Annotated in this window: 99 protein-coding genes and 1 tRNA gene (1 of these 100 only partly in view); 55 read left to right on the forward strand and 45 right to left on the reverse strand. The window is 43.4% G+C overall.

The window, feature by feature from the left end; genetic code table 11:
- The 6 genes from ALKIM_RS0109755 to ALKIM_RS0109780 form a co-directional block, all read left to right on the forward strand.
- Positions 1–1,023, forward strand: the 3' portion of a protein-coding gene (locus ALKIM_RS0109755; protein ID WP_044117869.1) for an alpha-isopropylmalate synthase regulatory domain-containing protein. It extends 513 nt beyond the left edge of the window; the window shows 1,023 of its 1,536 coding nt (coding positions 514–1,536); its start codon lies off the left edge, out of view; the stop codon is at positions 1,021–1,023.
- A 114-nt stretch (positions 1,024–1,137) separates the two neighbouring features.
- A complete protein-coding gene (gene leuB / locus ALKIM_RS0109760; RefSeq protein ID WP_026474477.1) occupies positions 1,138–2,208 on the forward strand; it encodes a 3-isopropylmalate dehydrogenase in 1,071 nt (356 codons plus the stop codon).
- Between the two features lie 239 nt (positions 2,209–2,447).
- Complete coding sequence (locus ALKIM_RS0109765; protein WP_026474478.1) at positions 2,448–3,557, forward strand: peroxiredoxin family protein; 1,110 nt, start codon at positions 2,448–2,450, stop codon at positions 3,555–3,557.
- A gap of 37 nt (positions 3,558–3,594) precedes the next feature.
- Positions 3,595–4,761, forward strand: a complete 1,167-nt coding sequence (locus tag ALKIM_RS0109770; RefSeq protein WP_026474479.1) for a TlpA disulfide reductase family protein — start codon at positions 3,595–3,597, stop codon at positions 4,759–4,761.
- 302 nt (positions 4,762–5,063) lie between these two features.
- The gene (locus ALKIM_RS0109775; RefSeq protein WP_026474480.1) at positions 5,064–5,819 is read left to right on the forward strand and encodes a UDP-2,3-diacylglucosamine diphosphatase; all 756 of its coding nucleotides are present in this window, start codon (positions 5,064–5,066) and stop codon (positions 5,817–5,819) included.
- A gap of 21 nt (positions 5,820–5,840) precedes the next feature.
- Positions 5,841–6,929 (forward strand): 3-oxoacyl-ACP synthase III family protein, encoded by a 1,089-nt coding sequence (locus tag ALKIM_RS0109780; RefSeq protein WP_026474481.1) that lies wholly within the window; start codon positions 5,841–5,843, stop codon positions 6,927–6,929.
- Positions 6,930–6,999: 70 nt separating this feature from the next.
- Here ALKIM_RS0109780 and ALKIM_RS0109785 read toward each other — a convergent pair whose 3' ends face one another.
- From ALKIM_RS0109785 to ALKIM_RS0109800, 4 genes are all read right to left on the reverse strand, one after another.
- Complete coding sequence (locus tag ALKIM_RS0109785) at positions 7,000–7,293, reverse strand: 4a-hydroxytetrahydrobiopterin dehydratase (RefSeq protein ID WP_026474482.1); 294 nt, start codon at positions 7,291–7,293, stop codon at positions 7,000–7,002.
- Between the two features lie 49 nt (positions 7,294–7,342).
- Complete coding sequence (locus ALKIM_RS0109790) at positions 7,343–8,353, reverse strand: glycosyltransferase (protein WP_026474483.1); 1,011 nt, start codon at positions 8,351–8,353, stop codon at positions 7,343–7,345.
- Between the two features lie 108 nt (positions 8,354–8,461).
- A complete protein-coding gene (locus ALKIM_RS0109795; protein ID WP_157363874.1) occupies positions 8,462–9,535 on the reverse strand; it encodes a hypothetical protein in 1,074 nt (357 codons plus the stop codon).
- Positions 9,536–9,813: 278 nt separating this feature from the next.
- A complete protein-coding gene (locus ALKIM_RS0109800) occupies positions 9,814–11,841 on the reverse strand; it encodes a transketolase family protein (RefSeq protein ID WP_026474485.1) in 2,028 nt (675 codons plus the stop codon).
- Between the two features lie 726 nt (positions 11,842–12,567).
- Between ALKIM_RS0109800 and ALKIM_RS0109805 the strand changes: the two genes are divergently transcribed.
- Complete coding sequence (locus tag ALKIM_RS0109805) at positions 12,568–13,692, forward strand: 4-phosphoerythronate dehydrogenase (RefSeq protein WP_026474486.1); 1,125 nt, start codon at positions 12,568–12,570, stop codon at positions 13,690–13,692.
- 9 nt (positions 13,693–13,701) lie between these two features.
- Here the strand turns inward: ALKIM_RS0109805 and ALKIM_RS0109810 are convergent, their stop codons facing one another.
- The 3 genes from ALKIM_RS0109810 to priA all read right to left on the reverse strand — a co-directional run bounded on the left by ALKIM_RS0109810 (position 13,702) and on the right by priA (position 18,652).
- Complete coding sequence (locus tag ALKIM_RS0109810; protein ID WP_026474487.1) at positions 13,702–14,304, reverse strand: hypothetical protein; 603 nt, start codon at positions 14,302–14,304, stop codon at positions 13,702–13,704.
- Between the two features lie 42 nt (positions 14,305–14,346).
- The gene (rpoN, locus tag ALKIM_RS0109815) at positions 14,347–15,807 is read right to left on the reverse strand and encodes an RNA polymerase factor sigma-54 (protein ID WP_026474488.1); all 1,461 of its coding nucleotides are present in this window, start codon (positions 15,805–15,807) and stop codon (positions 14,347–14,349) included.
- Positions 15,808–16,189: 382 nt separating this feature from the next.
- A complete protein-coding gene (gene priA / locus ALKIM_RS0109820) occupies positions 16,190–18,652 on the reverse strand; it encodes a replication restart helicase PriA (protein WP_026474489.1) in 2,463 nt (820 codons plus the stop codon).
- A 450-nt stretch (positions 18,653–19,102) separates the two neighbouring features.
- On the opposite strand from priA, the gene ALKIM_RS0109825 reads away from it, so the two are divergent.
- Positions 19,103–19,774, forward strand: coding sequence for a hypothetical protein (locus tag ALKIM_RS0109825; RefSeq protein ID WP_026474490.1), 672 nt, complete (start codon positions 19,103–19,105; stop codon positions 19,772–19,774).
- A gap of 27 nt (positions 19,775–19,801) precedes the next feature.
- Here the strand turns inward: ALKIM_RS0109825 and rodA are convergent, their stop codons facing one another.
- The 6 genes from rodA to purH all read right to left on the reverse strand — a co-directional run bounded on the left by rodA (position 19,802) and on the right by purH (position 27,137).
- Positions 19,802–21,223 carry a rod shape-determining protein RodA gene (gene rodA, locus ALKIM_RS0109830; protein WP_026474491.1) on the reverse strand — a complete coding sequence of 474 codons (1,422 nt, stop codon included), beginning with the start codon at positions 21,221–21,223 and terminating at the stop codon, positions 19,802–19,804.
- The gene (gene mrdA / locus ALKIM_RS0109835; RefSeq protein ID WP_026474492.1) at positions 21,207–23,051 is read right to left on the reverse strand and encodes a penicillin-binding protein 2; all 1,845 of its coding nucleotides are present in this window, start codon (positions 23,049–23,051) and stop codon (positions 21,207–21,209) included. Before mrdA ends, rodA begins: the two co-directional genes overlap by 17 nt.
- Positions 23,052–23,063: 12 nt before the next feature.
- Positions 23,064–23,582 (reverse strand): rod shape-determining protein MreD, encoded by a 519-nt coding sequence (gene mreD, locus ALKIM_RS0109840; protein WP_026474493.1) that lies wholly within the window; start codon positions 23,580–23,582, stop codon positions 23,064–23,066.
- Positions 23,575–24,405, reverse strand: a complete 831-nt coding sequence (mreC, locus tag ALKIM_RS0109845; protein WP_026474494.1) for a rod shape-determining protein MreC — start codon at positions 24,403–24,405, stop codon at positions 23,575–23,577. The genes mreD and mreC overlap by 8 nt, the downstream gene beginning before the upstream one ends.
- Positions 24,406–24,575: 170 nt before the next feature.
- Positions 24,576–25,601 carry a rod shape-determining protein gene (locus ALKIM_RS0109850; protein ID WP_026474495.1) on the reverse strand — a complete coding sequence of 342 codons (1,026 nt, stop codon included), beginning with the start codon at positions 25,599–25,601 and terminating at the stop codon, positions 24,576–24,578.
- A 12-nt stretch (positions 25,602–25,613) separates the two neighbouring features.
- Positions 25,614–27,137, reverse strand: coding sequence for a bifunctional phosphoribosylaminoimidazolecarboxamide formyltransferase/IMP cyclohydrolase (gene purH, locus ALKIM_RS0109855; RefSeq protein ID WP_026474496.1), 1,524 nt, complete (start codon positions 27,135–27,137; stop codon positions 25,614–25,616).
- A gap of 216 nt (positions 27,138–27,353) precedes the next feature.
- Here purH and ALKIM_RS0109860 point away from each other — a divergent pair, with 216 nt between their 5' ends.
- Positions 27,354–28,043 (forward strand): SIR2 family NAD-dependent protein deacylase, encoded by a 690-nt coding sequence (locus ALKIM_RS0109860; RefSeq protein WP_026474497.1) that lies wholly within the window; start codon positions 27,354–27,356, stop codon positions 28,041–28,043.
- Here ALKIM_RS0109860 and ALKIM_RS0109865 read toward each other — a convergent pair.
- On the reverse strand, positions 28,035–28,739 hold the full coding sequence (locus tag ALKIM_RS0109865; protein ID WP_026474498.1) for a ComF family protein: 705 nt from the start codon (positions 28,737–28,739) through the stop codon (positions 28,035–28,037). The genes ALKIM_RS0109860 and ALKIM_RS0109865 overlap by 9 nt on opposite strands.
- Positions 28,740–29,126: 387 nt before the next feature.
- Here ALKIM_RS0109865 and ALKIM_RS0109870 point away from each other — a divergent pair, with 387 nt between their 5' ends.
- Positions 29,127–30,482, forward strand: a complete 1,356-nt coding sequence (locus ALKIM_RS0109870; RefSeq protein WP_026474499.1) for a UDP-N-acetylmuramate--L-alanine ligase — start codon at positions 29,127–29,129, stop codon at positions 30,480–30,482.
- Positions 30,483–30,638: 156 nt separating this feature from the next.
- Positions 30,639–31,658, forward strand: a complete 1,020-nt coding sequence (locus tag ALKIM_RS0109875; RefSeq protein WP_026474500.1) for a DUF4097 family beta strand repeat-containing protein — start codon at positions 30,639–30,641, stop codon at positions 31,656–31,658.
- Positions 31,659–31,723: 65 nt separating this feature from the next.
- Here the strand turns inward: ALKIM_RS0109875 and ALKIM_RS0109880 are convergent, their stop codons facing one another.
- Entirely contained in the window at positions 31,724–33,028 is a 1,305-nt protein-coding gene (locus tag ALKIM_RS0109880) for an acetyl-CoA hydrolase/transferase family protein (RefSeq protein ID WP_026474501.1), read from the reverse strand.
- A 567-nt stretch (positions 33,029–33,595) separates the two neighbouring features.
- Between ALKIM_RS0109880 and pdxH the strand changes: the two genes are divergently transcribed.
- Positions 33,596–34,243: a pyridoxamine 5'-phosphate oxidase gene (pdxH, locus tag ALKIM_RS0109885; protein WP_026474502.1), complete on the forward strand. Its 648-nt coding sequence runs from the start codon at positions 33,596–33,598 to the stop codon at positions 34,241–34,243.
- Between the two features lies 1 nt (position 34,244).
- Here the strand turns inward: pdxH and gldA are convergent, their stop codons facing one another.
- Positions 34,245–35,153: a gliding motility-associated ABC transporter ATP-binding subunit GldA gene (gene gldA / locus ALKIM_RS0109890; RefSeq protein WP_026474503.1), complete on the reverse strand. Its 909-nt coding sequence runs from the start codon at positions 35,151–35,153 to the stop codon at positions 34,245–34,247.
- Positions 35,154–35,314: 161 nt separating this feature from the next.
- On the opposite strand from gldA, the gene ispG reads away from it, so the two are divergent.
- From ispG to ALKIM_RS0109930, 7 genes are all read left to right on the forward strand, one after another.
- Positions 35,315–37,192 carry a (E)-4-hydroxy-3-methylbut-2-enyl-diphosphate synthase gene (ispG, locus tag ALKIM_RS0109900; RefSeq protein WP_044117870.1) on the forward strand — a complete coding sequence of 626 codons (1,878 nt, stop codon included), beginning with the start codon at positions 35,315–35,317 and terminating at the stop codon, positions 37,190–37,192.
- A 144-nt stretch (positions 37,193–37,336) separates the two neighbouring features.
- The gene (locus ALKIM_RS0109905) at positions 37,337–38,116 is read left to right on the forward strand and encodes a hypothetical protein (protein WP_026474505.1); all 780 of its coding nucleotides are present in this window, start codon (positions 37,337–37,339) and stop codon (positions 38,114–38,116) included.
- Positions 38,117–38,384: 268 nt separating this feature from the next.
- Positions 38,385–39,188, forward strand: coding sequence for a ParA family protein (locus tag ALKIM_RS0109910; protein ID WP_026474506.1), 804 nt, complete (start codon positions 38,385–38,387; stop codon positions 39,186–39,188).
- Between the two features lie 24 nt (positions 39,189–39,212).
- Positions 39,213–40,103, forward strand: a complete 891-nt coding sequence (locus ALKIM_RS0109915) for a ParB/RepB/Spo0J family partition protein (RefSeq protein ID WP_026474507.1) — start codon at positions 39,213–39,215, stop codon at positions 40,101–40,103.
- A 59-nt stretch (positions 40,104–40,162) separates the two neighbouring features.
- Positions 40,163–40,771, forward strand: coding sequence for a DUF5683 domain-containing protein (locus tag ALKIM_RS18205; protein WP_044118256.1), 609 nt, complete (start codon positions 40,163–40,165; stop codon positions 40,769–40,771).
- 96 nt (positions 40,772–40,867) lie between these two features.
- Positions 40,868–42,406 (forward strand): lytic transglycosylase domain-containing protein, encoded by a 1,539-nt coding sequence (locus ALKIM_RS18210; protein ID WP_052345514.1) that lies wholly within the window; start codon positions 40,868–40,870, stop codon positions 42,404–42,406.
- A 94-nt stretch (positions 42,407–42,500) separates the two neighbouring features.
- Positions 42,501–43,193, forward strand: coding sequence for a zinc metallopeptidase (locus ALKIM_RS0109930; protein WP_026474508.1), 693 nt, complete (start codon positions 42,501–42,503; stop codon positions 43,191–43,193).
- Between the two features lie 71 nt (positions 43,194–43,264).
- Here ALKIM_RS0109930 and ALKIM_RS0109935 read toward each other — a convergent pair whose 3' ends face one another.
- On the reverse strand, positions 43,265–43,990 hold the full coding sequence (locus ALKIM_RS0109935; protein ID WP_026474509.1) for an RDD family protein: 726 nt from the start codon (positions 43,988–43,990) through the stop codon (positions 43,265–43,267).
- Positions 43,991–44,246: 256 nt separating this feature from the next.
- Between ALKIM_RS0109935 and ALKIM_RS0109940 the strand changes: the two genes are divergently transcribed.
- The 10 genes from ALKIM_RS0109940 (at position 44,247) to ALKIM_RS0109985 (ending at position 56,113) form a co-directional block, all read left to right on the forward strand.
- Positions 44,247–45,230 carry a stage II sporulation protein M gene (locus ALKIM_RS0109940; RefSeq protein ID WP_026474510.1) on the forward strand — a complete coding sequence of 328 codons (984 nt, stop codon included), beginning with the start codon at positions 44,247–44,249 and terminating at the stop codon, positions 45,228–45,230.
- Positions 45,214–46,176, forward strand: a complete 963-nt coding sequence (locus ALKIM_RS0109945) for a hypothetical protein (RefSeq protein WP_026474511.1) — start codon at positions 45,214–45,216, stop codon at positions 46,174–46,176. The genes ALKIM_RS0109940 and ALKIM_RS0109945 overlap by 17 nt, the downstream gene beginning before the upstream one ends.
- A gap of 29 nt (positions 46,177–46,205) precedes the next feature.
- Positions 46,206–46,943 carry a DUF4129 domain-containing protein gene (locus ALKIM_RS19300; protein ID WP_026474512.1) on the forward strand — a complete coding sequence of 246 codons (738 nt, stop codon included), beginning with the start codon at positions 46,206–46,208 and terminating at the stop codon, positions 46,941–46,943.
- The gene (locus ALKIM_RS0109955; protein ID WP_026474513.1) at positions 46,936–48,135 is read left to right on the forward strand and encodes a DUF4350 domain-containing protein; all 1,200 of its coding nucleotides are present in this window, start codon (positions 46,936–46,938) and stop codon (positions 48,133–48,135) included. Before ALKIM_RS19300 ends, ALKIM_RS0109955 begins: the two co-directional genes overlap by 8 nt.
- A 1-nt stretch (position 48,136) precedes the next feature.
- A complete protein-coding gene (locus ALKIM_RS0109960) occupies positions 48,137–49,144 on the forward strand; it encodes an AAA family ATPase (protein ID WP_026474514.1) in 1,008 nt (335 codons plus the stop codon).
- Between the two features lie 27 nt (positions 49,145–49,171).
- On the forward strand, positions 49,172–50,512 hold the full coding sequence (locus tag ALKIM_RS0109965; RefSeq protein WP_026474515.1) for a DUF58 domain-containing protein: 1,341 nt from the start codon (positions 49,172–49,174) through the stop codon (positions 50,510–50,512).
- 138 nt (positions 50,513–50,650) lie between these two features.
- Positions 50,651–52,921, forward strand: a complete 2,271-nt coding sequence (locus ALKIM_RS0109970) for a patatin-like phospholipase family protein (RefSeq protein ID WP_026474516.1) — start codon at positions 50,651–50,653, stop codon at positions 52,919–52,921.
- 122 nt (positions 52,922–53,043) lie between these two features.
- Positions 53,044–54,063, forward strand: a complete 1,020-nt coding sequence (gene pheS / locus ALKIM_RS0109975; protein WP_026474517.1) for a phenylalanine--tRNA ligase subunit alpha — start codon at positions 53,044–53,046, stop codon at positions 54,061–54,063.
- A gap of 236 nt (positions 54,064–54,299) precedes the next feature.
- The gene (locus ALKIM_RS0109980) at positions 54,300–54,614 is read left to right on the forward strand and encodes a hypothetical protein (protein WP_026474518.1); all 315 of its coding nucleotides are present in this window, start codon (positions 54,300–54,302) and stop codon (positions 54,612–54,614) included.
- A 161-nt stretch (positions 54,615–54,775) separates the two neighbouring features.
- A complete protein-coding gene (locus ALKIM_RS0109985) occupies positions 54,776–56,113 on the forward strand; it encodes a sigma-54-dependent transcriptional regulator (protein ID WP_026474519.1) in 1,338 nt (445 codons plus the stop codon).
- Between the two features lie 2 nt (positions 56,114–56,115).
- Here the strand turns inward: ALKIM_RS0109985 and ALKIM_RS0109990 are convergent, their stop codons facing one another.
- Both ALKIM_RS0109990 and ALKIM_RS0110000 read right to left on the reverse strand, forming a co-directional pair.
- The gene (locus tag ALKIM_RS0109990) at positions 56,116–58,626 is read right to left on the reverse strand and encodes a hybrid sensor histidine kinase/response regulator (protein ID WP_026474520.1); all 2,511 of its coding nucleotides are present in this window, start codon (positions 58,624–58,626) and stop codon (positions 56,116–56,118) included.
- 316 nt (positions 58,627–58,942) lie between these two features.
- Positions 58,943–59,359 carry an OsmC family protein gene (locus ALKIM_RS0110000; protein ID WP_026474522.1) on the reverse strand — a complete coding sequence of 139 codons (417 nt, stop codon included), beginning with the start codon at positions 59,357–59,359 and terminating at the stop codon, positions 58,943–58,945.
- A 108-nt stretch (positions 59,360–59,467) separates the two neighbouring features.
- Here ALKIM_RS0110000 and ALKIM_RS0110005 point away from each other — a divergent pair, with 108 nt between their 5' ends.
- Entirely contained in the window at positions 59,468–60,175 is a 708-nt protein-coding gene (locus ALKIM_RS0110005; protein WP_026474523.1) for a Crp/Fnr family transcriptional regulator, read from the forward strand.
- Between the two features lie 4 nt (positions 60,176–60,179).
- Here the strand turns inward: ALKIM_RS0110005 and larC are convergent, their stop codons facing one another.
- Genes larC through ALKIM_RS20080 form a run of 3 tightly spaced genes read right to left on the reverse strand, consistent with a single transcriptional unit; the run spans position 60,180 to position 62,613 of the window.
- Positions 60,180–61,043, reverse strand: coding sequence for a nickel insertion protein (gene larC / locus ALKIM_RS0110010; protein ID WP_026474524.1), 864 nt, complete (start codon positions 61,041–61,043; stop codon positions 60,180–60,182).
- Between the two features lie 50 nt (positions 61,044–61,093).
- Positions 61,094–61,834 (reverse strand): nickel pincer cofactor biosynthesis protein LarB, encoded by a 741-nt coding sequence (gene larB, locus ALKIM_RS0110015; RefSeq protein WP_026474525.1) that lies wholly within the window; start codon positions 61,832–61,834, stop codon positions 61,094–61,096.
- Positions 61,831–62,613, reverse strand: a complete 783-nt coding sequence (locus tag ALKIM_RS20080) for an adenine nucleotide alpha-hydrolase family protein (RefSeq protein ID WP_026474526.1) — start codon at positions 62,611–62,613, stop codon at positions 61,831–61,833. Before ALKIM_RS20080 ends, larB begins: the two co-directional genes overlap by 4 nt.
- A 300-nt stretch (positions 62,614–62,913) precedes the next feature.
- Between ALKIM_RS20080 and ALKIM_RS0110025 the strand changes: the two genes are divergently transcribed.
- Positions 62,914–64,554 carry an AMP-binding protein gene (locus ALKIM_RS0110025; RefSeq protein ID WP_026474527.1) on the forward strand — a complete coding sequence of 547 codons (1,641 nt, stop codon included), beginning with the start codon at positions 62,914–62,916 and terminating at the stop codon, positions 64,552–64,554.
- Between the two features lie 61 nt (positions 64,555–64,615).
- On the opposite strand, the gene ALKIM_RS19305 is transcribed toward ALKIM_RS0110025, so the two are convergent.
- On the reverse strand, positions 64,616–66,445 hold the full coding sequence (locus ALKIM_RS19305; RefSeq protein ID WP_052345515.1) for a methyl-accepting chemotaxis protein: 1,830 nt from the start codon (positions 66,443–66,445) through the stop codon (positions 64,616–64,618).
- Between the two features lie 231 nt (positions 66,446–66,676).
- On the opposite strand from ALKIM_RS19305, the gene ALKIM_RS0110040 reads away from it, so the two are divergent.
- On the forward strand, positions 66,677–67,357 hold the full coding sequence (locus ALKIM_RS0110040; protein ID WP_026474528.1) for a 2-C-methyl-D-erythritol 4-phosphate cytidylyltransferase: 681 nt from the start codon (positions 66,677–66,679) through the stop codon (positions 67,355–67,357).
- 56 nt (positions 67,358–67,413) lie between these two features.
- Here the strand turns inward: ALKIM_RS0110040 and ALKIM_RS0110045 are convergent, their stop codons facing one another.
- The 4 genes from ALKIM_RS0110045 to ALKIM_RS0110060 are packed head-to-tail and all read right to left on the reverse strand — an operon-like array spanning position 67,414 to position 70,363.
- On the reverse strand, positions 67,414–68,253 hold the full coding sequence (locus tag ALKIM_RS0110045) for a metal ABC transporter permease (protein WP_026474529.1): 840 nt from the start codon (positions 68,251–68,253) through the stop codon (positions 67,414–67,416).
- A complete protein-coding gene (locus ALKIM_RS0110050) occupies positions 68,253–68,993 on the reverse strand; it encodes a metal ABC transporter ATP-binding protein (RefSeq protein ID WP_026474530.1) in 741 nt (246 codons plus the stop codon). Before ALKIM_RS0110050 ends, ALKIM_RS0110045 begins: the two co-directional genes overlap by 1 nt.
- Complete coding sequence (locus ALKIM_RS0110055; protein ID WP_026474531.1) at positions 68,986–69,873, reverse strand: metal ABC transporter solute-binding protein, Zn/Mn family; 888 nt, start codon at positions 69,871–69,873, stop codon at positions 68,986–68,988. The genes ALKIM_RS0110050 and ALKIM_RS0110055 overlap by 8 nt, the downstream gene beginning before the upstream one ends.
- Positions 69,874–69,922: 49 nt before the next feature.
- Positions 69,923–70,363, reverse strand: a complete 441-nt coding sequence (locus ALKIM_RS0110060; protein ID WP_026474532.1) for a Fur family transcriptional regulator — start codon at positions 70,361–70,363, stop codon at positions 69,923–69,925.
- Positions 70,364–70,581: 218 nt separating this feature from the next.
- Here ALKIM_RS0110060 and ALKIM_RS0110065 point away from each other — a divergent pair, with 218 nt between their 5' ends.
- The 9 genes from ALKIM_RS0110065 to ruvC all read left to right on the forward strand — a co-directional run bounded on the left by ALKIM_RS0110065 (position 70,582) and on the right by ruvC (position 76,705).
- The gene (locus tag ALKIM_RS0110065; RefSeq protein ID WP_026474533.1) at positions 70,582–71,346 is read left to right on the forward strand and encodes a DUF6567 family protein; all 765 of its coding nucleotides are present in this window, start codon (positions 70,582–70,584) and stop codon (positions 71,344–71,346) included.
- A 409-nt stretch (positions 71,347–71,755) separates the two neighbouring features.
- On the forward strand, positions 71,756–72,229 hold the full coding sequence (locus ALKIM_RS0110070) for a hypothetical protein (RefSeq protein WP_026474534.1): 474 nt from the start codon (positions 71,756–71,758) through the stop codon (positions 72,227–72,229).
- Positions 72,230–72,352: 123 nt separating this feature from the next.
- On the forward strand, positions 72,353–72,811 hold the full coding sequence (locus ALKIM_RS0110075; protein WP_026474535.1) for a hypothetical protein: 459 nt from the start codon (positions 72,353–72,355) through the stop codon (positions 72,809–72,811).
- Between the two features lie 309 nt (positions 72,812–73,120).
- Complete coding sequence (locus ALKIM_RS0110080) at positions 73,121–73,513, forward strand: hypothetical protein (RefSeq protein WP_026474536.1); 393 nt, start codon at positions 73,121–73,123, stop codon at positions 73,511–73,513.
- Positions 73,514–73,693: 180 nt separating this feature from the next.
- Positions 73,694–74,008, forward strand: coding sequence for a 50S ribosomal protein L21 (gene rplU, locus ALKIM_RS0110085; RefSeq protein ID WP_026474537.1), 315 nt, complete (start codon positions 73,694–73,696; stop codon positions 74,006–74,008).
- Between the two features lie 19 nt (positions 74,009–74,027).
- Positions 74,028–74,291, forward strand: a complete 264-nt coding sequence (rpmA, locus tag ALKIM_RS0110090; RefSeq protein ID WP_026474538.1) for a 50S ribosomal protein L27 — start codon at positions 74,028–74,030, stop codon at positions 74,289–74,291.
- Between the two features lie 236 nt (positions 74,292–74,527).
- Entirely contained in the window at positions 74,528–75,799 is a 1,272-nt protein-coding gene (gene serS / locus ALKIM_RS0110095; RefSeq protein WP_026474539.1) for a serine--tRNA ligase, read from the forward strand.
- Between the two features lie 25 nt (positions 75,800–75,824).
- Positions 75,825–76,139 (forward strand): DUF4286 family protein, encoded by a 315-nt coding sequence (locus tag ALKIM_RS0110100; protein ID WP_026474540.1) that lies wholly within the window; start codon positions 75,825–75,827, stop codon positions 76,137–76,139.
- Complete coding sequence (gene ruvC, locus ALKIM_RS0110105) at positions 76,139–76,705, forward strand: crossover junction endodeoxyribonuclease RuvC (protein WP_026474541.1); 567 nt, start codon at positions 76,139–76,141, stop codon at positions 76,703–76,705. Before ALKIM_RS0110100 ends, ruvC begins: the two co-directional genes overlap by 1 nt.
- A 40-nt stretch (positions 76,706–76,745) precedes the next feature.
- Here the strand turns inward: ruvC and ALKIM_RS0110110 are convergent, their stop codons facing one another.
- The 3 genes from ALKIM_RS0110110 to ALKIM_RS19310 all read right to left on the reverse strand — a co-directional run bounded on the left by ALKIM_RS0110110 (position 76,746) and on the right by ALKIM_RS19310 (position 78,346).
- On the reverse strand, positions 76,746–77,141 hold the full coding sequence (locus ALKIM_RS0110110; protein WP_026474542.1) for an HIT family protein: 396 nt from the start codon (positions 77,139–77,141) through the stop codon (positions 76,746–76,748).
- A gap of 130 nt (positions 77,142–77,271) precedes the next feature.
- Positions 77,272–77,745, reverse strand: a complete 474-nt coding sequence (gene greA / locus ALKIM_RS0110115) for a transcription elongation factor GreA (RefSeq protein ID WP_026474543.1) — start codon at positions 77,743–77,745, stop codon at positions 77,272–77,274.
- A 139-nt stretch (positions 77,746–77,884) separates the two neighbouring features.
- Positions 77,885–78,346: a hypothetical protein gene (locus ALKIM_RS19310; protein WP_026474544.1), complete on the reverse strand. Its 462-nt coding sequence runs from the start codon at positions 78,344–78,346 to the stop codon at positions 77,885–77,887.
- A gap of 251 nt (positions 78,347–78,597) precedes the next feature.
- Between ALKIM_RS19310 and ALKIM_RS0110125 the strand changes: the two genes are divergently transcribed.
- Complete coding sequence (locus ALKIM_RS0110125) at positions 78,598–79,038, forward strand: Rieske (2Fe-2S) protein (protein ID WP_157363878.1); 441 nt, start codon at positions 78,598–78,600, stop codon at positions 79,036–79,038.
- 80 nt (positions 79,039–79,118) lie between these two features.
- Here the strand turns inward: ALKIM_RS0110125 and ahcY are convergent, their stop codons facing one another.
- From ahcY to ALKIM_RS0110155, 6 genes are all read right to left on the reverse strand, one after another.
- Positions 79,119–80,534, reverse strand: a complete 1,416-nt coding sequence (ahcY, locus tag ALKIM_RS0110130) for an adenosylhomocysteinase (RefSeq protein WP_044117871.1) — start codon at positions 80,532–80,534, stop codon at positions 79,119–79,121.
- 27 nt (positions 80,535–80,561) lie between these two features.
- Positions 80,562–81,506 carry a bifunctional riboflavin kinase/FAD synthetase gene (locus ALKIM_RS0110135; RefSeq protein WP_026474547.1) on the reverse strand — a complete coding sequence of 315 codons (945 nt, stop codon included), beginning with the start codon at positions 81,504–81,506 and terminating at the stop codon, positions 80,562–80,564.
- Between the two features lie 13 nt (positions 81,507–81,519).
- Positions 81,520–81,861: an arsenate reductase (glutaredoxin) gene (gene arsC / locus ALKIM_RS0110140; RefSeq protein WP_026474548.1), complete on the reverse strand. Its 342-nt coding sequence runs from the start codon at positions 81,859–81,861 to the stop codon at positions 81,520–81,522.
- Positions 81,862–81,863: 2 nt separating this feature from the next.
- Positions 81,864–82,971, reverse strand: a protein-coding gene (gene prfB / locus ALKIM_RS0110145; RefSeq protein ID WP_157363880.1) for a peptide chain release factor 2 whose coding sequence is annotated in 2 segments (ribosomal slippage) — positions 81,864–82,907 and positions 82,909–82,971 — 1,107 coding nt in all. Because the reading frame shifts where the segments join, the coding sequence is not laid out codon by codon here.
- Positions 82,972–83,099: 128 nt separating this feature from the next.
- A complete protein-coding gene (locus tag ALKIM_RS0110150; protein ID WP_218916697.1) occupies positions 83,100–84,584 on the reverse strand; it encodes a S1 family peptidase in 1,485 nt (494 codons plus the stop codon).
- Between the two features lie 177 nt (positions 84,585–84,761).
- A tRNA-His gene (locus ALKIM_RS0110155) sits at positions 84,762–84,837 on the reverse strand.
- A 237-nt stretch (positions 84,838–85,074) separates the two neighbouring features.
- On the opposite strand from ALKIM_RS0110155, the gene ALKIM_RS0110160 reads away from it, so the two are divergent.
- The 4 genes from ALKIM_RS0110160 to lon all read left to right on the forward strand — a co-directional run bounded on the left by ALKIM_RS0110160 (position 85,075) and on the right by lon (position 90,184).
- Positions 85,075–85,758 carry a DNA alkylation repair protein gene (locus tag ALKIM_RS0110160; protein ID WP_044117872.1) on the forward strand — a complete coding sequence of 228 codons (684 nt, stop codon included), beginning with the start codon at positions 85,075–85,077 and terminating at the stop codon, positions 85,756–85,758.
- Positions 85,759–85,818: 60 nt separating this feature from the next.
- Positions 85,819–87,027, forward strand: a complete 1,209-nt coding sequence (locus tag ALKIM_RS0110165) for a GNAT family N-acetyltransferase (RefSeq protein ID WP_026474552.1) — start codon at positions 85,819–85,821, stop codon at positions 87,025–87,027.
- Positions 87,028–87,213: 186 nt separating this feature from the next.
- Entirely contained in the window at positions 87,214–87,474 is a 261-nt protein-coding gene (locus ALKIM_RS0110170) for a type B 50S ribosomal protein L31 (RefSeq protein ID WP_026474553.1), read from the forward strand.
- 280 nt (positions 87,475–87,754) lie between these two features.
- A complete protein-coding gene (gene lon, locus ALKIM_RS0110180; protein ID WP_026474554.1) occupies positions 87,755–90,184 on the forward strand; it encodes an endopeptidase La in 2,430 nt (809 codons plus the stop codon).
- A 92-nt stretch (positions 90,185–90,276) separates the two neighbouring features.
- On the opposite strand, the gene ALKIM_RS0110185 is transcribed toward lon, so the two are convergent.
- On the reverse strand, positions 90,277–91,065 hold the full coding sequence (locus tag ALKIM_RS0110185) for an ADP-ribosylglycohydrolase family protein (RefSeq protein WP_026474555.1): 789 nt from the start codon (positions 91,063–91,065) through the stop codon (positions 90,277–90,279).
- 901 nt (positions 91,066–91,966) lie between these two features.
- Here ALKIM_RS0110185 and ALKIM_RS18230 point away from each other — a divergent pair.
- Positions 91,967–93,091, forward strand: coding sequence for an AI-2E family transporter (locus tag ALKIM_RS18230; RefSeq protein WP_044117873.1), 1,125 nt, complete (start codon positions 91,967–91,969; stop codon positions 93,089–93,091).
- On the opposite strand, the gene ALKIM_RS19315 is transcribed toward ALKIM_RS18230, so the two are convergent.
- On the reverse strand, positions 93,064–93,735 hold the full coding sequence (locus ALKIM_RS19315; protein WP_052345517.1) for a hypothetical protein: 672 nt from the start codon (positions 93,733–93,735) through the stop codon (positions 93,064–93,066). The genes ALKIM_RS18230 and ALKIM_RS19315 overlap by 28 nt on opposite strands.
- Positions 93,736–94,016: 281 nt before the next feature.
- Here ALKIM_RS19315 and ALKIM_RS0110200 point away from each other — a divergent pair, with 281 nt between their 5' ends.
- Positions 94,017–94,733 (forward strand): DUF6515 family protein, encoded by a 717-nt coding sequence (locus tag ALKIM_RS0110200; RefSeq protein WP_157363882.1) that lies wholly within the window; start codon positions 94,017–94,019, stop codon positions 94,731–94,733.
- A gap of 100 nt (positions 94,734–94,833) precedes the next feature.
- Here the strand turns inward: ALKIM_RS0110200 and ALKIM_RS0110205 are convergent, their stop codons facing one another.
- The 3 genes from ALKIM_RS0110205 to ALKIM_RS0110215 form a co-directional block, all read right to left on the reverse strand.
- Positions 94,834–95,364 (reverse strand): shikimate kinase, encoded by a 531-nt coding sequence (locus ALKIM_RS0110205; protein WP_044117874.1) that lies wholly within the window; start codon positions 95,362–95,364, stop codon positions 94,834–94,836.
- 6 nt (positions 95,365–95,370) lie between these two features.
- The gene (locus ALKIM_RS0110210; protein ID WP_044117875.1) at positions 95,371–97,992 is read right to left on the reverse strand and encodes a DNA gyrase/topoisomerase IV subunit A; all 2,622 of its coding nucleotides are present in this window, start codon (positions 97,990–97,992) and stop codon (positions 95,371–95,373) included.
- Between the two features lie 66 nt (positions 97,993–98,058).
- On the reverse strand, positions 98,059–99,891 hold the full coding sequence (locus ALKIM_RS0110215) for a DNA topoisomerase IV subunit B (protein WP_026474559.1): 1,833 nt from the start codon (positions 99,889–99,891) through the stop codon (positions 98,059–98,061).
- Between the two features lie 543 nt (positions 99,892–100,434).
- On the opposite strand from ALKIM_RS0110215, the gene araA reads away from it, so the two are divergent.
- From araA to ALKIM_RS0110245, 5 genes are all read left to right on the forward strand, one after another.
- On the forward strand, positions 100,435–101,934 hold the full coding sequence (gene araA, locus ALKIM_RS0110225; RefSeq protein WP_026474560.1) for an L-arabinose isomerase: 1,500 nt from the start codon (positions 100,435–100,437) through the stop codon (positions 101,932–101,934).
- Between the two features lie 69 nt (positions 101,935–102,003).
- A complete protein-coding gene (locus ALKIM_RS0110230; RefSeq protein WP_026474561.1) occupies positions 102,004–103,869 on the forward strand; it encodes a sodium:solute symporter family transporter in 1,866 nt (621 codons plus the stop codon).
- Between the two features lie 96 nt (positions 103,870–103,965).
- Positions 103,966–104,652 carry an L-ribulose-5-phosphate 4-epimerase gene (locus tag ALKIM_RS0110235; RefSeq protein WP_026474562.1) on the forward strand — a complete coding sequence of 229 codons (687 nt, stop codon included), beginning with the start codon at positions 103,966–103,968 and terminating at the stop codon, positions 104,650–104,652.
- Between the two features lie 96 nt (positions 104,653–104,748).
- Complete coding sequence (locus tag ALKIM_RS0110240; RefSeq protein ID WP_026474563.1) at positions 104,749–106,422, forward strand: ribulokinase; 1,674 nt, start codon at positions 104,749–104,751, stop codon at positions 106,420–106,422.
- Between the two features lie 94 nt (positions 106,423–106,516).
- Positions 106,517–107,629: an aldose epimerase family protein gene (locus ALKIM_RS0110245; protein WP_157363884.1), complete on the forward strand. Its 1,113-nt coding sequence runs from the start codon at positions 106,517–106,519 to the stop codon at positions 107,627–107,629.
- Between the two features lie 74 nt (positions 107,630–107,703).
- Here the strand turns inward: ALKIM_RS0110245 and obgE are convergent, their stop codons facing one another.
- The 3 genes from obgE to hpt are packed head-to-tail and all read right to left on the reverse strand — an operon-like array spanning position 107,704 to position 109,890.
- Positions 107,704–108,708, reverse strand: coding sequence for a GTPase ObgE (gene obgE / locus ALKIM_RS0110250; RefSeq protein ID WP_026474565.1), 1,005 nt, complete (start codon positions 108,706–108,708; stop codon positions 107,704–107,706).
- A 12-nt stretch (positions 108,709–108,720) separates the two neighbouring features.
- Positions 108,721–109,308, reverse strand: coding sequence for an adenylate kinase (locus tag ALKIM_RS0110255; RefSeq protein WP_026474566.1), 588 nt, complete (start codon positions 109,306–109,308; stop codon positions 108,721–108,723).
- A gap of 45 nt (positions 109,309–109,353) precedes the next feature.
- Entirely contained in the window at positions 109,354–109,890 is a 537-nt protein-coding gene (gene hpt / locus ALKIM_RS0110260) for a hypoxanthine phosphoribosyltransferase (RefSeq protein WP_026474567.1), read from the reverse strand.
- Between the two features lie 269 nt (positions 109,891–110,159).
- Here hpt and ALKIM_RS0110265 point away from each other — a divergent pair, with 269 nt between their 5' ends.
- Entirely contained in the window at positions 110,160–111,050 is an 891-nt protein-coding gene (locus ALKIM_RS0110265; protein ID WP_026474568.1) for a hypothetical protein, read from the forward strand.
- Positions 111,047–113,083: a helix-hairpin-helix domain-containing protein gene (locus tag ALKIM_RS18240; RefSeq protein WP_044117877.1), complete on the forward strand. Its 2,037-nt coding sequence runs from the start codon at positions 111,047–111,049 to the stop codon at positions 113,081–113,083. Before ALKIM_RS0110265 ends, ALKIM_RS18240 begins: the two co-directional genes overlap by 4 nt.
- A gap of 20 nt (positions 113,084–113,103) precedes the next feature.
- On the opposite strand, the gene recQ is transcribed toward ALKIM_RS18240, so the two are convergent.
- Complete coding sequence (recQ, locus tag ALKIM_RS0110275) at positions 113,104–115,284, reverse strand: DNA helicase RecQ (RefSeq protein ID WP_026474569.1); 2,181 nt, start codon at positions 115,282–115,284, stop codon at positions 113,104–113,106.
- Positions 115,285–115,343 lie beyond the last annotated feature (59 nt).

The following is a 115,343-nucleotide window of genomic DNA, read 5'->3' on the forward strand; positions in this document are numbered from 1 at the left end:
TTGCCCGACACTTTAGGGATTCTAAACCCCGATCAGGCCTACGCTTTCTGTAAGGAGATGGTCGACAGATATCCCGGTGTCCATTTCGATTTTCATGCCCACAACGACTATGATTTTTCGGTGGCTAATGTTTATATGGCACTAAAAGTGGGCGTTAAGGGTATTCATACCACCATTAATGGCTTGGGCGAGCGGGCTGGTAACGCTCCACTGGCGAGTGTTCTCGGAATGATGAACGATCATCTCAAGCTACCTAATTCCCTGGAAGAGTCTAATCTGACCAAAGTTTCCAGAATGGTGGAATCCTTCAGCGGTGTTCGGATACCTGCCAATAAGCCTTTAACCGGAGAGTATGTGTTTACGCAGTGTAGTGGAGTACATGCCGATGGCGACAATAAAGACAATCTCTATTTTAATCAACTGATGCCTGAGCGATTTGGGCGGGTGCGTCGTTATGCGCTTGGTAAAACATCGGGCAAGGCCAATATTCTTAAAAACCTTGAGGAGTTAGGTATTGAACTCACTGCCGATGACATGAAGAAGGTTACCCAGCGTGTTATTGAACTTGGCGATAAAAAAGAGACTGTCACCACAGAAGATCTTCCATACATTATTTCGGATGTGCTCAAAAGTGAAAGCACTCGAGAAAATATTAAGTTGTTGAATTACAGCCTCAGTTTGGTTCGTAAGATGAAACCGGTGGCAAGCATCAGGTTGCAGATAAATGAAGATACTTTTTTTGAGACTGCTGTAGGCGATGGCCAATACGATGCGTTTATGAAGGCACTCTGGAAGATCTATGACCGCCTTGGTCGTGAACATCCGGTATTAACCGATTACTGGGTGTCAATTCCTCCCGGAGGAAAAACAGATGCATTGGTTGAAACGGTTATTACCTGGGATTTCAAGGGACAGGAGTTTAAAACTCGTGGACTGGATCCCGATCAAACTGAAGCTGCCATCAAGGCTACGCTTAAAATGCTGAACATCATTGAAAATGATGAGGTTAAATTTAAAGGGTAACATCGCTTTGCATAAGTGTAGCATTCAGGTTTGATTTCAGATGTCAGGTAACAGCGAGGAGAATATATAAACATCGAGATATACATCAAACAGAAAATAAAAAAATCGAATATAATGAAACTCAACATTGCAGTTTTGGCCGGTGATGGTATCGGCCCGGAGATTATTGATCAGGCCATCAAGGTGGTGGACGCAATATGTGAAAAAAAAGGCCATACAGCTACGTACACAAAAGGTCTTGTGGGCGCCACCGCTATTGATCAGACCGGCAATCCATATCCCGATGAGACGCACGAGCTGTGTATGAATTCTGATGCCGTACTTTTTGGTGCCATTGGTGATCCAAAATTCGACAACGATCCCAAAGCTAAGGTACGACCTGAGCAGGGACTTTTGGCCATGCGCCAAAAACTGGGACTTTATGCCAACATACGTCCAGTGAGTACTTTCCCTTCATTATTGCACAAATCGCCACTGCGTGCCGACCTGGTTGAAGGTGCCGATTTTGTCGCTATTCGCGAATTAACCGGAGGTATTTATTTCGGACGCCCGCAAGGGCGGTCTGAGAATGGTGAAACAGCCTATGATACCTGCGTATATACAAAATCTGAAATTGAGCGTATTTGCAAGCTGGCATTTGAGTTTGCAGGGAAGCGCCGTAAAAAGCTTACCGTGGTAGATAAAGCCAACGTATTGGCCACCTCACGCCTTTGGCGCGAAACGGTTCAGGCTATGGCACCTGCCTACCCCGACATCGAAGTAGAGTATATGTTTGTAGACAATGCTGCCATGCAAATTATTCAGTGGCCAAAGCGCTTTGATGTAATGGTAACAGAAAATATGTTTGGCGATATTCTTACCGATGAGGCCAGTGTAATAACTGGGTCACTTGGGTTGCTGCCATCGGCAAGCGTGGGAATACATACTTCTGTTTTTGAACCTATCCATGGTTCTTATCCGCAAGCAGCAGGGAAAAATATTGCCAATCCCGTGGCCACCGTTTTGTCGGCTGCGCTTATGTTTGAGTATGCTTTTAATTTGAAAGAGGAGGCTGAACTGATCCGCAAGGCTGTAGATGCGTCACTTGAGCAAGGTGTTGTTACCGAAGATATTGATAAAACCAAGCCATATAAAACATCTGAAGTTGGTGATTGGTTGGCAGCTTACATACGTAAAAATGCCTGAATCTAAATTGTCAAATACACAGAGAAGCCGGTTTTTTCAGACCGGCTTCTTCGTTATCCGGGAAACGCCGTTGCGTTTCAACTTTCCGGATTCCCTGTGTTTATCTGTTGATGTCCAAAGGTCATAAGGGTTGCGTCCTATAGCTCAATAAAATCAAGTCAAAATGTAAAAATGGCGGCCAGGTTGTTGTCACGCTTTGGTTTAGCCTGTATATTTGTGGCATTCAAAATTATGACACCATGTTTCGACTCATTTTAACGTTGTTGGTTGCCGCTTTTATCTGGTCCTGTGGCACCAAAAAGGAACCTCCTCTTTTGTCCGGCTTGATGTGGGGAGGAGAAGGCAACAGGTTGATAGTGAAATGTGCCAGAAATCCGATGGAGCTCTCTGATACCATTATAATAGATCATTTGGGAGAGTTTTACTGGAATCCTGACAGCATCTGCACCGGATTTTATCGTTTGGAGAAGCTTACCGGTGAGGGCATCTTGTTGGTGTTTAAGGATAATGAGAAGATTTATGTGGACGCCCAATACATCAATTTTCCGGAAAATGTTAAAGTTACAGGCTCTCCTTATAGTAATGGTTTCTATTTAATTGAGCAAAACAGCCGCAATTGGCTTGAGGCGATGAATAAAATTACTGCGGTAACCAACGATTCCGGATGGATTGCCAGGAGGGAGGCTGTGAACTTTCTGAAATCTGACATCGATTCGGTGAATGCTTCGTTTCGGAAGCGTGCGCTCGAGATTTCATCCTCACCCCTCGAGAGGATGTATGCCCTTCTACAGGAGGCCGGTAATTACCGTTTGTTTGACCCGTGGGATGACCGACAGCTCTTTTTTCAGGTGGACTCAGCCGTTAACTGGTACTCAGGCTTACCCGAAGTGGATCAGTTTCGCCGAAGCGTGAGTGTCATCCGGCACATGGATGAGATGGATCGGCTGCTTGCTCCAGGCAGCATTTTTCCACGTATTGAGAATGTAACCTTACGTGACACCATAGATGTGCTGAGGCAACTCGGTAGTCCGCTCTATCTTGAATTGGTGTGTGCCGATGATAGGATGCCTGTTTCAATCTGGCAAAGACATTCAGGAATCCTCGACAGGTACAAACGGGCAGGATTAACTGTCTGTTCAATGATGCTGGATTCCGTTCAAATGAGTCAACTCAATGTGGCCGATGGCTTCAACTCCGGGTTTGAGGCCAGTGATGAATTTGTGCTTCAGGCTCTTGGCATAAGAAGCATTCCTGCTAATTTTGTGCTTGACAATGATGGGGTTATAGTTGCCCGTAATGTGTGGCAGCAAAACCTTGAGAAGGTTCTGGATTTATTACTGAAAAAATAATCTATATTTACCACTTAATTGAAAAATTAGCCTTTTTATGAAGCAGATTGCTTTTATTTTATTGCTCGTTGCTGTAGTAACCGGTTGTGCCAAAAAGCCGCAATTCGTTGTTGAAGGTCAGATTGAGAATGCTGCCGGACAAAAAGTGTTGCTCTATCGGATGGATTTGAACCGTGATGTAGCCATCGACAGTGTTACAATTAAAAGGGATGGTTCTTTTAAATTTCGCCAGCCAGCGCTTTCTGAACCTACTTTCTTAAAACTTTCACTAAGTCCAACCAGCTTTATAACTCTTTTGGCTGATACCACTGAGCACATTGTTGTGCGAGGAGAGAGCGCTTCTTTTGCCAGAAGATATGTGGTAGAAAACTCTACAGGTTCACGCCACGTTCAGACTTTAAAGCGCGATGTGACCCGTTTAAGAACTGTGCTCGACAGTCTGGTGAATCACTATAACACTTTGTCTGATGAACAGAAATCGGCCAATCTTGAACGTATTGGGCTGGAAATGGATCAACATTTGGCAGACTATAAAAAGCGGGTGGGTGAATTTGTTATGGATAATCCCCGCTCCTTTGCCAGTTATTATGCCCTGTTTCTAACCTTGAGTGATGGAAGTATGGTAATGAATGTAATGGATAAAAAGGATCAGGTCTATTTTGCCATGCTCGCTACCAGCCTAAATCTGCTTTATCCCGATTCAGAAAGAGTACGCCACCTATACGACTTTGTGCTTAATGTAAAGGTAGAAGAGCGACGTGCCCGTATGCTCGAAGCGTTGATGGAAACCGAAGGTTCTGATTTGCCCGAAATTGTTGCCGCAAACGCACAAGGGGTGGATGTACCACTTTCATCTTTACGTGGCAAAGTTATTTTAATTTCGTTCTGGGCATCTTGGGATGGCGCATCGCGACGCGAAAACCAAACCCTCAAAAGAATGTATCAGCGATATAAAAACCGGGGCTTCGAAATTTATCAAATTGGACTGGAAAGGAGCCGTGTGCTATGGGAAAATGCGTTGGTTCAGGATGAAATTGATTGGACAAGCGTAACCGAAATGCAGTACACCGATTCTTATGCAGCGCGCGTGTATAATATTCAGCAGCTTCCTGCCAACTATCTGATAAGCCGAGATGGCGAGATTATAGGCAAAGACCTGTTTGGCAGCCGTTTGGAAGAGCGCTTAAGAGAAATATTCAAATAGGATGTTGTAAAAAACTTTATATCGTAGAAAGGCAGACAGTTTAGTTGTTCTGCCTTTTTTCATTTACAATAGGTTCAAATTCCGACTTTCAACAACAAGTGGAGATAACTTGTTTTAGAGCGCTATAGGATCACACTGGGTGATCATTTAATTTTTTTTGACAATTTCTGAATATTTGGCTGGTTCGTTTTATTGATTCACAATGCATTACATAATGTGAATATGTTTGGAAAATGGAATAAAAAACTAATATCTTTGCGCACGGATTTTAAACGACCATTATTTTAGTTGTATCAACGGTTTTGGAACAGCGCAAAAAGATATATTTCGCATCAGATGTGCATTTAGGTGCTCCTACCATTTCTGATCCGGTAGCCCATGAACGCCGGTTTGTCCGATGGCTCGATTCCATTAAGGATAGCGCAGCAGAGATCTATCTGCTAGGCGATATTTTTGATTTTTGGTTTGAATACAAGAAAGCCATTCCTCGTGGTTATTCCCGTTTTATAGGCAAGCTCTGTGACCTCACCGACTCGGGCATTCCGGTGCATTTCTTCACCGGTAATCACGACATCTGGATTTTTGATTATCTGCCTACCGAAACCGGTATTACCATGTATCGCAAGCCTCTGGTGCGGGATTTTGATGGTAAAAAGTTCTTTCTTGCCCACGGCGATGGACTTACATCTTTCGAAAAATCATATAGTAGACTGAAAGCCATATTTACGAATCCTTGGGCTCAAAAACTGTTTCGGCTCATCCACCCGGATTTGGGCGTGTGGATAGCTACCACCTGGTCGCGCAAAAGCAGGGAGAAAAACCTTGAATCGCATGGATCTGTATTTCAGGGGGAACAAAATGAGTGGCTGGTTGTTTGGTCAAAAGAAATCCTTAAGGAAACACATTATGATTATTTCATTTTTGGTCACAGGCATTTGGCCATGGAGATAGATTTAAAGGAAAATAGTAAATTGATATATCTGGGTGATTGGGTGGCGCATTTTTCGTATGGAGAGTGGGATGGCCAGAATTTTCATCTGAAATTTTATAAAGAGTAAATTAATTTTGATTCGTATAGCATGTGTGCAAAAAAGTCTATTTATGCCGTAATTACCGGTTCCGGAAGTTATATTCCGCCAGTGGTAATAAAAAATTCTCATTTTGAGAACAATGTCTTCATGAATGAAGATGGGACGCGCATCGAAACGCCAGGAAATGAGATTGTTAATAAATTTGAGCAGATAACGGATATCATCGAGCGGCGTGTGGCTGAACCACAGCACGTTACATCCGACCTGGCTACTTTTGCTGCTCAGGATGCCATTAAATCCGCTAATTTCGATCCCGAAAAGCTCGACTATATTATTGTGGCCCACAACCTTGGGGATATTAAAAGTGGCGCTTTATACCCTGATATTCTTCCAACACTGGCTTCTAGGGTTAAAAACAACCTTGGTATTGTTAATCCTAACTGCGTAGCCTATGATATTACTTTTGGCTGCCCCGGATGGACACAGGCAATGATTCAGGCCAATTACTACATTAAATCGGGTGATGCCAAAAGCGCACTGGTCATAGGTGCTGACACTATCAGCCGTTCTACAGATCCACATGACAGAGATACAATGATTTTTGCCGATGGCGCAGGTGCTGTAGTTCTGGAAGCACGTGAAAGCGAACATCCTGTGGGCATGCTTAAGCATGCTGTGCGTACCGACGCCGTGGAGTATATGGATTTGCTCAGAATTGGCCAATCATACAATCCCGAAGTCGAGGGTGAAAACCTCTATCTTAAAATGCTTGGACGCAAACTTTATAACTATGCCCTCACCTATGTACCTCTGTTGGCTCAACAGTGTCTCGAAGCAAACGGAATGATATTAAAGGATGTGAAAAAGGTACTCATTCACCAGGCGAATGCAAAAATGGACGAGGCTATATTAAAGCGTTTGTGCCGTTTGTATGGTGAAAAGGATGCGGATTTGGATGTGATGCCAATGACCATTCGCACACTTGGAAACAGCAGTGTGGCAACTGTCCCAACACTGTTCGACCTTATTGTTAAGGGAAAACTGGAAGGGCACGAACTGAAATCAGGCGATAATGTGATGATGACCTCAGTGGGAGCAGGGATGAACATCAATGCCTTTATGTATAAAATGCCATAACAATTTTGGCCTCAATATTTTAAAAGCGCTGTGACATGGTTGTTGCAGCGCTTTTTTGATACCATGCGCGTTATGCAAACTTCTGGTAGAGTAACTCTGCTATGGATGCAAGTTTCATGTCGAGCATGGTGAGACCACCCACCGAATGGCTCCTTAGTCTGATGTTTACTTTGTTGTAACTGTTAAACCATTCGGGATGATGATCCATCTTTTCGCACTCAATCGCCATAGCAGTCATAAATGCAAAGGCTTCTACAAACGAGTTGAATTTGAGATTTCTATTGATGGATAGATCCTCAATGCCCCATTTTGGAAGTTGTTGGGCCACGTACGCAACTACTTCATCGTGTGTCATTTTTTTCATGCGTGAATTGTTCGTGAGTAATGAAATGACAATCGAGGCGATGTTTTGTTTATTTATGCTTCCAGTTTGCTGTGAAAATTAGTCCGGCCAATGCCGTGAAACAGAGGATAAATGGATAGATGCTGGCGTAGATAATAAATGATTTGGGCTTGTATGTTGTCCCGAAGAATTTTTTGCCAGACCTTAGTAGTGTTATGTCTGCCAAGGCCTTTATAACCCATCCGGATATTGCAACGAGCCAAAGTTTGGGCCAATAGATGGCGCCAATCATCGTAATAACAATTGCCAGGTTTGCAGATAGTACAGTGATGGCTAAGATTATGGAGTCAGCATCATGATATGCTTTGCTTTTACCACCCCAGCGCATGCGCTGTTTTATGAACTTTATAAATGTGGGTTCTGTTGCTGTTGTTACAATTGCACGTTCATCACGGATAAATGAGATTTGATGTCTTTTTTGTTTAAAAAGATGCAGCAAAAACACATCATCGCCCGAGGCCAGATGGTTGCCATGCATCAAGTTGTGATTCTCCTGGTATATTGAACGACAAAATGTGAGGTTAGCACCACTGCAAAACACTGGTCTTTTAATGACGGTAGCTGCTGCACCACTTATCTGAAGTGCGAAAAAATCAAGCTGTTGTATATCCGAAAAAAGCGTGCCATCCGATTGCATTGTAACCGGGCCAATTAACATAGAAGCGCCTGTGCGTTGTAGCTGTTCTGAAATGGCAGCAAGCCAGTTTTTCCCTACAAGGCAATCAGCGTCAGTGGTAACAATAGCTTCACCAATGGCTACAGCAATGCCTGATTTTATAGCTTGTTTCTTTCCTCTGCCTTGGGAGGCAATTACCCGAAAGTTATGTGGTAAATTGGTTATGGATTTTATCCGATGTACTGTATCATCTGTTGAATTATCATCAATAAGTATCACCTCAAACAGATGAGTAGGATAGGTTTGCGCTATGAGACAGTTTACAAGATCGGGCAACCTGAAAGCTTCATTTCTGAATGCAACTATCACGGAAAGAAATGGCGCCTTTCCGGTTGCCATTGGCATATTGACTGGTTTTTGCCAGTTATACCAAAAGAGTATTATTACGCAGGCATACCATATCACTGGTAATGTCCACAATAAAATGCACATCAGGATGGGTGCCAAGAGCGTTTATTTTTGGGTGACAGAAAGCACCCAGTTTTCCATATTTAGTTCTGTGAGCAACTCTTCCTGCCGTTGTAACGCCTTTCTTAACGATTGATGTCTTTCTGCACTAACCAGAAATCGATTTTCGTGGGGCAGTATCAATGCGCTTGCGTACCCTTTTTCGTGTAGAGATTTTAAAAACTCTGCAGCTTTTGATTCCTCCCTGAAACTGGCTACAATAATGTGATGTAGACGAACACCAACCGCGGGTTCAGGAGTAATAACAACTGGTTCTTCAACAATAGTCTCTTCAACTTGGGGCAACTCTTCCACATGCTCTATAACAGCAGGTTCCTGTTTTTTAGGTTTGAAGTCATCCAGAAGGCCGGTGAAAAACCAAAGAAATGCGCCCAGCAGCAATAAAATTATTAGAATAATTAAAGCAGCTAACCAGGGAGGGGTACCTGATTTGATAGTTTTTTCTTTAATAATGGTTTTCTTTTCTGCCGGTTTTGGAGTTGGTTTGGTTTCAGGTTTTTTGGTCGTTTCTGGTTTGCTCACATTTGCAACAACTACAGGCTTGGCTTTAGGCTGAGCAACAGGCTCCTCCCGCACAGGTTGTGGAGCCGGCCTGGGCTCAATATGTGGGGTAGTTGGTTTTTCAACGGGGCTTTTTTCTTCGGCCATTAAATCCAAATCCAGCAACTCATTGTCTGTGGTTAAATCAGGAACTGAAGTAGGCTGTTCTACTGGTTTACTTATAATTTCTTCACTCTGTGTTGGTGGGGTGAGTTGTTCAAAACGCAATACGCCATTCTCATCCTTCGAAAATGTTCCGATATCTTTTACGGTGTAACTTCCAGTTGTATCCAGAGCGGCACGTATGGTTTTTACGTAACTGTCAATTTTGTTGGAGGCAGTGGCCGAGTCAGTTCCTTCAACGGCGCAAATATGACTTATTAGCAGTCCGTCGTTGAAACTCAGAAAATTATTGAACAGTATGTTTTGCCCTTTCTCTCTTGACACGATGAAAGCGCCGAAATTCGGTATGATTATCCGGTTGTTCTCTTTAATTAATTCCAGTAAATAATTTTCCATAATAACCATATTTTGGAACAGGGATTTTAGAATAATATGCCAGTGCTGTCGGTTGTAAAACCGCATATTGTGCTACAAATATAGGCTTTCTGCTTTCAATATGGATACAAACAGCATGATTCGGGTAGTTGACTACCGTCGGAATTATCCATCTGATTAAATCTGCTTTAAATATAATTAGTTTTTTATGGAAAGTGGTACAAATATTTGCATTAAAAAAGCCCTGTTAATGGATTATCTCTCCATCACAGGGCTTTTTTGTTATGTTAATCTGACAATTATTTGTTCAGCAGGGCAGATACCTTCTCAAATACTGCTTCACCGGTGAAGCCAAACTCCTTGTCGAGCACGGTGTAAGGAGCTGAGAAACCAAAGCTGTCGAGACCTGCAACAAGGCCATTTTCGCCAACCAACCCTTCCAGGTTAACCGGCAAACCGGCTGTGAGACCAAACTTTGGTACGCCCGGTAGCAACACCTCGTTTTGGTAAGCTTTGGGCTGATTGCGGAATACGCCTTCACTTGGTACGGAAACAATCTGGATTTTCAGGCTTTTTTTCTCTCTTAGTATTTTAGCGCCTTCGATAAGGGTTGATACCTCTGATCCGTTTCCAATCAATACCACATCAATTTTACCTTCGTCTTTGGTAACAATGTAGGCACCTTTTTTCACCTGTTGAGACATTTCATAGTTGTTGCCAGGCAGGTTTACAATGTTTTGACGTGATAGGATCAGTGCCGTTGGTGTATGGGTGTTTTCAATTGCCATTTGCCATGCAACGGTGGTTTCCTCAGCATCGGCCGGACGAAGCACCAACACACTGTTTTGGCCGTGGTGGTTTTTCAGTTTCTCCATCAGCCTGATTTGAGCTTCCTGCTCAACTGGTTGGTGGGTAGGACCATCTTCTCCAACGCGGAATGCATCGTGCGTCCATACATAAATAACTGGAAGTTGCATCAAGGCAGCCAAACGTACAGCAGGTTTCATGTAATCACTGAATACGAAAAATGTTCCGCATACAGGAATTACACCGCCGTGTAGCGCCATACCGTTGGCAATAGAGGCCATTGTAAGCTCAGCCACACCAATCTGAAGGAATGATCCGGAGAAGTCTCCTTTTGAGAACACAGTTGTTTTCTTAAGGAATCCGTCTGTTTTATCAGAGTTGGCAAGGTCGGCAGACATCACAACCATGTTCTCAATTTTGCCTGCAAATTCTGCCAACACAGTGGATGATGCAGCACGGGTAGCATTGTTGGCTTTCTGTGTGATGGCTGAAAAATCAAATGCAGGTACTTCTCCTGACATGAATGATTTTAATTTTTTAGCCAGTTCAGGGTTTTTCGCCTCCCACTCTTTTTGCTCTGCTTTTTTTGCTGCTGCATATTTTGCTTTCTCTTCGTTTGCTTTGGCATACAAAGCAGCCACATCATCAAAAATCACGAATGGATTTTTTGGGTCGCCACCAAGGTTTTTAATGGTAGCATCAAAAGAGGCTCCGGCATGGCTCAAAGGCTGACCGTGTGTGCTCACCATTTTCTCGTAGCTTGAGCCATCTTCTTTAACAGCACCTTTACCCATAATGGTTTTACCAATGATAAGTGTAGGTCTCTCTTGCTCAGCAATGGCAGCTTTTAGTGCAGCGCGTATTTCGTCGTGGTTGTGGCCGTCGATGGTGGTAACAGCCCATCCCCATGCTTCATATTTTTTAGCTGTGTCTTCAGCAGTAACCTCGTTTGTTTCAGTTGAAAGCTGAATGTCGTTGCTGTCGTAGAACATTACGAGGTTGTTCAAACCAAGGAATCCTGCAATACGACCAGCACCTTGGGATATCTCTTCCTGTATACCGCCGTCAGAGATGAAAGTAAAAGTTTTATGCTCCATCCAGTTGCCAAAACGCTGCGCCAGGAAGCGCTCTGCAATGGCTGCTCCAACTGCCATGGTGTGGCCTTGTCCGAGAGGACCGGAGGTGTTCTCAACGCCTCTCACCACATCCACCTCCGGATGTCCTGGTGTTGGGCTTCCCCACTGTCTGAAGTTGCTCAACTCTTCCATGGTATAGGTTCCGGTAAGTGCCAATGCAGAATATAGCATGGGCGACATGTGACCGGGATCAAGGAAAAAACGGTCGCGGTTAATCCATTTTCTGTCCTGTGGATCGAAATTCAGGAACTCAGAAAAGAGAATATGGATGAAATCAGCGCCACCCATTGCTCCTCCGGGGTGTCCGGAATTGGCTTTTTCTACCATTGCGGCCGACAGGATACGGATATTGTCAGCAGCTCTTTTTGCAGTTTCTTTGCTCATGTTTCTGGCAATTATCAGGTTTGTTGTTTATTTGATTGTGTTTCGTAATCGATTGCGTATTTTAAGACGGGCATAAAAATAGACAAATTTTCGATACCATTGAAATCATTTTTTTATGATGAGGGCGAGAGTTGGGATGTGTAAAGGTTTGATATATAATATTTAGAGTAAAATTGGTTCCGATAGGTTGATGCGTTCTAGGATCGATTTTGTTTGTTAAGGACAGTATGGTCTTAAATAGGTTTTCCTAAACCTCGTGTGAATCAATCTCTTGTGCTGTTCTGTTTTGGTATGCATCATGGTTTTGAAATTTTTATCCTATACTACAACTCTAAATTTTATTGATGGAAAAGATGTAAAGATTGTATTATAAGCATTTCTACATTTTTATTTTTTTAATATTTTTTTTGATTGGGAGGATGGGTGAAACTTCACTTTACCGCAATACTATCCGGGCATTTTATGCGTAATCAGTCAGCAATTAATCAGATAATGAGGATCAAGCAGGTTTTGTAGTAGATTGGTTATCTGACTTTGTTTTGCGCATCAATACAAAGTATCCGGCAAATGGTGTTTTAGTATTGATTTATCGGAAATCTAACAGAAATACGTTCTTGATACCATGATTATATGCATTATTTTTGAGCGTAAATACTTTGATGATAACTTTACAAATGGAACTGTGTGCTGTTTTTAAAGTTCAAAATACTTAAAACCAGAGTGTAAATGAAAGTTGTTATAGATGATAAAATTCCCTTTCTAAGGAATGTTTTTGAGCCCTATGCCACTGTGGTGTATAAACCCGGAAAAGATATTTCGCAATCTGATCTGACGGATGCTCAGATTCTGATTGTTCGTACCCGAACCAAATGCAACAAAAATCTGCTCGAAGGTACTTCTGTGCAAATGGTCTCAACCGCTACAATTGGCACCGACCACATGGATATTCCATGGCTAGAGCGAAGTGGCATCACGTGGAGCAATGCGCCGGGATGTAACTCCGGGTCGGTCAGGCAGTATATTGGGTCGATACTGGCCCATCTTATTTTGTCAGGTACCAATCCATTAAAAACAACCATTGGCATTGTAGGAGTTGGTATGGTGGGCTCAAAAGTTGAACAGCTAGCGCGCACACTGGGTTTCAATGTGATGCTCAATGACCCTCCCCGCGCCCGTCGCGAAGGTGATGCACTATTTACCGATTATCATACTTTGGTGGCAAATGCCGATATCATTACCTATCATACTCCGCTTAATACGAGTGGTTCGGATGTCTCGTACCATCTGTTAAACGAGGATATCTTGCCCCTCTTGAAACCCGGTGTTGTCATCATTAACTCGTCGCGTGGTGAAGTAACTGACACAAATGCGATGTTGGCAGGTTTGGCTTCTGAAAAGATTGGTAAATTGGTTTTAGATGTGTGGGAAAATGAGCCTGATATTTCATCTTTATTGCATGAGAAAGTATGGGCCGGAACGCCACATATTGCCGGCTACTCTGTTGATGGAAAGGCCAATGGCTCTTCGATGACGGTAGATGCTGTGAGCCATAAATTTGGTTTTCCATTGGTTGGCTGGAAGCCAGAATCGCTGCCAATGCCCGAAAACCCGATAATCACCCTTAGCGATGACGGCAAAACGTCAGCCCATACTGCCGCTGAAGCTATTTTGCACACATACAACATTCTTGATGATCATCAAAGATTAAGACAGTCGCCTTCTGATTTTGAAAAGCTTCGCGGTAGTTATCCTGTTCGTCGGGAGTTTGGCTCCTGGAGCGTTGAGGGCAAAATGTTAAGATCGGAAACGGTCGAAATGTTATCTAAACTGGGATTTAAGGTTAATGCTTGATGACATTTGTTACATAAATACAGAGCTGAAAACAATCAACAGACCCCACATAAAACCCACATAAATTTGAGCCGGATTATGAGCGCCAAGGTGTAAGCGTGCCGTGGCGGTTAATCCGGAAGCCAGAAACAGCATTGTGAGCCATGGTGCCAAATCAAGGTTGTATCTGATACCGATGGCCATAATTGCGCCAGTTACACCGCCAATGCCAATCATGTGGAGCGAAATTTTCCAAAATATGGTGACCACCACTGCCGAAAATACAGCCAGAAGTGATGCCAGAATAAAATTGCTTATAATACCTGAGATACCCATTTTTTTGAGCAGCATAAACCCCAGATAATAAAAGAATCCGGTGAAAAATACCGGGAGCAGACGCTCGCGCGGCGTTTCCATGTTAAAGCTCTTAATCATTCTGAATTGATATAGAAGCGGTAATATGGATACTGGCAATATGCAGGTTGAGAGAAATACAGTTAAGAAGATGATGCGCTTGGCTTCAAAAGGGATATATGACAAATGTGTTCCTGCCTGAAAAATAAGGAACAATCCCAGGGAAGGCATAAGCATTGGATGAAAAAGTACGGATATTATCCGGCTAAATATCTTCATTGGTTCATTTTATTATGGATGAATGCCGGTTCTGGCGCCATACTAGAGCTCCTTTCGCAGACGGGCTACCGGAATGTTTAGTTGTTCACGATATTTGGCAACAGTGCGTCGGGCAATATTATAGGATTTCTCTTTAAGAATCTGTGCCAGCCGGTCGTCGGTAAGAGGTTTTCGCTTGTCTTCGCCTGAGATGCACTCTTCAAGAATCTTTTTAATCTCCCGCGTGGACACTTCTTCTCCTGAATCGGTTTGTAAGCCTTCCGAAAAGAAATATTTAAGGGGGAAAATGCCAAAATGCGTTTGAATGTATTTGCTGTTCGAAACCCTGGATATGGTGGATATGTCTAATCCGGTAACGTCTGCAATGTCTTTTAATATCATGGGTTTGAGACGCATTTCATCGCCCTCTATAAAATACTCTTTCTGGTAATCCAGGATGGCTTCCATCACCGTCATCAAAGTGTTTTGTCTTTGTTTGATGGCGTCGATAAACCATTTGGCCGAGTCAAGTTTTTGCTTCACAAACATCACCGCCTCCTTTTGCTCTCGACTTTGGTTTTTGCGGTTCGACTGATAATCGCTAAGCATCTCCGAATAGGTCTGGCTTATTCGCAGTTCCGGGAGGTTTCTGGTGTTCAGACTTAGTTGAAATTGCTCATCTTCCACTTCAAGAATGAAGTCCGGAATGATGTGCTGCACCATTTTGTTCAACGGGTTGCTGTATGAACTTCCCGGCTTGGGATTGAGTTTCAGAATTTCATCAATGGCCTCTTTAAGGTCTTCATCGTCGAGGTGAAGGCGTCTGGCTATTTTGTCAAAGTGTTTGCGCGTAAACTCCTCAAAATGGTGTTTAAGTATTTGTAATGCATTATCTATGGCAGCACTCTCCTTTTCTTTTCGCAAAACTTGAAGCAGTAAGCACTCTTGTAAATCTCTGGCGCCTACGCCTGGTGGGTCAAAATCCTGAACAATTTCTAAAAGGGCCAGCGCTTCTCTCTCATCTATTTCCAGATTTTGAGCAAAAGCCAAATCGTCCACTATCTCGTCAATCTCACGCCTTAAGTACCCATCCTCATCAATATTACCAATGATGTATTCGGCTATGGCACGCTGGCGGTCGTCCATGATGCGTAAGCTAAGCTGGTCGGTAAGATGCTCGTGGAACGTGGTGCCAATGGAAAAAGGCACATCTTCGTGCTTGTCGTCTTTGGAGTAGTTTCTGGTTTGAAGCTTGTATGCCGGTATGTCGTCATCATTGATGTAATCATCGATGGACATTTCGTCCTTTTCTATTTCGGACTCGCGTGGTTCAGGTTCATCACCGTAATCGTCGTCGTTACTGGCCGCCGTGTCCGCGCCGTATTCCAGCACAGGGTTTACCTCGAGCTCTTCCTTGATGCGTTGTTCAAGCTGGGCAGCAGGGATTTCCAAAAGCTTTATCACCTGTATTTGCAGGGGTGATAACTTTTGAAGAAGCTTTTGCTGTAAACTCTGTTTTAACATATTCTAATGATAGGTTGCTGTTGTTTTCTTTTATATGATACAATAGTGGCAAAGGCCTTAACATCTGCCTGTAAAAGCAAAAATACAGTTATTTCCTCTAATTAGAAAACAGATTCGACAGAACAATGGGTTAGACTTCATTGGGAGGCTATGGGTTGGAATAAAAAAGAAACTTCCCCTGAATCTGGTAGTTTGATAACCAGCTCGGGAAAGTTTCTCAGCTACTTTTCTTTGCTATGCAAAGAGGTGCTTTTGGCTGTATTGTAACTAATTGATGTGGGTTAAACGAATCGCTAACCTGCTGCAAAAATATGGCATTGTGGCTGGCAGCACAATGGCAAATTGTCAAAATTTCCGGCAAATTATTAAATATCCATGCCACTTACATAGGATCCACATCGGTTACAATATTGATATATCGCCATCTTTCCTGAGATACTACATAGTTGATGCATTGTTGCATGAGTTGCTTGGCTTTTACCGGTGAGGCATTGCGTTCCAGTTTTAGCAAAATGCGTTGCAGGTGCATATCCTGTATTTTTGTTACTGGTGGCACTTGTGGACCTAAAACCCTGCTGCCGAAATTGTTTCTCAAATATTCTGTTAGGGCATTTGCTGCGTGCAGAGCGGTATTTTGATTTTTATGTTTTACGGTTATGTTGATAATTCGGTAAAAGGGTGGGTATTTATATGATAGCCGCTCTTCAATTTGCTCATTAAAGAATGATACGAAGTCATTATTCCGAACATGCGCGATTACGGGATGTTCCGGATTGGATGTTTGCAGAATGACTGTTCCGCGGCGGTTTTTTCTGCCTGCACGTCCGCTTACCTGAGCCATCATTTGAAAACTGCGCTCAAAGGCTCTGAAGTCCGGATTGTTAAGCATGTTGTCGGCATTTAGGATGCCCACCAGGCTCACCCTGTCAAAGTCAAGACCTTTTGTTACCATTTGGGTGCCTACCAAAACATCAACTTTTCCCTGTTCAAACTCGGTAATGATGTTTTCATAACCTTTTTTAGATCTGGTTGTGTCATAATCCATCCGACCAACCTTTACGTCTGGAAAGAGTAAGCCAATTTCTTCTTCTATTTTTTGTGTTCCAAACCCTTTGAACTGCAACGAGGGACTGCCGCAAGCCTGGCACGTGTGATAGGTTGGCACGGCATATCCGCAATAGTGACAAACCAATTGGTTGATGTGCTTGTGGTAGGTCATACTTACATCGCAATGGTTGCAACGGGGAATCCACCCACACAGGCTACATTCCAGATAAGGTGCAAATCCCCTTCTGTTTTGAAACAAAATGACCTGCTCTTTTTTCGAGAGTGACTTTTGCATCTGTTCAATAAGCTGGGGACTAAAGTGCGACTGCATCATTTTACACCGGCTGGCTTCGCGCGTATTCACCACAACTATCTCGGGCAGTTGAATGCCCTCATGGCGCGTGGTTAACTCTACAAGATGAAATTTTCCCGACTGGGCATTGTAATAGCTTTCTACCGATGGTGTTGCAGTACCAAGAAGCACCTTTGCATTGAAATACTGACCTAGTACAAGTGCCACATCGCGAGCATGGTATCTTGGAGCAGGGTCAAATTGTTTGAATGATTGTTCATGCTCTTCATCAATTATGATGAGTCCAAGATTTGAAAATGGCAGGAATATCGACGAACGAACACCAAGTATTACACGATAGCTTTTGTTTTTCAGGAGGTTGTTCCATACTTCTACCCGCTCGTCGTCGCTAAATTTGGAGTGGTAAATGCCCAGACTATTTCCGAAATGGGTCTTTAGTCTGCTGGTAATTTGAGTTGTAAGCGCTATCTCGGGTAGCAGGTAAAGTGCTTGCTTGCCTGCTTTTATGGCTTCATCAATAAGATGAATGTAAATTTCTGTTTTACCGCTGGATGTGACGCCATGAAGTAACACCGGCTTTTTTTGGTCAAATCCGTTTCTTACTTCATTCATTGCCACAGTTTGAACTTCCGACAACAGCTTCTTCTCTTTTACCTGTACCTCGCCGGTTTCCAGTCGGTCAACAGCTCTCTTTTTTTGTTCGATGAAGCCTTTTTTTATCAATTCACCCAGCTGTGCCGCGCCATTCTCTAAGGTAGCCAACAGCTCTTTTCTGTTAACGCTCTTCCCCTTTATAGCGTCGTTTATTCCACCAGCTTTCTGAAGGAAGATCATAAGTAACTGTAGCTGTTTTGGGGCGCGTTCCAGTAAATCAAAGCAGTTTCTTAGTTGCTCTTCACTTCGGTGTTCCGGATGAATTGTAAGATATTGTTCGGTTTTTGGACGATAGGACTCACTTATGTTTTCATTCATAAAAACAGCCTGTACATCTACTAATTGCCTGATATACTGGTAGCTGTTTTTTAGGCCGGTGAGGTTATTTACTTCGTTAATGGTGCAATATTTCTTTTCAGAAAGGTAGTTCAGAATCATCAACGCTTTTTCCGGAAGCCCTGTTTCATCTTCAAATTCAGGGTTGTAACAAAGTTTTGACTCGCTCTCAAGTTTAAGCCCCGATGGCAGAGCTGCTTTATAAACTTCCCCAATGGTGCATTGGTAATAATCAGCAATCCATTGCCATAGATTTAATTGCATATCGAGAACTACCGGAGCATCGTCTAATACCGACATCAAGGGCTTGGTCTCATAGGCTGCTGGCTTCGTTTCATGAATGTTGTAAACAATCCCTGATAAAAGCTTCTTTTTTCCAAACGGCACAACTACCCTCACACCCTTTTCCAGAACTGGTAAGAACTCTTCGGGTACCTCGTAGGTAAACAGTTTGGGAAGGGGCACCGGTAAAACTATGTCAGCATATTTTTGCATGTGATGATTGTTTCTACAGTTGTGGGAAGGGAATATATATTAACGGACACATCATTTCCAGGTCTCTTGACAACAGGCTTTTTTATTTATGATGCGATGTCTTCATCCGGATTGTAAAGATAGTGATTGATGCCAATGGCTACAATTAAAGATGCGGGAGGATTGTTTTAAATCTTATTTTATAGGCAAAAATGGAATTTGGTCATAGGATGGGATGTTTTGGTCAAAAATTCATAAAAAATATGGTATGTCGAATACGTGAGGCATTTTAATTGTTTGTCCAATTTTTATAGGGATAAATAACAGAGGTTTAATCTATTGTTAACACATATTGATGGTATAGCCTCTAAATTTACACAAAAGCAAAGTGTTGAGATATGTTGTTTTCGAGGCACTTATTACACACAGGGAACTTTATTTTTATTTATAATCCGGTTATCTGATCTACTTATGAGCATCGCTACAAACACATATCTTACAATGGGCACAGTGCTCGTTGATGATGCAATGGATGCCAGAATACTTGGCATGTGGTCCAAAAGGGAAGTGAATGAAGGGTTTTACAAAACCGGATTTGAAACGATTCTTTTCAACCGGCCAGGTTCATTTGCGCTTGAAACAGTTTTGTCATCGGTGATGACATGGGATAAGGAGTTGCTTATTGCTGGTCCATGCGCCACGCTCGATTTGCTCGACAAACGTACCGCCGGATATGGTTTTCATGTACATTTGTGCGCTATATCTCACGACAGTTGGAACGCCATTGACGAAATGCTGATTCTGAATCCTGGCATCACGCATTTACTATTGAATATTTCTTCTCCCTCAATTATTAACAGCCAGGAGATTTCTCGTCTTTTGAATCTTATTGAAACCTATCGTCTGACATTAATTGTCAACTGCCAGTCGGAAGTGGATGGTATCAATGATCAGTTTCTGAATGCCATCGATTTTATGGTTGCCGAGCATGAATCAGATGAGCCGGGCTCGTTTGTTGTGGCACGCCGCAGCAAGCTTGTACAAACCGAAGGTAACGCACGCAATTTTACTTTTGACCTTTATACTTACTGGCAACATTCACTTCGAAACCGAAATGCAATTATTGAACCCATGTGCGGCTAAGGGTTTAATAATTACTACGCAAGAGTTTTAGCGAATTAGCTGCGTGCGGTTGGTGTCTAATTTCAGGAATATAAACAGAAGTATGGTGAAGCCCCAAAGTGAGGAGCCGCCATAGCTGAAGAATGGCAGAGGTATGCCAATCACAGGTGCCAGACCAATGGTCATTCCAATGTTTATAGCAATATGGAAAAAGAATATTGCTGCCACTGAATATCCATACACCCTGCTGAAGTCTGAATGCTGTCGCTCTGCCAGAAAAACCAGCCGCATCAAGAGTATCACAAATAGTATTACTACAGTGGAAGTGCCAAGAAAACCCCACTCTTCGCCTACTGTACAGAAAATAAAGTCGGTACTTTGTTCGGGCACAAAGTTGAATTTTGTTTGAGTGCCCTGAAGGAAACCTTTGCCTGTTAACCCACCAGAGCCAATTGCTATTTTCGACTGATTTACATTATATCCCGCACCCAGAGGGTCTTCTTTTAAACCCATAAGCACCAATATCCTTGACCGTTGGTAGTCGCTCAATACCTCTTCAAATATGTAGTCGGTGGAGTAGGCAAAAACAACTGAACTCCAAAATAATAGCAGGTAAACTCCAATTTTTGGAAACTGGCGCAGCAATGCAATTGTTCCTACGGTTAACGATGCGGCTATCATGCCGGTTATCAAAGCCATGTCGTAGTTTGTTTCGCCGGTTTCAGTTTTAAATATGAAGGTTCCGATGCCATACGAAACCCCTGCCACAGCCAGACCTATTAAAGATTCTTTCAGATGTTTCCTTAAAATCATTAAAAGAAATAGTCCGGCAGATAGTATCAAAAGTATGGAGTAGTTCGGGATAATCAACGTGAGAATAAATACTGCTATTGCTATAAACCCAAACAACAGGATATATGGTGTCATTCCCTCACGGAAAAAGGGAATGAAGAAGGCAAAATAGACGAGCGCCGAGCCAGTGTCGTTTTGGAGAATGATAATCAGAATTGGCGTAACCCATAATAGCGCTAAGCGCGCAATGTCTTCAAGTTTGTTGAACGAGAATTGGAAACGACTCATGGCACGTGCTATGGCTAATGCAGCAGCTACTTTTGCCAGCTCCACCGGTTGAAAACGCATGCCACCAACCTGAAACCATGCTTTGGCAGAATTGATTTCTACACCTAAGAATATTACAAGTATGAGTAGAAGAGCTGTAAAAGCATAAAAAATATAGGAAAACTCCACAAAGAATTTACTGTCGGTAAGAAAGATGATTCCAATAGTGACCATCGAAAAACCTATCCAAACAAGTTGTTTCAGATACTCTTTCCCCATGTCGAAAAATACAGGTACCTCAGGGTCGGTATTAGCGGCATAAATATTAAGCCATCCAAACCCAACCAAAATAAGGTAGAGAATAACTGTAAACCAGTCGATACCCTTTAAGGTGCTAATGTTTTGTCGCATTTATCAGGTCTATGTTAAGCATTCTTGTTTCAAGCCACTTGCGGTTGGCATGAATTTCTCTGTTGAGATATTTTTCGACCATTAAACTGGCGATGGGAGCTGCAAATGTTGAGCCATATCCGGCATTTTCAACATATACTGCAATGGCTATTTGTGGGTTTTCCTTAGGAGCAAAAGCTACAAATATACTGTGGTTCTCACCGTGTGGGTTTTGCGCCGTTCCGGTTTTACCACTTATTGAGATGCCCGGAATACGTGCAATGCGTGCTGTTGAACCTGTTTCGCTCCATATAGCCTGCTCCATTCCCTCAATAATTGGATCAAAATGAATGGGGTCAATGCCTGTGTGGTGTCGTTCCTCAAAGCGCGATGGTATTGTATCGTTCTCTATATCCTTTACCACGTGGGGTGTGTAGAAATGACCTTTGTTGGCAATTGCTGCGGTCATATTGGCCATTTGAATGGGTGTGGTTAAGATTTCTCCTTGTCCAATGGCCAAAGAGATAACGGTTAGGGAACTCCAACGACCATCATAGATACGGTCGTAATAACCGGAGCCTGGCACAAATCCCCGGCTCTCATTAAAGAAGTCGCTTCCTAAGCGTTTGCCAAAGCCGAAGTTGTTAAGATATTCCCGCCATTTTTCGATCCCTGCTTTTGGCGAACCATGAGCAGGATTATCTAAAACGTTGCGAAAAACAATACAGTAATAGGTGTTGCACGATACGGCCAAAGAGGGTATCAGATCAACTGGAGAACGGTGGTGCCGGCAGCCCACAGAGAGCCCACGTGCGTGATATGCTCCGGAGCAGGAGTATGGTGTGTTGGTTCGCAATACGTTCTCCTGTAGCCCGATTAGCCCCATAACCATTTTAAAGGTGGAACCTGGTGGATATGCTGACATGATGGCCCTGTTAAGGAGGGGTGACAACGAATCTCTTGAGAGCACCGGAAAATTTCTGGAGCGCTCGCGCCCTATCAAGAGTGAAGGGTCGTATCCCGGGCTGGAAACCATTGCCAGAATTTCGCCTGTTGATGGCTCAATGGCAACAATACTGCCGGTTTTGTTACGCATCAACTCCTCTCCATAAGCCTGAAGGTCAATGTCGAGGGTAAGTGTGATGTTTTTGCCGGCCACTGCGGTGGTATCAATTCTGCCGCCACGTACGGAGCCTTTCTCGCGTCCGTGTACATCAACCATTACGTAACGGGCTCCTTTGCGTCCTCGCAGAAATCTTTCATAGGTGTTTTCAATGCCACTGATGCCTGTATAGTCACCAAGTGCATAGTAGGGATCACGCTGCATGGTGGCTTCATTCACTTCGGCTACATACCCAAAAACGTGCGCGGCATGCGGGTATTCATATTTTCTTACTGTACGTCGCTGTCCAAAGAATCCTTTAAACTTATACTGTTTTTCCTGAAAAAGGGCATACTGGTCGGCCGGAACCTGCTTGATGAATACGGAGGGTTTAAAGCTGGAAATTCGTCTGCTACGCATATTACGCCGCATCTCTTCATACGCCCTGTCAAGCTCTGGCCTGCTAATGTTAAGCACATTGCAAAAATCGGTTGTGTCAAAAGGGGCAACTTCACGCGGCACAATCATAATGTCATACACCGCCTGATTGGATACCAGTAGTTTGCCGAAGCGATCGTAAATCAGCCCGCGTGAAGGATACTCTGTGAGTTTTCGCTGCGTGTTGCTCTCTGCGGAGTATTTATAGGATGGGTCAACTACTTGAAGTACAAAGAGCCGTATGATAAAGATAATCCCTATCAGTACAAAAAATAGAATGATTAATATGCTCCTGTTGCTGTTACCCACTTGGTTGCTGTTTTAAAATGCTTTTTTCTTTGATCCGCTAAAGAGCTGGGCAATCATGATAAAGCCCACTGTAAATATTGTACTGACGATGGTTTTCCAGATGGTTCGCAATATCCCTTCAAAAGTAAACACTTCTATTATGAATAAAAACAGGTGGTGTGCAAAAACGGCCAGAAGCACGTATTTGAAAAACCAGACAAAACCAAAATGAGACGGTGTGGGCAGACTACCCGGTTCATAACCTTCCCTCGGTGCCAGATATCGCAAAAAATAGGGGCGAAGATAGGCCAGAAAGACGCCTGCCGAGGCGTGTACGCCAATGGTATTCAGAAAGGCATCAATAATCAAACCCGTTATCATTCCGGCTAGCAGAAGAAGCCAACCCGGCATTTCAACCGGCAAGGTAAGCAGTACTATGACGTATAAAAAGGGATTGATGTATCCACTCAGGTTCAAGTTGTTCAAAATCAATACCTGAATAAGGATGATGACAATGAAATGAAATATATATTTTCCAAGTGTGTTAATCATTTTGCATCAGATTTTCCAATTGTTTTTGCTCTTCACCCGAAGTTTTTTCAACCACTTCCACGTAGGTCAGGTTTTTGAAATCCACCGAGAGTTTTACCCTTATTTCATAAAAGCCCTCACCCTGATGAAGCTGGTAATCTTCGATGGTGCCAATCAGTATGCCTTCAGGAAAGATGGTGGAATATCCACTGGTAACAATTGCATCGCCTGTTGAAACAGGAGCGTGTCCCGGTATTTCAGTTAAAATGGCATGTTGGTATGATTTGCCATCCCACTCCAATACACCAAAGTAATTGCTGTCACGAAGTTTGGCCGACACCCTGAACTGGTTATTGAGAAGCGATATGGCTGTGGAGTAGTTTGGCGATACATGACGCACAATGCCAACCAATCCTCTGGCCGAGATAACACCCATTTCGGGAGCTATCCCATGTTTACTGCCTTTATTGATGGTGATAAAGTTATGGGCACGATGCACGGAGTTGTTTATGACCTTGCCCGCTCGATATTGGTAGATAAAAAGGTCGTCAGACTCTTGTCGTGCCAATTTTGGTTCGGAAATGGATGGTATGTTTTCCGGTATTTGCGTGCGCAACAGGGCGTTTTCGCGCGAAAGCTCTTCGTTGGCGCGGCGCAGGGAGACATAATCCTTAAATGTGCCTGAGATTTCTAAAAACGATGCAACTACCTTGCCCGATGAGTTTATGAATGTCTCCTGGTGACGGTGATTGTAATTAATAAGCAAGTAGAAACAAAACGTTTCAAACAGCAGAAACAGAAAAAGGAAGTGATATCTGATGATGAAACGAATGAAGTTTCTCATGATGCCGAAACTGTTTGTCACACCTGGTGCCAACCTATAGCTGGCTGGTTAAACGTGTGAATGGGTTAAAAACTTATCTTCACAATCAAACCACTATAACCGCAACGGGGCGTTATGCAATTCAGGACAGTTTCACGCGCACACTGCGGTTATTTGGTTTTCATGATTTATTATCGCAACAGGAACGGAAAACGGTGCCTGTTTTTAAGTGCAATTCCAGTCCCCCGGGCCACGGCATGAAGTGGGTTTTCAGCTATATGGAAGGGGATATTCAATTTGTTGGTCAGCCTTTTGTCCAGTCCGCGCAGCAAGGCGCCGCCACCGGCCAGATATATGCCTTTGTTCACTATGTCGGCATAAAGTTCCGGAGGTGTTTGTTCCAACGCGTTCAAAATGGCTGTTTCCATTTTTGAGATGGATTTTTCCAAACAATGGGAAATTTCCTGATACGAAACCGGAACTTCAATTGGCAATGCGGTCATCTGGTTTGGGCCTTGCACAATAAAATCTGCCGGCGGCTCGTCCAGTTCAGGCAGGGCAGATCCCACACGGATTTTTATCTCTTCAGCTGTGCGTTCCCCAATTTTTATATTGTGCTGGCGGCGCATATATTCCATGATGTCGGCAGTTAAGTCGTCACCTGCAATGCGGATGGATTTATTTGTCACGATGCCGCCCAGGGATATCACTGCAATTTCGGTTGAGCCACCGCCTATGTCAACTACCATGTGTCCTTCGGGCGCTTCAATGTCGAGACCAATACCAAGTGCAGCAGCCATGGGTTCGTAAATCATATATACTTCACGACCACCGGCATGTTCGGCAGAGTCACGTACAGCTCGAATCTCAACCTCAGTACTGCCCGATGGAATACAAACAACAATGGTAAGTGAAGGCGTAAATAGACGCTTTTTGTTGCCATCAATCATTTTAATCATGCCACGAATCATCTGTTCGGCAGCGTTAAAGTCGGCAATTACACCATCGCGCAGCGGACGAATGGTATAGATGTTATCATGGGTTTTTCCGTGCATCTGACGTGCCCTTTCTCCTATGGCTACCAGTTTGTCGGTGCGTCGGTCGAGAGCTACGATGCTGGGCTCATCTACAACAATTTTGTCGTTATGTATGATGATGGTATTGGCGGTACCCAAATCCATTGCCAACTCCTGAGATAAGAATGAAAACAATCCCATTGATTCTGTTTTTTAATGTTTGAAATGACGGTTACCGGTAAATACCATGGATACCTGGTTGGTGTTGCAAAATTCTATTGTGTCGTTGTCGCGGATTGAGCCGCCTGGCTGTATCACTGAACTGATACCCGCCTGGTGCGCTATCTCAATTGAATCGGCAAACGGGAAGAAAGCATCTGACGCCATAACTGCACCTTGAAGGTCAAAACCAAAAGATTTAGCTTTGGAAATGGCGTGCCTCAGGGCATCAACGCGTGATGTTTGTCCAACGCCGCTGGCTGTCATCTGTTTGTTCTTGGCAAGTACAATGGCGTTCGATTTGGAGTGTTTCACTATTTTGTTGGCAAACAACATGTCGTCAATTTCCTGCTGTGACGGTGACTTGCTTGTGACTACTTTCAAATCATCCGCAGTTTCAGTTTTACTGTCTCTATCCTGAACAAGCACCCCGTTGAGCAGTGTTCTGGATGTTGTATCCTGAAGAAACTGTTCCTTTTGCACCAGTATGATTCTGTTTTTCTTCTGTTTGAGGATGGCGAGGGCTTCCTCGCTATATTGCGGTGCAATTACCACTTCAAAGAAAATCTTGTCCATTTCGGCAGCGGCTTCTGCATCAACAACTACATTGGTAACAATAATGCCACCAAAAGCCGACACCGGATCTGCTGCCAGAGCGTCGAGCCAGGCTTGTGTGAGTGATGCACGAGAGGCAAGCCCGCAGGCGTTGTTATGTTTAAGAATGGCCACGGTTGTTTCCTCAAACTCAGCAATGAGGGCTACAGCCGCGTCAATGTCGAGCAGGTTGTTGTACGAAATCTCCTTTCCATGGAGCTGGTCAAACATTTTACTGAAATCGCCATAGAATACCCCTTTCTGATGTGGGTTTTCTCCGTAGCGCAGATGCATGCTGTTGTCCACACTGTTGCGGTATGCCGGAAATTCTCCTTTACTGAAATAGTTAAATATGGCCGAGTCGTAGGCTGATGAAACCGCAAAGGCTGCGGTGGCAAATCGCTTACGATCTTCGAGTGTGGTCTCGCCTTTCTTCTCTTTTAAGATGCGCAAAAGTTCTGCATATTGTTCCATTGAGGGCACTATCACCACATCTTTATGGTTTTTGGCAGCAGCACGAATCAGTGAAATACCGCCAATGTCAATCTTTTCGATGATGCTGGCGTGGTCAGCTCCTGAAGCTACTGTTTCTTCAAACGGATATAGGTCAACAATAACCAGATCAAGTTCTGGAATCTCAAATTCCTTCAATTGGCTTTGGTGTTCTGCATCTTCTCTTTTGGCCAGAATGCCACCAAAAACTTTTGGGTGGAGAGTTTTAACACGTCCTCCCAGAATGGAAGGGTATCCGGTGAGACTTTCAACGCTAGTTACAGGCACTCCCAAATGCTCAATAAAACTCTGTGTACCGCCTGTTGAGTATATTTTTACGCCTTGCTTGTCAAGGGTTTGAACTATTTCGTCCAAGCCGTCTTTGTAAAAAACGGATATCAATGCTGTTCTGATTTTTTTTGATGTGCTCATTTTAATTTCTTTGGATAGACGCAAAAATAAGAAAATAAGCACATTTCGCAACGACGTTTTTTGTTTTTGTTTTATGTTTAAGTGCTATTTTTGAGATATGTGTATGTACTTTTATACTTAGTCTCTTTCTATCCAATCTCCTGATTTGGATTATCTGTGACACACATAGCTTCGTTGGTAAAGTTTTTTATATCGTAATAAAGTAGATTCTATAGAATGAAGAAACTAGTAGTATTAACCGGAGCAGGTATGAGTGCCGAAAGTGGCTTACCTACTTTTCGTGATATGGGTGGTATATGGGAAACGTATGATGTGACACAGGTTGCGTCGCCCGAGGCGTGGCAGCATAATCCTGAACTTGTGCTGCGTTTTTACAATGAACGACGTAAGAAACTTTTTGAGTCTTCACCAAACGAAGGACACCATATTCTGGCTTCTTTAGAGGCCTATTTTGATGTGCAAATAGTAACACAAAATGTGGACGATTTGCATGAACAGGCAGGAAGCTCTAAGGTGCTGCACTTACATGGCGAGTTAAAAAAGGCCAGAAGTACATCCAACCCCAATTTGGTTTATGAGCTTAATGATTGGGAACTGAAAATTGGCGATTTATGTGAGGAAGGCTCTCAACTTAGACCTCACATCGTTTGGTTTGGCGAAACAGTTGAAGAGATTTATAAAGCCCAGGATCTGGTTTCAGAGGCAGATGTTTTCATCGTTGTGGGTACATCGCTAAATGTATATCCTGCAGCGGGATTATTGCATTATGTGGCTTCTGATGTGCCAGTGTTTGTTGTCGATCCCGGGCAGCCATTATTGGCACACAATCCTCATCTTACAATCATAAAGGATAAAGCCTCGGTTGGCCTTCGACAGCTCACATCTGTTTTGCAGAAGTTAGCGTGATGCATACCCAATGGTTAAAATACTTACTCTTACCCAGGGCGTGGCTAAAAGTGCATTGCAGCATGCCTCAAGGGTGGCGCCGGTTGTTATCACGTCGTCGATGAGTAAAATGTGGGTGTTCTCAAAGGCTTGTTGTTCCCTTGTTTTAAATATACCATCTACATTTTCCCATCTTTCGTAATGGCTCTTACGCGTTTGTGAGGCTGTGTGTTTTATTTTCATCATTAACTCATTTGAAACGGGAACTCCAAGTGTCTCAGAAAGCCCGCAGGCTATCAGTTCACTTTGATTGTATCCGCGGGATCGGAGTTTTTTGGGATGTAATGGCACCGGTACAATGTAATCCGGTTTCAGATAGAGTTTTGATTTTATTAACTGACGACCGGCAATACGACCCAGAAATAATCCTGCTTCCCGGTTATTGCGATACTTCAATGAGTGAATAAGCTGTTGAATAAGCTCTCCTTTTCGGTAGTAGTAAATGGAGGATGCAAATTCGATGGGTGCTCGTCCCCAAAACGTTTGAAAAACGGGGTTCTCATTCCAGGTTTCAAATCCGGTACGGGGCAGATTGGATATGCATCTCCGGCAAAGATAAGTTTCATTGTGCAATAGCGAACTGTTGCATCCTTTGCAGTTTCTCGGAAAAAACAGCTCAGAAAAGCCTCGCAGCCAGGGTCTTAGGTTAAGGCACATGGTTTGTTTTGATACTAATAAATATATTTTCTTTGTTTTCTTAGATGCGGTGATGGTTAATATGTGTATGCCAGAACTCAGCATTAAGATTGGTTTAATTTTAAATAGATTTTTAATCAAAGTCAAGATTTTTTCCTTCCGGATTTTTTCTTCCCGTAGGGGGAAATGCTATGGTGTTGTATTTCTTTTAAACGTTGTGACTATGCAACTATAGAAAATGGATCCGTCAAGCTCCAAATTTGTATGGTCTTTAGGGTGTATGCTAAAATTGGCAATCATTTTTAATCAATATTGATACGCCATGCTGTTTTTTATAAATTAAGTCTAAATTTGGGATAACTACGGATGCTGCTTTAATCTGTGCATACGTCATTAATACTTAAATAGATGAGAGTTCACTTTATAGCAATAGGTGGAAGTGCAATGCACAACCTGGCAATAGCTTTAAAAGAGAATGGCGCCTTGGTTACGGGTTCCGACGATGAGATTTTTGAGCCAAGCCGTTCTCGACTGGCTGCTCATGGCCTTTTACCTGCCACCGAAGGTTGGAATCCCGGAATCATTGATGCTTCGTTGGATGCAATCATTCTTGGGATGCATGCCCGTAAGGATAATCCTGAGTTGATGCGTGCTTTGGAATTGGGGCTTAAAGTTTATTCCTATCCTGAGTATCTGTATGAACAATGCAAAGGAAAAAAGCGTGTGGTAGTAGGCGGTAGCCATGGAAAAACTACTGTAACCAGTATGATTATGCATGCGCTGAGGTGGGTAGGCATTGATTTTGACTACATGGTGGGCGCCCAACTCGAAGGGTTTGATACCATGGTGCGTCTTTCTCAGAATGCAAAAATCGCTGTTTTTGAGGGTGACGAGTATCTGTCATCTCCCATCGATCCACGTCCTAAATTTCTTTGGTACAAACCGCATCTGGCTGTAATCACTGGTGTGGCCTGGGATCACATCAATGTTTTTCCCGATATTGAGATGTATAACAAACAATTTAAGTTGTTTGTGGAGTCAGTAGAAGCTGGAGGGTATGTTACCTGGTATGGCGGTGACGAAACGCTATTGGAGATTATGGATGAGATTGAGGGCGATATGGATAGCATTCCATATTTCTCACTCCAGCATACTTTTGCGGGGCAGTCCACTATGGTTTTGTATGATGGAAAATCATATCCAGCACCTGTATTTGGCGAGCATAACCTTCAAAATATGGCTGGTGCAATGAATATCTGTATCGAGCTTGGCATGTCAGCAGACGATTTTCTGTCGGCAATGAGTTCATTCAAGGGAGCCTCGCGCCGTCTGCAGATTCTTGGCCAGAACGACCAATCTACAGTGTTTTATGATTTTGCCCATGCACCCTCCAAGCTAAAGGCAACTGTGACTGCAGTTAAGGAGCGTTTTCCTCAAAGACATTTGACGGCATGTATTGAATTGCATACGTTTAGCAGCCTGAATGCCGCCTTTTTGCCACAATATCATGACACCATGATAATGGCCGATAAACCCATCGTTTTTTACAATCCTGGTGTACTGGCTCATAAGAAATTACCCGAAATTACACCGGAGCAGGTTGCTTCTGCTTTTAACATACCTGTGTCGTCTGTAGTTACCGATGCTGAGAAATTAAAGCAACTGCTTGAAAAAACGCACGCTGACCCCTGGAATCTATTGATAATGACCTCCGGAAACTTTGGTGGAATCGACATTAAAAAGTTGGTTGACACCGTGCTATAACAATTGTACTTTTACTTCATATTTTTTTGTGTGGATGGCTGTAACGTTTTTGCAGCCTAACCGTCATACAATTGTCTTTCGGAGTTGTCAATATGGCTTCGTGAGCCTATAGTCCTCTTTTAGAGATGTCATTATCGTTCTAATCCATTATTTGTTATGTTAAAAATCATTACCCTAGTGTTGATTTGGTCATTCTTTTTCATGCCCAAATCAGAAGCGCAGGAATTGGCAGACCAAGTGCGTGAAAGCTTTCATGGTGTTGAGAGTATTCATGTAAAGGGTGCTTTCTGCAAAGTTGAAATACAGCCAGCCTCTGGAAGAACAGTTGAGCTTGACGGTGAACTAAGAGCCATTCGACGTGTTGATGGGCTTAAAATCCATCACACATTGAAAAACGGAGTACTGGATGTGTGGATTGAGCAACCAGCCAGAATTACAGGACAACTTAAAGGATTCCTGAGTTTTGAAGTGCCTCCCGGTATTGCCATAAAGGTCGAAAATGTGTCGGGTGAGGTAAAAGTAGTTGGCGTGGGCGGAGAGAACACCATTTTGGAGAGTGTCTCTGGAGGTATAGTTGCTGAGAACATTCCTGCCAATCTTCAGGCTAAAAGTGTTTCGGGCAGCATTAAAACAAATATGGTTTCAGGAACGCTTCATGCCCGTTCGGTCAGCGGTGCCTTAAATTTAGTCTCGGTGGGTGGCGCAGCAGATGTATCGTCCGTTTCCGGAAGCATTGTGGTGAAGTCTGTGATGGGTGATATGAAGTCAGGTAACACATCCGGTTCTACCAATATTTCTGAAGTGATGGGCAGTGCCGAGGTGAAATCTGTTTCAGGAAGTGTATCGGTTAGTGGTGTAAAAGGGGATGTGGCTGCATCCACTGCATCAGGGAGTATTGAAGTGCGGGAAATTGTGGGGAGTCTGAACCTAACCAGCACCAGTGGCGGAATAAAGGGTAGTGCAGTAATTCTTACAGGTAACAGCAATTTTAAAAGCTCATCCGGAAGTATAGACATCTCTTTTGGAAGTGATTTGGCTGGGATGACGTTTGATTTGCGTGCTACTTCGGGCTCAGTATCGGTGGGCGATACCCGTGGCGCCAATCAACTAAATGTTGGAAACGGCCCAGTAATGGTGCGAGGCACAACCACCTCTGGTAGTCAGCGATATAGATAGATTGCATATTTGTTGATATAAAAAAAGGGTCGCATTGCGACCCTTTTTTTATGTTCTATGCCAGATTACTTTTTGGCAATATAGTGGTAATGAGGACCAAAGCGCTCAAATGCTGCTCTGTCGAGCATCTCTCTGTGATCAGGATGGGCAACCGAAATAATTTGACGGGCACGTTCCTGCAAAGTTTTTCCATAAAGGTTCACAGCGCCATGTTCTGTTACCAGCCAGTGCATGTTTGCTCTGGTAGTTACTACGCCTGCGCCTTCCATGAGCGTTGGGGTAATTTTTGATACGCCTTTTGATGTTACCGAAGGCATCGCAATAATTGGTTTTCCGCCTTCTGAGTGGCCTGCACCGCGGATGAAGTCAATTTGACCTCCAACACCCGAGTAGTGAGTGGTACCAATTGAGTCAGCACAAACCTGACCGGTAAGGTCAACCGAAAGTGCTGAGTTGATGGCGGTAACTTTATGGTTTTTGCGAATTACATGAATGCCGTTGGTGTGAGACACATCCATCATGGCTACTTGTGGGTTGTCATCGATAAAATCGTATAAGTTTTGTGAACCCATTAAGAATGATGCAACAATTTTACCTTTGTCAATTTGCTTTCTCATTCCGTTCACTACACCTTTTTCAATCAATGGCAACAGACCATCTGAGAACATTTCGGTGTGGATACCCAAATCTTTATGGTTACCAAGTTCTGCCAATACGGCATTCGGAATACCACCAATACCCATTTGCAAACATGCTCCATCCTCAACAAGGTCAGCCACGTTACGTCCTATAGCTTTTTCAATATCGGTAAGCGGAGCGTTGTGGTGAATGTAAAGCGGCTCATCGTGCTCTACCACATAGTCGATTTGTTTCAGGCTAATCATGGCATCACCCCATGCGCGTGGCACATGTTTATTAACCTGGGCTATAACGATGTCTGCGTTTTCAACAGCAGCCAGAGTGGCATCCACTGAGGTTCCCAATGAAACAAAACCATGCTTGTCAGGACGAGATACCTGAACCAGCGCAACATTTACTTTCAGATAGCCCTGGCGAATCAACTTTTGTGTCTCGCTCAGGAAAACGGGGATGTAATCAGCATAACCGGCCTGGGTTGATTTGCGCACGTTTCCACCTACAAAGAAGGACTCAAGCTGAAATACGCCTTCAAACTCCTGGTCAGCATAAGGCGCGGGTCCTTCTGTATGGATGTGCTGTATTCTTACATTCTCAAACTCTCTGTTGCGGCCACGCTCTACCATGGCTCTGATTAGGGCATGAGGCGTTACTGCAACACTACTGAGGTGAACCCTGTCACCCGACTTGATAACTTTTACTGCCTCCTCGGCTGTAACTGACTTGTAACCCATTTTGATAACAGTTTTATGTGTATGTTGTATAATTGATAACCAGATGCTTACTCCGACCAGAGTTGGTGCTTTTCAGGATGGATTTGTTTTGGGGACAGACATCTGCTTCACTAATCATCCTATCTAACATTTATCGCCAGTCAGAAATTTTTAATTCCACATCCTGAAAATGAATCTCAGGTAAGATGTGTCAATGCTCCTAATCCGTTGTATTTGCAGGGATTGATTTTAAACATTAACAAGAAACGGTCGAATTAAAAACTGTGCAAAACTACGATTTTATATCAATATCCGGCCATTAAAAAAAATGTTTAAGATCACCTTTTTGAGATGTTTATACGCTCTTCTCTCTTTTTTTGGGGGACGAATCCTTAGATGTTGTTTTTCTCTGAATGGGTCAAGATGTTGGTCAAATATCAAACTTTTTGAAGTTGGTTCTGTTCTACAATGCAAGTCAAACTATAAACCATACGTAAGTTATGGCTGGTTAATTTTTTTGATGATGCTGAACATGAATAGTTGCTGTGAGGGAGTTCTTCAGGCCAACAAATAAAAGAATATTGAAAGATGACGAAACACAAAGATATTGCTTCCATTAGAACCGATTTTTTAAAGCACCACATCGACCTGTCGAAGCTAAACGAAAATCCACTGCTTCAGATGAAAGAGTGGATTGATGATGCCATACGTCTTGAACATGAAGAGCCAACCGCCATGAGTTTATCAACGGTTGATAAATCTGGTAAGCCTCATTCTCGCATTGTGTTGCTTAAAGGGATGGATGGTTCCGGATTGCAATTTTATACCAATTATGAAAGTGCCAAAGGGCGCCAAATGAGTGAGCATGCGCATGTGGCTCTTCTGTTTTTTTGGTCTGGCCTAGAGCGGCAATTACGGGTAGAGGGTGTAGTGACAAAATTGTCTGAAAAGGTGTCTGATGCCTATTTTGCATCGCGCCCCCGTGAGAGCCAGATTGGCGCCTGGGCTTCGCCGCAAAGTCAGCCTCTTAAATCACTTGTTTCGCTGGAAGCGCGTTTTAACGATTACGCTCAGAAGTTCGAAGGGCGTGACATTCCGCGCCCCTTGCATTGGGGCGGATACAATGTGATGCCTGACTATTTTGAGTTTTGGCAGGGGCGTCCCGGCAGATTGCACCAGCGTGTGGCTTTTACGCGAGATAACGAGAAGTGGAACAGAGAGATTCTGGCGCCTTGATTTATTTCGTAGTTAAGGCCTGAAACACATCTTCAAGTGACTGTTTCTGCTGTTTCATTCCCAAAAGTATCAAATCATTTTCCACGGCAAATCTAAAGATGCTGCCTCTGACATCGCTGGAAGGTTGGGAGGTTATAACCCATGACGAACCATTGTAATCGGCACGCATAATGCCCTGAATGGCAATAAGCTGTTCCGGAGCCGGCTGCCGGTCAAACTCAACTTCGATAATCGTATCGCCTGCGGTATGAATGGTGTCCAGTTTAGCTGTTTTTTCATCCGCTACAATTTGTCCTTGATGAATGATAATGACACGTTCACATATCGCCTGAACTTCCTGCATAATATGGGTGGAGAGGAGTATGGTTTTTGATTTTCCCAAAGTTCGGATAAGGTTTCGAACATCTGCAACCTGATTGGGGTCGAAACCGGTTGTGGGTTCATCCAGAATGAGCACTTCCGGGTCGGGCAGCAGCGCTTGGGCCAGCCCTACGCGTTGGCGATATCCCTTTGAGAGCATTCGGATTTTTTTATGGCATTCGGGACGCAATCCGGTCATTTCAATCATCTCTTCAACTCTGGTTTTGATGTCAGGCAAATGATATATACCTCCCACAAAACGCAGGTATTCGGTCACATACATGTCGGTATAGAGTGGATTGTGTTCGGGCAGATATCCAATTTTGCGTCGCAACTCGATACTATTCTCAGTCACATCAAGGCCACAGACTGCTACTTTCCCGGACGACGCAGGTAAATATCCGGTAAGAATCTTCATCATCGTGGATTTACCAGCACCGTTTGGCCCCAGAAAACCAACAATTTCACCACTTTTGACCTCAAATGAAGCGCTCTTTAAAGCCTGTTGCCGGCCATAAAATTTTGAAACATCAGTTACAGATATCGACATTTTGATTTTTTTATGCCTTAAAGTTATTAAATTTCGGTAAAGAGGGGATAATTTAGTGGCTGATTAAAATATTCAGGTTGCCGGATTAAAACCTTGAAATGATTGTTAACCGTCATTATATGGCGCATTTCTTTTTTTGAAATAATCATAACAGATTAAATATGAGCTCAGGAAAAATATTTCCCTATTGCAAGTCATTGTTTCGCTATCGCCGCAACGCTACTCAAGAAGTTCGAGTGGGAAGTGTGCTTTTAGGTAGCGGGCATCCGGTAAGGCTTCAGTCTATGACAACCACTAATACTTTAGATGCTGAAGCTACAGCAGCCCAATGTATCTCAATTTTTGAGGCGGGTGGCGAAATTGTCAGGATTACCACTCAGGGACGTCGTGAAGCGCATAATCTGGAAGAGATTAAACGTATCCTTCAGCAAAAGGGCTATCATTTTCCGATTGTGGCCGACATCCATTTTAATCCCAACGCAGCGGCAATTGCTGCTACAGTGGTGGATAAGGTGCGTATCAATCCCGGTAATTTTGCCGATGGTGCAAAAAAGTTTCGTGAGAAGGATTATACCGACGAAACGTACCAGGAGGAAATTGAAGAGGTGAAGAAAAAGTTTTTGCCATTTCTGGATATCTGTAAGGCAAATTGTACCGCCATTCGCATTGGGGCAAACCACGGCAGTTTGTCTGATCGCATCATGGCACGCTATGGCGACACCCCAAAAGGTATGGTAGAATCGTGTATGGAGTATCTTCGTATTTGCCGGGAGCAGAACTTTAGTGACATTGTGCTGAGCATCAAATCGAGCAATACAAGGGTGATGGTGCATACTGTGAGGTTACTGGTTAGCACCATGAAAGCCGAAGGGATGAATTTTCCGCTTCACCTGGGTGTGACAGAAGCCGGTAGTGGTGAGGATGGACGCATAAAATCGGCGGTGGGAATTGGGGCTCTTTTAGCCGACGGTCTGGGCGATACCATCCGGGTTTCGTTAACGGAAGATCCCGAGAAGGAGATTCCGGTTGCCCAAATGCTTAAAATGCACTTCGAGACATTCCAGAATCATGAACCCATCAAAGAGGTTGATGATACATCTTATAGTCCCTATGCATATATCAGACGAAGTGCGCATGAAACAGGCGTTTTTGGTGGCAGTAAACCACCTGTTGTTATTGCCGACCTTAGAAATACCCAATCAGGCATAAGTAAGATGGTTCCTGAGGCCGTAATCATCGATTCGGAACAGTACATATTACCCATTGGCTGGGAAAGTGTTGTAATGATTGTGCCATGCAATTCTGAAGAGGGTTTTCCAGGCAGACCAGAATTGATTCCACTCTTTAGCCCCGAAATGTTGCTAACCAATAAATGTAAGGGATTAAGGTTTGTGCAGATGGGCTATCCTGATGTAAATGACGAGACAACAGACTATCTTAAAAGGAACCCTGACGTGGTGATTCTTTTAACCACCAACAACATAAACGGTGTTGCCGAGCAGCGGGCATTCTTTTTAGCAATGAATCACCATGCTATAACCAATCCTGTGATTGTGCACCGACACTATAAGCTGACGGATGAAAGTGCCCTGCAGATTATTGCCGGTGCCGATACCGGAATGCTTTTTCTTGATGGTTTTGGCGATGGCATATCCATTCATGCGCCTAACGTCTCTCTGGCATCGGTGGTTGAAACGCAGTTTGGAATTCTTCAAGCCTCTCGTGTGAGATTTTCACGTACCGAATATATATCGTGCCCGGGTTGTGGACGCACATTGTTTGATTTACAAACAACTACCGAAGAGGTGCGACGTAAGACTTCGCATCTGAAAGGCCTTAAAATAGCCGTTATGGGATGCATCGTGAATGGAATAGGAGAGATGGCTGATGCCGATTATGGGTATGTAGGTGCTGGCCCAGGAGTGGTCTCTTTATTTAAAAACCGTGAGCTGGTGAGTCGGAACTTGCCTCAGGAAGAGGCTGTAGATGCATTGATTGATTTAATTAAAGAGAGCGGAGATTGGGTTGACCCGATTTAATTGGCGCATTTGTCAAATATAACCTGAAGATGGTGGAATCCTGAAATATTTTTTTGCAAAGGCTTAAAGGTTTTTTTAAATTGCACCTTGGTGTTATTTTTCGTTGCTGAAGCATAATGTTTTAATTTAATAAATTTTCAACTGATGAGACGTCTCCTGGTTTTACTAATGGCCATTTCATATATGCCGGTTTATGCCGGTTTTATCGAAATTAAGGGTGCTTATCAGGGTGAAAACATCTACGTGAAAAACCCATTTGCGGCCGTTGGTGTGGGATTTTGCGTGTTTGAAGTGACCGTAAACGGAATGACCACTACAGATGAAATAAATTCCAGCGCTTTTGAAATCGACCTGGCAGTTTATGGTTTCCGTTTGGGAGATCCTGTTGTTGTCCGAATTAACCACAAGGACGGTTGTACCCCACGCGTGCTTAACCGCGACGTGCTAAGTCCACGGGCTACCTTTGAAGTTGAAGATTTGAGAGTTAACGGAGAGCGCATCACCTGGACATCCCGGAATGAGTCGGGTTCACTCCCTTTTGTGGTTGAACAGTTTCGTTGGAACAAATGGGTAGCCGTAGGCGAAGTTATTGGAAAGGGTGTGCCTGGAACACATACCTACTCACTCCCTGTACGTCCGCACGGTGGAGAGAACCGCTTTCGTATCCGTCAAACCGACCATACCCGAAATCACAAGTATTCGCCCGAAGTGGTACATCGCACCAATAGACAACCCGTGCGCTTTTCTGTTACATCTGATGGTTCAGACATCAGCTTCACCGATAACACCATGTATGAATTGTATGATGGCTTTGGCCGCATCGTCGTAAAAGGCTTTGGCGATCGCATACACATTTCCGGATTGCAGCGCGGACGTTATTACTTGAATTTTGACAACCAGATGGAAGTATTTATTAAACGTTAGTTACAGGTTCTATCCATCATTAAAAAGCCCAAATTCATTATATATTGGGCATTTACTGCTTTTTTGCCGTTCAAAATCACTTTTTTACCATCCAATTTGACTCAACAAAAATGTTTTGTCGGGCTTATTTGTAAAGGATTGACCCTCAGCTTGAAGTGTAAATAAATTCTGATAATCTTATTTTGTTTTTAATAAAAGATTAACTTTGGCTTTCGTCGAAAACTGATATATTTACATTTTGGCACCTGAATTTTAAATCGTTCTATTTATGGCAAAAATTATTGCTCTTGCGAATCAAAAGGGTGGCGTTGGTAAAACTACTACAGCCATTAACCTGGCTGCCAGCCTTGCAGTTCTTGAGTATAATGTACTTGTAGTTGATGCCGACCCTCAGGCAAATGCCACATCGGGTCTGGGTTTTGACCTTAACAATATTGAGAACAGCATCTACGAATGTATCATTGATAAAGTAGATACCAAAAAAGCCATTCTTAAAGCTGAAATTGATCACCTGTTTATTCTGCCATCCCATATCGACCTGGTTGGTGCGGAGATTGAAATGCTGAATATGCCCAAGCGTGAGTATGTGCTCAAAGAAGTACTTGAAAAGGTGCGGGATGATTATGATTTTATTCTTATCGACTGCTCTCCTTCATTGGGATTGATAACCGTGAATGCATTAACTGCGGCCGATTCTGTTATAATCCCTGTGCAGTGTGAGTATTTTGCGCTCGAAGGATTGGGTAAACTGCTCAATACCATTAAAATTATTCAAAGCAGGCTAAATCCTGAACTCGAAATTGAAGGATTTCTGCTAACCATGTATGATTCTCGCTTAAGATTATCGAACCAAGTGGTGGAAGAGGTTCAGACGCACTTCCAGGACATGGTGTTTGAGACGCTTGTAACCCGCAACATCAAACTCAGCGAAGCTCCCAGTTATGGCAAAGCTGTGGTGATGTATGATGCGGCATCAAAAGGTGCAACAAACTATCTCAACCTGGCACGCGAGTTGTTGCAGAAGAACAACATGACTAAAATGGATAATAAGGATAAAATCATAAATAAGTAATTGGTTACTACGACATTAGTTAAGATGACAAAAAAAAGCGCATTAGGAAGAGGATTAGGAGCATTAATTGATAATAGCGAAGATGTAAGACGTCCGCGTCCTACTGCTTCGATAAACGAAATAGAGATAAGTAAGATTGAGGCCAATCCATGGCAGCCACGTTCACATTTTGATGAGGAGCGGTTGAATGAGTTGGCTTTGTCAATAAAGGGAGTGGGCATTGTGCAACCACTTACCCTCCGCAAAATTGGTGAAGATCGTTATCAGTTAATTGCAGGTGAAAGACGTTTTAGAGCCGCCAAGTTGGCCGGTCTCGAAAAAGTGCCTGCTTACGTGCGTGATGCCGAAGATGACATCATGTTGGAAATGGCGCTTGTGGAGAATATCCAGCGTGAAGATCTCGATCCAATCGAAGTGGCCATTAGTTATCAGCGACTGATTGATGAATGTAACCTCACTCAGGAGAACCTTTCCGACAAAGTAGGGAAGAAGCGCTCCACCATCACCAACTACCTCAGACTTCTGAAGCTGCCTGCCGAAATTCAGTTGGGATTGCGTGAACGGCAAATCTCGATGGGACATGCGCGTGCCATTGTGAACGTAGAAAATGCAGAGGTGCAACTTTCGCTCTTTAACCAAATCGTTGAGTTTGATTATTCTGTAAGAAAAGTTGAAGAGTTAGTGCGCACGCTTGGCAGTAATGTTGAGGAGCCTGTTGCAAAAGAGAAAAGTCAGACAACTGAAAGTGCTCAGAGTGAAGCCTATATGGCATTAAAGAATCAGCTGTCTAATTTCTTTAAAACCAATATACAGTTCTCCAGAAGTGACAATGGTAAAGGTAAAATCATCATTCCATTCCGCTCAGACGAAGAACTTGAAAAAATTATCTCAATCCTCGATAAGGCGAATACCTGATGTGGCTAAATTGGAATGCTAGGCAGCGTTTGACCTGTAATTTTATATATGCAGGTTTTTTGAGCCTGCTGTGGAGCATGTTCCCGGTATTGGCTGGTGCGCAGTATCAGGACACTCTGGCAGTTACCCCTTCTCAAAATGAAGTGGTGTTAGTCTTTGACGATTACAAACACTCTCCGCACAAAGCCAGTATCTATTCAGCCGTGTTTCCGGGCATGGGACAGATTTATAACAAAAAGTACTGGAAAGTACCTATTTTATATGGCGGTATTGGTGGTTTTGCCTATGCCATCCATTTTAATTCAAAGTACTATAATCGCTACCGATCGGCTTATCGGGACTTTCTAATTCGCGACCCGGGAAATACAAGTTATGAGTGGGTGCTGCGACGCTCGCCTTTAACCCTCGACGATGTGCACGGGCCCTATGCTGATTGGTTTCAGCGTGCGCTTGACAACAAACGACGATATTATAAACGATATCGTGATTTGAGCTATATCGGTATGGCGGCTCTATATGTTCTGAATATTATTGATGCCACCATCGATGCCCATTTTTATGACTTTGATATAAGCGATGACCTCTCATTTCGACTTGAGCCTGTTGTTTTACAGCCATTTCCCGATACTGGAAATGCTTTTGGCTTTCAGTTGAGACTCCAGTTTTAGTGCGTTCCTTTTTTAGATTTAATCTATAACTCTCAATGCTTTTTTGCGTATGAGTGACATGGTTTTATCCACTTGGATATTGATAAATTATTGAATATGAAGAAGATTTTGATTGTGTTGTTAGTTGCGTTTACCCAAATTGGGGCTAATCTTTATGCCGAAGGACCCAAGAATAACGAACCTGGAGAGTATCGGGAGTTTTCAGCCGCATCTCTAGATAGTTTAGTTAACCTATGGCATGCCCGACCAGCTGTTCCTGCTTTTGTAGTTGATACAATCATTGAATCGGCTGAGTTTTTGTACGAAGAGTTACCTGATTCAGTCTATATTCAACGCCTGGCATCAATCAATTCTCCCATCTATTATCCTTTTAACAACCAGGTAAAGTCCTATATACGGCTTTACACTCAGCGCAGACGCGAACAGATGGAAAACATGCTGGGCCTAGCAGAATATTATTTTCCGATGTTTGAGGCTGCACTTGATGCACGCAATATGCCAATGGAGCTTAAATATCTTGCCGTGATTGAGTCGGCGCTTAATCCAAGGGCATTGTCGCGAGCCGGCGCATCAGGCATCTGGCAGTTTATGTATCACACAGGTAAGCGTTACGGACTGGAAGTTGATTCCTATATAGATGAGCGCCGCGATCCGTTTAAAGCTACCGAGGCTGCTGTGAGCTTCCTGTCTGACCTTTACGATATTTATGGCGATTGGCATTTGGCAATTGCTGCCTATAATTGTGGTCCCGGTAACGTGAATAGAGCCATCCGACGCGCCGGAGGCAAACGTGATTTCTGGGAAATTTACTATGGCTTGCCGCGCGAAACAAGAGGTTATGTGCCTGCATTTATTGCCGCAACCTACGCATTCACTTATGCCCGTGAGCATAACCTTCACGCACGTCCAATAAATCTGCCTGTTGCCACTGATACCATTATGGTGAGCAGGCCTCTCCATTTTGAACAGATCGCTGATATGCTTCAAATTCCGGTCGATGCCATCAGGGAACTCAATCCTCAGTATCGGAAAGATGTGATTCCGGCGCTCACAAAATCCTATCCACTGCGCCTCGCCTTTGACCAAACCACAGCTTTTGCTGCAATTGAAGACACAATATATGCGCATCGTCGCACTCAATTTTTTCCGAACAACCAATTGGTGGTGACGCCATCAAATAACACGCATTCCGCGGTAGCACCTGCAGGGAGGGAACCTGTATATTATACCGTTAAATCTGGTGATGCTGTAGGGCTCATTGCCGGTTGGTTCAATGTTCGTGTGTCTGATTTGAGGTATTGGAACAATATCAACGGAAATTTGATTCGCGTTGGTCAACAGTTGGTTGTTTATGTACCCCGCGATAGACTGGCACACTATCAGTCTGTTGCCGATACACGCATGGGCAGAACTTCTAGCCGGCCTGCTGCACCAACTGCCGTTGTGTCAGCCTCAACTGCTCCTGGCAACGACGATGATTATGTTTGGCATACTGTACGCTCGGGTGACAACATCTGGAGCATTGCGCAACAATATCCCGGAGTTACCAATGAAGACATCCTGCGCCTGAACAACATAACCGATGCCCGTCGCATTCAACCCGGGCAGAGATTACGCATCAGGCCACGCTCATAATACTACGTTTGGGGAACATGTGTGACAGACATTGGTTGATTGGCAGACTTTTTGATGCATTGGTGTCTGATTAACTATACAAATTGGAGGAACTATGTTATTGATTATTTTCGTTGTTTTTATGCTGGCCAGCTGGATTGTCAGTTCACAGCTTAAAAGCAGATTTAAGAGATACTCCCAGACACCCATTTCAGGTGGTATGTCAGGAAGGGAGATTGCTGAAAAAATGTTACGCGATAGCGGCGTATATGATGTGAAAGTTTTGTCGGTTGGCGGACAATTGTCCGATCATTACAATCCTGCCAATAAAACTGTAAACCTGAGTGCCGAAGTGTATCAGGGACGTAACGTGGCTGCAGCTGCTGTAGCTGCCCATGAATGTGGTCACGCCATTCAACATGCCAGAGCTTATGCACCGCTTCAGCTGAGATCTGCTCTGGTGCCTTTGCAAAATGTGAGTGCCAAAATGCTTAACATCATTTTTATTGCAATGTTTTTTGGTGCGTTTATGCTTCCCAATGTCATCAGTTTTGATTTGGCTTTGATAATCATAATTGCCTGTTATTCTGTGTTTACGGCATTTGCAGTTATTACACTTCCGGTAGAAATCAATGCCAGTCAGAGGGCGTTGGCATGGCTCAACACCAGCGGAATTACTGGTGGACGCAGTCACGAGGAAGCCAAAGATGCACTAAAATGGGCTGCTTATACCTATGTGGTGGCTGCCTTATCCGCAATGGCCACACTGGCTTACTATTTAATGATTTTCTTTAGTCGCAGAGATTAAGAAAGATATTTCTCAGAAAATATTTAAGGGGCTTGAAAAACACTGTTTTTCGGCCCCTCTTTGTTTTCTGGTTATGCTTCGGTGAGTTCGGCGCGGTGAATGGCGTTGTAGTCTTTTAGGATGGTTGTTAAAAACTCCCTGTCGGGCAAAGCCGTTTCAATGGTTGTTTTTTTAATGATGGCATCTCTGGTTTTTTGCATCAGTACGATGTTTTCCTGAAGTTGAGGTGATTTTCCTGTGGCTTCGAGCACTTCTCTTATGATGTGTATATCTTTGTCGCTCAGCGTATTTGCCTGGCGAAAAACAGGCGTGTATTGTTCATCTACCTCCATCCAAACCGAATCATTCAGCGAGGTTTTAGATGGGATTTTCAGAACGGTTGTGGATGCGGCTATGTCACCAATCCTCTGGCCTTTACCGTTCACTATCATTACCAATACGGCAATGGAACCCATAAGCAAAGTGATATCGGGCAGGCGAAAAATCCACCTTATAAAGCAGCTGCCAAGGGTGAGTTGTGAGCCGTCGGTTTTTAGAACCCTGATGCGCATTATCATTTTGCCAGGACTTTGTCCGTTAAAAAATGATTCCCACAGGAAGTGGTAGAGTAACACTGGGATGAGAAAAACCAGTTGCCAGCCCGACAGGTCAGAATTAAAAACAAATACCATAATGACTACCGAGTATATGGCCATTATCATCATGTCGATAAGGTATGCGAGAATGCGATCTCCAATACTGGCTATTTTGTATTGAAGCGACACGTTTTGTGTTGTGTTAAGGTGGTAAGTTTCCATTAATTAGTTGTATGTTTTTTATCGAATGCGCTTATGTATCGTATGCCAATTTATCAGGATATCGACATCAACAAAAACCATCAAAGAGCCGATTAATGCAGCATTTTTTCAAGCAATAGCAAATTTAGTGATTTTAGATGCACCGGGCACAATTTTTTTGTGGACAGATGCGGAACTTCTGCTGTTACCCGCGTAGTTTTTGAATTTTCAATTATCTTTATTCCTGTTTCAATAATTAAGAATTGTTTCCCGGCCAATGAAGGAGATCGCATTCATCAATAAGAACAAGATGCGCTGGAATGCATTTGAGGCTCAGCTCGGCCGCAATCGCAATCCCGACCCTGATGAGTTGGCCGACCATTTCATTCAGCTTACTGATGATCTTTCCTATGCGCGTACCTTCTATCCGCAGTCGCCAATAGTTGATTATCTTAATGGCTTGAGTGTGAAAGCCCACACCATTATTTATCGAAACAAAAAAGAGAAAGGCGCCCGCCTGCTCGATTTTTGGATAAGCGAGCTGCCTTTGTCTATTTATAATGCACGACGCGATTTTGCCTGGTCGCTCCTTATTTTTGTAAGTGCTATGTTGTTGGGTGTTCTCTCTGCATATACCGATGACAATGTGGTAAGACTGATTTTGGGCGATCAGTATGTGAACATGACGCTGGACAATATCCAACGAGGTGATCCGATGGGGGTTTATGCTCAGATGATGCCCGCTGAAATGTTCTTTAAGATCACAATCAATAACTTATATGTGTCGTTTGTGGTGTTTCTTTTCGGGATTTTTACACCTCTCGGTTCAGCTTTTATTATTTTTAGGAATGGTATTATGGTTGGGGCATTTATAGCATTTTTCTTCCAGCGTTCGTTGGGAGGTGTTTCATCAATGGCCATCATGATACATGGATCGTTGGAGCTGTCGGCCATTGTGCTCGCGGGTGGTGCGGGAATACTGCTTGGCCGCAGCATTCTTTTCCCGGGTACACTGCCACGGCGCGAGAGTTTTGTTCGTGGGGTGCGTAAAGGAACCAAAATCATGCTTGGTCTGGTGCCTTTCTTTATTATTGCCGGGATACTCGAGAGTTTTATTACACGCTATTATATGACCATCTCATATACCACAAACACATTTATCATACTAAGCTCCTTTGCTTTGGTTATTTGGTACTTCATTATATATCCCAAACAGGTTTACCTTAACACCCAAAAAAGCATCAATGATGGAAAAGAGTGATTTTGTACTTTACCGGAAAAGAGATTTTTCCGATGTGATAAATGCCACTTTCGCATTTATTACCAGCGAGATTTTACCTTATCTGAAAGCCATAACGCTGTTTTGTGGCATTCCTATATTATTAACAAGTATTCTGGCAGCCTGGTTTTCTGATGATATAATGGGTCAGGTGTTTGCTCAGATTTTAGCCGGAGGCGAGAATATTGAGGGGATGTCAACAAATCCCGGAATTCTCGGTCTGCTTTATTTTACATCTTTTTTGGCTTACCTTTTTCTGATTGGCATCACCAGCGCCTATATGTCACTTTACTCTATTAATGGGCGAGGCGGTTTTACCTCCATGGATATATGGAACGAATTTGCTTCTCATTTTTGGCCTTTGTTGGCAATTTTTATTCTCACGGCTATTCTGGTGGCCGGTACAGGCGGGATAGGGGTTGTAATTATTATGATGATAACCGCTCTGGCTGGAACCGGAACGCTTGCAGGATTGCTGATTTTTCTTGGCTCAATTACGTTTATCATTTTGCCTGTGATTTATGTGATGATCTCTTTTTCGCTTACACCAATGGTTCTGTTTGTGGAGAAGAGAGGCATTGTATCATCTTTTGGACGCTCATTTAAGCTGATAAGCGGTTTTTGGTGGCTTACCTTTGGCATTGTGTTTATCCTTTTACTAATAGTGACTGCTTTGAGTATGTTGTTCTCACTTCCTGTGATGATTGCCGGATTCATTAAAGGTTACTTTGCCATGAGTGGCGAAGGAAGTGGCGATAGTCATTCGGTTGCACTTATTGTGACGTCAATACTCAGCGGGCTTGGCCAGTATCTTGTGTACGCCATTCTGCTCATTGGTGTAGGTGTTCAGTATTTTAGTCTGCGCGAGCAGAAAGATAACAGAGATCTCTTTCAGAAAGTGTCTGAAATGGCAGCTGAGAGTAACTGAATTTTCATTGACGATAAGGCGTAATCTTAATGGCAACAGTTAAGCAACGAGTTTTTATTTTGTTGATATTCTGGCTGATGGTCTGTTCATCTAAGGCCAGTGATACGTTGCACGTTGAAGTGTGGGACACAACCACTCCGGTTGAGTATCGATCGCCATCGATGGAGGAGATAGAAAGTTTAAGGCAAAACCCTAAGTACAACTATGATAGGGGAAGCGATAAACCGGATTTGTTCACCCGCCTTTTGATGTGGTTTTTTCAGCACCTTTATAGGGGCATTAGTGAGGTGTCAGGTCTTAAGTATATCCTGTTGACTGTAGGTTTTGTGGTTTTATTTTTATTGATGTTGAGGCTGATGAACGTGCCGTTTATGGGCGCATTCTCCTTCTTCAGAAGCGGGAAATCCACCGAGTTTAACATGGTTCATGAGGCCAATGAGTTACAGAGAGAAGAGCTCGATAAGATGTTTGGATTGTATCGTGAGAACGGGGCATTTCGTGAGGCGGTGCGCATACTCTACTTAATGTTTTTGCAGAAACTCTCGGTTAGAGGCATAATTAAACTCCGATATTACAAAACCAATCGTGAATATGCTTCCGAAATTGAGGATGTGGCCTTGCAGCAACTGTTTCGTCGGCTCTCCCGGATGTATGAATTTGTATGGTACGGCCATTTTGAGCCTGATATCACCCATTTTAACAGTATAGAAACGGCATTCCGAAGTTCAATTTCTTCACTCGGACAAAATCCTGAAGACAATGGCTGAAAAGAGTAAATCCAACAGGATTCTTACGGGGATTCTTATAGGCGGGCTTTTGGTGCTGATTGTTGTGATCGCCATAACGCCCAGACCTGTGGATTGGTCTTTGAGTTTCTCCAGACGACATGATACTCCGATGGGCACCAGGCTGGTTTATAGAATGCTGCCGCAGCTATTTCCAAATCAGGACATCATTGTGTCGCACTCCCGCCTTATCGATTTCCTGAGAGAGGCCACTCCTATCAATTCCAACTTTATTTTTATCAACGAGTCACTCGAATTTGACCAGAGTGAGACCGAACGGCTGCTTGAAATTGTTTCTGCCGGCAACAACATATTTCTTGCAACATCAGCTGTTTCTGACGAGCTGGCCGACACCTTGAATCTCGCTATTTTAAAAAGTTCTGCTCCAATTCTGTCCATAGGTTCTGACTCTATTGGGTATCATTTTACCAATCGTCGTTTGAAATCGGCTTATGGAAGCTGGTATCGCAAAGCAGCAACTTCAAATAGAATTACCTCTTACGATACGCTTCGCACCACTGTTCTGGGGCACGACCATCTGGGAAACACGAATTTTATAAGGATGGCATTTGGGAATGGATCTCTCTATTTGAACTGCAATCCGGTAGCGTTTACCAATTATCACCTTCTATCGGGCAACAATTCGGAGTATATTTTTAAGTCACTCTCCTATTTGCCGGTGGAATCTACAGTTTGGGATGAGAATTACAAAATTGGCGCACCGCTTATTGATTCGGAAATGAAGTTTGTTCTCTCAAGACCGGCCCTTAGGATGGCTTGGTATGTTTTATTTGCAGGCATTCTTTTGGTCTTTGTTTTTCAGGGGAAACGGCGTCAGCGCATCATCCCCGTAATACCAAAGCCTGTAAATACATCGCTCTCCTTTATCGAAACAATAGGCAGACTCTATTTTTCGAGGCAAAATCATCATGGTATTGCCAGCAAGCGATTTGTCTATTTTTTGGAGTATTTGCGCAGCCACTATTTTCTGGATACATCCATTCCGGAGAGCAGGTTGATTGAGGAGACAGCACGTAAATCAGGCATCCCTGAACGTGCCATTGCCGGAATATTTAAGATGGCCGGAAACCTTGAGCGGGTCAATCAGATTTCACAGGAGGATTTGCAACAGTTTAACCGTCAAATTGATTTTTTTTACCGTAACTGTAGATGATATGGAAATTAACGATATGAGCAACTTCAACAATGGGGATACCCCGTTTGAGAGCCGCATAAAGGTTCAGGAACTAAATCATATGGCTTTTCGCATTCGCAACGAAATTTCAAAGGTAATAGTGGGGCAGGAGCGTGTTCTGGATCTTATCCTGACTGCCTTGCTGGCCAATGGGCATGTGCTTATTGAGGGTGTGCCGGGTGTGGCAAAGACCTTAATTGCAAAGTTGCTTGCTCGCAGCATCGATACTGGTTATTCCCGTATTCAGTTCACGCCTGACCTGATGCCCTCAGATGTGTTGGGTACCACTGTATTTAATTCGGCCACTTCAACTTTTGAGTTTAACCAGGGGCCTGTTTTTTCAAATTTGATACTTATTGATGAGGTGAACCGGGCGCCTGCAAAAACCCAGTCTGCCCTTTTTGAAGTGATGGAAGAGCGACAGGTGACCATCGACGGCACTACCCGGCAAATGGATGCTCCCTTTCTGGTTATTGCAACTCAAAACCCTGTTGAGCACGAAGGAACCTATCGTTTGCCCGAAGCTCAACTGGACCGATTTCTCTTTAAAGTGAAGATAGACTACCCAACGCTTGAGCAGGAAGTAACCATTATGCAGAATGCCGGCGCACGTGGCATCGTGAAGGAGATTGATGAGGTGCATGCGGTGGTGTCGCAAGAGGAGATTCTGAAGTTTCAGGAATTGGTGCACCATGTGATTGTAGAGCCTCAGTTGCTGCGATATATCGCCACCATTATTGAGAAAACCAGAAAACATAGCTCCATATATCTGGGAGCCAGTCCGCGGGCTTCTCTTTCGGTACTAAAGGCCTCAAAAGCGTATGCTGCCCTTGAAGGGCGTGATTTTGTGACTCCTGAAGATATCCGTGAGGTAGTTTACCCTGTGCTGGTGCACCGCATCATTTTGTCACCCGAAAAGGAAATGGAAGGCGTAAAACCTGAAACTGTCATTCGCCAGATACTCGATTCGGTGGAGGTGCCAAGGTAATTGCTGTTTTTATTTTAATGCGCATCAATGAAGAATCCTTTTAAACCGGTATTTCTTAACAAGCGACTGTATCAGATGGTATGGGCTCTGAGCGCCTTTTTTGTTCTGGCGTATATGTGGCATGCACTCTATATTCCGGCAGTGGTTTCTTTGATGCTCTTTGTGGTGATGGTTGCCATCGATCTGTTTATGCTTTTTGGCCCCGACACAGCGAAAAAACTTACTGCCAGACGTTTCCTTCCCGAGCGGTTTTCAAATGGAGATGCCAATAATGTATCAATTGAAATAGAGAGTAATTTCAACTACCCTGTTAAAGCTGAAATTATTGATGAGTTGCCTTTTGTTTTTCAAATAAGAGACAATTTGTTTAAGCGACGCTTATTGCCCGGGAAGGCAGAAGTTATCAACTACCAATTGACTCCTGTGGAGCGGGGGAGTTATCGCTTTGGCGTACTGAATGTATTTGTGACAGCCCGCCTGGGGCTTGTTAGCCGCCGATACTGTTTTGGTGAGGAGGAAGATGTTAAAGTGTACCCATCCTTTGTTCAGATGCGCCGCTATGAATTGATGGCCATCAGCAACAGGTTAAGTGAGATGGGGGTAAAAAAAATAAGACGTGTGGGCCACCACATGGAATTCGATCAGATTAGGGGCTATATCAAAGGTGATGATGTACGTACCATTAACTGGAAGGCAACTGCCCGCAAAGGACACCTTATGGTGAACCAATATCAGGACGAAAAATCGCAACAGGTGTTTTGCGTGATAGATATGGGGCGTACAATGAAAATGCCATTTCATGGCATGACGCTGCTTGATTACGCCATCAATACCAGTTTGGTTGTTTCAAATATTGCCATGCTAAAGCATGATCGTGCAGGATTGATTACTTTTAATGAGGATGTACGTGCCATGTTACCGGCACGTCGTGAGGGGCATCATCTGCAATCTATCATGGAGGTGTTGTACAATCAGCAAACCGGTTTTCTGGAACACAACCTGGAGGCATTGTATGGTCATGTGCGTCATCGGATTCATCAGAGAAGCCTGCTCATATTATTTACAAATTTTGAAAGTCTGAAGTCGGCAAAGCGGGAAATCCCATTACTAAGCCGACTGGCTGCTAACCATCTTTTGTTGGTAGTTTTTTTTGAGAACAGCGAAATTGCAAAGCTGATTAGTAACAATGCTTCCAACACAGAGGACATTTACATGCAGGCAGTGGCAGAAAAGTTCCTATTCGAGAAGAAGCAGATTGTGAAGGAGCTTGAAAGGTATGGCATCCCTGCACTATTAACCCGGCCTGAGCAACTTACCATCGATACCATGAATCGTTATCTTGAATTCAAAGCCAGAGGTGTTATTTAATCTCTGGGAAATAGATACTTCAGTTACTTCTTATTGCTTTTCGGTAGATTCCTCTATATTTTGTATCAACGGTTTTAACTCATTGTGGTAACTTTATCATCTGACAGAATCTGTTTTATTTGATATACAATTGTTAAAATGCCAATCCGTTTTAGCGCCATCTTTTTTTTGAGTCTGTTTTTATTGGTTTCCGGATTAATCTACTCACAGGAAAGCAATGAACGGCCAAAGGTTGGTTTGGTTTTGAGTGGTGGCGGAGCCAAAGGCCTGGCGCATATAGGTGTACTTAAGGTGTTGGAAGAAGCTGGCATCCGTCCCGATTTTATTACCGGCACCAGTATGGGTGGAATAATTGGTGGTTTGTATGCCATAGGTTATAATGCCAAAGAGCTGGACTCCATTGGTCGGCGACTCGACTGGGGACAACTTCTTTCTGACGGCATCCCCCTATCTGACGTGCTACCAGAAGAGAAGCATGACTATCACCGTTTTCATGTAGAGTTAAACATTACGCGCAATGGGTTGTCATCTCCGGCAGGCTTTGTAGGTGGGCACTCCATATCCGAACTCTTTTCGCGACTTTCTTGGCGAGTGGCTGGTGTTGAATCCTTTTCTGACTTTCCAATCCCTTTTAAATGCGTTGCTACCGATTTAATCTCGGGGGAGCAATATGTATTTGAAGATGGCGATTTAACAACAGCTTTAAGGTCTACCATGTCCATCCCTTCGGTGTTTTCACCGGTTCAGCTCGATTCTTTATTGCTTATTGATGGCGGTGTGCTCAACAATTTTCCGGTTTTGTTGTGTCGCCAAATGGGTGCCGATATAATTATAGGTGTAAATGTTGGTTCTCCTGATTTGGTTGCCATTTCTGATTTAGGCTCTCCTCCCAGCGTACTTTCTGCTGCTGCCATGATTGGCAATAATTTGTCAATGCGCATGCAATTGCCATTTGTTGATTATCTCATTTCACCCGATTTAGCGGGTTATACAGCAGCCAGCTTTTTCGATGCCCATCGAATTATCGACATCGGTGAAGTTGCTGCGCGAAACAGTTTTGAAGAGTTAGCTGCCCTTGCTGCTCGGTTAGATGAGATAGGCCCACACATCCCTCGTCCGGTGCCAGTACAACCAGAAACAATCCGAATTGAGAACATCCAGGTGAAAGGACTAGAGCGCATCAGTCACCGCTTTTTTCTGGGTAATCTGGGTATTGAGTCGGGTGATGTCATCACTGCATCAACCGTAGAGCGGGGCATAAGCCGACTGATGGGTACGCGCTATTTTGATTCGGTAAGCTACCGGTTGATACCTGTCGACAACGGATACCTCCTTGCCATGGAAGTGCACGAATCTGAAAGAGCACGCTTTAAATTTTCGTTGCATTACGACAATGAGTACAAGGCCGGAATTATCACCAATGTCACATTACGTAACATACTTTTACGGGGCAACCGTTTTTCTTCAACTCTCGATATATCTGAACGGCCCCGATTTAATCTCTCTGCCATAAGCTATTATGGCGAAAAGCAGCGCTCTGCCTCGAGAATAGAGGTGGATTTGGAAAATAACACTCTGCCGGTTTATCTCGAAGATGGAGCACAATACGGAAGTTTTATTCAGAACTATTCTTCAGCATGGTTTGGCGTGATGCTATCGGCGAGCACTTCCTGGGAGTCAAACTGCTACATACAATATGAGCGTTCGGTTTTAAAGCGCGAAAGTGGTTTTTATGATATTTTTTTCAATGGCGTAGATAAGTTTGGGAATTCATTTGTCACGCTAAACTTTAAAACGGTGCGTAACGATCTCAATCGCCGCCATTTTCCAACGCGTGGAAGTCTGTTCAATTTTCGGTATCGATATTACCTGCAAGCAAATGATGTGTACAAAGGGTCAGGTGCTGCACGTAGCATTGTGCAAGATGCTATTGAACCAGAGTTCAATCACCTGTTTCAGCTTAATGGCTCGTGGGAGCAGTATTTCAGGATCACACGCAGGTTGGTAATAAATCCCAGGGTACAGGCTGGCTATGCAAGTCGTTCATTGCCTATTATGGGGTTGAATTATGTGGGGGGGATGCCTTTTCAGACCAGAACGAATGAAATTAACTTTGTGGGATTGTCATTAAGAGAGAAAATTGTTCAAAATTACTTAATGGCACAGCTTAATGTACGATATCGTTTTATGCGAAAGATGCATGCCTCTGCCATAATTAATGGTCTGGCCGGAGAAACTGGTGGCGCTGAGGACTTAAGGCCGGTGGTGGTTGATCGGGAGAATCATATTTTTGGCTATGGTCTTCTGTTGGAGTATGACAGTTTTTTAGGTCCAATACAAATTGGGGCTTCAAATAGTAATGTGCCCGGTGGTGTGCGTTGGTATGTCGGGTTTGGTTATTCCTTTTAGAGAGCCTAGCAACAAAGTACACGTCAATAGATCATTATTAGCTCTTAATTACGCATTCGGCATTTTATCTTGAATGATAATTGTTATTTTTGTGTCTCAAATGGTTTCAAAAATAATGACAGATGCTCAATAGAATAGAATCCCTACTTTCGGAAATAAGAGGCCTTTCGGCCGCCAGCGCTGCAGAGGCAGAGCAGCTGCGTATAAAATACTTAAGTAAAAAGGGAACAGTCTCTGTGTTGTTCGATGAGTTTAAATCGGTACCTCCGGCAGAGAAAAAGGCGGTAGGCATGGCTTTAAACCAGCTGAAGAATGAAGCACAACAGAGAATCCAGGATCTTAAGGAGCAGTTCGATAATGCTGAGACATCCGAAGGAAAAGTGGATTTAACATTGCCTGGAACCTCCTTCCCAATTGGGGGACGACATCCGCTTTCGGTGGTGCGTAACCAAATCGCTGATATTTTTGCACGACTTGGATTCTCCATTTCGGAAGGACCCGAAATTGAAGATGACTGGCACGTTTTCTCTGCATTGAATTTTCCCCCTGAGCACCCGGCACGGGATATGCAAGACACTTTCTTTATACATAAAAACCCCGATGTGCTGTTGCGGACACATACTTCTTCGGTGCAAGTACGTGTAATGGAGAAACAACAACCGCCAATCAGAGCCATTTTCCCCGGAAGGGTATTCCGCAACGAAGCCATCTCGGCACGCGCACACTGTATCTTTCATCAAATTGAAGGTTTGTATGTGGCCGAAAATGTGTCTTTTGCAGATTTAAAGCAGACTTTACTATACTTTGTGCGTGAGTTCTTTGGTGAAAATTCTGAAATAAGGTTGCGTCCATCCTATTTTCCATTCACCGAACCATCGGCTGAGATGGATGTAAGTTGTTCTATTTGTGGAGGTAAAGGCTGTAATGTTTGCAAGTACACAGGTTGGCTCGAGATAATGGGTTGCGGCATGGTTGACCCAAATGTGCTCGATTTGTGTGGCATAGATAGTAAAAAATATTCCGGTTTCGCTTTTGGAATGGGTATTGAGCGTATCGCAATGCTTAAGTATCATATCAAAGATATTCGTCTCTTTTTTGAAAATGATGTCCGCTTTTTGGAGCAATTTAAATCTGCTCTCTGATAGCTCATCAGCTAAAAAAAATCAAAAGGTGCTTCAATCAGGGGCACCTTTTTTTGTGGAGTATTTCCACTTTTTGGGTATTATATCCGCATGATGACACTTTTTGGGAATTGTGTTAATTGAATGATAATGAGGGGAAAAACGGTATTTTGGGTGTTGTGGCATAATTATCACAGTAATGTAATTACTCTCGCAAGTATTTAAATATTTTATGTCTAACACCAAAATGATTGATTATGAAAAAGATGTTATTTGTTTCTCTGGCATTGGTTTTTGGATTTTTTGTGATGACCAGTTCGGCTACAGCTTCAATTGTTGACAATGCTGAAGTTGTAATTGTAGATCAGGAAGCGTCAAAAACACCTGTTGAAATTGAAAATCTACCCGCTCCTGTGAAGGAGGCTCTTCAGGGAACTGATTATGAGGGATGGGTGGTTACCGAGGCTGCTCTCATTTCTAAAGATGGCGAATCATATTATGCTGTTAAGCTTGTAAAAGGAAATGAAAGCAAAAAGCTGAAGTTTACAGCCGATGGCGAAGCTATTGAATAAGCCTAACCTCTGATTTATATTTGTAATTGTTCAGTGCCGGTCCCCATGGGGCCGGCTTTTTTGTTTTAACCACTCTATAGCCATGAGACAACAATTGATATCTTAAATTGGCGCTACAGTCTGCTTTTTTTATATCTTTAGTTTCAAATTAAACAGGTGTTATGGTTAAATTGCTCATTGTTGAGGATGATCTGTCCTTTTCCCGAATTCTCGAATCGTTTCTGAAGAAACATGGCTATGAAGTGGTATTGGTAAGTAGTTGCCGTGCTGCAGAAAAACTAATTCGCGGAGAGCAATTTGACCTTTTTCTGCTCGATTACCGTTTGCCCGATGGCAATGGGCTTGACCTTTTAAAACTCATTCGCGACTTGTATCGGGATGCGCCTGCCGTATTGATGACAGGGTTTAACGATGTTCGTACAGTTGTGAAAGCGATGAAACTTGGTGCGGCAGACTATATCACAAAACCGGTAAATCCCGATGAACTGCTAATGGTGATTAAGCAATCCCTTGAGAAACCCAGAGAAACACCTTCCGCTGAAGTTCATCCCAAAAAAGCATCTGGCTTTGTTATGGGAACCAGCCGCTCTGCGCGTAAGCTTCATGAATTTATCGATTTGGTGGCTCCGGTAGATATGGCCGTAATCATTCAGGGCGAAAGTGGCACCGGTAAGGAGTATGTGGCACGTTCCATTCACGCCTCAAGTAAGCGTAGCAAGGGGCCGTTTGTTCCCATCGATTGTGGTGTGCTCTCAAGAGATTTGGCGGCTGCTGAACTTTTTGGTTATGTGAAAGGGGCTTTTACGGGTGCTCTCACCGATAGAAAGGGACAGTTTGAAACCGCATCGGGAGGCACATTGTTCCTGGATGAAATAGGCAATTTATCCTACGATGTGCAGGTTAAGCTGCTTCGCGTGATTCAGGAGAAAGTGGTACAGCCGGTTGGTAGCGATAAACTTATTCCGGTTGATATTCGTCTGATTGTTGCTACCAACGACAACTTGCTCAAAAGTGTGGAGCAGGGAAGTTTTCGCGAAGATCTATACCACCGCCTCAATGAGTTTAAGATATCGGTTCCACCACTGCGCGAAAGGGCCGACGATTTGGATGAGTTTATAAGATTTTTCATCTCAGAGGCCAATCGGGATCTTTCCCGCGAAGTCGATAAAGTATCGGATGAAGTGCTTGATATTTTCCGAAGTTATGAATGGCCCGGCAATTTACGTGAATTAAGAAATACAATCCGCCGCATGGTGCTGTTATCAACCGGAAACGTGGCCGGCAAAGAGAACTTGCCTGAGGAGATGCTTTTTATTCCCCGCCCGGAACACAAGGAGGAGGCCGGAACCAACCTGAAGGCCATTCAGGAGATAACGGAGAAAGAGCAGATAGCCAATGTGCTTGATAATGTGCAGGGTAACAAATCAAAGGCAGCGCGTCTGCTCAACATCGACAGAAAGACACTATATAAAAAGATGGAAAAATACGGATTCAAGTAGGGTTACATATTTTTTGATTCCTGCGCCGCGATTAGGAGCTCCAGATTTTGTAAGAAGGCATTACCTCCCTTGGTTAGTTTATGCACTAACATTTTTAGGTTGGGCAGTTTGTTTTTATCCTCAAGTTCCCTTTCTGCGGCACGTAGTTCCATGGCATAATTCATCGCCCCTATCTGTCCCACCCTGCCGGCCAATCTATGTGCCAGCAACGAGATGTTCTCTTTATGATTCAGCCAGAGTTCTTTTTCCATCTGAACAAGATCTTTCTGGCTCTCGTCACGTATGCTTTTAAGGATGTCGAGTAATATTTCCGGGTCGTCGCCTGTCATTTTTATAAGATTCTTTATGTCAAAAGGCAACGCTTCGCCATTTGTTTTTATGCTGTTGTTTAGTGCATCGATTATGTCTGATTCTCTGAATGGCTTGATGATAAGGCCATCGAAGCCATTTTTTAGAATGTCGGATTGCTCGCCTGGTAAGGCTTGCGCTGTGAGGGCATAAATTCTCAGGCTGTTTTGGCTTTTCGACATCTGCCTGATGCGCCGGCAAACTTCACCACCGTTCATGCCCGGCATACGCATGTCAAGAAAAATCACCTCTGCTTCGGCTTTTTCGTAGGCTGTTAGCAGGCTAATGCCATCATTAAAAGTGCGGCAGGGGATTCCGTTTTTTTCTATAATGGTTTTTCCAAGGTTTAATATGAGCGGGTCGTCATCGGCAAACCAAACGGCGTTAATTTTTGGCCGAACAGTTTCAGAGGTTGCTTGCATGTTAATTGCAACAGTTTCATTTGTTGTTTGATAGGGTATTGAAACTGTGAAACGTGTACCGGTCCCTTCTGTGCTTTCTATGTCAATTTGTCCTGATTGAAGCTCCACAAGTCTTTTTACGATGGTCAAACCCAGACCAGTACCGCCGAATTTTTCCGTTACCGATGGGTCAGTTTGCCCAAACTCGTTGAAAATATCCTCTAATTTTTCCGGCCGGATGCCTATGCCCGTATCCATTACTTCAATCTGTAAAGCAGCTGCTTTTTTAGCTTCTTGTGTCAGCGTGGCGGTAATCGTTACCTCTCCCTTTTCGGTAAATTTTATGGCATTGCCGGTAAGATTGTAAAGAATTTGTCTTAAACGGTAAGCATCGCCCAAGAGTGCTGTTTTCTCGTCTCCATCAAATGCGAATGTGAACTTCAACCCTTTTTGTTGAGCCAGGTATTGCATGGTTTTGGCCACAGTCTCAATTTGGTCGAAGGGCAAAAAGGGCTTTGTCTCAAACGATAGTTTGCCGGAGGTCACTTTTGCATAATCCAGCACTTCATTTACAACATCGAGTAAGTGACCCGATGATTGATATATGGCGTCGATGTTTGTGGGATGGTCAGGGTTAATTCGTGCTTGCTCGGCATACCCGTAAATGGCCTGAAGCGGTGTACGTATTTCGTGACTCATGTTCGAAAGAAACCGCTGTTTGGCTTCCGCTTCTTGTCTGGCCTCGGCGTGCATCTGCTCCAGTTTGCGACGATAGGTATTGGTTCGGGTAATATCTATAATAATGAGTAGCACCAGTATAGCTGACACCGTAATGAACGCAATGGCAATCATATTAAGTCTTTTAATTGTGGCCTTGGCTATAGTTAGTGTGGATTGAGTGGTGGCGTTCAGTACGTTTATTTCATCCTGCTCAAGAGAGTTAATGATGTTGATTATCTCGTAGATAATGCCATTGTTTGTATTTAGCAGGCGCATTTCGGCTTGTTGAAGCCGCGATGCATGTTTAAGTTGCTGGTTTTGCAGACTGTCGAATGAGCTTTCGAGTCTCCCGATTAATTCACTGGTGGAGCCAAGGGTCAAAGTATCCACAATTACCTTGGTTGATTCGTCCACAATGGTTTCGGAATGCACAATGTCGCGCAGTTCATTCTCCTGACCTCTTGAGAATAACCTCCGGAAAAACCCCTGACGACCTTCACGTATGGTATCCGATGAGGTGGTTCTGGTTGTTGTTGTTACTTCCGATTTCAGAATTTTACCTATATCATCACGTTGTTCGCTTCGGCTTTTCTCCGACAGCTGTGTTAAAATTCGCCGCATGCCAGGGTCGGAACTTAGCCTCGATTGAAGTTCAAGATAATCGAGAAAATGCTGTTCGCGTAAATTGAGCAGATTGTATATTTCATGGATGCGGGCAGATTGTATGGAGTCATCAGCAAAAATGATTGTGAGCGTATCAAGGGTGCGATAGATGGCATCCGATTCCTGTATAAATGCTATGGATGGATTTCTTCTGCCGGTGGCTGCTTCCTGCCGCTGGAGATTATTTAGCTGTGACACATCTCTGAACAGACGGTTTACACTGATTAATTTTTCGTTGGGTTTACCCAACAGGTCTATGTTTTCCGTTATCTCGTCAAATGCATAGTATATGGCCGAGTGAATTGCCAGGATGGTGATCAGTCCTGTAATCGTGGCAAGGATAACTTTTCCTTTTAAGGTGGTATACAGACTTTTTCTCATCTCTCCTGTTTTTGATATAATCTGTAATTCTATTATTCTAAGGTAGTAAATATGTGGTGTCTGTCGTAATCGGTGACAAATTTTGGGTAAAATATACCCATGATTCAAATATTGATTTTGTTTTTTGTTCGCCCAACATGCTTTCAATAAATTTGTTCGCGGTATTCATGGCGCTTTTGTAAAGGAGCGTGGGCATGCAAACCAATGGCGATAATTCTGAATGGACAAAAGATTTGCCAAACAAAAAACCTGTTGCAGCAAATTCGTGAAACACGTCTCTGCGACAACAGGTTTTGATTGGTTTTGAAACTGGATATTACTCCACAACCCGTATTTCAGTAGTTATGGGAATGCCTTTTTTGTAAGTTGCCGACACACCGCAATATTTCTCCTCAGACAGACTTACGGCCTTCTCGAGTTTGTCTAATGGGAGGTCTTTCCCCCTAAATTCGTATATAACTTTCATATTTTCGAAAGTTTTTGGATGTTCGTCGGCAATGTCTCCTTCTACCTTGATTTCCAGTCCTTCAAACTCCACACGCATCTTTTTTAGGATGGATACCACATCCATGCCTGTACATCCTGCAAGCGCCAGCAGAACGAATGGTTTCGGACGTGGTCCTTTGTTCTCTCCGCCGTTATCTGGCGCGGCATCCAGCACTATTTTATGGCCGTTGATATCGCTCTCAAAAGCCATGTTTCCTTGCCATTTTAAGCTTACCTCGCTTCTCATATATTTATATATTTAAATTTTTTGGTGAATAGCACAAATTTAATCTTTCTTTCTATCTTTGCTAATACTAAAATGATAAAAATCACCCACACTCTCACTATTTAATGTATGAGAACAGACGATCAAATAGCGGGTTTCGACCATTCAGATATTCGCAGTTACGATATTTTCAAAGGTCTAAATAATGAACAAGTAGAACGTTTAACTCAGGAAATGGTTTGCAGCCGTTATCGAAAGGGTGCGATCATCTACAACGAGGGCAGCAGAATCAATGGGAGTTATATTGTTAATGTCGGCATCCTTAAGATCTATAAAACGGGCTTTGACGGTAAAGAGCAGATTATTCGTTTTGCCCGTAAAGGTGACCTTATAGCTTTTCGTTCTGTGATAAGTGATGAGTTGGCTTGTACTACGGCTGAGGTTATTCAGGAAGCTACGCTTTGTTATATTCCTGGCGATTGCCTTACTGGCTTGATTAAGTCAAGTCCGGAATTTGCCATGGATTTAATGAAACTTACTTGCCGTGAATTGGGTGAAGCCAACAAGTTTCTTACCGATATTGCCCAAAAAACCGTACGTGAACGGCTGGCCGAGGTGTTGTTGCTGTTAATGGATACTTTTGAGCTTGACGACGATAACTTCCTGCAGATATCGCTTACGAGGGAAGAACTAGCCAACATGGTAGGTACCGCCACCGAATCGGTAATAAGATTACTTTCTGAATTTAAATCAGACAATCTTATTGAGCTCAATGGTCGGAAGATTAAATTGTTAAACATCCCCAAGCTCATTAAGATTGGGAATGTTTATGTGTAGTTATTCAGAATAAAGATATCTGCAGAGGGGGAATTGGCAAATCTTTCGTTCCCCTCGATTTACCTTTTCTTTTTGGCCCCTCATTTGGTGGTGTGCCAACAGTTTTGGCATTAAGAGCTGACAAGGCCGCAGCACCAGTTGGTGTAAACAATTCAATTTCGATTGGTCCTGCTGTTACCGGTATGTGGTTGTTTTCAATCATTACTTTTGTGGCTGGCGCAGGAACTTTCATGGTGCCATGGGAAAAACTGACTGATCCGCCTCCGTATGCTACCGGTGCCAGAAGAATGGCGTTGGTAGATGATTGTAATTCCTGAAGACCCATCACAGCTCCCATAATGTCAATCAATATATCCTGAGCTTCGTGAAGCCACGCTTCGGGCTGGTTGTAGAGTGCTTCATTGTGGCCATGATGATGGGTGTGTTCTTCATCGTGGTGGTGATGTGTATGGTCATGATCGTGACTGTGAGCGTGTGAATGTCCGTGGTGGTGATGGTGGTGCATGTTGGGGTCTTCCATGTCAAAATCATGGGTAGCGTGTGCAATTTTCTCTGCATTCACGAGTTCATTCAGCATTCTGAAGCCAAATTCGCGGTAGAGAGGTTCAATTTTAAAGTCATCGAACAGATGCTCGAGCAGGTGAATGGCTTTGTGGGATGACAGATGTCCGTGATGATGCTCCACACTGATACGCATCCTTGAGCTGCCATCTGCCGTAACGATGTGGCTTACCGAGGCCCGGCCAATTGTTTGGGCTGCTGCCAGCATGGCTTCTACTACTTTTTTTTCATCTGCCCCTGCGCCAATGAGTGCAGCAGCAAACATATCGCCGGCAAATCCGCCGCTGGCATCTATGTATAGTTGCATATTTCTGATTTTTGTTTGGATGTCTTATGAATCTGATTTTGTGCAGGTGGTTAGTCCTGTCTGTTTTTTGCAATCAGACCTGCCACAACTGCTGCTCTTACGCCTCCATCGATATTTACCACAGTTAGGTTGGGTGCACATGATGCCAGCATTGATGTAAGTGCTGCTTCTTTTGCTCTAAAGCCATATCCTACAGAAGTAGGAACGCCGATTACCGGCAGTGGCACCAGCGATGAAACAAAGGGTGCAAGTGCTCCTTCCATACCTGCTACCACAATTACGGCTGCAGCATCTTTTTCCATCCCTTTTTTCACTGCTTCGAGCACTCTGGTTGGGTGCGCAATTCCTCTATCTTCAAACAGCACGGTTTCTACGCCAATACTCTTTAAAGTGAGATCACATTCGGCTACAATTGGATGGTCAGCAGCTCCTGCACTTATCACCAAAACGCAGCCTTTTGTTTTCGGCAGATTACCTATTACCAACAGGTTGGGCGATTCCAATATGGGGTATCTATCCTGATAGTGGGAAACAATGGCTCCATTGTGCGGACTGCGGGATATGAGTACCCTGGGATGCCGCTCAAGCAGAGCGTTGGCAATCTCAATGCACTGATCGGCCGTTTTGTATTCGCCATAAATAATTTCCGGTATGTTGATGCGCGAACCGCGATTCACATCAGCAATGTAGTTTTGCGCAGTTTGAATCCAGTCCAGTGAAAAGTGCTTTTTTGCTTCGTGGCGATTCATTTCGCCATCCCTGATTTTGTCAAAAAGTTCGTCGAATGTCATAAATTTCGCATTTGGTCAAACATATTTTTTCTGGCACCTTCCAGATCGATGGTCACAAAAGTAGCTGCTTTTTTCCCTGTTTCTACTATTTTGAAACGGAATGCCGCATCACCAAGATGATAGAGTAGATTATCTGTGCCGGCCTCGATTCGGAGGTGATCACCATCATCGAGTCTGCAACGGGTTTGATAATCACCTGTTTGGGTAATAATGATCTGTTCCAGTTTTCGTATTGTATCTATTTTTTCTCTGGTAATAGGCACATCATAATTAAATCTTGTGGCAAGGCAACACTCCATATTGGCCAGGAGGGGATCAGCGCCGCAGCTGATGGCTATCTCCCGACTCTCTTCGGCTGTGATGCCCAGTTCCAGTAATGGAGATCTTACGCCCGCTTCCTGCAATGCCTGAAAACCTGGCCGGTAATTGGCGGTGTCGGCAGCGTTTGTGCCATCAAAAACCGGGGCGTCTTTTCTGTTTAATAGAGGTGCTATTAGTTCGCCCTTGCAATGATAGCAACGATTTACCGGATTTTTCAACACTTCAGTGCCTGGGTCCATGTGAATTACTTCAAGATGTTTACAGCCAAGGTTTTCGGCCTGATCGCGAATCTGTGCCTCCACAGCACGGTTGAACCCATTATTTATCCAAACCGGCGTGACATCAGCACCTGCTTCAACGGCACACCCTAAAATGGCGCTGCTGTCAAATCCGCCTGAAAACAGAAGATAAAATTTCCTCTTATCTCTTAGATAATCAATTAGTAAATCCTTTTTCACGAGACGTGGGTTTTATATATTTCTCAATTGTTAATGCTAAAAGGAGAAAGGGTTGTTATTGGGTTGCAGTAGTGCCTGATGTGATGGTAAGATACACATTTTTTGCGTATTGAGGTTGATTCTTGTAACACATTGGTTTGTTGTTTTTTTAGTTGCAAACATATAAGTGAAAGGTTAACTTGGTTCTGTTTTTTTGGTATTTCCAAATAATTAATGAAAATTTGCGCGTTTTATTCAAATAGTTAATTGTTTGAAATCATCTCCGGATTAGCCGGAACCTATAAACTAAATCCAGTTACAATGGAATCAAATGGATATTTGTCGATGGTGGAAAGGGTCATTCGTACCCATCCTGATTCGCCTGCTTTTACCGATTATGAGGGCGAGACTTATACTTTTCGTGAGGTAGGGAAGGCCATCTTTGAGATGCACTTTATTTTCCGGGAGCTTGGCATCCAAAAGGGGGATAAGGTGGCGCTGATTGGTCGTAATATGTCTAATTGGGCTATTACCTATCTCTCAACTGTGACTTACGGAGCGGTGGTGGTTCCTATTCTGCCCGATTTTCAACCCAATGATATACACCACATTATAAACCATAGCGAATCGGTATTTTTGTTCGCATCCAATTCACTGTTTGATAGAATTGATGAGACAAAAATTCCTGATGTAAAGGGTATTTTATCTATTAACGATTTTCAACCTCTTGCCGATCACAATGGTAAGTTAGGTAAGGCCTTGGTTAGAGCCAAGGAGAAGGCTGAGGACTCTTTTGATGTCGATAATCTGAGATTTAAAGCGCTTGGAAGTGAAGAGGTTATGGTGCTTTCGTATACTTCCGGCACCTCCGGATTTTCGAAAGGGGTGTTGTTGCCCCACCGAAGTATATGGTCAAACGTACAGTATGCGGCTGATACATTTGATTTAGGGGCAGGAGAGCGCATCGTCTCTTTTTTGCCGTTAGCACACGCATACGGCTGCCTTTTCGAGTTTTTGTGGCCTTTTATCACTGGTTGTCACATCACCTTTTTAACTCGTACGCCTTCACCACAGATAATAACCGAAGCATTTCGCAATGTTAAGCCCCATTTGATTCTATCTGTGCCGCTAATACTCGAGAAAATCTTTAAGAGGCGTATTATGCCTCAACTGGAGAAAACGCCGGTTAAAACGCTTCTCAAACTGCCAATTGCCAACAAGTTGATTTATGCCAAAGTGCGTAAAACACTGTTTGAGGTGTTTGGAGGCGAGTTTAAAGAGATGGTAGTAGGAGGGGCAGCACTCAATAAAGATGTGGAGCTTTTTCTCAAGAAGATCAATTTTCCACTGACGGTGGGCTATGGCATGACGGAGAGTGGCCCCCTGATTAGCTATGCACCCTGGCAAGTAACCCATACTTTTTCTGCAGGACGGATAGTGGATCGTATGCAGGTGCGTATCGACAGCAGCGATCCTTATAACGTGGTGGGTGAGATTCAGGTAAAGGGCGATAATACGTTACTTGGCTATTATAAGAACGAAAAGGCCACGCGTGAGATTTTCACCGATGATGGTTGGGTGCATACCGGTGATTTGGGCGTGATTGATGCCGACAACTTTATTTTTATCAAGGGCCGTAGCAAAAATATGATACTTGGGGCTTCGGGGCAAAACATTTATCCCGAAGAGATTGAGGCGGTTTTAAACAATCAGGAACTGGTTCAGGAGTGTCTTGTGCGTGAACGTGATGGTAAAATTGAGGCGTTGGTATATCCCGATTATGAGGTTAAGGATATGTCAAATTTCACCCATGAGGAGATAGAAAAGGAGATGCAGCGGCTTCGTACGGATGTGAACAAAGAACTGCCTGCCTTTATGGCCATTTCCAAAGTGATTCTCTTTCCCGAAGAGTTTGAAAAAACGCCCAAGAAGAGCATCAAACGATATAAGTATTTGAAATAGAAAAAGAAAAGGGGCTGTCAAATCTGGCAGCCCCTTTTTTATTAGTGGTTTTTGGCTTTCATTACTTCATTTTAAAGTACGAAATAACTTTGTTCATTTCGTCTACTTCATGCGTAAAGTCTTGTACCATTCCATTTATATCTTCGGCTGATTGCGCATTCAACTGAGAAACTCTGTCGAGTTCCAACAGGGCGTTGTTAATTTGGTCGGCTCCAATGTTCTGCTCTTTAGAAGCGGCACTGATTTCCATAACCAGTTCTGCCGATTTCATGATTTTTGGAACCATCTCTGAGAATATCTGCATTGCTTTTCGGGCAATCTCAACGCTATTACCTGATAGTTGATTGATTTTTTCTGCATTGATGCGACTTCTCTCGGCCAATCTGCGCACTTCACCGGCAACTACAGCAAAACCACGGCCTTGTTCACCAGCACGTGCTGCTTCAATGGCAGCATTAAGTGCCAATATGTTGGTTTGGCGCGCCACGTCTTCAATCAACATCACACTTTCGTATATCGACTCAATTGCTGTAACGGCGTCTTCTAGTATGCGTTCGCCATTTTTGGCATCCGTGGCGGCATCCTGCACTATCTCCACTGTTTCGTTTGCATTTGAAGCATTCTGATTGATGTTGGAACTCATCTCCTCCATCGAGGCCGACAACTCTTCTGTGGATGAGGCTTGTTCAGTAGCGCTTTCTGATAGCCGCGCTGCCGATTGCGTCATTGCTTCTGAACCCGATGTAATGGTGTTGGCCGCTTGCGCTGCCTGACTCAGCATATTTCCGATGTTGGATTTTAGGCTGGCAAATGATTGTGCCAGATTACCAAGTTCGTCGTTCCTTTGTAAGATTTTTTCATCCAACGTTTTAGTGAGATCTCCCTCAGCAAATGCATTTGAGTGATTGGTTATCGCCAAAATCGGGTTGGTGATGGATGCCGAAAGCAGCAATACAACCACCAGCGTGATGGCCAAAAATACGATACTCAGCATAATACTGCTTATAGCTATTGGACGAATAACTGTGAGTAGTTCTGAAATTGGTGAAATAATTATGGCCCTCATGCCTGTATCGCCAACAGGCATTATGGCTATGTCATTTTGCACGCCATTATAGCTGCGATTGGTTAAAACTCTAGAGTCAAAACTCTCAAGAAGTTCACCCGCCAGCGCTTCATCCATAACTTCGGACAGAATAGCATTGATTTGTTCCAACTCTTCAGAAATCACTATTTTTCCTTCCTGATCAACCATCCACATCGATGAGTTGGTTGTCAGTTTTTTGTTTGCAAACTGACTTACCAAATCACCCGGATCTATTCCAACACCTGCAATGCCATTGGGTGAACGCAAATCACCCATCACCACATTTATAAAGAAGAATGTTTGGTCAAGAGCCGGATTATAATCATAGTTTAGTTCATGCTTCTGTCCGGATTGAAGCATGTTGAAAAACCATCTGTCTGATTCATTCGACTGGGATAAAATATTGACCATTCGATGTCCGTGCGTGTAGAACTTTAATGTGGCCGACGAGGCTGCAAATGCGTTTGGATAACCGGAGCTGGACACCATCTGATCAATTTTGGCCAACGCCGTGGATTGCATTCCCTGCTGCTGCTCTGCACTTGCAAACCAGTCGTTTAGCAATGGGTCATCGGCCAGAGCTATGGATATTTCAATACCTTTTTCGAGGGTAGCACGCAAGTCCGATTGCGACGCCTCCAAAAATGCCAGCAATTGCTGTTGCCTTATGTCTCGCTGCAACGTTGAACGCACTGTGGAGTAGCTGATAATGGCCTGTACTGTGATTATCGAAAAGGTGAGCAGTCCGAAGTAAACCAGCAACCTGTTTTTTAGTTTGCTGAACCTGAAAAAGTTGAAACGCATAAGATTTTAATTGATTTGTTTTCCATAGAAATAACGCATTAACACACTTATCTATGGTTAGGAAAGGCATTGATTATCAAGCATACGATGGTTTCATTTTAAAGATTGATGTTTTATTGTTTTTTAATCATTATTAATTAGATTGCGATATATTTGAAGATTCCGGCTGAACTTTCAAATGGATTCTGAGTTATGTAACTGAAAATTTGAACCGAATATTAAAATCAGAGAATGCAGAAGAGCGTTATTATTGTGGCTGGCGGCAAGGGGCTGAGGATGGGGCATGCCCTCCCCAAGCAGTTTCTGCCTTTGGGAGGAAAACCTGTTTTGATGCACACCATCGAAGCCTTTGCGCAGTATGATCCGTCGATGTTGATCGTGTTGGTGCTGCCGGTTGAGCAGCAGGATTATTGGAAAACGCTCTGTCTGGATTACCGTTTTGATATTTCCCATACGCTGGCCGATGGCGGTGAAACCCGTTTCCACAGCGTTCTGAATGGATTAAAAGCAACACCTGACAGTGGATTAATTGCTGTGCATGATGGCGTACGCCCATTTGTTTCGCGTGATACCATTGTGCGAAGTTTTCTGTCTGCAGCAAGGTTTGGAGCTGCTATTCCTGTCACCATCCCGGTGGAATCGGTACGTGAAGTGGTAGGCAACGACAGCTTTGCCCGTAATAGGGATGAGTTCCGCATGGTTCAAACGCCACAGACTTTTAAAGCTGAAGTGCTTAAGGAGTCGTACCTTCAGATGTTTTCACCAAACTTCACCGATGATGCATCTGTGGTTGAGGCTTCGGGCTTTACCATTCAGTTGGTAGATGGCAATGTGGAGAACATTAAAATCACCACTCCTTTTGATTTGATGGTTGCAGAGGCCATCATTGCCCGAAGTGCTGCAAAAGTATAATCTACCTTATTAACAGACCATCAGAGAAATCTGGCAGATGCTTATCACGATTCGCCTTATGAGCGGTCTTTGCCTGTTTTTATGGCCATCTTGAGCAGCATCAATCCTTTAATAATGGCATATTGGATGGTGAGCATAAAAATTATCGCTGCACCGGAGGGAATGTTTACCGCATACGCTGCAAATAATCCTGAAAGTGAGCCTGTTAGCCCCCATAATACCGATAAAGGGATAATTTTTCTGAAGTTATGTGTGAAGAGCATCGCTGTGGATTGTGGTATCGTGAAGATGCTTAACACCAGAATAATGCCCATTGCCCGTATGCTTATCACAATTGCCAATGCTATAAGTACCGACATGGCATATCTGAAAAAGGCAACAGGCAATCCATTAATTTTTGAGAATTCCGGGTCGAAAGCTGAATAGACAATTGGCCGATAGTAAATGATAAAGAACAACGCTGTGATGGTGGTGAGTATTATCATAATCATGATATCGGACTGACCAACCGAGAGTATGCTGCCAAACAGAAAACTCATGAGATTTGGCGTATAACCCGGCGTCATAAACACAAAGATTATCCCTAGTGCCATCCCCAACGACCACAATATGGCAATGGCACTGTCCTCACGTACTTTTCCCTTATTCGAAATCCATTCGATGCTTGTACCTGTAAGAATGGCAAAAATGGCTGCCCCTAAAAATGGGTTGATGCCCATGAAATAGGCTATGCCAATACCACCAAATGATGCATGAGTGATACCGCCGCTGATAAACACAATCTTTCGTGATACTATGTAAGTGCCAATCATTGCTGCTAAAATGCTTATTAACACTGAAGCAATCAGGGCATTCTGAAAAAATCGATACTCGAAAAGTGCTATAAACTCACTCATTAGTCGTGTTTTTTTAATACTCGGTGGGGCACATTGCCGTGTGCAATTAAATCGATGGGACAATTATACACCTTAAGTAGTTCGGGTGTAATTTTATTTGAATGGTGGTAGTGCAATGTCCCGTTTACACAAGCAATGGTTTTTACAATCGACGAAATGGTACCAACATCATGAGAAATGAGCAGGATGGCCATTTTCTGATTTAGCTCTTGCAACCATTGGTAGAGTTCACCCTCAAAGTTTTTGTCCACATAAGTGTTTGGTTCATCCAAAACCAATAGTTGCGGTTGATTTATGAGTGCCCTGCAAAGCAGAACACGCTGAAGCTGCCCTCCGGATAGCTCTCCAATTGGCCGATGGATATATGCCGCAAGACCAGTCTCTTCAAGCAATCTCTCCACTGATTGTTTCTGCTCGTGGGTGAATGTTGGGAGCCATCTGGTTTTTGGTTTCAGTCCCGACTGCACAACCTCTTTTACTGTGATTGGAAACGACCGGTCTATTTGCGAGGCTTGCGGAAGATAGCCAATCTTGATCTTACCCTGCGGAAAATCAATACTGCCTCTGAATGGTTCCAAAATCCCAAGCAACGTTTTCACCATGGTAGTCTTTCCCCCACCGTTAGGTCCAATTATTCCAATGAAATCTTCAGAATGAATGTCGATAGATACGTTGCGAAGTACCGCATCGCCATTATATCCTGCTGTTACTTGGTTTAACCTTGCGATGACGTTACTCATTCAAATGCACTTTAATGGTTTCTATGAGGGTTTCCATGTTTTGTATCCAATCGTAGGCCAACGGGTTTATCTGTACCAGAGCAATTCCTGCTTCACGGCTTACCATCTCTGCGTTACGAATATCATACTCTTCCTGAATAAATATTACCGGAATTTTTTCTTCTCGTGCCTTACGAATTACCGATGCCAGAAAAGCAGGTGAGGGCTCCTTGCCATCCTGTTCAATGGCTATTTGTTCAAGCCCGTAGTCACGAGCCAAATAAGTAAGTGCCGGATGGAATATTAAGAATTGCTTGTGTGCCAAATCTCTTGAAGCTTCATACATCCTGGTATCAAGCGTTTCTATTTTTGTGTAAAGTGCCGGATAATTGGATTCAATAATTTCACGTAGCTCAGGAAAATTTTCTGTCAGAGCATTTTTTATGTGTGGCAATAACTCAAGCATTACGCGTGGCGACATCCAAATATGGGGATCTACTCCGTTATGGTGATGATCATGATCGTGGTGGTCATGATTGCAACTGCCTGATATAAGAACCGTTTTCTCCGACAAATCAAGCAGTTTCATGTCCGGATTCAGCTCTTTCAAGCGCGGCATCCAGGCTTGTTCGTAACCAAGGTGCCCAATGCCAATATAAATCCGTGAATCTGAAAGCTTACGAAACTGTTGTGGCGTTGGTGAATAGGTTGCATGACTGGCTCCCGGAGGAATCATCACGTTCACATCAATTGCCCCATCTGTTAGTGCGTCCACAAAGAATTTCTGCGGCGTAATACTTACCGACAGTACATTTGTTTCTCTGGTTTTGCCTGAGCATGCCGAAATTGTGATTCCTGCAGCAATTATGAGGCTTATTTTAATTAGTTTAAATGCATTCATCTGTTTTGGTGTTTATTTCTTTACCTGTTTCGAGGAATTGTTCCTGTTACTATTTTTTGTGTTTGCTTTTTGTATTGCAGATGGCACATACACCTTCTATAACCAAATTACTCGATTGCATCAGATAACCATCGGGCAGTATATTCTGTTCAATCTGAATCTGAGGCATGCACACCAACTTATCGCACGATGCGCAATGAAAATGTGGATGGTCGCTTTTTTTGTGAACTTCTGCAAGTTTGTATTTAATGGTTTGCTCGTCAATTGTTATTTTGTGGATGACCTCATGTTTTAACAGTACTTTTATTGTGCGATATAAAGTGACTCTATCCACCGAACCCGACATCTCTTCCAGAGCAATCTCTATCTCCTTTTGCGTTAATGCCCTGCCAGGCTCCAACAACAGTGCTATCACCTGACGCCTTATGTCTGTGACAGTAACATTGTTACGCTTCAGAATCTCCGTTGTGCGACTAATAGATGCAACCATGTTGCAAAAGTAAGCTTTTTTCCAATTTTCCAAGCCTTTTTTAGAATGATTTTAAATAGCGAAATGATATTTTGTTGGTTTGATTTTTGACTTCGGTAGATTGTTTTTTTTGGTAGTGGCCTCATAAATGTTTACGTTAATTTAACAGCTGTAAATCGAGGTTTTATTACTTTCGTTATGCGAATTTTTTACCGTTTAATTTAAAAACCTTAATCGTTATGTTCAGAAGAATCTTATTGCTTTTAGGCATTGCTGCCCTAAGCGGATGTGCCACATACAATGGCATGATTACCACCCCTGGTGCTGTCTCAACTGATACCAAAGCCACGTATGTGGATATGGCAGTCGGATATAGTCGAACTTCGTATCTTTTCGGATTTGGCGGATTTGGAAAAGCTGCACTTATTAATGAGGCTAAAAGAAATATGTATAAGGCCTATAAGCTGGCACCCAATCAAACATTTGTAAGCCCAACACTAGATATAAAGACCACAACTTACGGGCCATACAGAAAGATGGAAGTGATAATGATGGCTGATGTGGTAGAATTTGATGGCAATGTGGACGTAGGTTTTAAGGAGGAATATTTCCAAGCCATAGGAGCGGTTCAGAGTGACTTGCCTGAGTTCTTCCGTTTAAATGAGTCGGTTGTTGTGATGGGAAGTAACAAATCAATTGTTAATGGCCGGATTTTGAATATCAATCAGCAAAAAATTACTGTGTTATTGCACAATGCCGACGGACGTTTAGCCATTAAGAATCTGGCGTCCTCACGTGTTTTCAGAGCGCGTCCATCTTCTGATGGCGATGTCAAAGTGGGATTTTCTGTGGGAGAAGCTGTTGTGTTCAATGAGCGTGTTTCATCAAACCAGCAAGTGTCCAGCGGTGGTTTAATCGTGGGTGTTAATCAATACAATGTATTGGTAATGGTTAAAGACCAGCTTATTGTGCGTCGTATTTTTGATGTTAAGAAAGCTTCTTAATCAGTATAACCTCAAGTTGACTTAAAATTTGAAGAGCTTTATTTTTAGTTAGCTTAGATGTGCTCTTGATTTTTTTGGAAACTTATCTCTATGTAGCCTTACGAAGTGTTCCTCGTAAGGCTATTTTTTGTCAATCGTTCTGTGCGCTTTTAGGAAGTTAAAATTGAATGGCTTCGGCTGATTTTCTGTCTTTAATCGGAGCTATATGTCTGTAAAACAGCTCACTCATTAATGGTAGTAATCATTTAAAATAGTGTCATTTAGAACTAATGCAGCTGTTTTGGTTCTCTACGACCACCGTGAAATCTAATTAAATATCACTATCTTGGGTGTAAAATGGCGGCTGATTGCACGCAAATACAAACTTTGAATTGTCGTTTAGCAAATCTGGTATCTTAAATAATTAATTATGAAAAAAGGAGTTTTTACGATGTTTATAGGAATGAGCATTTTGTTGTTTGCCTGTAACACCGGTAATGAGGTGGATAAATTATATGCATCATGGAAAGTGACTGATATGAAGGTGGATATCCCAAATGTTCCGCCCCAATTAATAACCAATGCAAAAATTCTCGCCTTGTCCACCACTTATGAATTCCGCAATGACAACTCTTTCTGTATGACAATTGCCAGCAATGAGTTAGATAATGGACGTCGGCAAGTTGGTACCATGAGTTATAGTTCTAACAGCCTAACTCTGAATACAGACTCGTTGTTTTTTGAGCGCAATGGCGTTTGGACAAATATTGAAAAGAGTGATTTCAACAAACCATACTTCAAAAGCATGCAATTGCAAATTGAGAAGATTATCGCAAATCAACTGCTCGTGGCAGAGAAGGAAGTGAATGGCGTCATCTATTACACACTTCAAAAAATTGAGTGAAGCAAAATCCATCATGGTTTTTCACCACTTGCTGAAACAAGCAGAGGCAAATTGTTAGAAAATCTAATTCTAGAGAGAAATTACTTGTTGTTTTCGTAATTATTAAACTTTAATCCATTATTTATGAGTGAAACATTAAACAAAGGAAACCGAACTAAATGGCAATTTGTTTTTGGTATTTTGGTTGGCATCGCCATATCTTTCCTGCTCAGCCTATCACTTTGTAAACATCAAACTGATAGAATAGATAAGGCTTTGGTTGAAGTTGCCGAGGAGCTCAACCGTATATGCCCATTTATGGTCGATGACGAAACCCGTCTGGACAATGCAACTGTTTTGCCTGGGAAAGTTTTTCAATATGGTTATACTCTGGTGAATTTTGAACGTGACAGCATCGATGTGGACGTGTTCGTTTCTCACATGCAGCCTGTTATTCTGAACAACGTTAAAACCAATCCGGAACTTAAAACCTTTCGGGAGCAGAACGTTACAATCATCTATCAATACAATGATAAAAATGGTGAGCACATCGCCAAAATTACCGTGTCGCCAGACCTGTATCGATCCAACAGCCCAAACTGATGGGTTTATTTTTCTGTCGGATTTGTTGAATTATTACCGACTTTCAGGATGGTTTTATTTATAATGAATATAAATAATTGTGGTTTTATGGGGTCTGATTTGTGGATGTTTTCCTCATCTTTTTTTAAGAATGGGAAGTGAGTAGGAATGGTCTAACTTTATCCTGGCATCATATATCAACCTACTGGTTAGGGTGTTGTGGTTTTTTGTTGGGTTTTATTCCGTAATGATAATGTTCCTATAACTTCCACGGATTGATATTTGAGTTTATAGCAGAAGTGTATCAAGGTTTAACTAAAAGTTCAAGTTATGACTTTAAAGCATTTCAGCTATCTGGACGAATCGGCTCACATCTTACTGTTGCAATTCTTTGGTAGTTTAACATTCTCCGATGTGGCGTGCTTCTGGTGCTCCGTGTCAGAATCTGCAATGGCTCACAACGAGTTAACCGGTTTTGTTCTGGATTACCGCGACTCTACATTTAATGATGGTTTTTACAACCACGACGAAATAGAATCTGTATGGAAAGCAAATATAACGTTGCTTCAAAAAAAGAGACTGGCACTGGTGGCTACTGGTTTTAAAGAAGTAGCTGTGCTCTCAATGCTCGAAGATTGCGGCGGAGGTATTGACGCGAAAGTATTTACCACTGTAAGCTCGGCTGTTGATTGGGTTAGCAGAAACCCTCAACGAAAGAATTAAATCGCCATCTTAACAAACTGCATGTTTTTATGTGTATGTTGAAAAAACATCTGGCAATTTGTTTGTTAGGATGTTTTTTTTCTCTATTTTTGCAGTCCGAATGAATTTCGCGGGGTATAAAGCGGTAAGCGAAGAGATGATTTGCCCACCTCCGGAAAGTAACAGTAAACAGAAATTAAGATGTACGCAATTGTAACCATTGCAGGTCAACAATTTAAAGTTGAAAAAGACCGTAAGGTTTTTGTACACCGTCTGAGCGCTGAAGAAGGCGCTTCGGTAGAGTTTGACGAGGTGTTGCTGGTTGAAGATGAGAGCGGTATTAAAATTGGTGCTCCTACCTTGTCCGGCGCAAAAGTAACCGCAAAAGTACTTTCTCATCTGAAAGGCGATAAGGTTATTGTATTCAAGAAAAAAAGACGTAAGGGCTATGTGAAGAAAAATGGTCACCGTCAGTACTTGAGTCAGATTCAGATTGAAGACATTCAGATTGGTTAATCAAAAAATTTAGTGTGATATGGCACATAAGAAAGGAGTAGGTAGTTCCAAGAACGGTCGCGAATCAGAAAGCAAGCGACTGGGTGTAAAAATCTTTGGCGGTCAATTCGCTAAAGCAGGGAACATTATCGTACGTCAACGTGGTACTCAGCATCACCCCGGTGACAATGTGGGTATTGGCAAAGACCATACACTGTTTGCACTGGTGGATGGCAACGTTGTTTTTCGTAAGAAGAAAGACAATCGCTCTTTCGTATCCGTTGAGCCTGTTGCTGCTGAATAAGTAACAGCAGAAAAAAGTATTAAAAGTCTCCTGTTTTTGTTACTTTCGTAACAGAATCAGGAGATTTTTTATGGCATTATCTTTTCTCTGTCCGTAAGCAATTATATCAATAAATGCTTTTGTTTTCGGTTGCCCGGATGGCGATATCAATGTAGGTATGCCTCCCTGACGCAAAATTCTTTATTTTAAGAATCAGATTCAATTATAGTCTGTAATATTTGTAAAACTGCTGTTTCATGCTGACATTAAAACAGATTCAGGATAATAAACAAGAGGTTGTTGAGCGTCTAAAAATTAAGAACTTTGATGCGGAAGCGCTTGTTGACCAAATTGTGGCTTTGGATAATAAACGCAAAGCTACCCAAGCCGAAGCCGACGCTCTACAAGCCGAAATGAACAGCCTTTCGAAAGAAATTGGCCAATTGTTTAAAGATGGCAAGGCAGCCGAAGCAAATGCCGCAAAAGACAAAACTGCCGGATTAAAGGAGCAGATTAAAGAACTTACCACAATTCAGGATAATACAGAGAAAGAGTTGCAGGCTCTGTTGGTTCAATTACCCAATTTACCTCACAGCTCTGTGCCCGCAGGTAAATCGGCTAACGACAATCAGATTGTGAGAGATGGCGGTCAGGTGCCAACACTGACAAACGCGCTTCCCCATTGGGAATTGGCTCGCAAGTATGACATCATCGACTTTGAATTGGGCGTAAAGCTTACTGGCGCCGGATTTCCTGTTTATAAAGGCAAAGGTGCAAGATTGCAGCGTGCCCTTATTAACTTTTTCCTCGATGAAGCTACTCAGGCCGGATATGAGGAGGTTCTACCACCCCTTATGGTGAATGAAGATTCTGGTTTTGGTACTGGTCAGCTGCCAGATAAAGAGGGGCAAATGTATCACGTAACCCTTGATAACTTATACCTTATTCCAACGGCTGAGGTTCCGGTTACAAATATTTACCGTGACGTAATTCTCAACGGCAGTGAACTGCCCGTTCGTAATTGTGCCTACTCTGCCTGTTTTCGCCGTGAGGCAGGATCTTATGGAAAGGATGTTCGTGGACTCAACCGTCTGCATCAGTTCGATAAGGTTGAAATAGTACAGGTTGCTCATCCCGACACATCTTACGAAGTGCTCGATGGCATGGTTAACCATGTGCAATCTCTCGTGAGTAAACTGGGTTTACCCTGGCGCATCTTACGTTTATGCGGTGGCGACATGAGTTTTGCCTCTGCTCTAACATTTGACTTTGAGGTGTTTTCTGCTGCTCAGGAGCGTTGGCTCGAGGTGAGTTCTGTAAGCAACTTCGAAACCTTCCAGTCTAATCGTCTTAAATTAAGGTTTAAAGAGGAGGGGGATAAGAAGACAAGATTGGCCCACACACTCAACGGCAGCGCACTTGCTTTGCCTCGTATCATGGCCGCGCTGCTCGAAAATAATCAGTTCGAGGGCGGCATAAGGATTCCGGAGGTGCTTGTGCCATTCTGTGGTTTTGATGTGATCAATTAAGTTATCACAATAAATTGAATAGTATATGACTGAAAGCGCTGGTTATATCTTTAACACCTCCTTTTATGTGCCTGAATCGCGATTCGGGAAATGGCAAGAGTGGCTGAAAAGCCATCTCTTCCCTGCCACAGAAAAGGTTGTTGCCGGCGTATCTGCTGAAATTTTTGAGGTTGTTTCTGCCCGACCCGACGAGAGCCGGATTTTTTCTGTTCAGTGGCGGTGTCATACCATTTTCGAAATAGAGAAACTCGACACATGTGTAGCTGCAGTGCTTCGTGATTTTGGGGCTACATTTGGTGAGGAGGCAACGCACTTCAGTTCAGTAATGAAAAGGCTCTGATGCAAAAAGCTCCCGGAGAAAAAATTATTTTGGGTATCGACCCTGGAACAACGGTAATGGGCTATGGCGTGTTGCGTGTAGATGGAAACCGTCCTTCATTGGTGGCAATGGGCGTTTTGGAGTTGCATAAATATGAAGATCATTATCTGAAACTGAAGCGCATTTTCGATCGTGTGGTGCAACTTATCGACACCTATCATCCGGATGAACTGGCCATCGAAGCGCCATTTTTCGGGAAAAATGTTCAGTCAATGTTAAAATTGGGACGCGCGCAGGGCGTTGCAATGGCCGCGGCATTGTCGCGTTCGTTGCCAATATATGAATATGCCCCTTTACGCATAAAGCAGGCAATTACCGGAAGGGGAAATGCATCCAAAGAACAAGTGGCTCTTTTTCTTAAGCAGTATCTTAAACTGCAACAGGTCGATGACCAAAAATATCTGGATGCCACTGATGGTCTTGCTGCTGCTGTGTGTCACTTTTTTCAGGCTCGTAATCCTGTTGCTGAGAAAGGCGTTAAGAGCTGGAAGGAATTCATAAATAAAAATCCCGGCCGGGTAAAGTAAAACTTTTCCGGTCGGGATTTTCTGTTTTCTGTTGTGACAATTAGCTGAGGTGGTTTCTGATACCTGCTGCAATAGACTCCATCTCTTCTTGACTTAGCTTTAGTTTAGGCCGCGAGAAGCTGATGTCTGATTCAGTTTGTAATGGCACCAGATGTATGTGCGCATGGGGTACTTCAAGCCCCAAAACAGCCACGCCAATCCGCTTGCATTCTATGGTTTTCTCGATGGCCAAAGCCACCTTTTTCGCAAAGGTGGTTAATCCTGCCAGCAAGTCATCATCCAAATCAAACACATAGTCTGTTTCCTGCTTTGGAATTACCAGTGTATGACCTTTTGCCAAAGGGTTAATGTCCAAAAATGCAAAGTACTTGTCGCTCTCGGCTAATTTGTAGCAGGGGATTTCACCACGCACAATTTTTGAGAAAATAGTTGACATTGTATTGGTCTTAAGGGTTTTGATAAACGTACATAAATTAAGACAGACAATCAAGAATTTCAAGTTTTTAGTCTTAAAAACGCTTGTTTGTCTGTCTTAAATGGGATAATTATGTCCGCTAACCTGCTTCTTACAGGGATATATCCAGAATTTCGAACGGCATCATGCCGGATGGAACCTGAATGTCCACCTTGTCGCCTACTTTTTTCCCCAATAAACCCTGAGCAATGGGTGTAGAAATCGAGATTTTACCTGCTTTCAGATCTGCTTCGCTTTCTGAAACCAGCGTATAGGTCATTACTGAATTACTCTTAAGGTTCTTTATTTTAACCTTATTCATTATTTGAACTTTTGATGTATCCAGTTTTGATTCGTCGATTAATCTGCTGCCGGCAATGGTCTCCTTTAGTCTGGCAATTTTCATTTCCAACAACCCCTGAGCCTCTTTGGCCGCATCATATTCAGCGTTTTCAGAGAGGTCGCCCTTGTCGCGCGCCTCTGCTATTTGTCTGGATATACGGGGCCTTTCAACCGATTCCAGTTGTATCAATTCTTCACGTAGCTTTTTCAGGCCCTCTTCTGTGATGTAACTCACTTTAGACATGTTTTACTCCTCCTGATTTTAATTTAATAAGGTTAAATAATGAAAGAATCCCGAATGTACTCGGGACTCTTTGCTGTTTTTGCAGCAAAAGTTTGTTAATAAAATTTTCTGATTTGTTGTGGTTTAGCTCTCTGACCGGTTAGTAATTTGGTCTTTTGATAATCTCCGCGTAAATGATTGCGTTTCTTAAATCAAGCGGTTCATTTTCCCAGTAAGAGACATGCTCGGTTGGTTCCTCTTTGGCTAAACTTTTTCGGATCTGTCGTGGTGTAATCCGCGTAATCCGTTCAGGTCTTTTTAAAGCGTCTGATTTTTTGATGGTCTTGTAGTCTGGCCTTTTGTATTGCAGCGGTCTGTGTTTAATTCTGTCAGGCTGCATGGGGATAACGGCGCTATCAGTGCTTTTTTCTTTTGGTTCTGCCTTCCCCTTGTCAAACCAATCATCGAAAGAGGGAAATGCTTCTCCGGGGTACTCTTCAACTTCATGTTCGGGCATAACACTCCCATCCTGACCGGCACCCTTTGCTTTTTTGTATATACTAAAAGCAAGTGCAGCGACCATCACGAGAATGTATAATATGTCTCCCAATCCGTTGTCCATGTAAAAAAAATATTAGCTAAATTTAGCCTGTACAAAGCAAATAACCAAATAAAGCAGTCTCTATTTTAGATTGAGCTGCTTCAATGGGTTTTTTATTTATACTTAACAGGCTTATTGTGATGATGTTATTGTTTTTATTCGGTGCTTGTTCAAGTATTGTATGATTGTTGCTAGTCCAATTGTTGAAAATGCAGGTTTTTGCCACCTTTAATGACAAAGACACTGCAAGTACCATACCAATTATCAAAATTATGACATCCAAAGCTAAGCATTGGTTCATTATTCTTTCTACGGCAATATTGCTTTTTGGTTGCAATAAAAGTGAACATCCTGTTCCCAATGTGTCGTTTCAGGCCCGATTTGATTTGATGTTGCCGCAGTATTCCGGTGAACTGTTTATGGCTAATCGCGACAGATATGGCAACAGGGCAGGCTATTCCGGCATTATTGTTTACCGGCATGGCCCCGCTGAATATAGTGCTTATGAACGTTTTTGCCCATACGATAAGGATGTGAGATGTGTTGTGACGCCGGAGGATGGAAACTTAACAGCGAAATGTAATTGCTGTGGCTCCGAATATCTTATCAGTTCGCCTTTTGGTGCCGACATTGTGAACGGACCGGCCAAGTACTCCTTAAAGCCTTATAAAACCCGCATGGAAGGGATGAACGTGCTGGTAGTGTACAATTAACAAGCGGAATGCCTCTCTAAGTAAGGCACTCCGCTTTTCTATGTTTTGCCAATTTTTGAATGTCGGCAACTGTTTACGATTTAGTATCTGTAGTGCTCCGGTTTATAGGGTCCTTCAGCCGAAATGCCTAAATATTCGGCCTGAGCCTTTGATAAACGTGTCAGCTTAACTCCCAGCTTACCCAGGTGAAGGCGCGCCACCTCTTCGTCGAGCTGTTTTGGCAAAGTATAAACGCCCAGTTCATAGTTGTTCTTCCAGAGTTCGAGCTGCGCAAGTGTTTGGTTTGTGAATGAGTTGCTCATTACAAAACTAGGGTGGCCTGTGGCATTACCCAGGTTTACAAGCCTACCTCTCGATAATAGAATGATGCAATGTCCGTCGGGGAAAACAAACTGGTCAACCTGGGGTTTGATGTTAATTTCTTTGATGCCCGGGTATTTAACCAGCTTTTCTACCTGTATTTCGTTGTCAAAATGGCCTATGTTACACACGATGGCAGTGTCTTTCATCTTCTCCATGTGTTCCACTGTGATGACGTCGCGGTTGCCGGTTGCCGTCACAAAAATGTCAGCTTCGGCAAGTGTATCTTCCACAGTGGTCACCTCGTAGCCTTCCATTGCTGCCTGAAGCGCACAAATAGGATCTATTTCGGTAACCAAAACACGTGCGCCAAAACCACGCATACTCTGAGCGCAGCCTTTACCCACATCACCATATCCGCATACCACAACTGTTTTGCCTGCCACCATTACATCTGTGCCTCGTTTAATCCCGTCTGCCAAACTTTCACGGCATCCATAGAGGTTGTCGAACTTAGATTTTGTAACGGAATCGTTTACGTTGATGGCTGGAAAAAGAAGCTCTCCTTTTTCCATCATCTGATAGAGACGGTGTACGCCAGTAGTTGTCTCCTCGCTAACGCCCTTAACACCGGCAGCAACTTTTTGCCAGCGCTTGTTGTTGGATGCATAGAGTTGTCCCATTAACACCATCAACTCCCTGAAATCTTCTCCTTCAGTACTATAGTCTTTTTTCAGGATGTCAGGGTTTTTTTCTATTTCAACACCTTTGTGAATCATTAGTGTGGCATCGCCGCCATCGTCTACGATAAGGTCTGGACCGGTACCGTTGCCAAAGTCCAAAGCTCTTTCGGTACACCACCAGTATTCGGCCAATGTTTCGCCTTTCCAGGCAAAAACGGGGATTCCTGCCTGCGCAATGGCTGCAGCAGCATGATCCTGCGTGGAATATATGTTACAGCTGGCCCATCTTACGGTGGCACCCAAATGTGCCAGGGTTTCGATGAGCACCGCGGTCTGCACCGTCATGTGAAGTGAACCCATGATTTTTGCGCCTTTCAAAGGTTTCTCCTTGCCGTGTTTTTCGCGTAAGGCCATAAGCCCCGGCATCTCTTTTTCTGCGAGAAGAATCTCTTTGCGGCCATATTCAGCCAACGAAAGGTCGCTCACCTTAAAGTCCTGTTGTTGCATTTCCATATTCTGTTTTTTGGATGATGATTGTTGTTATTGCGTTAGGGTATAGTTATTTAGGATGCTTCTGATTTGAGACTCGTCTCGCTTGAGTTGTTCTCTGAGTTCGTCCAGTCCCGGAAATTTCATCTCTTCTCGTGTTTTGGTTAAAAACTGCAAGGAGACTTCTTCGGAATAGATGTCGTCATGAAAATCAAGTATGTGCACCTCTATGGAGCGGTTGTCCATTTGATTGTTGACCGTTGGTCTGATGCCAATGTTAACCATTCCGCCAAAAATTTTACCCAGCACTTTTACACGACAGGCATACACCCCGTCGGGTGGTACTAGTTTTGCCTTTTCACTAATAATGAGGTTGGCTGTTGGATAGGCCAGTTTTCGTCCCAGCTTCATACCACCGGTGACCTGCCCCGAAATGGTATAGGAATATCCCAGCAAAAAGTTTGCTTGTGGAATATTTCCTTCCATCAGCAGGTTTCTGATTTTCGTTGAACTGGGGTAGTGACCATCAATGTCGATGTGCCTGAATTGGCTAAGCTCAAACCCATATTTTCCTGCATACCTGATGTTGTCTTCCAGTGTGGAGCCCCCCTTGCCAAATCTATGGTTGTAACCAATTACCAGATGCTTCATCCGGATTTTTTCAACCAGAATTTGGCGTATAAACTCTTCCGCTGAAAGGGTGTAAACCGACTCATCAAAAGGTAGCACCACAAGGTGATCGATGCCTAGTTCACTGATTATGTTGATTTTTTCTTCGAGAGTGGTCAGAAGACGAAGTTTTTGTACGTCCTGATTTAGAACGATGCGCGGATGTGGCCAAAATGTTACGGCAACGGATTCAGCTCCTTCAGCGCTTGCCAGATGCTTTACACGCTCCAGCAGCGCCCGATGGCCAGGATGTACTCCGTCAAAAGTACCCATGGTTACGATGGCGTTACTGCCGGTATATGCATCGAGTGAGGAGTGGATTTGCATGAAATCTATAGTTTCAAAGGATATCGAATATTTTATTGAAGGGACGGCCAATGACAGCTTTGTCACCATTAATTACCACTGGTCTCTCGATGAGTCGTGGGTTTTGAGATAGTATCTCAAACCACTGGTCGTCCGAAAGTGTCTTTCCCTTTAATTCTGATTTATATAGCGCCTCAGTTTTTCGCACCCAATCAATTGGTTTGATGCCAATTTTATTCGCAATTTCCCTGAGTTCTTCGGCACTAAGCGGATTGTCTATGTATCGTATCTCTTCAGCTTCAACACCTTTCTCGGCAAGGTAATTGAATACTTCTCTGCTTTTTGTGCACCGCGGATTGTGAAGTATCTGTATCATTGTTAATTTTTTTCAAATACGTCGGCAGCCCCAAACTCCATCAGGTATGCTTTAATAAAATCATCGATGTCGCCATCAAGTACAGCCTGCACATTGCTGGTTTCGTGGTTTGTGCGCACATCTTTTACCAGTTTATATGGCTGGAGTACGTATGATCTGATTTGCGAACCCCATTCAATTTTCTTTTTTTGCGCTTCTATTTTGTTTACCTCTTCCATCTTTTTTTGCAGCTCCATTTCATAGAGTTGCGATTTCAGGATGCGAAGCGCATTCTCTTTATTTCCTCCTTGCGAACGTGATTCGGTGTTTTCAATTACGATACCTGTTGGTGCGTGGCGCAAACGTACGCCCGTTTCAACTTTGTTCACGTTCTGACCGCCAGCACCGCTCGAGCGGAAAGTCTCCCAGGTAATATCTGCCGGGTTTATCTCAACTTCAATAGTGTCATCAATAAGGGGGATAACAAATACTGAAGTAAATGATGTCATCCGTTTATTGGCTGAGTTGAATGGCGACAAACGTACCAACCTGTGAACGCCATTCTCTCCTTTGAGATAGCCGTAGGCGTATTCACCCTCAAATTGGATGGTTACTGTTTTAATTCCGGCTTCGTCACCATCAAGCACATGGGTTATGTTTACTTTGTATTTGTTTTTTTCGCCCCAGCGCAAATACATGCGCATTAGCATTTGTGCCCAGTCCTGGCTTTCGGTGCCGCCGGCTCCGGCGTTAATTTTTAGTATGGCACCCAATTTATCTTCTTCTTTCTGCAACATGTTTCGCAGTTCGAGATCTTCAATCAGGTTTTTTGCCAATTTTAATGCATTTTGCACATCTGCTTCTTCGGCTTCGCCCTCTTTAAAAAAGTCGTATAGTACCGTTAAATCATCTATGGCTGCTTTGGCTTGGTTGTAACCGTTTACCCATGCTTTGATCTCTTTGAGTTTCTTCATCTGCTCTTCCGCCTTTTTTGCGTCGTCCCAGAATCCGGGTGCCTGAGTTCTCAGTTCTTCTTCTTCAATCTCAATTTTCTTGCGATCGATGTCAAAGGTACCTCCTCAGCGCCAGCTCTCTGCCGCTTAAATCTTTAATTTGTTCTGGAGTAATCATGTTTTAACTAATGTTTTATATGATTGTATATCTGTGAGAGAAACAGGGGGCAAATTTACTAAAAATATGGGTCATAATTGCATTGATGCCAAAATGACAGGCCAGGCCTTTTGCCCCAATGTGCGGTTCTAGCGGTGTTTTAACTCGGAACAGTATCGAGAAATGAGTTTGAAGGCCTGGGTGTCTCCTTTTTTTCCTGCGTTAGACCAATCCTCACATGCCTTGTCTTTACGCCCTGTGTTGTAGAGCGCAATACCTCTGTTCATTAAAGCCGGAACGTCATCAGGATTGTTTAGGAGTGCCCGGTCAAAATCCCTGATTGCCACAAGATAATCATTTTGATTTAGGCGGATGTTTCCTAACATTGTAAATACGCCAGGCAGGGAGGGGTTTAGTTGTGATGCCCGTGTGAGATCTTCAAGTGCGCGCGCTTGATTTGATGCATGGTGCATCGTCAAACGCCCACGCTCATAATATCCTTCATCGCACAAGGAATCCAGCTCGATGGCATGGGAGTAGCTTGCATGTGCCCTTCGGATGTCGTTGTTGGCTTCTTGTAAATGTCCCAGTAGAATAAACATCTCAGCAGGAACCTCATTTTTTGATCCACTATTCAGAATCTCTTCTATGGCTTCTCTGGGTTGAGCATTTTTTGAGAGATAGATGGCCCTTGCAAGGCCTGGCAGCGCATGTGAATTGTCTGTTTGCAGTGCTTTGGTGAAGTCTTCACGTGCACCAACGTTATTTCCATAATTCACCCTGCTTATACTTCTCAGAGCAAAAATACCGGCGTGTTCAGGATAGAGTCTCAACGCCGAAGTAAATGCTCTGGCCGATTCAAGCCATCTTCCATCTGCCTGAAGCACGAGTGCCTCCATCAACACAGGGGATGAGAGGCGAGCCCGGTTTCTGTTTGTTTTAAAGCCTGCCCAAGTTTGGTTTACGGTTTCCCAGTAGTCGTCGTTGATGAGGTAAACAGGCATTAGCACGCCTTTTTTTAGTTGGTCAACATATTGATATATCCCAACAAACTGCCCATTTCCATTTATTGCAGGTGCGCCACGTGAAATTTTTCCTGCGTTAAGCCTTAGTTGGCTGCATCTGCCTATGTAAAAACAGCGCATTTGCTTACTGGTTTCGCCAAAGTTTTCTGCCTTTTGTTCATCTGTAGGGTGTGCAAAAAGCAAAATCTCTTCGGGAATAGTAAATGTGGTGCGGGATGGTGTTAGATAGCGGTCGAGGCGTCCGCGCAGCCCGGAGACACTTATAATGGCCAGATTACTGTACGGATGTATGGCTATTACCCTGTTGATATGCATGTGACGGTTGCGGTGGTTCGAAAAAACCAGCGAGTCACCATTCAATAAAATGGATGCACAGGTGATGGCTAACCCATCGCTGCTTATGAAGAAGCCACGGGTTGTGTCGGTGGGTTGATTTGTTTTGGAATAGGCAGTAATGGTAAATGTGGCATCTGCGGTTCTGTTGATGGTTTCAATCAGTGTTTGAGATACTGAGGTTGGCAGGTTGCAGATAATCAGCAATATGGTGAGCCAGGTTTTAACATTTCCTGTAGTTGTATTATTTGAATCGGTTTTGTGAAGTGTATTCATATTCCAGGCCATGATTGCTTGAGTATAACTCGGTTGCAGGTGTGTGTTATTTTCATGCCCAATTTAAGGAATATTTGTTTAATTTGCCTGTAAAGTTTTGGGGATGCATGCCTTGGATGTGGATATGAGCAATAAAAAAGGTCCACCCAACATGTTGAGCAGACCTACATTTTTAAAGGGTGAAAGACCGGGTTCGAACCGGCGACCTCCTGAACCACAATCAGGCGCTCTAACCAACTGAGCTACAATCACCATTTTTTAAGCAGTGCAAATATAAAGTTTTTTCTTCTAATTTTGCAAATGATTTTGGGCTTTTAAAGGCGTTTTTTTTGATGTCCTTTTATAGTTTTGATGAAAATGCAAGTCAATCATGTAATTAAGTGGTGTGTTGTCGAATTGGAATTTTAGCGGTAGGTGATAGGTGACTTGTTTTTCGGTATGTTTGATGATAAATTAGGGCTTTTACAGAATATATTCATACAGATTTCAGATGAAATTCTTTACATATAATGAAACTATGGATCGTCAGGTAAAGATGATTCAGGCACGTGTCCGCCAGTTGATGAACGGTGAGGTGGCTCAACAATTGCAAAATGCCGGCTACTCATACCGCAAGCTTTATGGTGTTTCGCTGGTTCACCTTCGTCAATTGTCGCAGGAGTTTAAGCCAAGCAACGAAATTGCAGAGCGTTTGTGGTTTATGAATATTCGCGAGATGATGATATTGGCAACAATGATTGCTGAGCGCGATACACTTACCGATGAGAAACTATCCGAGTGGGCCGATGGTATTACCAATATTGAGTTGGCTGAGCAAGTGGCTTTTAATTTGTTGGGAAAACGTCAGTCGTCATTAAAGATACTCGAAAAATGGATTCTCCACCCACAGGTTTTTGTACGCTACGCCGCATTGATGTCAATTGGATGGCAATATCGGTTCGCGGGTGAAGGATTAAGTGCTTTTTTGCAGGATAATTTGTCAACCATTGAAGCATTGGCAGGCGATAACCGGCTTGTAAGAGCTGTGGCACACTGCCTGAAAATGGCCGGCAGGTTCGACAAGAAGTTTCAGCCCAAGGTGGTTGGGCTGGCCAGAAAATGGATAGCGTCGGATATGAATCATCTGAAACAGGCAGGTGAGGAGATTTTATTCGAAATTGAGGCAGCCGGATAATTGATAAAACCGTTCAAGACTTTATTTTTGTGCTCTGTTTAACTCCCGAAATGATAAATTATGAAAATACTACCTGTAGATAATCAGCAGACCAGTATGATGTTCTTGGATGTTGTGGATTTGGTTTATAAGGAAGATCCCGCTTACATCAGACCCTTGGATGCCCAGATTGAAGAGATTTTTTCGCCTAAAAGCAATGATTTTTATAAACATGGTGATGCTGCTCGATTTATTCTGGTAAACGATAATGGAGAGGCAATCGGGCGTGTGGCTGCTTTCATCAACCAAAAGAAAGCATACGGATTTCCACAGCCAACAGGAGGGATGGGGTTTTTTGAGTGCATCAACAACAGGGACGCTGCCTGGATGTTATTTGATACCGCTAAGCAGTGGCTTATGGAGCGCGGCATGGAAGCGATGGATGGCCCCATCAATTTTGGGGAGAATGATACGTTTTGGGGATTGCTTGTTGATGGGTTTACACCTCCCGGCTTTGGGATGCAATACAACCCGCCCTATTATCGGGAGTTTTATGAAGGTTACGGATTTCTCGACTATTTTGAGCAGGTAACCAATATACTGGATATCACCAAACCATTTCCGGAACGATTCTGGAAAATTGCCGGACGTGTTGTGACCCGTGAGGGTTATTCGTTCCAACACTTCTCGAAAAAGAGTTCAGAGAAGTTCATCCGCGATTTTGTGGAAGTGTATGACGACGCATGGCAGTTTCATGAGAACTTTACGCCTATGGATCCCGATACGCTTCGTAAGTCTTTAAAAGAAGCGTCTGCCTTTATGGACGAAGAGCTTATCTGGTTTGCATATTATAAAGAAGAGCCCATCGCTTTTCTGGTGATGTTTCCCGACGTGAACCAAATCATCAGACATTTTAAAGGCAAGTTTAATCTGATAAATAAACTCAAATTTCTCTATTATAAGTGGCGCAATGAGATGACCAGAACACGTGTGGTAATCATGGGCGTAAAGCCTCGTTATCAACGTATGGGGATTGAGTCAGGTATGTTTTGGCATTTACGCGACTATGTTGCCAAGAAGCCATATCTTACCGAAATGGAGTTGTCGTGGGTGGGCGATTTCAATCCTAAAATGCGCGCAGTTCATGAATCAATGGGTGCTGAATTTGGAAAGAGACATATAACCTACCGTTTCATTTTTGATCCCGCAAAGCGGGTTAGCCAAAGGGCGGGAAGCATTCCTTTGGATACCCGGGAGGTTATCAGGAGCAACGAAGCAAAGGCACAGTAAATTTATCTGCGTCATAATCACAAGAAAAAAGTAATAAAAGGTTTGGCAATTGCGATCGATATCTTTACCTTTGCGAACCATTTTGGAACGATATAAGATTGAGTTAAATCAGTATGGGTTCCGGACATCTTAGTAAGTCACCTTTAAGATGCCCGTAAAATCCGGAAAACATTAATAATAAATACAATGAAAAAGGGAATTCATCCGGATAATTATCGCATGGTTGCTTTCAGGGACATGTCCAACGGAGATGTGTTTTTAACCCGTTCAACCGTTAATACCCGTGAAAATGAAGTTATAGACGGTGTAGAGTATCCAGTGGTAAAACTCGAGATTTCTAGTTCTTCTCACCCGTTTTACACCGGCAAAATGAAACTGGTTGACACCGCAGGACGTGTTGATAAGTTCATGAATAGATACCAAAAACATTTTGATAAGAAAAAGTAATTTTTTCTTTCATAGGTAATAAAGCTTCGGATTTTCCGGAGCTTTTTTTTTCTCTGTCATACAGATTTGGTAGTACATTAACTTCATTCTTCTTTTTTGGCATAGCTATTGACCTTAAAGAATATTGTGTTATAACTTCAGGTTTCCAGACAGAATGGCAGATGCCTGGATCTGTTTCATCCGTTTTTATCTACACAAGGAAGATGTTTGTCAGGCATTTGAACCTGCTACAATCTATGGAAACTACATAATTGAGCATTAAGTGAGATAGTAATTGACTATGGACGACAATATAAAGATATCTATCAGACCAATGGGGCTAAGTGATTTTGGTGATTCAGGAACCGAGTACATTCCGATAATTGAAGAGGAAGAGTTTCACACTGAATCTGATGGTGATGAGATTCCGGGTGTTGTGCCCGTGTTGCCCCTTCGAAATATGGTACTTTTCCCAGGTGTAATTGTTCCCATATCCATCGGCAGGGAGAAATCGCTTAAACTGGTGAGGGATGCTCAGCGCAACAAAACCTCGATTGGTGCAGTGGCGCAAATAGATCTTAAAGTGGAAAATCCCGGTGAAGCAGACCTTTACCGCATCGGAACCATTGCCCGCGTGTTAAAAGTGCTGGAGATGCCTGATGGCTCTACTACTGTTATTATTCAGGGTAGAAAGCGTTTTCGCTGGGAAGAGATAGTCTCTGATGAACCATATCATACCGCAACCATTTTACCCATTGAGGATGTGATGCCCGATGGCGATGAAAAGCGTGAGTTCGAGGCTGTTGTGAGTTCGCTTAAAGATTTGTCTCTCCGCATAATCAAGAACTCATCGCAAATGCACCCCGAAGCATCCTTTGCTGTTAAGAATATCGATAGCCCATCGTTTCTCATAAACTACATAGGCTCCAATGCCGATATAAAAATTGCTGAAAAGCAAAGGATACTCGAGTTGGACGACTTAATGGCGCGAGGCCACGCGTTGGTTGAACATCTCGTGAGAGAGGTTCAGTTGCTGGAGATTAAAAACGATATTCAATCGAAGGTGAAGATGGATATTGACCAGCAACAGCGTGAATATCTGCTGCATCAGCAAATGAAAACCATTCAGGATGAGTTGGGTGCCAGTCCGGTGGAGCAGGAGATAAAGGATATGGAGGCTGCTGCTGCCAAAATGAGCTGGACCAAAGAGGTGGATGCCGTTTTTCGTAAAGAGCTCGAAAAATTACGTCGGTTAAATCCGGCAGCCGGGGAATATTCAGTGCAGCATAACTATTTGCAAACCATGCTGGATCTACCCTGGAATGAATATACCAAGGATAATTTTGACCTAAGTCGCGCTCGCCGTATTTTGGATCGCGACCACCATGGACTTGACAATGTTAAGGAGCGGATACTTGAGCATCTGGCCGTTCTTAAACTTAAAGGTGATTTAAAAAGTCCAATACTTTGTCTTTATGGCCCTCCTGGTGTTGGTAAAACATCGTTGGGTAAGTCTGTGGCAGAGGCTTTGGGGCGTCAGTATGTCAGAATGTCGTTGGGTGGCTTGCACGATGAGGCCGAAATACGTGGCCATCGTAAAACTTATATTGGGGCCATGCCCGGAAGGATTATTCAGAGTATTCGGAAGGCAGGAGCCGCAAATCCCGTTTTTATTCTGGATGAGCTGGATAAAATCAGTAACAGTTATCATGGCGATCCTGCTTCGGCATTGCTCGAAGTTTTAGATCCTGAACAAAACGGCTCTTTTCACGACAACTTCCTCGAAGTTGATTTTGACCTTTCAAAGGTGATGTTTATTGCTACTTCCAACACATTAAGCACCATTTCAGCGCCTTTGCTCGATCGAATGGAGCTTATCGATGTAAGTGGCTATATTCTGGAGGAGAAGGTTGAAATTGCCAGACGTCATCTTATTCCAAAATTGATGGACGATCATGGCATCCCAACTAACAGTGTGTCACTGTCTAAAAAAGTGTTGTCATATATTGTTGAATCTTACACCCGTGAATCGGGCGTGAGAGAATTGAATAAAGTGCTGGCACGGTTGTTCCGTAAACTGGCACTCAAAATTGCTTCCGGTGAAGAGACCAAAAAGGCACTCACAATGGCCGATGTAAGGGTTTTTTTGGGTGTGGAAAAGTTTTCAAAAGATAGCTGGGAGAAAGAGGAGTTTATCGGGGTAGTTACAGGTTTGGCCTGGACTGCGGTTGGTGGAGAAATCCTTTTTGTTGAAAGCAGTCTAAGCAAAGGGAAAGGTAACCTTACTTTAACCGGCAACCTCGGTGATGTGATGAAGGAGTCAGCCGTATTGGCTTTGGAGTACATAAAATCTCATGCTGCTGAGTTGGGCATCGATGTGAAGTTGCTCGAGGAGAATAATATTCATGTGCACGTGCCTGAAGGAGCCATTCCTAAGGATGGGCCATCAGCTGGCGTTACCATGGTAACCTCCATGGCCTCCATCTTCTCCGGCAGAAGAGTGAAACCCCGTCTGGCAATGACTGGTGAAATTACTTTAAGAGGAAAGGTGCTTGCCGTTGGAGGTATTAAAGAGAAGATTCTGGCTGCCAAACGCGCCGGTATCACTGAGATTGTTCTGTCAAAAGAGAATCGTAAGGATATTGAAGAGATTAAACCCATTTATCTCGATGGGCTTACCTTTCATTATGCCGACACAATAATGGATGTGTTAAAAATTGCACTCATATAAGAGCACACCCGGGATTTAATCGCACAAAAAAATGAGTTATGACAACTGTTTTCTTTTAGTCATAACTCATTTTATTTTATGGCGTTATCGGTTTATATCATCTGGGCATCTTCAGTGGTATACTGATTCTCAAAATTGTTAATCAGCGCTTCCATGTCTGGGGTTAATCTGGCCAGCGCCCGCTTGATGAATGCTTTGGGAATGTGTTTAAAGTAGGCTTCCGCAAATGCTCCGGCTATTGATGCAATGGTGTTGGTTGGTCCGCCAATATAGATGGCCAGTCGTATGGCCTCTTCAAAATCTGACGCAGATAAGAAGGCGGTAAGGGCTGGTGGCACCGGAGTGGCCAATGGGCGTCCGCTTTGTATCTCCTTTTTCCAGTGTGATATGTCAAGAGAGAGGTCATAGCCAAAATGAACCGCGATATATGATTTGATGTCCTTGCGCGTAGCACCGTTTTTTAACATGAATACACCTGCAACGGTAGCTTGTGAAGCTTCAATACGTATTGGAACGTTGTGTGTAATAACAGTTGTTTTTTTTGCTTCATTCAATGCATCTTCAAGCGTGTTGGAGGCATATCCAATAGGACTCACGCGTCTGGCAGCACCGTCACCTTCACTGATATAGATGTCATTTCCGTCATTTTCAACCCACTTGAGGAAGTCCTTCCTATAGCCAGCATCCGGAAACCTTCTTACCCATTCAAGAATAGATGCTTTATAGTCTTTATTGCTGAGCAGTGCATCAGCTGTTGCAAGGGTTAAAACTGTGTCGTCTGTAAATTCTGAAGTGGGTCTGAAAAGCTGAAAATCCGTTCCTGAAAGGTCTTCGTTTATAAATGCCGATCCGATGATGTCTCCTATGATAGCTCCTTTCATTTTTCTCTGATTTGGTGTTAATTTTAGCTTTAATTCTCGCCAATGGTTTTGTCACATTTTGACTCGGAGATTTTAAATCTGCAATTTTATGCTTATTACATGGCATAACCGTTTCGCAGAATTGTCGTTGAATTTCATTCTCATCATCGCGTGAACAATCCCCAAACCTGATTAAGATATTTAAAAAAAAACATCTGTTATCAGGGTTGCGCCAACAACCATACATTTTTTGAGGTAAGGAGTTTGGTCGTAGGCATAATCCAATGGATTACTGTTTTCTAATAGCAAGTCAGCTGGCTATTCCGGAAATGCATAAATAAAAACAGTTGAACCTAAAACTATAACTGTTTAGTTGAAGGGTTGATTATCTTAGTTATATGCATCCCAATATTGGATTAACATATTTTACTTCCGGAAAACCGGATTCCCCTTTATCAGCAATTTATATTTTATAAGGTTCTGGTGATACCATCTGCGGGGCTAATTTCATAAGTTTTGCCAGAAAAACAAATTTTTTTTGACTAATTCTTTTTATTTAAAGTCCGGAATGTTTATTTTATATATTAAATTGTTTGGTTCTTTGCTGTTGGTTTTCAGCGCAATCGTTTGATGTGCCATGTTTTTTTTGTGTTTGGTTTAAATTACATTATGATAGTTTGTGTGTGAACGTGTTCAGATTAAACTATTTTGGTTCACGACGAGTAGCACGCCATCTTTATTGTATATTTAGCTTTTGATAGTGATTTGTTAAATTGTAAGCCATAAGCACAGCTGCACGGTTTGAACAAAATAGTTTTTTGTTGATGAATAACTCACTGAGTGTGCAGTGTCTATTGTTTATGCCTATCGGTGATGCATGTATGGCTAATGGCTGGTAATTGTAATTCAATTTTTTGTAACGATGCAAAACATAATTAGATATTTGTTGTTAACCGCACTGCTGGTTATCGGGGTTTTTATGCTTTGGTATTTTCGATTCATATTCTTTTATATTGGTATTTCTGCTGTGCTCTCGCTGGTGGCGCGTCCGTTGTTTGATCTTTTCAAGCGGATTAAATTTAAATGGCTACAAGTTTCAAACGGATTTGCCGCTCTTTTCACAGTGTTAATTATATGGACGTTAATTATCCTCTTCTTCCGGTTTACCATTCCGCTCATAGGGGGAGAGCTTCATTATCTTTCAACTGTTGACATCCCGCAGGTAATCGACCGGGTGAGCCAGATGCTGTTTGATGCGCTAGAGCCTTTCAGAAAGAACAATGCTACCATTGTTAGTGCATTGGAAACTCAAATAACAGAGGCGGCGGTAACACTTTTTGATGTGGTTTACATCAAGGACACTTTTTCAGGACTTGTCGGCTTTTTTGGCGGTCTTTTTGTAGCCGCATTTTCTATCACCTTTATGACTTTCTTTTTTTTAAAGGAGGAAGGCTTGCTGCTCGGTTTACTTATGATTTTTGTGCCAGATAGCTACGAGGCCGGATTGCGACATGTTCTCCAATCGGTGAAGTATTTGCTGCGTCGCTATTTTATAGGAATTTTGGTGCAGATTTTTTTGATATGCATGCTGGTAACCATTGGCTTTATGATTTTGGGACTGGAGTTTAATCATGCAATTACCATTGGTCTTATTAGCGGCCTTTTAAATGTAATTCCATACGTCGGACCCTTGATAGGAGCCTTTTTTGGGTGTATTACCGGCATCATTATTTATCTTCAATTTCCTTCTGATATTACTTTTCTGTCGTATTTGGGATATATGGGCCTTGTTTATTCCGTAGTCCAGTTACTCGATAATGTGGTGTTTCAGCCTGTAATATTTTCCAACAGCGTGAAGGCTCATCCACTCGAAATATTCCTTGTTATTATGATGGCCGGGTACATGTCGGGCATTATCGGAATGTTCTTAGCGATACCAGTATATACAATACTCCGTGTTGTGGCTCGTGAGTTTTTTTATAACTACCGGGTGGTTAAAAAATTTACCGATGGTTTTCGTTATGGAAATAATACCCCTTCGTTATAGTTGTTTACCGATGGTTGGTGGGATGGGTTGTCGGGCAGCGACGTGTCATTTTGCAACGCCAGTGCTTCGTTTATCGAAATGCGCTTACCGCGATAGGTGGCAATTACAAAGGCATCGGCAAATCCCATTTTAACCAGAAGCGTTTTAAACCGCGAAGCATCACCATAATCATTGAAAATTCCGGCTGTAAATTGGTTTATGTCATCAACGGTATATTGCTGAAGCGATACAAGGTTCAACTCAAAAGGAGCCATGTCTATCCCGGAATAAGCGCCAATCTGCACACTATAGACAACAGGATTCAGGGATATTTCAACTGGCAGTTTTTCGGTTAATGAATCCTCGTAAGTAGGGAATACAGTTGCTGTGTCTAACGGCAGCATAAGTTCTTTGATTGGCACTATTTTACTGTTGTTGGCAGTAACCGTTTCATGCGATGGTGGCCATTGTAAAAAGCCATACATACTTAGCATTATAAAAAGAGAAATAAAGAAAAGGATCTGGAAGAAACTTGCTTTTTTTAACCTGTTATATTTCGCCGATTGCTTATGAGTAAGCGTTCGTAATCTTACAATTTCCTTTTCCAGGGCATTAATTCTGAACTGGTCGTTTATATGGGCCAAATTCTGGTCTTTCTCTTCCATTATCTACGTAAACTTAATGAGTTTAAATATACTAAATACATTTTTATAGTGGCTGTATTCTCTATATTTTATTCATCTGGCAGTTATATACATTGCTCATTTGAATCAGTTAAACAGAGTATGGGAATTTGGTATTTAAATTATTTTAACACCACAACATATAGATAATCAAATGATTGCGGTCTGCCTGGGTTTTCAGATCGTTTTTTGGCACATCTTTTGGTTGTATAATATCAAACCGGTTTACGTTCCTTAAGTATTAACGATTAAAACCAGATGCCATGAAAACTCTACAATACATCCGCAGCTTCGCAGTCATAGTTTCATTATCAATGGTAACTGTGTCCGCCTCCGGGCAACGTAATGGCCGGGAGAATACCAGAGACGATAACCGCAGGGAATCGCCAAGGGTTGAAAACAGAGAAGAGAATCGCAGAGAATCAGCGAGTGAACAGCGTACCAGGCCATCAACTCAGGATAATAGAGGAAGGGCAACACAAGTTCAAAGCAATGGCCGCAACAATAGCCAGAATCAGAACTCTAACCGTCCCAACGATCGGGTTGTGCATCACAATACACAACGTAACAACCATCAAAAAGACGTAAAAGTTGTGCATCACCACAAGCATGTTCCTGCCAAGCCGGTTCATACAACAACCGTGGTACACCACCACCATCACCATAAAGCACCTGCAAGAGGCGTTTATTACCGCCATTTGCCTTCACAAAGGGTTAACAGATTTCATTACAACGGTTATGAATACTACCACGCCAACAATTATTTCTACAGATATCATCCCAGTCATGGCTACGTAGTGGTTGATTCTCCGTTCCTTCACGTGCGCCATTTGCCTGCCAGACACGTAGTAAGGGTTTACAATGGTCAGCCTTATGTCTATTACAACGGTTTCTTTTATCTGCCTTACGAAGCTGGGTATGTGTTAGTACCGGCTCCTGCCAGACCTCAGGTTTCATTCAATGTGGTACTGAACTGGTAAGCAAATAAAGTAGAGATTTGAAGTCGCTGAAGATGCCAAATACAGATAGGGGTCGCAAGTCATTTGATTTGCGACCCCTCTTTTTGAGTCAGATTACGCTTTATTGCTGCTGTTGCGACTGGTATAATCTGATGATGTTTACATAAGGTTCTGTGCCAACAGTTGTGGCATCGGCTGTGATGTGTGCTTTTGAATAATAAGGTTCTCTTTCCGTAATTTTTTCCCGGATAAAGGCCAGTAATTCGCTTTTGTTTTTGTTTGCAATGAGCGGACGTGAGTTTCTTGCCGGCATCAGCCTCTCACAAAGACCTTCGGCATTGAGAAAGAGATAGATTGTGAGACCATGCTCTTTCATGAACGACATGTTGTTGTGAAAACAAGGAGCGCCTCCGCCGGTGGCAATTATCACATTTTTTAGCAGGGACACTTCGGAGATGGCATTTTTCTCCATCTCTCTAAAGGCCTTTTCGCCATGCTGAGCAAATATCTGTGTGATGGTGATTCCCTCTTGCTGCTGTATATAGTCGTCCAGATCTATAAACTTCCAAGCCATTGCTCTGGCGAGGTTGCGCCCCACGGTTGATTTACCGCTTCCCATAAATCCAACCAGAAAAATGCGTTCTACTCTCATTGGTTATTAGAATATAGACATTTGCCCATCCGGCTCATCATCCTCTGAATGGTTGTCATCGTTAATCTCTTCCTGTTGTAGATCTTCCGGTCTGATGTGCGGCTCAAGCTCATTGATTTTTGAAACCTGATAGGTTGTAAGTCTTTTCCCCTTGGCTTTATATCCTTTAACATTGATAAATTCTGCAACCTCAACTATCATTTTCTCTTTATCCTTGTCGTCGCCTCCAAATTTTATCTCAAGCCTTGGGTATTCGAGGTGTGTCATGCGCACCAGATAAGAGCCGGGATGCTCGCCAATGAATCGTTGAGGCTTTGAAACCTGTTCGGCCTGAAAACGCTTTAGGTAATGAAATTTTTGCTCGGCATCATAATAGACTGCCGACCATACTTTCTCCGCATTAAATTTCTCAATGTAGAGAATGTTGTCGTCGTAGTGATTGCTAAGGTCAAAATTGGTCTGATAGAAATGGCCGTCTCTGGTGATGACAAGAATAAGGTCGTCATTTTGAAATTCGCCCAAATAACTGCCTCTGCCATCGGCATTCAGCCTAAGCACTTCTGGCTCAAACCATATTTTTCGGCCTCCAAGGGTCGATTCGCCCTTACGCTTAAGAGCAATCTTATGTATTTCGTTTTTGGTAAGTATGTTACCCATGGCACTTCTACCTTTTACGGCAAGTTCGGCCATGTCGAATTCAAAAATAAGATTGCGGATACGTGGCCTGGGTTTTAATGTGATGCGCAATACTTCGGCCTCACCATTGGGGTTTTCGCTGAAATATACCACTTCTGAACCTGATGTGCCGCGTGTTACATCATACTCTTTGTCACGTGTTATGCCGGTAACGGCAAATCGCTTGACGTATGTAGGGCCGTGTTTCCCATCACGGTATGCCAGGTTGTAGATTGTACGCTGGTCGTTCTTTTTAAATATGGCCAGATGAATGATGTTTTTACCCACAAAGGCTTTTTCCTGCACTTTGGTGATGATGTATCGGCCATCTTTGTAAAAGATTATGATGTCGTCGATGTCGGAACAATCACAAACATACTCGTCTTTTCTCAGGCCATAACCCACAAAACCCTCTTCTTTATTTATGTATAACTTCTCGTTCTTCACCACAACTTTTGTGGCTTCGATGTTTTCAAAACTACGAATCTCCGTTTTACGCGTGAATTTGCCCCCAAAATTCTTTTTTAGACGCTTGTAATAATCGATGGCGTAAGGAATGATGTTTTGAAGGTGGTAATCAACCTGCTCGAGTTCCTCTTCGATGGAAGAGATGTATTCATCGGCCCTCTTGGCGTCGTATTTTGAGATGCGTTTAATTTTTATCTCGGTGAGCTGAATTATGTCGTCGCGGGTAATTTCGCGTCTAAAGAGGTTGGCGAACGGTTCCAGTCCGTGTCCAATGGTTTGTATTACTGCTTCAAAGGTTTCGCAATCCTCGATTCGTTGATAGATTTTATGCTCAATAAAAATCTTTTCCAATGATGAGAGGTGCCAGCCTTCGAGCAGTTCTGCCTTGCGTATTTCGAGCTCACGCGTGAGCAGGTGAAGGGTGTGCTTGGTATTTGACTTCAGAATTTCTGATACACCGATGAAGCATGGTTTGTTTTCACGGATGACGCATGCGTTGGGTGAAATTGACACCTCACAATCGGTAAAAGCATACAGGGCGTCAATTGTTTTGTCGGGCGATGTTCCGGCAGGAAGATGAACCAATATTTCGACATTCTCGGCTGTATTATCGTCAATTTTTCGGATTTTTATTTTCCCTTTTTCCACAGCTTTAAGGATGGACTCGATTAGGGTTGTGGTGTTTTTTCCGAAAGGAATATCTGTGATAACAAGTGTTTTAGCGTCGAGTTTGCTGATTTTGGCTCTTACTCTTACCTGTCCACCTCTCAATCCGTCGTTGTATCGCCATACATCCACCATTCCACCGGTTGGGAAATCCGGGAACAGCTCAAAATCTTCGTTTTTCAGATAGGCAATTGATGCATCTATCAGTTCATTGAAGTTATGGGGCAGAATTTTTGAGGCGAGTCCAACGGCAATTCCTTCTACGCCTTGCGCAAGAAGAAGCGGGAATTTCACCGGAAGCGTGATTGGTTCCTTGTTGCGACCATCGTAGGATGGTTTCCACTCGGTGGTTTTGGGATTGAATACTACCTCCTGTGCCAGTTTTGTGAGGCGCGCTTCGATGTAACGAGGCGCCGCTGCGCCATCGCCGGTGAATATGTTTCCCCAGTTTCCCTGGGTATCAATCAAAAGTTCTTTTTGCCCCAGTTGCACCAGTGCGTCGCCAATAGATGCATCGCCGTGTGGGTGAAATTGCATGGTATGACCAATAACGTTGGCTACCTTGTTAAATCGCCCATCGTCCATTCGCCGCATCGAGTGAAGGATGCGTCGCTGAACCGGTTTAAGCCCGTCGTTAATATGTGGCACAGCCCTCTCCAGGATAACGTATGATGCATAATCGAGAAACCATGTACGGTACATGCCTTGCAGAGGTGTGATTTTGGGCACATCGGCAAAATGTTCAGGGTTTAGATGCCCGCCATTGTTTTCCGTGGGCAGCATCTCTTCATTGTCATCAAATATATTGTCGTTCTCCATGACTTAATTGTGTTCTTGCGTTGGCTCTGGTTACATTCATTGTGGTTGTGTGGTAGTCTGGCATGGTTAAAGCATCTCTTCGTCCACAACCAGATTGTCGATAATGAATGTTTGTCGGTCGGGAGTGTTTTTCCCCATGTAAAAATCAAGCAGTTCTTTGGCTGCATCCTCTTTTTTCATACGCACTTGATCCAGTCGCATGTCTCTGCCAATAAAGTGCTTAAACTCATCGGGAGAAATCTCTCCCAATCCTTTAAATCGAGTGATTTCAGCGGCAGCACCAAGTTTTTTTATGGCATTATTACGTTCCTCGTCCGAGTAGCAGTAGCGAGTCTCTTTTTTGTTACGAACCCTGAATAGTGGTGTTTGCAGGATGTAGAGGTGTCCATTTTTCACCAGTTCAGGGAAAAACTGCAAAAAGAAAGTGATGAGCAACAATCGGATGTGCATCCCATCCACGTCGGCATCGGTGGCGATGATGACATGATTGTAGCGCAATGTTTCTAGTCCTTCTTCTATGTTGAGGGCAGCCTGCAATAGGTTGAACTCTTCGTTTTCGTAAACTATTTTACGCGTGAGCCCATAGGTGTTCAGGGGTTTCCCTTTTAGACTGAATACAGCCTGCGAAGTTACGTCGCGCGCTTTAGTAATAGAGCCGCTGGCCGAGTCTCCCTCAGTGATGAAAATGGAAGATTCCAGCTTGCGTTGTTCATTCGAGTTGTAATGAATACGGCAGTCGCGCAGTTTTTTATTGTGAAGGCTTACTTTCTTGGCTCTCTCTTTGGCCAGTTTCTGAATGCCCGAGATGGCTTTGCGCTCCTTCTCTGATTCCAGTATTTTTTTGTGAATGATATCCGCTATATCTCCATGCTTGTGCAGGAAATTGTCGAGATGCTGTTTCACAAAATCAGTGATGTAGTTTCTGACGGATGCGCCACCGGGCGACATATCCTTGGAGCCAAGTTTGGTTTTTGTCTGTGATTCAAATACAGGTTCTTCAATCTTGATACTTACAGCAGCAACAATTCCTTGACGTATGTCAGCTACATCAAAGTTTTTGTTGTAAAATTCACGTACGGTTTTTACCATGGCCTCGCGGAATGCAATTAAGTGCGTACCACCCTGTGTGGTATGCTGACCATTTACAAACGTGTAATACTCTTCGCCGTATTGTGTTGTATGGGTGATGGCAATTTCAAGATCCGGATCTTTTAATTGAATTATCGGATACAATCCGGGCTCGGTCATTTTCTCGTCGAGCAAATCAAGCAAGCCGTTTTTCGATTGATAAGCTTTGCCGTTAAAGTTGATGGTTAACCCGGCATTCAGGTAGGTGTAGTTTTTAAGCAGATCTTCAATATACTCTTCCTTAAAGTTGAAGTTCTCGAAAATGTTTCCATCCGGGTTAAACTGAACCAATGTACCGTTTGGAGATTTTGTTGCCTCAACGGGGAAATCTGCCTTTATCTCACCGCAACTGAATTCAGCCTTTTTAGTCTCCCCGTCTCTAAATGCTTGTATCATGAAATTGATGGAGAGTGCATTTACTGCTTTTACCCCAACACCGTTCAGTCCCACCGATTTTTTAAATACTTTGCTATCGTATTTGGCGCCGGTATTCATTTTGGATACCACATCAATTACTTTTCCCAGGGGAATACCGCGTCCGTAATCTCTCACGGTCACTTGGCCATCCTGTACAGTGACGTCAATCTTTTTGCCAAACCCCATCATGTATTCGTCAATGGCATTGTCCATAACTTCTTTCAGAAGTACATAAATCCCATCGTCGGCATAGTTTCCATCCCCAAGCTTTCCTATATACATGCCGGGACGACGGCGGATGTGTTCTTTCCAGTCCAGAGTTTGAATGGTATCTTCTGAATAATTCTCAATCATAAGGCAGCTATGTAATTATTTACGGTTGTGCCGGCCTTTGAAATGCCGGTATTGCATATTCTTCAGGCCAAAAAAACATCCAAATATAATGAAAAGGATAAAACCATTGGTATATTCTTTATCAACAGTGTTTTTTCGAGACAACTGTATCTGTGTGAAAATGAAATGATAACTGGTTTTAAATTTTACATAGCCTAATATGTATCATCCTTTTGCTGTGATGTTTTTACTTTAAATGGGACAAGATGTTTTTTGTACATTTTTTTGGTTTTTTTTGAAAGTAAATATTACTTTTATATCGTTTTTGAGATAACAACCATCCAAAGTAATGAAGTGGATTTTTAGTGAGGGAAACGATTTGCTGGGAGAGGGTGTATTATGTGTTACAATCCTGACGGTCTGTTTCTTTATTAAAGAAGCGGTTTTGCACAAAAAAAATGTGTAATATTAACAGATGATTTGGTGTAAAACATTATGTTTACCGATGGTTGTTCTTAATACAGTGTTAATTGACCGGGAATGTAAACTATTTAATTTAAGACTATGTTGAAACAGTTTGAGGTTTGGTTTGTGACTGGTAGCCAGCATCTTTATGGCCCAAAAACATTGGAGCAGGTTGCTGCTAACTCTCAGGCAATTGCTGCTGCGCTCAATGGCGCTGCTTCAATTCCTGTGAAAGTGGTGTTTAAACCTGTTGTGAAAACAGCTGAAGAGATACTGGATGTTTGTGTTCAGGCAAACAGTACACCATCATGCATCGGTTTAATTACCTGGATGCACACCTTCTCACCCGCAAAAATGTGGATTGCCGGACTTACATCGCTTCAGAAGCCATTCCTTCACTTGCATACGCAATATAATAAGGAGTTGCCATGGTCTGAAATCGATATGGATTTTATGAACCTTAATCAGGCTGCACATGGCGATCGTGAATTTGGTTTTATCGGAAGCCGTTTGAGAATTCAGCGTAAGGTTGTGGTTGGACATTGGTCTGATGCGGCTGTACAACAAAAAATCGGCACATGGACCAGAGCCGCTGCCGGATGGCACGAACTTAAGGGTATGAAAGTGGCCCGTTTTGGCGATAACATGCGCAACGTGGCTGTGACTGAAGGCGACAAGGTGGAGGCTCAAATCCGCATGGGACTTACAGTACACGGTTTTGGTATAGGCGACTTGGTTGCTTCGGTGAACGCGGTTGAGGCTGCTGACATTGATGTGCTGGTTGCTGAAATAGAGAAAAAATATGATGTGGCATCTGAACTCAAAGAGGGCGGCGAGAGACACGATTCGTTGCGTGAGTCTGCCCGAATTGAGCTGGGAATGCGGGCTTTCCTCGAGAAAGGCGGCTTTAAGGCCTTTACCACAAACTTTGAGGATCTGCATGGCATGGTGCAGTTGCCTGGTTTTGCCGTTCAGCGCCTAATGGCAGATGGATACGGTTTTGGTGGTGAAGGCGATTGGAAAACAGCTGCCCTGGTGCGCGCCATGAAAGTAATGGCCACCGGACTCGATGGCGGTACTTCATTCATGGAAGACTATACCTATCATTTTTCAGGCGCCGGAAGTAAGGTGCTTGGCGCACACATGCTTGAGGTATGTGAATCAATTGCAGAGCAAAAGCCACGGGTAGAAATTCACAAACTCGGTATTGGTGGCAAGGCAGATCCTGTTAGGTCGTTGTTTACTGTGAAGCCCGGCTCGGCAATCAATGCATCCATAATGGATATGGGTAACCGGTTCCGATTGGTTGTAAATGAGGTTGAAGTAGTGCCTTTGGACGCGCCAATGCCCAAATTGCCCGTAGCAAGTGCACTATGGGTGCCAAAACCAAATCTGGAAGTTGGTGCAGGAGCCTGGATTCTGGCAGGTGGCGCTCACCATACATCATTTAGTCAATCAATCACGGCCGATTGCATGGAGGATTTTGCTGAAATGGCCGGTGTCGAATATCTTCTTATTGACGATAAAACCACCATTTCGGAGTTCAAAAAGGAGCTTAAGTGGAATGATGTGTTTTACCATCTGAACAAAGGATTTTAATCAGTCAGGGTTGTTTGTCTCAACGGGGCAAACAACCCTTTTTAGTAAACCAGTTTAAATCTAAATTTTATGAATGCAGGTTTTACGACTCTGGATTACATGATTTTTATAGCCTATGCGCTAATCATTGTAAGTCTGGGGCTGTTTCTTTCACGAACGAAAAAGGGCGAGGAGAAAAATTCAAAGGACTATTTCCTGGCTGGTGGTAAACTATCATGGTGGGCCATCGGAGCTTCGCTGATTGCTGCCAACATTTCAGCTGAGCACTTTATCGGAATGTCAGGTTCCGGATTCCGGATTGGATTAGGCATTGCGGCTTACGAGTGGATTGCGGCCATCACCCTGATACTGGTTGCAAAGTATCTGCTGCCAATGATGATCGAAAAGAAAATTTATACCATGCCACAACTCGCCAAAGAGCGATATGGAAAGGGCGTTAGTTTCTTTTTCTCCTTCTTCTGGTTACTGGTATATGTATTTGTTAACCTGACCTCGGTTGCCTGGCTTGGTGCACTTGCCATGGAACAGATTTTGGGCTTCCCGAAAGAATGGGGTGTGCCTGCATTGTTGCTCTTTGCCGGTATCTACTCAATATACGGAGGGTTGAAAGCTGTGGCATGGACCGATGTTATTCAGGTTTTCTTCCTTGTTGGTGGAGGTCTTATTACAGCCTGGTTTGCCTTAGATGCCGTTAGCGGTTCAGGCGGCGGTGCCATCGAAGGATTTATGATTGTGCTTTCAAAAATCAGAGAAGTGCCCGAAGACTTGCATTTCAACATGATTATCAATCGTGACTTAGATGTATCTGGCTCATTGTTTAAGGATCTTCCCGGGCTGGCAGTGATTTTTGGTGCTATGTGGCTGACCAATGTTGGCTACTGGGGCTTTAACCAGTATATTATTCAAAAAGGGTTGGCAGCCAAAAACCTGGAAGAAGCTAAGAAAGGACTTATTTTTGGAGCTTATTTGAAAATTCTTATTCCAATCATTGTAATTGTGCCTGGTATAACGGCCTATGTACTCTTTAACCATCCCGATTTGCAACAGACCCTTACCGGTTTGCATGGCGATATTCAGGTAGCCGATGAGGCCTATCCCTGGTTGTTGCGAAATTTCGCTCCAGTGGGTATTCGCGGACTTGCCTTTGCCGCACTTGTAGCAGCGGTGGTTTCATCACTGGCATCTATGCTAAACTCCACGTCGACCATTTTTACCTTGGATATTTATCGTGACATGATAAATAAACAAGCATCTGAAAGACAGTTGGTGAAAACCGGACGTATCACTGCTGCTGTAGCTCTGGTTATTGCAATGGTATCGGCCAGACCGCTTCTGGGTGGTCTCGATCAGGCTTTTCAGTACATACAAGAGTACACCGGATTTATCTATCCCGGTGTTGTAGTGGTGTTTGGTATGGGATTGCTTTGGAAGCGTGCCACCAACCGGGCTGCTTTGTGGACAACAATTGCCACCATTCCCGCGGGTATTCTGATGAAAATTCTGTTGCCCGATTTGCCATTTATTATTCGTATGGGGTATGTATGTATCATGCTTATTGGTTTAGCAGTGATTTTGGTAATGACTGATAAACACAAAGTTCAAGCTAAACCCCAAACAGAGAAAAATCGCAAACGCCTTATGCGTGCAGGATGGTTCTTTGCAGTTACAGGAGGTGTGGGTTTTGTTTCAGGTATAATTTGGGGTACACCATTGTTCGGATTCAACCTTCTCAATCTTGGGTTTGACTCCATCTTTATGCTTTCGTCCTTATTAGGTTTCCTCTCTTTGATAATGTTCACAAATGCATCATCTAAGTTGAAGGACGAGCGCGCCTACGAAGTAGATCCAGTGTTATTCCAAACCGATGGCAAATTTGCCGCTGGTGCAATGGGTATTGTGGTGATTATTGTTTCTCTGTATGCCTATTTTTGGTAGCAGACTCTTAAGTATTAACTATTTGCAGGAGCGGAGGGCTCCGTTCCTGCAAATATTTTTATTCAAATCAAATAACTGTTTAACCAGATATATCACATGTTGGAAAAATTAAAGTCAGAGGTTTGTCAGGCAAATCTTGATTTGGTTAAGTATGGATTGGTGATTTTTACATGGGGTAATGCCAGTGCCATCGATAGGTCATCGGGATTGGTTGTAATAAAACCAAGTGGTGTGGCTTATGATGGCATGAATGCGGAGCAGATGGTGGTAGTGGATTTGGATGGTAATGTGGTGGAAGGCAGTTTGCGTCCTTCCTCAGATATGCCTACACACCTTGCTTTATATAAGGCTTTCCCAGAGATTGGAGGCGTGGTGCACACGCATTCAACTTATGCAACGGCCTGGGCTCAGGCAGGATTAAACCTTCCAGTTATTGGTACCACACATGCCGATTATTTTGCGAGCGATGTGCCGTGTACCCGTGACATGACTGAATCCGAGGTGAAGGGTGCCTATGAGATGGAAACCGGAACGGTGATTATCGAGGCATTTAAAGGTCTTAACCCCGTGCATATTCCCGGCGTGCTGGTTAAAAACCATGCGCCTTTCACATGGGGAAAAAACGTGCATGATGCTGTGCATAATAGTGTGGTATTGGAGGAGGTGGCAAAAATGGCATTCATGAGCCGTATGTTAAATCCTGCCCTTACAATGAATCCTTTGTTGGTTGAGAAGCATTTTGAGCGTAAGCATGGCAAAAATGCCTACTACGGTCAAAAGTAACTTATCCGGCTAATTATCCCGGATTTGAATTCCGGGTGCTTCAATAGTTTTACAAATCGTTCGGATTTTAGTATTCCGGACATTATTGCAATAAAAATGGCTGACAAAAAATATGTAATTGGATTGGACTATGGTTCTGATTCAGCAAGGGCTGTGATTGTAGATGCCTTAACCGGTGAGGAGATGGCATCGTCGGTAAAATACTATCCCCGATGGATTGAGGGGAAATTCTGTGATCCTTCACGGGACCAGTACAGACAACATCCGTTGGATTATGTGGAAGTGATGGAGTTTATTGTTAAGGATGCAGTTCAAAAGGCTGGCGCAGGAGTAGCAGAAAATGTGGTGGGCATGTCCTTCGACACCACAGGTAGCACGCCTGTGTTTGTTAACGAAGAGGGTATTCCATTGTCTCTTTTACCCGGCTTTGAAGACAATCCAAACGCCATGTTTGTGCTTTGGAAAGACCATACGGCAGTGAAAGAAGCTGCTGAAATTAACGAACTGGCACGTAAATGGGAAACCGATTACACCAGCTTTGAAGGTGGCATCTATTCATCTGAGTGGGTTTGGGCAAAAGCGCTGCATGTTTTGCGTAAAGATGAAGCTGTTCGAAAAGCGGCCTATTCATGGATTGAGCATTGTGATTGGATGCCGGCACTTATTACCGGTAAACAAAAACCTCTGGAGGTTGTGCGAAGCAGATGTTCTGCCGGGCATAAAGCTATGTGGCATGAGGCTTGGGGTGGCCTGCCTCCCGAAGAATTTTTAACTGCTTTGGATCCTCTTCTGGCCGGCTATCGTGCTCGTCTGTATAACGATACCTATACCAGTGATGTGAAAGTAGGTAACCTTACGCCTGAATGGGCCGAGCGCCTTGGATTGTCCACTAAAGTGGCTGTTGGTGTTGGTGCCTTCGATTGCCACATGGGTGCGGTTGGTGGTGAAGTTACACCTAACGTGCTGGCTCGTGCCATCGGTACGTCTACCTGTGATATTATGATTGCGCATTATGAGCAGATAGAAGATAAATTGATTGCAGGTATCTGTGGTCAGGTTGATGGTTCTGTAATTCCCGGATATATTGGCCTTGAGGCTGGGCAGTCGGCTTTTGGCGACATCTATGCCTGGTTTAAGCGCGTGGTGGCCTGGCCTGTGGAAAACATTCTTTCCAAAACAACTTTGGTGGATGCCGAAACCAGAGCAAAATTGATTGATGAAACCATCTCCGCAATTATTCCTCAATTGGCTGCCGAAGCCATGAAAATTCCTGTTGAAGAATCCACCATCATTGCCGTAGATTGGATGAATGGCCGCCGCACGCCTGATGCAAGTCAGGAAGTTACCGGAACCATTGCCGGTCTTAAGTTAGGCTCTGACGCACCTCGAATATTCCGCGCTTTGGTTGAAGCCACAGCTTTCGGTTCAAAGGCCATTGTAGACCGTTTTGCCCGCGAAGGTGTTGAAATTAAAGAGGTAATAGGATTGGGCGGAGTGGCTAAAAAGTCACCCTTTGTGATGCAGACTTTGGCCGATGTGCTCAATATGCCCATAAAGGTTGCACGAACTGAGCAAACCTGTGCGTTTGGTGCCGCCATGTTTGCTTCGGTGGTAGCTGGTGTATATGGAAAGGTAGAAGATGCTCAAAGGGCGATGGGGCAGGGCTTTGAGAATGAATATCAGCCAAACCCGGCCAATGTGGCTGTATATGCCAATATTTATCAAAAATACCAGAAGTTGGGAGCATTCACCGAATCTGAGAAATTGTGATATAAGCTGAAGTTCGTAACGGATAGACGATTCGTTGCGAACTTTTAATGTGTTTTGTTTTTGAATAGAATTAACCATTTCATCCCATACTACTATGATTAAAAATGTAATCTATCTCTTTGTGGCTATTATGCTTTTTTCTGCCTGCGCAGGGAAGAAGAGTGAACCGAAGCCCAATCTCGTTAAAGAGAATTTTGGCACATTGGAAACTGGCGAGACAGTAGATATTTTTACCCTCACCAGTACAACCGGCATTGAGGTTAAAATTATGACCTATGGAGGCGCCATTGTATCTATTTTGGCGCCCGACCGCTCAGGAAATAGTGAGAATGTTGTTCTGGGATTTGATAATCTGGCGCAATATGAAGCTGGCACCCCATTTTTTGGCGCCTTGATTGGCCGTTTTGGAAACCGTATTGCGGAAGGAAAATTTACCCTTAACGACGAAACCTATCAGTTGTCGATTAATGATGGCCCCAACCACCTGCACGGCGGGATTACCGGTTTTGATAAAGTTGTTTGGACCGCTACAGAGATTCAGCATGCTGAAAATCCGGCTTTAAAGCTCACCTATTTTAGTAAAGATGGCGAGGAAGGGTATCCTGGAAATCTTAATGTTGCTGTGACATACACCCTATCTGGTAATGATTTGATTATTGATTATGAGGCAACAACAGACAAGCCAACACCTGTGAATCTGACCAATCACGCATATTACAATCTGGCCGGTTCCGGAACAATTCTGAATCATATTCTCACGCTGAACGCAAATGCATACACGCCGGTGAATGAGACGCTTATTCCCACCGGAGAGATTCTTCCTGTTGCTGGTACTCCATTCGATTTTACCACCCCTTTTGAAATTGGTGCCAGAATTGATCAGGTGCCCGGTGGTTATGATCACAACTTTGTGATGAAAAGTGTTGCCGATGGCGAAATGATTTTTGCCGCCAGTTTATTTGATCCACTAAGCGGTCGTATAATGGAGATATACACACAGGAACCGGGAATCCAGTTCTATTCAGGTAACTTCCTCGATGGTACACTTGTGAGTGGCAGTTTTGTGATGAATCAGTATACCGGATTGTGCCTTGAAACTCAGCATTTCCCTGATTCTCCAAATCATCCCAACTTTCCATCAACCATTCTGAACCCTGGTGAGATCTATAAAACCAGTACCATCATGCGTTTTGGTGTAGGGGAGTAATCATCACTTGTCATAAAACAAAAGGCCTGCCGAGAGTTTATGTCTTCGGCAGGCCTTAATATTTTATGATATAACTATCGTTCCAGCATTGAACCTTCGAGCTCGTTCCAGATTAGGTCTTTCAGTTTGGTAATGCCAAGGCCTGTAACCGAGGAGATAAATACAAAAGGTATCTTTGGTAACTCCTTTTCAAGCTCTTTTTGTAACTCCTCATCCAGAAAGTCAGATTTGGAAATAGCTAAGATACGGCGTTTATCCAACAGTTCGGGGTTGTACTCTTTGAGTTCGTTCACCAGAATTTCATACTCTTCGCGAATGTTCTTGCTGTCTGATGGTATCAGAAACAACAATACCGAGTTGCGTTCGATGTGGCGTAAAAAGCGGTGACCTATACCTCTGCCTTCATGGGCGCCTTCAATAATTCCGGGTATGTCGGCCATTACAAACGACTTAAAATCACGGTATTCCACAATGCCTAGATTTGGAACCAATGTGGTAAACGGATAGTCGGCAATCTCTGGTTTTGCGGCACTTACTGCTGCCAGAAGTGTTGATTTTCCGGCATTGGGAAAGCCAACAAGGCCTACATCGGCCAACACTTTCAATTCAAGAATAACTGTTCTTTCTACAATTGGTTCACCAGGTTGCGCAAAACGCGGTGTTTGATGGGTCGAGGTTTTGAAATTCACGTTGCCAAGACCACCTCTGCCTCCTTGAACAAGGATTTTTTTCTCTTCGTGGGCAGTGATTTCAAAGATTATTTCGCCTGTTTCTGCATCCTTTGCAACGGTTCCCAAAGGTACCTCAATGGTTTTATCCTCGCCATCGGCACCGGTTGAACACTGTTTACCTCCTGAGCCGCCGTGACCGGCAAACACGTGGCGCTGATATTTTAAGTGTATCAGCGTCCAGTAGTTTTGGTTGCCGCGCACAATAATATGGCCGCCGCGTCCACCATCACCGCCGTCGGGCCCGCCTTTGGGCACGAACTTCTCCCGGCGCATGTGCGTTGAACCGGCACCGCCCTTTCCAGAGCGGCAGAATATTTTGACATAGTCAACAAAATTGCTTCCAGCCATATTGCTTAAACTCTATTTTGAGAATTCTGTTATGCGTTTTTCAATAACGGAGCATATACGGTTGAATATTTCATCTATTCCACCAAAGCCCGCTATGCCTTCATAACATCCCTCGTTTTTATAATAATCGATTACGGGTGCTGTTTGTTGTTCATAAACCCGGATTCTTTTTTCAATTGTCTCCAGATTGTCATCACTGCGACCCGAAGTTTTTCCTCTTTGCAGCAGCCGGGCAACAAGCTCTTCAGTGGCCACCTCCAGATTAAGCATCAGGCATACTTTCTCTTCGTGATGCGAGAGCATTTCCTTTAGGGCATACGCTTGTTCTACTGTGCGTGGAAACCCGTCAAAGATAACACCTCTTACGCCATTTAGCTCTCTGAGTTTGCACTCCAGCATCCCGATAATAATATTATCCGGTACAAGTTCACCACGATCTATATACGATGCGGCCGTTTTACCCAATTCACTTTGGGATTTGATTTCTGCACGAAGCAATTCACCGGTCGAGATGTGTGCCAGACCGAATTTTTCAATGATTTTTTCACTTTGGGTACCTTTTCCTGATCCGGGCGGCCCAAAAATGATGACATTCAACATTTTGCTTTGTTTTTAGGTTTAGATGCCAGAAACACAAAATGCGTACTAATGGATTACGCTGTATATATCTGGCAGGTTACGTCCATAACCGTTGTAGTCCAGGCCATAACCGACAATAAAATCGTTAGGGATTTCAATGCCTATATAATGGAGATTTATTTCCTTTTTGCATGCTTCGGGTTTAAATAGCAGGGTTGCCACGATCACTTCGCCAGCTCCGGCTTTTTTCAGTTGTTTGACACTGTTCTCAACAGTAACACCTGTGTCAACAATGTCTTCGAGCAATACGATGGTGCGACCTTGTAAATCTTCATTAAAACCAATGAGTTCTTTTACAGTGCCCGTACTTCCCATTCCTTCGTAGGAGGCCAGTTTCACAAAGCTAATTTGACATGGAAACTCGATAAGTTTCATTAAATCAGCTGAAAACATAAATGAACCGTTCAGGATGCAGACCATTAATGGGTTCTTATCCTTAAGATCCTTGTTTATCTTGTCGGCCATTTGCCAGATGGCTTTTTTGATGTCGCTGGCCGGTATGGACAGGCCAAACTCTTTGTCCAATAGATTGATACGCTTCATAAGGGGAGTTAACTCAATGGTTTAAAAGCACAAAAGTAAGAAAATTTGAGTCATTCGTGCATTCTTTGACACTTGTTAATAGATTGATGCTATTGCAAGTAAAAGATTTTCAGAATATAATGCATTTTTCAATTCATGTTTTTTAGCAGATATGATTGTTTTTTGACATTATATTGACTGATTAAAAATGTTTTTATAAATTGTGGGGTTGAATTGCCTGTTGTACAGTGCGCTATGTAACAAAGTGATTGTAACCTCAACCCAACTCTATGTGCTTCAATTCTCCTTCCTACATCCATGATCCGGGTAACCGTCCGCGCGTAATTGTTATAATTCTCATTGCTTTACTGCATGTTTCACCAATCTTATCAGGTGCAGTAACATTCAAGGCTCCCTCGGGGCAAATCCTCGGCAGAACAGGGGCTCTTAACGATGATGCGTGGAGTTTCTTCACAAATCCTGCCGGGGCGGCCAAAATGGTTGTGCCGGTTGCTGGTATTGGCTATCAGAATGACTACTTACTCAATGAGCTGAGTTCGCGTTCAGCACTGTTTGTTGTGCCAACTTCACTGTGTGTTGGTGCAACCGGCTTCTCCCATTACGGCTTTCGCCATTTCAGCATACAGAATTATAGCCTGATGGCTGCACGGGAGTTGGCACCATGGTTAAACATGGGGATGCGCTTTAATTACCATTTACGTCAACAGACCGGAAGTAAGAACTTTGGTTTGCTGACCATTGATACGGGAATACAATTTTTTCCGGACGAGAAAGTATCGATAGGTTTTTTTGTTAGTAATCCAGGTCAGGTAAAATGGGATTTGGATGAGATTGTTGAGTATCATCCCACATTTGTATCATCTGCCATACAGTATCAGCCTGTTCCGGCATTGAAGTTTGAGTTGGGTGTTGCCAAAGAGATGGAGCTGCCCGCAGCAATCTCTTTTTTTATGGAGGGGCCATTGCATCCACAGTTTTTAATGCGTGGCGGCGCCGCAACCTCTCCATTGCGTCTTGGCATTGGTGCAGGCGTAATTTGGCAGTCGTTGATGTTTGATATTGGTTTGAATCATCATTCAACACTTGGCCTTTCCTCTTCTTTCGGTATCTTATTCAACTTGCCATCAATTAAAAGGCGTCAATCTGAAGCTGGAATATGAGACTATTACTTGTAATTCTGATGGTCGTAATCTGCTCTGGATTGATGAGAGCGCAATCTGAAGAAAATTTTAGACTGTGGGCGGCAGATGTTATTGAGAATATGGCAGCTTCCACCGAAGATGAGCTGGATTACTCATTCCTGATCGACGATATAATGAAACTCTATTATCAACCACTTAATATCAACACCGCTCAGCGCGAAGATCTTCAGCGAATCTTTTTTCTTTCTGATGCGCACATCGAAGCGCTTCTGTTTCAAAGGTATCAGGTGGGGACTTTTTGGTCGGTGTATGAATTGCAGGCGGTTGAAGGATTTAACCGGCAAATAATTGAGTGGTTAGAACCTCTTATTGTTTTTGAGCCAGCCCAATCTGCGCAAGTGCGAAAGTTCCGTTCTAGGGGCGATCTGTTTGTAAGAACCCAATGGACAATGGAAACGCCACGTGGCTACAAAGCAGTTACAGATAATCCTCCACCATTTCAGGGAGATAAGATGAAATACTATTCGCGAATGGAATGGCAGCCAGCCAGAGCCATCGAAATCGGGTTTGTTACCGAAAAGGATCCCGGTGAGCCCATGTTCGATTCCAATATTGCAACAATGGATTACTTTTCTGGATATCTATCCTGGAAACCTGAGCGTTTTTTACAACAGATAATAGTGGGACAGTTTCGCATGAGTTCCGGTCAGGGGCTTGCACTGCAAACAGGAATGGCAACACGCAAAAGTAATATGACCACCTCCATTCGAAATAGGAATGCCAATCACCGACCATCTTTGTCGGTTAACGAGTCTGGCGGGTTAAATGGTGTGCTGGTAAATTTGGGTACTTCCGGTTTTCGCATCACGCCTTTTGTGTCAGTGAAGCAAATCGATGGCCGTTTATCAGAAAATGAAGCGGGTGAAATCATAATCGCTAGCCTGAAAACAGATGGTTACCACCGCACACTTACCGAGCTCTCGCAACGACGCAATGTTCAGGAGGTGGCAGCCGGTTTCATGGGAAAGGTTCATTTAGGTCGCTTAATTCTTGAAGCGGGTCATCTGGAATATCGCTTAGAGTATCCATTGCTACCCGAGCCTCGACCTTATAACATCTATTATTTTAGAGGCAACCAGATGCGAAACAGCTGGTTGGCTTGTCAGGGTAGTGTTTCAAATGTTTTTCTGTTTTCCGAGATGGCGCTGAGTGCATCCTCTACACCGGCGGTTACAGGAGGGGCACTTTTCTCTGCCGGAGGTGGTATGGCCAACATGTCGCTAGGCTATCGTTATTTTCCTGTAGATTATTCAGCACCTTTTGGTGCGCCATTTTCTGAGTCTGGAAATGCTGCTGGTGAAACCGGAGTGTATGCCGGTTTGGAATTGGCTCTGCCTGCCGGCTTTTTATTGAATGCTTATCTGGATTATTATCAACATGAGTGGTTGAAGTACCAAACCCGCGCTCCATCCAATGGGTATGATTTTCTTGGGTTACTTACCTATCGGCCTAAACGGACATGGGAATCGGGTTTGAGGTATAGATACAAAGAGAAGACAGTGAACTTGAGCACGGCTACGCCCGATTTTCCGGTTGGTGTGCAGAAGCAACATCAGGTCAGACTTCAAACCAGAATGTCGCCTGATGCCTCATGGACTTTTACCACACGTGTGGATTGCCATTTTGTGAACGCACCGAATAAGACTGATGCTGAACCCGGGTTCTATCTTGCTCAGGATGTCCGGTATCGCAGTCCGGGTGGAAAATGGAATCTCATCACCAGATATGCGTTGATGGATGTGGATGAGTATGAAAACCGTATTTATGCATACGAACCAGATGTGTTGTACAGCTTTAGCACGCCCGCTTATTATGGCCGTGGTAGCAGATGGATTGTAATGGGGAAATGGACTGTGATGCGAAAAACCGATTTGTGGCTGCGATTTGCTCAGTGGCACTATACCAACCGGGAAACCATTGGTTCAGGAAATCTGACCATAAACAGTAATGTTGCCCGCGAGTGCCGCATCCAGATTCGAAAACGGTTTTAGAACACAGGAAGCAAGTGCGATTAGTTGCCCACTTCTGAAATGAATTTTATGCGCACCATCCGAATTTCCTCTTCGGTAAATTCTCCTTCACCAAGTTCGTTGAGTGCTGTGGCCACATCGTCGGTTTCAGCATCTTCTTTGAAATAGAGGAAAATATCGTCACGGTGCTCTTCGTCCATCACCTGATCGATGTAGTAATCTATGTTAACCCGGGTGCCGCTGTAAACAATAGACTCTAACTCCTTAAGCAAGTCGTTCATTTCTATGCCTTTACTTTCGGCAATATCATCAAGAGGCACTTTACGATCGATACTCTGTATGATGGCAATTTTTTGTTTGGATTTATTGGCTACCGATTTAACAACCAAATCAATGGGGCGGTCGATTTCGTTCTCTTCCACATGTCTTTGGATAAGCTGAACGAACTCATCTCCAAAGCGTTTGGCCTTTCCGGCACCCACGCCAGGCATATTCTGGAGTTCTTCCAGATTTATCGGATAATAGGTAGACATGGCTTCCAGCGAAGGATCCTGGAAAATAACAAAAGGCGGCAGATTCAACTTTTTGGATATCCGTTTTCGCAAATCCTTAAGCATCGAAAAGAGTTCCGGGTCAACTGCAGCGGTTCCGCCTGTGGTTCGGGTCTCTTCCTCCATTTCATCATAGTCATGATTTTTGGTGAGCATGATGCTGAATGGGGCTTTTATGTAGTTGTATCCTTTTTCACTAATCTTTAATAAGCCGTAGTTTTCTATTTCCTTTGTGATGATACCGGCCACAAGGGCATGGCGAATTACCGCATTCCAGAATTTGGCATCGTTTTCGTCGCCCATTCCAAAAATCTCAAGATCCTGATGGCTGTATGATTTTACGCTGGAGGATAGTTTCCCGGTTAACACATCAACGACATGTTCTGCTTTGAATTTTTCTTTAATCTCCTGTATAACTTTTAGAACCTTTAAAACAGCATCTTGCCCTTCTATTTGCTCTTTGGGATTTACGCAGTTGTCGCAGCAATCGCAATTCTCTTCCTGAAAAGTTTCACCAAAGTAGTGTAGCAGCAATTTTCTGCGACACAGTGAGGTTTCAGCATACGAAACGGTTTCAAAAAGAAGCTGTTTGCCAATTTCCTGCTCGGCGAGGGGTTTACCTTGCATAAACTTCTCCAGTTTTTGGATGTCCTGGTAACTGTAAAAAGTTATGCAGCGTCCTTCTCCACCGTCGCGTCCGGCGCGTCCGGTTTCCTGATAGTAACCTTCCAGGCTCTTTGGGATGTCGTAATGGATTACGATGCGTACATCCGGTTTATCGATGCCCATACCAAAAGCGATGGTTGCCACTATCACATTCACCTCTTCATGCAGAAACTTATCCTGATTGCCCGATCGGGTGGCGGCATCCATCCCTGCATGGTATGCCAGCGCTTTGATGCCGTTAACCTGAAGCATTTCAGCCAGCTCTTCTACTTTTTTACGACTCAGACAGTATATGATTGCCGACTTTCCGGCATTGTCTTTTAATATACGGATGATCTCTTTTGATGCATTTACTTTTGGACGTATATCGTAAAACAGATTTGGCCTGTTAAAAGAGGATTTGAAAACGCAGGCTTTTAACATGCCCAGAGTTTTCTGTATGTCGTGCTGCACTTTTGGCGTTGCAGTGGCGGTCAGAGCAATTACAGGTGCCTCGCCAATCTCATTTATAATGGGTCGAATGCGTCTGTATTCGGGTCTGAAGTCGTGTCCCCATTCCGAAATGCAATGAGCCTCATCCACAGCGTAAAAGGATATTTTAATCTGCTTGAAGAACTGAATATTTTCCTCCTTGGTAAGTGATTCAGGTGCTACGTAAAGAAGTTTTGTTTTTCCCGACAACACATCTTCCTTTACTTGCGTAATAGCTGACTTTGTGAGTGAAGAGTTCAAGAAGTGAGCAATGCCGTCATCCTCGCTGAAATTGCGCATGGCATCAACCTGGTTCTTCATGAGAGCGATAAGCGGTGAAATGACAATGGCTGTCCCTTCTAATATCAATGCCGGTAACTGGTAACATAAAGATTTACCTCCGCCTGTTGGCATTAAAACGAACGTGTCGTTGCCATCGAGAACATTCTTAATGATCTCTTCCTGATTCCCTTTAAAGGTGTCAAACCCAAAATGCCTTTTTAGTTGGGCATTTAAATCAATGTGCTTTGTCATAGAAAGACTTGCGTTGTTCCCCTGTATCTTTAGCTTGGATTAATGATTTGTTAGTGTTT

The sequence above is a fragment of the Alkaliflexus imshenetskii DSM 15055 genome, from assembly GCF_000517065.1.
Lineage (GTDB): Bacteria > Bacteroidota > Bacteroidia > Bacteroidales > Marinilabiliaceae > Alkaliflexus > Alkaliflexus imshenetskii.

Bases quoted from the DNA above. Each gene is read 5' to 3' on its own strand.
- leuB (WP_026474477.1), top strand. From the start codon at position 1,138: ATGAAACTCAACATTGCAGTTTTGGCCGGTGATGGTATCGGCCCGGAG.
- ALKIM_RS0109765 (WP_026474478.1), top strand. From the start codon at position 2,448: ATGTTTCGACTCATTTTAACGTTGTTGGTTGCCGCTTTTATCTGGTCC.
- ALKIM_RS0109770 (WP_026474479.1), top strand. From the start codon at position 3,595: ATGAAGCAGATTGCTTTTATTTTATTGCTCGTTGCTGTAGTAACCGGT.
- ALKIM_RS0109780 (WP_026474481.1), top strand. From the start codon at position 5,841: ATGTGTGCAAAAAAGTCTATTTATGCCGTAATTACCGGTTCCGGAAGT.
- ALKIM_RS0109785 (WP_026474482.1), bottom strand. From the start codon at position 7,293: ATGAAAAAAATGACACACGATGAAGTAGTTGCGTACGTGGCCCAACAA.
- ALKIM_RS0109790 (WP_026474483.1), bottom strand. From the start codon at position 8,353: ATGCCAATGGCAACCGGAAAGGCGCCATTTCTTTCCGTGATAGTTGCA.
- ALKIM_RS0109795 (WP_157363874.1), bottom strand. From the start codon at position 9,535: ATGGAAAATTATTTACTGGAATTAATTAAAGAGAACAACCGGATAATC.
- ALKIM_RS0109800 (WP_026474485.1), bottom strand. From the start codon at position 11,841: ATGAGCAAAGAAACTGCAAAAAGAGCTGCTGACAATATCCGTATCCTG.
- ALKIM_RS0109805 (WP_026474486.1), top strand. From the start codon at position 12,568: ATGAAAGTTGTTATAGATGATAAAATTCCCTTTCTAAGGAATGTTTTT.
- ALKIM_RS0109810 (WP_026474487.1), bottom strand. From the start codon at position 14,304: ATGAAGATATTTAGCCGGATAATATCCGTACTTTTTCATCCAATGCTT.
- rpoN (WP_026474488.1), bottom strand. From the start codon at position 15,807: ATGTTAAAACAGAGTTTACAGCAAAAGCTTCTTCAAAAGTTATCACCC.
- priA (WP_026474489.1), bottom strand. From the start codon at position 18,652: ATGCAAAAATATGCTGACATAGTTTTACCGGTGCCCCTTCCCAAACTG.
- ALKIM_RS0109825 (WP_026474490.1), top strand. From the start codon at position 19,103: ATGAGCATCGCTACAAACACATATCTTACAATGGGCACAGTGCTCGTT.
- rodA (WP_026474491.1), bottom strand. From the start codon at position 21,223: ATGCGACAAAACATTAGCACCTTAAAGGGTATCGACTGGTTTACAGTT.
- mreD (WP_026474493.1), bottom strand. From the start codon at position 23,582: ATGATTAACACACTTGGAAAATATATATTTCATTTCATTGTCATCATC.
- mreC (WP_026474494.1), bottom strand. From the start codon at position 24,405: ATGAGAAACTTCATTCGTTTCATCATCAGATATCACTTCCTTTTTCTG.
- ALKIM_RS0109850 (WP_026474495.1), bottom strand. From the start codon at position 25,601: ATGGGATTGTTTTCATTCTTATCTCAGGAGTTGGCAATGGATTTGGGT.
- purH (WP_026474496.1), bottom strand. From the start codon at position 27,137: ATGAGCACATCAAAAAAAATCAGAACAGCATTGATATCCGTTTTTTAC.
- ALKIM_RS0109860 (WP_026474497.1), top strand. From the start codon at position 27,354: ATGAAGAAACTAGTAGTATTAACCGGAGCAGGTATGAGTGCCGAAAGT.
- ALKIM_RS0109865 (WP_026474498.1), bottom strand. From the start codon at position 28,739: ATGTGCCTTAACCTAAGACCCTGGCTGCGAGGCTTTTCTGAGCTGTTT.
- ALKIM_RS0109870 (WP_026474499.1), top strand. From the start codon at position 29,127: ATGAGAGTTCACTTTATAGCAATAGGTGGAAGTGCAATGCACAACCTG.
- ALKIM_RS0109875 (WP_026474500.1), top strand. From the start codon at position 30,639: ATGTTAAAAATCATTACCCTAGTGTTGATTTGGTCATTCTTTTTCATG.
- ALKIM_RS0109880 (WP_026474501.1), bottom strand. From the start codon at position 33,028: ATGGGTTACAAGTCAGTTACAGCCGAGGAGGCAGTAAAAGTTATCAAG.
- pdxH (WP_026474502.1), top strand. From the start codon at position 33,596: ATGACGAAACACAAAGATATTGCTTCCATTAGAACCGATTTTTTAAAG.
- gldA (WP_026474503.1), bottom strand. From the start codon at position 35,153: ATGTCGATATCTGTAACTGATGTTTCAAAATTTTATGGCCGGCAACAG.
- ispG (WP_044117870.1), top strand. From the start codon at position 35,315: ATGAGCTCAGGAAAAATATTTCCCTATTGCAAGTCATTGTTTCGCTAT.
- ALKIM_RS0109905 (WP_026474505.1), top strand. From the start codon at position 37,337: ATGAGACGTCTCCTGGTTTTACTAATGGCCATTTCATATATGCCGGTT.
- ALKIM_RS0109910 (WP_026474506.1), top strand. From the start codon at position 38,385: ATGGCAAAAATTATTGCTCTTGCGAATCAAAAGGGTGGCGTTGGTAAA.
- ALKIM_RS0109915 (WP_026474507.1), top strand. From the start codon at position 39,213: ATGACAAAAAAAAGCGCATTAGGAAGAGGATTAGGAGCATTAATTGAT.
- ALKIM_RS18210 (WP_052345514.1), top strand. From the start codon at position 40,868: ATGAAGAAGATTTTGATTGTGTTGTTAGTTGCGTTTACCCAAATTGGG.
- ALKIM_RS0109930 (WP_026474508.1), top strand. From the start codon at position 42,501: ATGTTATTGATTATTTTCGTTGTTTTTATGCTGGCCAGCTGGATTGTC.
- ALKIM_RS0109935 (WP_026474509.1), bottom strand. From the start codon at position 43,990: ATGGAAACTTACCACCTTAACACAACACAAAACGTGTCGCTTCAATAC.
- ALKIM_RS0109940 (WP_026474510.1), top strand. From the start codon at position 44,247: ATGAAGGAGATCGCATTCATCAATAAGAACAAGATGCGCTGGAATGCA.
- ALKIM_RS0109945 (WP_026474511.1), top strand. From the start codon at position 45,214: ATGATGGAAAAGAGTGATTTTGTACTTTACCGGAAAAGAGATTTTTCC.
- ALKIM_RS19300 (WP_026474512.1), top strand. From the start codon at position 46,206: ATGGCAACAGTTAAGCAACGAGTTTTTATTTTGTTGATATTCTGGCTG.
- ALKIM_RS0109955 (WP_026474513.1), top strand. From the start codon at position 46,936: ATGGCTGAAAAGAGTAAATCCAACAGGATTCTTACGGGGATTCTTATA.
- ALKIM_RS0109960 (WP_026474514.1), top strand. From the start codon at position 48,137: ATGGAAATTAACGATATGAGCAACTTCAACAATGGGGATACCCCGTTT.
- ALKIM_RS0109965 (WP_026474515.1), top strand. From the start codon at position 49,172: ATGAAGAATCCTTTTAAACCGGTATTTCTTAACAAGCGACTGTATCAG.
- ALKIM_RS0109970 (WP_026474516.1), top strand. From the start codon at position 50,651: ATGCCAATCCGTTTTAGCGCCATCTTTTTTTTGAGTCTGTTTTTATTG.
- pheS (WP_026474517.1), top strand. From the start codon at position 53,044: ATGCTCAATAGAATAGAATCCCTACTTTCGGAAATAAGAGGCCTTTCG.
- ALKIM_RS0109980 (WP_026474518.1), top strand. From the start codon at position 54,300: ATGAAAAAGATGTTATTTGTTTCTCTGGCATTGGTTTTTGGATTTTTT.
- ALKIM_RS0109985 (WP_026474519.1), top strand. From the start codon at position 54,776: ATGGTTAAATTGCTCATTGTTGAGGATGATCTGTCCTTTTCCCGAATT.
- ALKIM_RS0109990 (WP_026474520.1), bottom strand. From the start codon at position 58,626: ATGAGAAAAAGTCTGTATACCACCTTAAAAGGAAAAGTTATCCTTGCC.
- ALKIM_RS0110000 (WP_026474522.1), bottom strand. From the start codon at position 59,359: ATGAGAAGCGAGGTAAGCTTAAAATGGCAAGGAAACATGGCTTTTGAG.
- ALKIM_RS0110005 (WP_026474523.1), top strand. From the start codon at position 59,468: ATGAGAACAGACGATCAAATAGCGGGTTTCGACCATTCAGATATTCGC.
- larC (WP_026474524.1), bottom strand. From the start codon at position 61,043: ATGCAACTATACATAGATGCCAGCGGCGGATTTGCCGGCGATATGTTT.
- larB (WP_026474525.1), bottom strand. From the start codon at position 61,834: ATGACATTCGACGAACTTTTTGACAAAATCAGGGATGGCGAAATGAAT.
- ALKIM_RS0110025 (WP_026474527.1), top strand. From the start codon at position 62,914: ATGGAATCAAATGGATATTTGTCGATGGTGGAAAGGGTCATTCGTACC.
- ALKIM_RS19305 (WP_052345515.1), bottom strand. From the start codon at position 66,445: ATGCGTTTCAACTTTTTCAGGTTCAGCAAACTAAAAAACAGGTTGCTG.
- ALKIM_RS0110040 (WP_026474528.1), top strand. From the start codon at position 66,677: ATGCAGAAGAGCGTTATTATTGTGGCTGGCGGCAAGGGGCTGAGGATG.
- ALKIM_RS0110045 (WP_026474529.1), bottom strand. From the start codon at position 68,253: ATGAGTGAGTTTATAGCACTTTTCGAGTATCGATTTTTTCAGAATGCC.
- ALKIM_RS0110050 (WP_026474530.1), bottom strand. From the start codon at position 68,993: ATGAGTAACGTCATCGCAAGGTTAAACCAAGTAACAGCAGGATATAAT.
- ALKIM_RS0110055 (WP_026474531.1), bottom strand. From the start codon at position 69,873: ATGAATGCATTTAAACTAATTAAAATAAGCCTCATAATTGCTGCAGGA.
- ALKIM_RS0110060 (WP_026474532.1), bottom strand. From the start codon at position 70,363: ATGGTTGCATCTATTAGTCGCACAACGGAGATTCTGAAGCGTAACAAT.
- ALKIM_RS0110065 (WP_026474533.1), top strand. From the start codon at position 70,582: ATGTTCAGAAGAATCTTATTGCTTTTAGGCATTGCTGCCCTAAGCGGA.
- ALKIM_RS0110070 (WP_026474534.1), top strand. From the start codon at position 71,756: ATGAAAAAAGGAGTTTTTACGATGTTTATAGGAATGAGCATTTTGTTG.
- ALKIM_RS0110075 (WP_026474535.1), top strand. From the start codon at position 72,353: ATGAGTGAAACATTAAACAAAGGAAACCGAACTAAATGGCAATTTGTT.
- ALKIM_RS0110080 (WP_026474536.1), top strand. From the start codon at position 73,121: ATGACTTTAAAGCATTTCAGCTATCTGGACGAATCGGCTCACATCTTA.
- rplU (WP_026474537.1), top strand. From the start codon at position 73,694: ATGTACGCAATTGTAACCATTGCAGGTCAACAATTTAAAGTTGAAAAA.
- rpmA (WP_026474538.1), top strand. From the start codon at position 74,028: ATGGCACATAAGAAAGGAGTAGGTAGTTCCAAGAACGGTCGCGAATCA.
- serS (WP_026474539.1), top strand. From the start codon at position 74,528: ATGCTGACATTAAAACAGATTCAGGATAATAAACAAGAGGTTGTTGAG.
- ALKIM_RS0110100 (WP_026474540.1), top strand. From the start codon at position 75,825: ATGACTGAAAGCGCTGGTTATATCTTTAACACCTCCTTTTATGTGCCT.
- ruvC (WP_026474541.1), top strand. From the start codon at position 76,139: ATGCAAAAAGCTCCCGGAGAAAAAATTATTTTGGGTATCGACCCTGGA.
- ALKIM_RS0110110 (WP_026474542.1), bottom strand. From the start codon at position 77,141: ATGTCAACTATTTTCTCAAAAATTGTGCGTGGTGAAATCCCCTGCTAC.
- greA (WP_026474543.1), bottom strand. From the start codon at position 77,745: ATGTCTAAAGTGAGTTACATCACAGAAGAGGGCCTGAAAAAGCTACGT.
- ALKIM_RS19310 (WP_026474544.1), bottom strand. From the start codon at position 78,346: ATGGACAACGGATTGGGAGACATATTATACATTCTCGTGATGGTCGCT.
- ALKIM_RS0110125 (WP_157363878.1), top strand. From the start codon at position 78,598: ATGACATCCAAAGCTAAGCATTGGTTCATTATTCTTTCTACGGCAATA.
- ahcY (WP_044117871.1), bottom strand. From the start codon at position 80,534: ATGGAAATGCAACAACAGGACTTTAAGGTGAGCGACCTTTCGTTGGCT.
- ALKIM_RS0110135 (WP_026474547.1), bottom strand. From the start codon at position 81,506: ATGCAAATCCACTCCTCACTCGATGCATATACCGGCAGTAACGCCATC.
- arsC (WP_026474548.1), bottom strand. From the start codon at position 81,861: ATGATACAGATACTTCACAATCCGCGGTGCACAAAAAGCAGAGAAGTA.
- ALKIM_RS0110150 (WP_218916697.1), bottom strand. From the start codon at position 84,584: ATGAATACACTTCACAAAACCGATTCAAATAATACAACTACAGGAAAT.
- ALKIM_RS0110160 (WP_044117872.1), top strand. From the start codon at position 85,075: ATGAAATTCTTTACATATAATGAAACTATGGATCGTCAGGTAAAGATG.
- ALKIM_RS0110165 (WP_026474552.1), top strand. From the start codon at position 85,819: ATGAAAATACTACCTGTAGATAATCAGCAGACCAGTATGATGTTCTTG.
- ALKIM_RS0110170 (WP_026474553.1), top strand. From the start codon at position 87,214: ATGAAAAAGGGAATTCATCCGGATAATTATCGCATGGTTGCTTTCAGG.
- lon (WP_026474554.1), top strand. From the start codon at position 87,755: ATGGACGACAATATAAAGATATCTATCAGACCAATGGGGCTAAGTGAT.
- ALKIM_RS0110185 (WP_026474555.1), bottom strand. From the start codon at position 91,065: ATGAAAGGAGCTATCATAGGAGACATCATCGGATCGGCATTTATAAAC.
- ALKIM_RS18230 (WP_044117873.1), top strand. From the start codon at position 91,967: ATGCAAAACATAATTAGATATTTGTTGTTAACCGCACTGCTGGTTATC.
- ALKIM_RS19315 (WP_052345517.1), bottom strand. From the start codon at position 93,735: ATGGAAGAGAAAGACCAGAATTTGGCCCATATAAACGACCAGTTCAGA.
- ALKIM_RS0110200 (WP_157363882.1), top strand. From the start codon at position 94,017: ATGAAAACTCTACAATACATCCGCAGCTTCGCAGTCATAGTTTCATTA.
- ALKIM_RS0110205 (WP_044117874.1), bottom strand. From the start codon at position 95,364: ATGAGAGTAGAACGCATTTTTCTGGTTGGATTTATGGGAAGCGGTAAA.
- ALKIM_RS0110210 (WP_044117875.1), bottom strand. From the start codon at position 97,992: ATGGAGAACGACAATATATTTGATGACAATGAAGAGATGCTGCCCACG.
- ALKIM_RS0110215 (WP_026474559.1), bottom strand. From the start codon at position 99,891: ATGATTGAGAATTATTCAGAAGATACCATTCAAACTCTGGACTGGAAA.
- araA (WP_026474560.1), top strand. From the start codon at position 100,435: ATGTTGAAACAGTTTGAGGTTTGGTTTGTGACTGGTAGCCAGCATCTT.
- ALKIM_RS0110230 (WP_026474561.1), top strand. From the start codon at position 102,004: ATGAATGCAGGTTTTACGACTCTGGATTACATGATTTTTATAGCCTAT.
- ALKIM_RS0110235 (WP_026474562.1), top strand. From the start codon at position 103,966: ATGTTGGAAAAATTAAAGTCAGAGGTTTGTCAGGCAAATCTTGATTTG.
- ALKIM_RS0110240 (WP_026474563.1), top strand. From the start codon at position 104,749: ATGGCTGACAAAAAATATGTAATTGGATTGGACTATGGTTCTGATTCA.
- ALKIM_RS0110245 (WP_157363884.1), top strand. From the start codon at position 106,517: ATGATTAAAAATGTAATCTATCTCTTTGTGGCTATTATGCTTTTTTCT.
- obgE (WP_026474565.1), bottom strand. From the start codon at position 108,708: ATGGCTGGAAGCAATTTTGTTGACTATGTCAAAATATTCTGCCGCTCT.
- ALKIM_RS0110255 (WP_026474566.1), bottom strand. From the start codon at position 109,308: ATGTTGAATGTCATCATTTTTGGGCCGCCCGGATCAGGAAAAGGTACC.
- hpt (WP_026474567.1), bottom strand. From the start codon at position 109,890: ATGAAGCGTATCAATCTATTGGACAAAGAGTTTGGCCTGTCCATACCG.
- ALKIM_RS0110265 (WP_026474568.1), top strand. From the start codon at position 110,160: ATGTGCTTCAATTCTCCTTCCTACATCCATGATCCGGGTAACCGTCCG.
- ALKIM_RS18240 (WP_044117877.1), top strand. From the start codon at position 111,047: ATGAGACTATTACTTGTAATTCTGATGGTCGTAATCTGCTCTGGATTG.
- recQ (WP_026474569.1), bottom strand. From the start codon at position 115,284: ATGACAAAGCACATTGATTTAAATGCCCAACTAAAAAGGCATTTTGGG.